Genomic DNA, 115,343 nt, shown 5'->3' on the forward strand with positions numbered 1-115,343 from the left:
AGCGGCCCGCCGGCGCTCTGGCGTGCGTCCGACGAGGTCAGCCGATAGTTTGCACGCCCCCAGCGCGTGATCAGCGGAGGCGTGGATGACCGGACCTCGTTCGATCTGCTTCTACACGCCCTCGACGGACCCGTCGGGCATGGGGGCGCACGTGCTCGACCTGATCGCCGCGTTCGCGGGCACGGTGGACGTGTCGCTCATGGCGCGGGAGCTCCCCAGGACGCAGTGGCTGCTGGACCGGGCCGGGGAACTGGGCGCGGAGACGGTGCCGCTGCCCTCCCCCCGGCACCCGCGGTTCGGCCCCGTGGTCACCGGGTTCCTGTCGGCACGCCCGGCCGACGTCTTCCACTGCCACGTGGGGACCGGCAGCGAGGACTGGGACGGCGTCCGGCTGGCCCGGTCCGCCGGGTGCCCGGTGGTGGTGCAGACCCAGCACCTGCCCTACCTCCTCTCCTCCCCGCGCAGGCGGCACGCCTACTTCCGCGCCATCGCCCCGGTGGACCGGCTCATCGCGGTCTCCGCGGGACTGCGCCGGACGTACGAGCGGATCGGGGTGCCGAGCGGGTCCTTCACCACGGTGCCGAACGGCATCGCCCCGCTGGTCCAGCGGCTGCCGCGAGCGGAGGCGCGGCAGGCCCTGGGGCTCGAGGCGGACCAGCCGGTGGTCCTGACCGTCGGCCGGCTCACCCACATGAAGGCCCAGTGGCAGCTGCTCGACGCGGTCCCGGACCTGCTGGCCCGCTTCCCGCGGCTGGCGGTCGTCCTGCTCGGCGACGGCCCGCTGCGGGAGGCCCTGGTCGAGCAGGCCGGCTCCCTCGGCGTGGCCTCCGCGGTGCGGTTCGCCGGGCACCGCTCCGACGCGCGGCAGCTGCTCGCCGCCGCCGACGTGTTCGCCCTGCCGTCGAGGTGCGAGGGGATGCCCCTGGCCGCGCTGGAGGCGATGGAGGCCGGGCTGCCGGTGGTGGCCACCCGCGTGGTCGGCAGCGAGGAGGTGGTCGTGGACGGCGTGACCGGAGCGCTGGTGCCCTTCGGCCGCCCGGCCGAGCTCGGCGCCGCGCTCGCGAGGCTGCTCGCCGACCCGGCGCTGCGCCGGCGGCAGGGCGCCGCCGCGCGGCGCCGGTACCTCGCCGGGTTCACCCGGGACCGGATGGCGCAGGAGACGGCGGCGGTCTTCGCGGAGCTGCTCCGGACGGCGGCCCGGCCGGCGCTCACCGGGAGCCCGGCGTGAGGCGGCTGCGGGTGGCCTGCGTGGGGACCGGGTTCATCGCCGGGCAGCACCTCCGGGCGCTGTCGGGGATGGCGGACGTGGACGTCGTCGCGGTCGCCGACACGCAGCCGGAGCGCGCGCAGGAGGTGGCGACCCGGTACGACGCCCGCGCCTACGACGACGGGGCGACGCTGCTGGCGACCGAGGAGCTGGACGCCGTCTGGCTGTGCGTGCCGCCGTTCGCGCACGGCGCCCTGGAGGCCGACGCCATCGCCCGCGGACTGCCCTTCTTCGTGGAGAAGCCCCTGGCGCTGGACCTCCCCACCGCCCAGGACGTCGCCGACCGGCTGGCAGGGACCGGGCTGACCACCGCCGTCGGGTACCACTGGCGGCACCTCGACGTCGTCGAGCGGGCCGTGCAGCTGCTGGCCGGGACGCCCGCCCAGCTCGTGACGGGGTACTGGTGGGACAGGACGCCGCGCGTGCCGTGGTGGCCCCGGCGGGCGTACTCCGGGGGCCAGGTCGTCGAGCAGACCACGCACATCTTCGACCTGGCCCGCCACCTCGCCGGCGAGGTCGACACGGTGACCGCGGCCGAGCGGGCCGCTCCCGACGGTGCGGAGGACGTCCCCACGGCGTCCTCGTCGCTCCTGCGGTTCGCCGGGGGCGCGGTCGGCAGCATCTCCTCGGCGCGCGTCCTGGCCGGACGGCACCGGGTCGCGCTGCACGTCGTCGCCGACGGCCTCGTCCTCGAGGTGTCCGAGCGCGGCCTGACCGACCACGAGCTGCGCGTGGGGACCGGGGACGGGGCGGAGGTGCTGCGGTCCGAGCAGGACCCGATCGCGGCCGAGGACCGCGAGTTCGTCGACGTCCTGCTGGGCCGGGCGGCGCGCACCCGGGTCCCGTACTCCGAGGCGCTGCGCTCGCACGCCCTGGCCTGTGCCGCGGACCGCTCGGCCCGTGAGGGGACGCCGGTGCGCCTGGCGGACGGCGGCGCCACCGGCTGAGCCCGGGTGCTCACGCGTCCGCGGCAGGGTCCTCGCCGGGCAGCGGCACGGCGTCGCGCGGCGGGGCGGCGGGCAGGCCGCTGCCCGTCAGGTGGTCGGCGTCGTTGAAGGAGACCAGCGTCCACTCCGGCTCGCCGGCGGACGAGGGCCGGTGCCGCCAGTGGGTGAGGCTGGTGTTCCGCGGCGCGCAGTCCACCCGCCTCCCGCTCGGGCCCAGGCCGAAGGCCAGGGCGAACGACGCCTCCACGACCCCCGCGTGGCACACGGCGACCACCGTCTCGTCCGGGTGACGGGCGACGAGCCGGGACAGGGCGCCGCCCGCGCGGGCCAGGAACGTCGCCCAGCTCTCACCGCCCGGGGAGAACTCCCGGTAGGGGTCCCGCGTCCCGGGTGGCTGCTCGCCGCGGCGGTACCGGGCCCGCCACTGCTCCACGGTGAGCCCGTCGGCCTCCCCGGGACGCAGCTCCTCCAGCCCGTCGTCCCGCTGCACCGGCAGTCCCAGCGCCCGGGCGACGTACTCGGCGGTCTGCAGCGCACGCGGGAGGGGGCTGGCGACGAGCCGGTCGGCCCGCACCGGCCGGTCCCGCAGCCGCCGCTCCAGCAGGCGCGCCTGCTCCCGTCCCCGGACGGTCAGGCCCGGGTCGCCCCGCATGCCCCCGATCACCGGCTCGACGTTCGCCACGGCCTCGCCGTGCCGCACCAGGTACAGCTCCGTCGCCACCTGCTCCTCCTCCCGGAGCCCGCGGCCCCGCCTCAGCCGCCCTTGCGACGGGCGAGCACCAGACCGGCCACCTCGACCGCGCCGGCCCCCAGCAGCGCCCGCGCCATCTCCCGCAGCGAGAACCCCTCCGAGTACACGTCGTCGAAGACCAGCACCCGGCGGCCCGCGACCCGCTCGGGCTCGGGCACCGACAGCGCGGCCCGCAGCTCTCCCTCGGCGATCGCGCGGCGCTCCTGCGCGCTGATGCCGAGGAAGCGCCCGGTGGGTCCGGACTTGGCGATGAGACCCGGCGCGAACGGCCAGCCCGGCCCCTCGCGCCGGGCCGCTTCCACGATCACCTGCAGGTAGTCCCACAGCCGGTGCGCCCGCGGACCGACGTAGATCGCGCCGGTCGTGATCAGGTCGTAGCCGGCCAGCTCCCCGCGGTTGTCCTCCAGGAAGCCGACGAGGATCCGCCCCAGCACCTCGGCCAGGTCGCGCTCCTCCCCGTACTTGAACCGGTAGATCGCGCGCCACATCTCGTCCGCGTCGCCCGACACGGTGTACAGGCGGGAGAACCAGCGGTCGTCGAAGCCGCACACCGTGTTGGCGCACGCACCGCCCACCTCCACGGCCCGACCGCAGACGGCGCACGTCGGCCCGTCGGGTGCGCCGTCGCCGGCGACGGCGCACGCGAAGCAGATCGCCGGCGTCCCCGTCGTCCGGTAGGCGCAGGAGGCACAGGCGTCGAAGCCCGCCGGCGCCGGTTCGAGCGGATCCAGGTCGATGGGCATCCTCACCTCTGCAGACCGTCGGCACCGCTCGATCGGGAGGCGGACTCTAAGGGAGGTCCCGGGCGCGCACACCTGCGGACGACGACGGACACCGGGGTGGTGCGGCGTCAGCGCCAGAACGCGGTGAGCCGCCCGGCGAGCGCCCTGCCCCGGGCGTGACCGGCCCGAGCGGCGGGCGGCCGCAGCGACAGGTCCATCGCGCGGGCGCCGAACAGGTGCTCGGAGCCGACCTCCGGGACGATCGTCTCGACCCGGCTGCCGCGGGCGCGCAGCACGTCGACCTGGGCCGCCAGGTGGGTGCCCCACTGCCGCGGGTGCCGCGACCTGCCGCCGAGGGGCGACAGCACCAGCACCCGCCGGTACCCGGCTGCCAGGTCGGCGTTCTCGACGGATCGGTAGCCGCCGTCGATGTACCGGCGGTCGCCGATGCCGTGGGGCGGGCCGCCGGCGGTGCTGGCGGCCACGGCGTCCACCAGGTCCACTCCGCTGTGGCGGTCGAACACGACCGGCTCGCCGGTGTGGGCGTCGACCGCCGTGATGAGCAGCGCTCGTCCCGGCCAGCGGCGAACCGGCAGCCGGGCGGCGACGGTGGCGCGCCACCGGGCTCGCCCGGAGCCGTCCGACGCCGCGTCCGTCTCGAGCGCCGCCGCGCCCATCCGGCGGCGCATGTCGGCCGCGTCCTCGGCGGCGGCGATGATGCGGCTCGTCCTCTCCAGGTGGTCGGCCACCGGCCCGACGGGGACGCGTCCGCCGTCGGACCCGACCGGACGGGACCGTGGCGGGGGCGCCGCGGCGAGGACGGCGGCGAGCAGGTCGTGCGGGCTCGCGCCGGTGAGCTGAGCCGCGGCCGTGGCGCCGGCCGACGTCCCGATGACCAGATCGGCCTCCGTCACGTCCAGACCGCCGTCGAGCAGGCCGGCGACGACGCCGATCAACCACGCGTTGCCCGTCGATCCCCCGCCGCCGAGGACCAGCGCCCGCTCGCCCGCGACCGGCGCCGGCCCCGTGGCGTCGGCCCGCGGCTGGTCCCGGTCGGTCCCCGCCCCATCGGGAGCGGTCGCCGAGGTGCCGTGCGGGGTCAGGGGTGGTGCTGTCTCCATGGGTGTCGCCTCTCGCGAGTGGGGCTCGCGGGCGCTCCCGGTCGCGACCACCTCCGTCGCGTGATCGTGGCCTGCAGGGGAGCCCCCGCTGCGGATCCTGCGTGCACGGGTCTCACCTCCTGCCGGTCGGTCACGATCGCCGGGACGCTCGCACACCGGGGACGCGGTGCACAACCGGCTTCCTGCCGGTCGCGGCCGGAGCTCAGCGCGGCTGCCCGCCGCCGAGGACCGGGGAACGGCGTCGGTGCGCGAGGCCGACCGGGTCGTCCGTGCAGACCATGTCGACGCCCAGCCGGGCCATCAGCCGCGCCTCCTCGGGGTCGTTCACCACCCCGACGGCGACCTGCACGCCCAGCCTGCGCACCCGGCGCACGACGTCATGGTCCCGACGGACGTGGACCGGGTGGAGGTGGACGTCGGTCAGCCCGCGGTCCCGGGCACGCCGGGCGGCGACGTCGGGATCCACGTGGGGCGCGACGACGAGGGCTCCGGACACGGAGCCGCAGCCGGCCAGTGCGGCGGCGGTGCGCAGGTCGAAGGACGTGGTGCTGACGCGGTCGGCGTCCGGGCGGTGCAGGCGGCGGGCGTGCAGCAGGCCGGCGAGGAGCCGGGCCGTGCGGGCGCCGGCGGCGCCGCCCGCCTCGGGCTCGACCTCGGTCACGAGGAAGGCGCGCCGGCGGGCGACGAGCTCCAGCGCCTCGGTGAGGGTGGGGACGCACGTCCCGTCGGGCAGCCGGAGGTCGCGGACCGCGGCGAACGGGGTCCGGCCCACGACCGGGCCGGTGCCCGGCCATCCCGTGACGCCGACGCGTGGTGCCGATGGCGCGCCCGTGAACCCACCGGCCGGGTTCAGGGCCGGCGGACGGCGTAGCGCAGCAGGACGACGCCGTTGCCGAACCGCCGGTTCTCCACCAGCTCCAGGTCGGTCGGCTGGTCGGCGGTCCCGAACAGCCGCCGGCCGCGGCCCACGACGACCGGGTTGACGTAGAGCCGGTACTCGTCGACGAGGTCCAGCCGGCGGAAGGTCGCGGCCAGGTCGGCCCCGCCGAGCGTCATGTCCCCGCCGGGCTGCTCCTTCAGGGCGCGGATCTCGTCGGGGTCCACCTCCGCCCGCAGCGACGCGTTGGGGCCGACCTGCTGCAACGTGCGGGAGAAGACGATCTTCGGCACCGCCCGCCAGATGCCGGCGAACTCGTGCACGACCGGCGGGAGGTCGGGGTCCTGGTCGGCGGTCGGCCAGAACGCCTCCATGAGCTCGTAGGTGACCCGGCCCTCGAGGAAGGCGCTCCCGGCCGCGAGCTGCTCGTTGAAGTGCGCGTGCAGTTCCTCGTCGACGCGGTGCCAGCTCAGGTCGGAGTCCGGCCCCTCGAAGCAGCCGTCCAGCGACAGCATCATGTGCACGACGATCTCCCGCACGCGTCCTCCTGGTGGACGTCCCGGTCCGGGAGCTGGGACCGGCGGACGCGGACCAACTCATCGGTCCCGCGGCCCTCCGCTCGCCGCGACCGGTCAGGGGCGGACGGGACGAGGGCCGCCCCGGGACCCCCGCCGCGGCCGGCGGCGGACCGGCTCGCTATCCCCGTGGTCCCGGACGGACCACGGGATCCGCCGGTGGCCACGTGGCCGGGCCCTCCCCGGGCACCCGCCCGCTCGAGGCGCCCGCCATCCGCCGGATGCCCACCACGAGCAGCGCGATGCCGCCTGCCGCGAGGAGCGCGCTGCCGATCAGCGCACCGACCGAGACGGCGACCACGTGGGGCAGCTCGACCTGCACCCTGGTCGAGGTGACCACGCCCGGGCTGCCGTCGGCGTTCATGACGACGAGCCGGTGGTCGCCGGCCGCTGTCGGCCAGCTCAGCTCCGCCTGCGACGGGGAGCTCGCGGAAGCCAGCCAGAAGTCCTGCTCACCGGGGGGCGCCGCCCGGGAGTTCCCCGGCTTCCGGGTGACGGCCAGCTCGAACGGGTCGAAGCCGACGTCGGTGACCTCGTCGACCTCCACCCCGGCCAGGTAGTCGTCGACGGCGTCGGCCGGTCCCACGCCGATGAACACACCGGCGGGGTCTCCGGTCTGCGACGTCACGCGCACTGTCGGCCTGCCGAGGACGTCCGCGAAGCCCCGGACGTCGTCCGTGCCGGCGTCGTCGGTGACGAGCGCGGCGGTCGACGTGGTGAGCGACCGAGGTCCCGAGTCGAGTCCGCCGTCGGATCCGAACGCGATCAGGAGGGCGGTGGCGGCGGCGCCGGCGAGCACCGCGAGCGTGGTGAGCACGGCGCCGAGGGTGGTGAGGGCCGTGCCCCGCCTGCGGACCGGCGTCGAGGCGCGGTCCCTGGGCGGGGACGGGGTGAGAGCGGTCATGACGGTTCCTCTCGGGTGGTCCCGGTGGTCGCAGCCGCGGTCCACGGGTGGCCGCGGGGACGGGCCGCCCGTGGCCGGGCCTCGGTCAGGTGTCGCGCCGGGCGAGGGCGAGGGCCGCGGCCGCCAGGGCGACGGCGGCGTAGAGGGCAAACACGCCCAGTCCGGCCCAGGGCGGCAGGGTCTCCCCCGCGACCGGGCCGGTCTGCATGACCGCCGCGCCGGCGTTGGTGGGCAGGAACGGGTCGACCTGGGGGACGAGCAGTCCCACCACGGGGAGCACGAAGAGCAGCCCGAAGACGGCTGCCATGGCGCCCACGGCGCTGCGCAGCAGCGCTCCGACGGCGGCCCCGAGGACTGCGGTGGTGCCGAGGTAGAGCGCCGCGCCGACGATCGCCCGCGGCACCCCCGGCGTGCCCAGGGAGATGCTCGTCCCGGTGCCGCCCAGGACGGCCTGCGCGGTGAAGAAGGCGGTGACCACGGCGGCGAGGGTGGCGGCGGCGGAGACCACCGCGACGAGGACGGCCTTCGCCCAGAGCACCGGTAGCCGCCCCGGTACCGCGGTGAAGGTGGTCCGGATCGAGCCGGTGGTGTACTCGCCGGTGACGACGAGGATCCCCAGGGCGGCGATCAGGAGCTGGGTGAAGCTCACTCCGCTCAGCGCGCCTCCGACGGCATCCGTCCCGCCGGGCTCCCCGGCACCCGGGTCACCAGCGGTGAGTGCGGTGATCAGGGCCGGGGAGACCCCGGCGGCGAGGACGCTGAGCACGCTGGCGACCACGAGCCACCAGTTCGAGCGCAGGCTGCGGAACTTGATCGCCTCCGCGGTGAGGACCCGCAGCTGGGTCACCCGGAGCTCCGCGGCTGCGGGGGCGGTGTCGCGGCGGTCCGTGGTGGTGGTCATGCGGCGGCCCTCCGGGGCGCTGTCGGGTCGGTGGCGGGGGTGGCGGGGGTGGTGGACCGGTACTGGACGTCGTCGGCGGTCATCGCCAGGTAGGCCTCCTCGAGCGAGGCGTGGACGGGGACGAGTTCGGTCAGGAGGATCCGGGCCGCCAGCGCGGTCCCGGCGATCTCCTCGGCGGTGGTGCCGGTCACCGTCAGCACGTCCGGCTCCGGCCGGGACACCACCGCACCTGCCACGACCAGCAGCCGGGTCAGCTCCTCCGGCTGCGGGGTGCGGACCGTGACGCGTCCGGTGGCCGTGGCGGTCATCTGCTGCATCGACACGTCGGCGAGCAGCCGGCCGCGACCGAGGAGGACCAGGTGGTCGGCCGTCAGCGCCATCTCGCTCATCAGGTGCGAGGAGACGAAGACCGTGCGCCCCTCGGCGGCGAGCGCGCGCAGCAGTCCGCGGATCCACCGGATGCCGTCGGGGTCCAGGCCGTTGACCGGCTCGTCGAGCAGGATCACCGCCGGATCTCCCAGCAGGGTCGCGGCGATGCCCAGTCGCTGGGACATGCCGAGGGAGAAGCCTCCGACGCGCCGTCCGGCCACCTCGCTGAGGCCGACGAGCTCGAGCACCTCGTCGACCCGGCGGTGCCCGATGCCGTTGGTCGCGGCGAGGGCACGCAGGTGGTTGCGTGCGCTGCGGCCGGGGTGGACCGCTCCGGCGTCCAGCAGGGCGCCCACCTGGTGCAGCGGCGCGGGGTGGTCGGCGTACCGCCGGCCGTCGACCAGCACCTCCCCGGAGGTCGGACGGTCCAGCCCCACGACGGCCCGCATCGTGGTGGACTTGCCGGCGCCGTTCGGGCCGAGGAACCCGGTCACCACACCGGGCCGGACGGTGACGGTGAGGTCGTCGACGGCGGTCGTCCTGCCGTAGACCTTGGTGAGGCCGCGGATCTCGATCATGGTTGCTCCTCGGAGGAGGGACTGCGGGGACGTGCGTCCGGGGACGCGGTGAGCGGTCCGGCCGGGCCCTCGTGGCGGCGCCGGCCGTCCGGGTTCAGTGCGGCGACCTGGTCGGGGCGGCGTCCTGCTCGAGGGCGGACCGGACCACGGGTGCACCAGCCGTCGAGGCGGCGGACTGCTGGTCCAGTCGTGACCGGTAGGCCGTGCCCAGCCGGCGCCGCACGATCAGCGCGACGGTGACGGTCAGCAGGAGCACGACGCCGACGAGCCCGTAGCCGTTGCCGTTGCCGTCGAGCAGCGTGCCGGGGATGCCGTCGGGGTTGTTCGTGCGGTTGAACAGGGTGTGCACGAGGGCGAAGGCCAGCACGCTGTCCCGGGTCCCCCGCATGGTGAGGCCCGCGAGCGGGCGGACGAGGACCCCCAGCACGATGTACGCCCCGAGGGAGACCACGGCCGACGTGGCGGTGAACTCCCCCAGGAACGCCAGGGGCCAGTGGGCGAACCCGAACGGCACGGCGGTGAGGAGGGCCGCGACGAACACGTTGTGCCGCCGCTCGAGCCTCGTCTGCAGCACCCCGGCCCAGGCGGTCTCCTCCCAGAGGTTGACCAGGAGCAGGTTGACCAGCAGCTGGCCCGCCTGCGTCAGCAGGAACGCACCGGGGTGGACCGGCCGCAGCGAGTCACCCAGCAGCAGGCCGGCGACGACGGTCAGCGCGGGCATCGCGGTCAGGATGAACACCCACCAGCCGACGCCGAAGTCCCAGCGGAACGCCCGGCGGAACAGCCTCCGCACGCCCTCCCGGCCCTCGGCGGCCCAGGTCACGTACACGGCCGACGGCAGGAGGGCGAACACGGTGAGCACCAGGCCGGACAGCTCGTCGGGGTCCCTGGGCAGGCCCTCGAGGAGGTCCTCGCCGGGGACCACCCCGTGCAGGACGAGGACGGGCACCGCCATGAGCGGGTACCCGATGGAGAACACCAGGACCAGGAACGCGGCCGCCGGACGACGCGCGGCGAGACCGCGGAAGCCGGACGCGTCGCGGCCGTCCCGCCTCGGGCGGGGTGGCTCGACCGGATCGGGACCGTCCGGGAACCGGGGTGAGGCGGAGGCATCGCCCGGGAGGCGTGTGGTCACGTGCGTCTTCCCTCCGGTGTGGGGGACGGTGCGCCGGCCCGGTCGGCGGAGCGGCGTCGGCGACCCGGAGCTCGCCGTGGTCAGGACGCTAGGGAGCGGAGGTGTCCTCGGGGACCGTGCGGACCGCACGCCCGGGGCCCTTCCCGCCCACCGCCGGCCGGGACCAGCACCGGGGAGGGGTGCGGGACAGCACCACCGCGACCGTGCGGGCAGCCCCCTCCGCAGGGCGCGGACGCGGCCACCCCGACCGGGCCGGCCGCCGATCCGGCGCGCTCTCCCGACGGCCTCGACCGAGCCCTAGAGTCCCCGCCATGGCGCTGCGGGTGGTCCTCGCCGACGACAACTACCTCGTGCGCCAGGGGGTGGCGGCCCTGCTGGCCGAGGCGGAGGACGTCGACGTCGTCGGGGTGGTCGGCGAGCCCCGGGCGCTGGTGGAGCTCGTGGCGGCGGAACACCCGGACGCCGTGCTGACCGACATCCGGATGCCTCCCACGTTCACCATCGAGGGCATCGAGGCAGCCCGCCGGATCCGGGCAGCGCACCCCGACATCGGTGTCGTGGTCCTGTCCCAGTACGTGGAGGGGACCTATCCCTTCGAGCTCCTGCAGGACGGTGTGGCGGGCCTGGGCTACCTGCTGAAGGACCGGGTGTCCGACGTCGACGAGCTGGTCCGCGCGCTGCACGAGGTCGCACGGGGCGGTTCCGCGCTCGATCCGCGCGTCGTCGAGGGACTGGTGGCGCGCAGGGCCACCGAGGCACGGTCGCCGCTCGCCGTCCTGACCGAGCGGGAACACGAGGTGCTGCAGGCGATGGCCACCGGACGCAACAACACCGCCATCGCCAAGAGCCTGTTCATGAGCGAGCGCGCCGTCGAGAAGCACATCGGGTCGGTCTTCCAGAAGCTCGGCGTGGCCGAGGAGCAGGACGTGAACCGCCGGGTCGTGGCGGTGCTCACCTTCCTCGAGGCGACGGCGTCCGCGTGACCGCCTGACGCGGACGGCGCTCCCGGTGGGCCTCGCCGTGCAGCACACTGCCGCCATGCACCCGCGACGGGGGCGCCCACGCACGGCTGCCGAGCGGCGGACCGCCCTCGTCGTCGCCTCGGTGATGACCCTCTTCGTGGGGACCGTCTACGTGGTCGTGGTCCTGGGCGGCGCCCAGGTGCTGGGCGACCCGTCGTCCCCGCACACGGTCCTGTCGATCCTGGCGACCACGGTCGTGGCGTTGTCGTTCGAGCCGCTGCGCGCACGGGTCGAACACCGGGCTGCCCGGCTCACGAACGGGGGCAGGCCCCCGCCCTACGAGGTCCTCCGCGGGTTCTGCGACGCGGTCGCCGGGTCGTACCCGGCCGAGGAGATCCCGACCCGGATGGCGCGGACCCTCGTGCAGGGCACCGATGCCGAGTGGGCCGAGGTCTGGCTGGACGTGCGGGGCCGGATGGTCCGGGCGGGGAGCTGGCCGGCTGCGGGCGACGGTCGGGGGCGCGCGCCCGAGGACCCCGCGGTCCTGCACCTGGGCGTCGGGTACGCCGGCGGGCCACTCGGGGAGATCCGGTTGCGTCCGCGAGGGGGCAGGCAGCTGACCCCGGTCGAGGACCGGCTCGTCACCGGCCTCGCCGGCCAGGCCGGTCTCGTGCTGGGCGAGGTGCGGCTGCGCACGGCGTTGGCCCAGCGCTTCGCGGAGCTGTCGGCCCGGGCCGAGGAGCTGCGGTCCTCCCGACGTCGGCTCGTGACGGCGCAGGACGACGAGCGCCGGAGGCTGGAGCGGGACATCCACGACGGGGCGCAGCAGCACCTGCTCGCGCTGACGGTCAACCTGCGCCTGGCCCAGTCGCTCGCGAAGCGCTCACCGGAGCGCGCGGCCGAGGTCCTCGCCGCCCAGGCCCCGGCCGCGCGGACCACCGTCCGGACCGTCGTGAGCCTCTCCCGGGGCATCTACCCGTCCGTGCTGACCGAACAGGGGCTCCCCGAGGCGCTCGCCGAGGCGGCGGCGTCCAGCGGCATCGCGGTGCGGGTGGACGCCGACCCGGTCGGCTCCTGCCCGGCCGACGTCGGAGCCGCGCTCTACTTCACGTGCCTGGAGGCGCTGCAGAACGCGGCCAAGCACTCCGGAGCGGCCGAGGTCCGGGTCCGGTTGGCCCGGGAGGAGAGCGCGGTGACCCTGACCGTGGAGGACGACGGCCACGGCTTCGACCGCGTGCGGACCCGGACCGGGACCGGCCTGGCCAACATGGCCGACCGGATGGACGCGGTGGGTGGTCTCCTCGAGATCGGCGCATCGCCGGCCGGCGGCGTCCGGGTGCGCGCCCGCGTCCCGCTCCGCACCGGACCGGAGGCCTGAGTGCGGTCCGCGTGGGCGTGGCTGGCCTTCGGGGTGACGCTCGTCTGCGCGGTCGGTCAGTCCGTCCTCCTGGCCTCCTTCCAGCCACTGACCTCCGTCGGGTCACTGGTCGAGGGGTGGCCGTTCATCCCCGTCGCGACGGTGGTCGGGGCCTGCCTCGGCGCCCTGGTCGTCCAGCGGCGGCCGGGGCACCCCGTGGGCTGGCTGCTGAGCACCGGTCAGTGCCTCACCGCCGTCGGCATGGTGACCACCGCCTACGGTGCCCGGGCCGCCGCACTCGGGCCCGACCGCCCGGCGGACCTCGGACACCTCTCCCAGTGGGTGGGGACGCTGCTGTCGGGGACCACCGGGCTGCAGGTGACCGCTGCGCTCTTCCTCCTGGTGCCGGACGGCCGGCTCGTATCCCGCCGGTGGCTCCCGGCGCTGTTCTGCTGCGCGGCGGCGCTGGTGGCCCACACGGCTGCGGTGCTCACCGTGGCGCCCGTGGACCTCGACGCCGGAGGGCACCCCACCTCCCCCACGGCCCTGACCGCGGACCTGTACCTGGCCGCCAACGCGCTGACCATCACCGCGCTGGCGGCCGGCGCGGCGTCCCTCGTCGTCCGGCTGCGCCGCGCTGACGGCGAGGTGCGCCGCCAGCTGCTGTGGGTGGCGCTGCCGGCGGGGGGTCTCGCCTCCGGCCTGCTGCTGCTGTGGGTCTGGGACGTGGCCGTGGGCACGGCGGAGGGGTCGACGCTCGTCGTCCTGCTGCTCCCCGTGTTCCTCGCGTGGGCAGCCCTGCCCGTCTGCGCGGGGATCGCGATCCTGCGTCACCGGCTGTTCGACATCGAGCTCGTCGTGAGCCGCGCCGTCGTCCTGGCGATCGCGACCGGGTTCGTCTCCGCCTGCTACGTGACCGTGGTCGTCCTCCTCGGGAGCCTCCCCGACGGGCGGACGGACGCGGTCTGGCCCTCGCTCGCCGCGACCGTCGTCGCGGCCCTCGCCTTCCAGCCGGTGCGCCGCCGCGTGCTGCGAGCGGCCGACCGGCTGACCTACGGCCGCCGCGCCGCACCCTACGAGGCGCTGGCCGATCTCAGCGCCCGGCTGACGCAGAGCCCCACGCCCGAGCAACTGCTCGCGGCCACGGCCGTCGCGGCGGGCACGAGCGTGTCGGCGAGGCGGGTCACCGCGACCCTGGCGCTCACGGCCACGCCGGCCCTGCGGGCGACCTGGCCCGCGGAGCCGCCGTCCGGCCACCCCCCGCTCGTCGCCTCCGACCTGGCGATCCGGGACGGCGGGGAGGTCCTCGGGCACCTCACCGTCCACATGCCCGCCGGCCGCGACCTGCGTGAGGCCGATCGCCGCCTGCTGTCCGACCTGACGGACCACGCCGCCCTGGCCTTCCGGAACGCCAAGCTGGAGTCGGAGCTCGCCGCGTCGGTCGCCACCCTGGATCGGCGCACCCGGGAGCTGACGCAGTCCCGGCTGCGCCTGATCCAGGCCCGGGACCTCGAGCGGATCCGGCTCGAGCGTGCGATCACCGAGGACGTCCTGCCGCAGCTCACCCCGCTGCCGGAGCGCCTGGAGGAGGCCGCCGCGGCCACGGCAGGCGGGACGCCGCCGGACCTGGAGCCCCTCGTCGACCGGGTCACCGAGGCGCTCGAGGCGCTGCGCCGCATCAGCCACGGTGTCTTCCCCGTGGAGCTGGGCCGCTCCGGCCTGGGACCCGCGCTGCGGACCCTCGCGTCCCGGGCCCGACGCGTCGCGACGTTCCACCTCGACGCCTCCGTCGACGGGCTGCGGTTCGCTCCCGAGGCCGAGGCCGCCGTGTACTCCTGCTGCCGCGAGGCGGTGCAGGCGTCCGGGACCGCGCTGGAGGTGTGGGTGTCCTGCCACGACGCGGAGCTGCGCCTCGACCTGGACGGGTTGCCCGCCCGTAACGGGTCCCCGGCGCCGGCCGATCCCGTGGAGTCGATGGTCGACCGCGTCGAGGCGGTGGGCGGGTCGGTGAGCGTGCGCAGCGACGCGGCCGGGACCTCCCTCCGGGCCCGGATCCCCGCTCCTCCCGTCGAACCGGCGGCCCGTCAGGCCGAGGCCAGTGCCCAGGACTCGGCCAGCCGATCGGGTCCCAGTGCGTTCTTCGGGACGTACGCCGAGGCGCCGCAGCCCCGCAGGTCCAGCTCCCCGACGTCGTAGCTCGACACCAGCACGACCACGGGAGCGCCGGCCGCCGACCGGATCCGCCGGGTCGCCTCGATCCCGTCCATCCCCGACAGGTGGACGTCCATCAGGACCAGCCCCGGGCGGAGCCTCGTGACGGCCTCGAGGGCGGCCTCACCCGACGCGAGCGACCCGACCAGGACGAAGCCGTCGGTCGCCTCGACCACGCTCGCCATGGCCTGCCGGAACGAGTCGTGGTCGTCGACGACGAGGACGCGGACCTCGCTCATCGGCACCCCTCCTCCCCGGATGGTCCCCTGTCCCGCCGGCCCGCCGCACCGTGCTGACCACACGCGCCGGGTGGGGCCACCCCCCCTCTCGAGTGCCTGACCCGGCGACGTGCCACCCGGCCTCGGGGAGCCCCGACCGGCTGCCCCGGGTCCCCGCCGCAGCGGGAGCCGCCGACCGGGGCCGCTCGGCGACCGGGGTCCTTCAGAGCCGGGTCCGCATGAGGACTCGGGTGAGCGTCACGTCGGAGAGCTCGACCGCCTCCACCTCGACGCGCTCGTAGCCCAGCCTCTCGAACGCCGGTACCGCCCGCCACGAGGCATGCGTGTGCAGAGCCGTCAGGCCGGCCGCTCGAGCGAGAGACGCCACGGAGGTCAGCAGCAGGCGGGCGATGCCCCGTCCGCCGGAGTCCGGGTCGACGAACAGCTGGTCGACCTCGCCGACCTGCAGGTGGCCGACCTGCTGCAGGGCGACACCGGCGAACCCGGCGACCTCGCCGTTCACCTCCGCGAGCAGGACCGCGGTGTTGTGGATCATCCACCGGTGTCCTGCGACGCTGCGCCGCCCCGCCCACGCCTCGATCTCCCGAGGGCGGTAGTGATCCGCCGCGGAGCGCCGGATGGCTCGCAGGCTCACCTCGAGCAGCCGCTCGGCGTCCTTCGGCAACGCCCGACGGACCGCCGGTTCGCTCAGCCCGGCCACGTGGGGCTCCCGTTCGGCGGGGACCAGCCGCAGCCGGCGCCCGTGAGCCGCGGCACGGCTGGAGACACGGCTGAGACCTCGTCGCTGTCCGCGGAGCAGCCCATGGCCCGGTGCCCTGGCCGGGATGGGAGCCCCCGTCCTGCGCCAGGCAGCTGCGGTCTCCCTGGGCGGTCACGGGCGGGCACGACCGCACCATGCCTGGGCTCGGTCCCTGGCGCGAGGCGGGCTCCGCGTGACCGTCGTGGCCGGCGACCCGCAGCGTGGGCTCGGGGCGCTGGTCGGGCGCCGGGACGATCGGGGCGGCGCCCCACCAGGACCGTCGCCGGGACGACCGTCGTCGACCCCGCCCGCTGCGGGCGACGCCGCCGGCCGCCGCACCCGGGTGCGGCGGTCGGCGGGTGGTGGCCGGCGTTCAGGCGAGGCCGAGGCCGCGGCGGCCGGTGTCGTTGAGCCGGTCGACGGGGAACCGGTTGGGCCAGGTGCGCTCGTAGTGCTCGGCGGGGAAGTCGGTGGGGCTGGAGCCGGTGAGGAATGCCTCCCGGACGGATGCGGCGTAGGCCTCGTTGCGCGGGCACCACGGCGCGGCGGGGACGTACATGACGTTGCCCCAGCCCTGCTGGTCCCGGACCGGGTCGACCCCGTGGACCATGTCGCAGTGCCACCAGACGGAGTCGCCGGCGCGCACGTCGGGGATGGGCGTGACCGCGCGCAGCAGGAGTGAGTGCCACTTCTGCGTGGCCGGGAAGACCCGGTTGGTGGTGACCCCGCACATGCTGTCCTCGGGGACGTCGGACAGCAGCGGGCGCAGCATGAGGTAGGCCATCGCCTCGGGGATCGGGACGGTGTGCAGCACGCCCTGGTCGTTGGACATGTCCGACAGCGCCGTCCAGCCCTGGAACGTGCGGAACGCCGAGCACATCGTGGAGCCGGGGTACTGCGGGCCGGCGGTGCGATGGGCGGCGTCCCAGGGGTCGTAGGACTCGACGGTGCCGTCGAAGAGGTGCCGGAACGCCCGCTGGTAGGCCCCGGTCATCCAGAGGTCGAGGGTGCCGGGGTCCAGGTGGGTGCCCAGGCCGCCGGAGTCGGCACCCGGTGGGCGGCGGCGGATGCGGTCGGGGTACATCGAGTCGCGGTCGGGGTCGAACCACCGGACGCCGTCGGACTCGGACCTCCACTGCCCGTTGAGGAAGCTCTGCACGCGGGCCATCCGGTCGCTCTGCCGGGCCTCCATCTGGGCCGGGGACCAGTAGACGGGGTAGATCTCGGGCGTGGAGCCGACGCTGCCGAAGAAGTCGTCGCCCGGGCCGCGGTACTCCTCGAAGAAGCGGTTGCTCTCGACGTAGTCGACGATGCCGGCGTCCCAGGCCAGCGCCTGCTCGCGGGGGAAGTGGCCGCGCACGACCAGGCAGCCGCGGCGGCGCAGGGCCGCGAGCTGCTCGGCGGAGACCGTCCCGGCCTCGATGTCGGCGTGGTCGACGACCGGCCAGACGTCCTCGCCGCGGGTCCTGGCGGCCTCGACCTCGGCGACGGCGGAGGCGACGCGCGCCTCGACGACGGCGAAGACCTCCTCGACGGTGCGGCCGGAGGCGGCGATGCGCGCCCGGATCGCCTGCTTGACCTCGCGGATGGCGGCCGGCAGGTCGTCCGGGGTGGTCTCCCAGTGCGGCAGCGGCGGCAGCGGGGTCGCCCGCGGGGTCCCGGGGACGGTGAGGGTCACGGCACGCGCTCCAATCAGGAAGGACTCCTTACTTGGAGGGGACCGTAGCCCGGATCCCCGAGTCAGGCAAGAGTCCTTACTAGGATCGGCGCGTGTCCCCCGCCAAGCCGTCGCTGGAGCTGCTGCGGTCGCTGACCGACGAACACGTGCTCCGCGCGCTGATCGACGAGCGGCGCCTCACCCGCGCCGAGATCGCCGCCCGGACCGGCATCTCCAAGCCCACCGTGGGCGAGAGCGTGCGCCGGCTGACCGAGGCCGGGGTGCTGCGCGACACCGGCGAGCGCACCACGGGTCCCGGCCGGATCGGCAGCTACTACGCCCTCGCCCCCGACCTCGGGGTCGCGCTCGTCGTCGGCATCGCCCCCGAGGGCGTCGTCGCGGAGGCGGTGGACGTGCACGGTCGGCTGGTCGCCCGGGAGCACGAGGAGGTCGGGCGACCGGCGCGTCCCGCGCAGGTGGCAGGAGCCCTGCGGGCGGTCGCCGAGCAGGTCCTGGCCGACGCGGGGCCGGCCCGGCTGGCCGTCGTCAGCGCCGCGGACCCGGTCGACCGGTCCTCGGGGCGGCTGGTGCACCTGCCCGACGCGCCCTTCCTGGTCGGCGAGCTCTCCCCGGTCGAGGTCCTCGCCCCGCTGGTCGCCGGTCCGGTGACCGTGGACAACGACGTCAACTGGGCCGCCCGCGCCGAGCGGGCGGCCGCCGGACCCGAGGACCTCGACGACTTCGTGTACCTGTACCTCGGCGAGGGCCTCGGCTGTGCCGTCGTCGCCGACGGCGAGGTCCGGCGCGGGTGGGGCGGGCTCGCCGGGGAGATCGCCCACGTGCTGACCCGCGGACCCGGCGGGCGCGCCGTCGCCCTCACCGACGTCTTCGCCGAGCTGCGCCTGCGACGGCAGGACTCGACGGCGGTGGACGTGGACCGCCTGCTGTCCGCCGTCGCCACCGACGGCGACCGCCCGGACGGGACCCTCGCCGCCCTGGCCGACGCGGTCTGTGGCGTGGTCGCGGCCCTCGTCGCGGTGACCGATCCCCGGCTGGTCGTCGTCGGCGGCGCCTGGGGCAGCCACCCGGCCGTGCTGCAGGCCGTCTCCGACCGCGCGGCCGGACTCCCCCGGCACGTCCCCCTCCGGCCCGCCCGGGTCACCACCGGACCCGCCCTCGGCGGAGCCCGCGCAGCGGCGCTCCGCGACCTCCGGGCGGTGATCTCGACCCGTCGGCAGCCGCCGACCTGAGCACGCCGGTGCGGGTCCCGGTCCCGTCCCCACCCGGGGTCCACGCGTCGGGCGCAGCCGGCGCGGTGCGCGTACCCACGACGGGGTGCGCAGACGCTGACGGGGCGCAGTCGACGGGCTCGTGGCGCTCACCGCGCAGGCGTCCGCGGCGTCCCGACCACCGGTCCCGTGGCACCCTGCGCGGTCGGCGACGGGGTGGCCCGGACCGACGACCACGAGCACGCGCCCCGTCGGCGGCGAGAGCGCGGGAGGGGAGTGACGATGAGCCAGGACCCCGACAGCCGGGTCATCCGGCCCGGCGAGGGCACGCGAGTGCCCGCGCTGGACATGACCCACAAGGTGCACGCCGACCACCTCGGCGGTCGCCTGCTGGTCATGGAGGGTCGGATCGCCCCGGGTGCACTCGTCCCGCCGCACACCCACACCCGGGAGGACGAGTGCTCCTACGTCATCTCCGGCACGGTCGTCTTCCAGGTGGGCGAGGACACCGTCACCGCCGGGGCCGGCAGCTACGTCATCAAGCCGCGCGGCGTGCCGCACGCCTTCTGGGACCCGGGCAGCGAGCCCGCGCAGGTGATGGAGCTGCACGTGCCGGAGACGTTCGCCCACTACTACGACGAGGCCGGCGCGATCTTCACCGACTCCGCGCTGACCCCGCAGGAGCGACACGAGGCCCTGGACGCGCACCACGCCCGCTACGGCGTGACCTTCCACTGGGACCGCGTCGCGGATCTCGTCGAGCGCCACGGCGTCCGGCCGTGAGCCGTCCGGGCCACGTCGGGCAGGAGGTGGAGAACGGCCGCGGCCTGGGACCATCCTGCGGATGACGGCACCGATCGGCTCGGAAGCGCAGCGACCCAACCCCGCACTCGCACCGCTGGCGCCGTTGCTCGGCGACTGGCGCACGACCGGGACGCACCCGCTGGTCCCGGGGACGACCTTCCACGGCCGCACCTCGTTCGCACGGCTCGAGGGCGGCGCCTTCGTGGTGATGCGCTCCGAGATCGACGAGCCGGAGGTCCCCAGCGGCGTGGCGGTGATCGGCTCGGACGACGCCGCCGGCACCTTCACGATGCTCTACTTCGACGAGCGGGGCACCTCCCGCCGGTACACCGTCGAGGTGGGCGACGGGGAGGTGTCGTGGAAGCGCAACGAGGCGGGCTTCGCCCAGCGCACGGTCCTCACCGTCGCCGGCGACGGCCGTCGACTCGACGCCCGGGGCCGCATGTCGCGCGACGGCGGCCCCTGGGAGGACGACCTGCGACTGACCTACGAGCGGATCGACCGGTAGCGCGGATCGGCCGGTGGGACGACCGCACGGTCACCGGAGGCGCGCCTGGCAGCTCGGGAACCGCTCGGTCCGGCGACCTCGGGCTCGTTAGGTTGGCGAGATGGCACGGCACTGGGTCGCCACCCGCCCCGGGGGCCTGGACGTCTTCGCGTTCGAGGACCACGACGTGCCCCCGCCGGAGCACGGGGAGGTCACGATCGCGGTCCGGGCGGCCGGCATGAACCCCGCCGACGCCCGGCACGTCGCCCGTGGCGACCCGGCCGGCTTCCCGAAGGCGATCGGCTACGAGGTCGCCGGCGTGGTGAGCGCGGTCGGCGAGGACACCGGGATCGGGTCGGGACCGGTGACCGTGGGCGACGAGGTCCTCGCGTTCCGGATCAGCGGCGGATGGGCGACCGAGGTGACCGTCCCGGCGCGGGACGTGTTCGCCAAGCCCGCCTCGCTGTCGTTCGGCGAGGCCGCCACCCTGCTGCTCGCCGGGTGCACCGCCGCGGAGGTGCTGCACGTGACCGGCGTCCGCCAGGGCCACACGATCCTCGTGCACGGTGCCTCCGGCGCGGTGGGGGTCAGCGTGCTCCAGCAGGCTGCGCTGCTGGGGGCCCGGGTGGTCGGGACGGCGAGTGCGGGCAGGTCGGACGTCGTGACCCGGTTCGGCGGGGTACCGGTCCGGTACGGCGACGGGCTCGAGGAGCGGGTGCGCGCTGCGGCGCCGGAGGGGGTGGTGGCCGCGCTGGACTGCGTGGGCACCGACGAGGCCGTCGACGTCTCGCTCGCGCTGGTGGCCGACCGCGACCGGATCGTCACCATCGCCGCGCCCGAGCGGGCGGCCGCCCGAGGCTTCACCGCGATCGCCGGCTCGATGCCGGCCAGCCAGGCCTACCGCGACTCCGTGCGAGCCGACCTCGTCCGGCTGGCCGGTGAGGGGCGGCTCGTCGTCCCCGTCGCCCGGACCTTCCCGCTCGCCGACGCCCTCGAGGCCACCGAGCTGCTGATGAGCCGGCACCCGGGCGGGAAGCTCGTCCTCGAGCCGTAGCCCTGCCCGGTGACGCCCAGCCGGGGGACGTGGTGCCCGCGACCTGCGCGCCGGGTCGGGGGCACGACCGTTCCCCGGCACCCAGGTCAGCGGCGCAGCTCCCGGGCGGGGACGCACTCAGCGAGGGCGCTCCCTGAAGTCGGCGTAGAGGTCGTGCTCGGTGAACTCCCGGCCCAGCTGGCGGCGGAAGAACGCGTTGGTCGAGTAGCGGGTGGAGGAGAGGAAGAAGCGCTCCTCGTTCCTCCTGACCATGGCGAAGAAGGGATCCGCCGCATCCGGGCCGAGGTCGAAGTGGTCGTAGTTGACGACGACGTGCACCCGCCGGTCGAGCGCGGAGAACCGGCGGTCGAGCTCCCGTGCCAGGTCCTCGGCGTCCTGCGCCGTCGCCAGCCGCAGTCCCTCGAAGTTGACGTAGACGGTGTCGGTGGCCGCGTCGAACCGGAACCGCTCCTCCATGCCGACGGGAGGTCGGTCGCGCAGCCCCATCGGCCGGTCGAGGAAGATCGCCGCGTCCATCGTGCACAGGTCGTCCCCGATGACGGGAGCGACGTCCATGTGGGCCAGGACGTCCCGGTCCACGTCGACGCCCGGGGCGACCTCGACCAGCTCGAGGCCCCGGTCGGTGAGCCGCAGGACGCACCGCTCGGTGATGTAGTACACGCACTGCCCGCGCTCGACGGCCAGGCGCCCGTTGAAGGTCACCTGCCCGACCCGTTCGCGGAACTTCGCGACCGCGCCGGTGTCGTCGACGACCAGCGCGCCGTCGCGCACCGCCACCCGCGAGCGGGCGGTGAAGGTGCCGAGGAAGAAGACCGCCTTGGCGTTCTGGCTGATGTTGATGAAGCCGCCCGCACCGGCGACCCTGCGACCGAACCGGCTGACGTTGACGTTCCCCTCCGCATCGGCCTCGGCCATGCCCAGGAACGCCTGGTCCAGCCCGCCGCCGTCGTAGAAGTCGAACTGGTACGGCTGGTCGATGATCGCCTGCGGGTTCGTGACGGCGCCGAAGCTCAACCCGCCGGCCGGGATGCCCCCGACACCGCCGGGCTCGACGGTCAGCGTGATCAGGTCGAGGATCCGCTCCTCGGCCGCCACGGCCGCCACCCCCTCGGGGATGCCGATCCCGAGGTTCACCACCGCGTTCGTCGACAGGCACATCGCGGCGCGGCGGGCGATCACCTTGCGCGCGTCGAGGGGCATCGGCGCCAGCCCGGTGCTGGGCGCGGTGACCTCGCCCGTGTAGGCGGGGTCGTAGGCGACGGCGAAGGTCTGACCGTGGTTGGCGGGCTGTGCGACGACGACCGCGTCGACCAGGATGCCGGGGACCCGCACCTCCCGCGGGCTCAGCGTCCGGTGCTCGGTGACCCGCTCGACCTGCACGATCACCACGCCGCCGGAGTTCTTGGCCGCCTGCGCCATCGACAGCACCTCGAGGGTGAGCGCCTCCCGCTCCATGGTTATGTTGCCCTCGGGGTCGGCCGTCGTCCCGCGCAGGAGGGCCACATGCACCGGCTGCGCGGGGAAGAACAGGTGCTCCTCCCCGCGCAGCGTCACCAGTTCGACCAGCTCCTCGGTGGTGCACTCGTTCATCCGGCCGCCGCCGTGGCGCGGATCGACGAACGTGCCGAGCCCCACCTTGGTCACCACGCCCGGGCGCCCGCCGGCGATCTCCCGGAACAGGTGGCTGATCACTCCCTGCGGCCAGCAGTACGCCTCGATGCGGTCGTCGAGCGCGAGCACGCCGAGGCTCGGCACGAGCCCCCAGTGCCCGCCGATGACCCGGCGCACCATGCCGTCGGCACCGAAGTGGTTCAGTCCACGCGCGCCGCCGTCGCCCTGGCCCGCCGCGTAGACCAGGGTGAGGTCCCGCGGCGAGCCGGTGGCCTCGAACCGCCGTTCCAGCGCGAGCGCCAGCTCCTCGGCGAACCCGACGCCGACGAAGCCGCCGGTGGCGACGGTGTCGCCGTCGAGGACGATCCGCGCCGCGGCGTCGGCCGAGATGACCTTGTTGCGCTGCACCGGACGGCGGGGCTCAGCGCCGGCCGGCGCCGACCGACGCCCGATCGGCGACGGGGTCCCGCGTCAGGTCGCTGCGCGCGGTCTCCCGGCTGAGCACGACGGCGATCACGGTGAGCACGGCGGCACCGGCGAGGTACAGCGAGATGGGCACCGAACTGCCGTACTCGATCAGCAGCGCCGTGGCGATGATCGGGGCCAGGCTGCCCGCCACGATCGAGGACACCTGACCGGCCACCGACAGGCCGCTGTAGCGCACCTGGGTGGAGAACAGCTCGGAGAAGAAGGACGCCTGCGGCCCGTACATCGCTCCGTGGAAGACGAGGCCGACCGTCCCGGCGAGCGCCAGCAGCAGGAAGGACTTCGAGTCGTACAGGGCGAAGAAGACGAAGCCCCACACCCCGACGCCCACGGCCCCCACCAGGTAGACCGGCCGGCGGCCGAACCGGTCGGACGCCGCGCCCATGGCCGGGATCGCCACGAAGTGGATCGCGGAGGCGATGAGGGCCGCGTTCAGCGCCGTGCCCCGCGAGACACCCGCCTCACCGGTGGCGTAGGCCAGGGCGAACGCGGTGAAGACGTAGTAGCCGATGTTCTCCGCCAGGCGGGCGCCGATGGCCAGGATGATCTCCCGGGGGTAGTCCTTGAGCACCTGGACCACCGGCAGCTTGGGGGCCTCCTCGGCCTCGGCGGACTGCTCCCGGGCGGCCCGGAAGACCGGCGACTCCTCGATCGAGACCCGGATCCAGAGACCCACGCCCACCAGCACCGCGCTGAGCAGGAAGGGGATGCGCCAGCCCCAGGACTCGAACTGCTGGTCGTCGGTGAACGCCGAGACGAGCGCGAGGACGGCGACGGCGAGGAGGTTGCCCGCCGGGGCGCCGGCCTGCGGCCAGGAGGCCCAGTACCCGCGCCGCTCCGGCGTGCCGTACTCCGCGGCCATCAGCACCGCACCGCCCCACTCGCCACCGAGGGCGAAGCCCTGCACCAGCCGGAGGAGGATCAGCAGGACGGGCGCCCAGATGCCGATCTGGGCGTAGGTCGGCAGCAGGCCGATCAGGAACGTCGCGCCGCCCATCATCATCAGGGTGATGACCAGCATCTGCTTGCGGCCGATCTTGTCGCCGAAGTGCCCGAAGACCACCCCACCGATGGGGCGGGCCGCGAAGCCCACGGCGTACGTGGCGAACGCGAGCAGCGTGCCGACGAGCGGGTCGAAGTCGGGGAAGAACAGCGTGTTGAAGACCAGCGCGGCGGCCGAGCCGTAGAGGAAGAAGTCGTACCACTCCACGGTCGTCCCGACGAGGCTGGCGCCGACGACCTTGACGATGGACGTGCGGGACGCCGGCGGGACGGCGGCGTCCTGGTGAGACCCGGACATGGTTCCTCCCCTGTTCGTGTGCAGGACCTGTGGTCGTCGCCGGTGCCCGCGGCCGAGGGTGGGACACCGGCGATCCGGGAGCCGTCCGCGAGGGGCGACCGGCTCGGCGTGCGGGACGGGTGCGGCAGCCGGGGGTCCCGGGACGACCGTCGCGCAGGTGGCCGTCGGCAGGACCCGGCTCGGCGCTGCACGGGACCGGACAGCGCCCACGGACGACGGTGCAGGTCCACGCGCACCCCCTCACCGGCCGGGTTCCGGCGACAGCATCGCGGGGTTGCGGCAGATCGGCGAGTTATGGGCGATCTCGATCCGGTGAACGCTCGACGTCGGGGCCGGTGGCGCGGGGACGAGCCGCGTCAGCCGGACGCCGTCGCCGGCTCAGCGCTCCGGAAAGTCGACGACGTCGAGGTCGAGCGGGAACTGCTCCGTGCGCGGTTCCGGCGTCGGGAGGAGGTCCAGGTCCCAGGTCCCCGCGTAGGAGGTGGCGGCGGCGAACTGCGCCGCGTCGAGGGATCCGACGAGGTCCAGGGCGTCGTAGGTGTAGGGCAGGCCACTGGAGCCGAGCACCGAGGTCCCGTCCATGAGGTGGACGTGCAGGTGCGGCGCGGAGGTGTTCCCGCTGTTGCCCAGCAGACCCAGGACCTCGCCCCGGTGGACCCGGTCGCCCGGCGCCACGGTCACCGACCCCTGCTGCAGGTGCGCGTAGAAGGCGTACCGGCCGTCGCCCAGGTCGAGGACCACGTGGTTGCCGTCGACGTTCGCCAGCGTGATGGTCGACGGGTCGGGCAGTTGCCCGGGCACCTGGTCGGGGAGGGAGTCCAGCGTCGCCACGACGGTGGCGTCGGCCACGGCCAGCACCTCGGCGCCGTAGGCCTGGTAGGAGTGCACGTCGGCCGGGTCGCCCACGACGATCCGACCCTGCTCGTCGAGCCGCATCCAGTCGATGGCGAAGCGCTGGGTGTCGGCCAGGTGTCCGTTCACCGGGAGGACGGTGTTGCGGTGGATGCCGTCGGCGGAGCAGCAGCCGTTGAAGGCCACCCAGTTGTCGCCGGCCAGCGGCGGCCCCAGCACGGGAGGCGTGCCGGTCAGGGTGTACGAGGCCGCGGTGTAGTCCAGGGGCCCCGGCTCGGCGCCGCCGCCGAGCGGCGCGCCGGTGAGCAGGAACCGGTGCAGCAGGGACGCGGGGACGTCGGCGGGCACGTCGAAGGTCACGTGCACGAGCACCAGCCGGGAGGCGAACGGCTCGATCACCAGCGAGGCGGCGGGCGTCTTGCCGGTGAGGTCGCGCAGGACCCCGGGCAGGTCGACCGTGCCGATGGTGGCGATCACCCGGTCGGGGTCCTCGCCGTCGAGCACGCGGATCTCCTGCAGCGTCGCCGGCACCGGCTTCGCGTTGGTCAGCTGGATCTCGTAGACGACGTGCAGCCGGCCGTCGGTGCCGAGGACCGGCGCCTGTCCCGGGTCGAGGGTGGCGGCCACCACCGGGGTGAACTGGTCCTCGGGCGTGGCCGGGGAGCTCGCCGGCGCCGGCGGGGCAGCGCCGGCGGCGGCGCAGCCGGTGGCGAGGAGCGCCGCCGCCAGGGCCGCGCCCCAGGCCAGGGGCCGGAGACGGCCACGGCGGCCGATCGGGGACGGAGCGGCTGTCGTGCCCATCGGGGCCCTCCTCGGACGGGGTCGGCACACGGCGCGGAGCGGGCACACGCTCCCGCGACCGACCGCCCCGGCCCGCGCGTCCGTGCGGACGATCGCGTCCGCCACCCGGCGTCGCGCGCGCCGCTACGCACGGGCCGTGCCGGTGCACGGCCCGCCACCCGGGGGAGGTCCGCAGGTCGGCCCGGGAGGCCGGGCGCGCCGGGGACGGTCAGAGGTCGATCCGGGCGCCCATGACGACCGTGCGGTCGGTCGGCAGGTGCAGGAAGTCCGCCTGCCCGGCTGCGTGGGAGGCCAGGACGACGAACAGCCGGGTACGCCAGGCGCCCGGCCCGGCCCGTCGGGTCGGGCGCAGTGTCAGTCGGGTCACGAACCAGGTGGCGGTGTCCGGGTCGTCCGCACCTCCTGGGTCCGCGGACCGGGGGAAGGCGTGGCGGAGCACGGCCGGGAAGTCGGTGGCGTCCTGGAAGCCGAACTCCGCGGTGACGTGGAGGAACCCCTCCGCCGGCACGCCGATCTGCTCGATCCTGAGCCGTCGGTCCCACGGGACGTGCGGCACGGTCGTCGTCCGACCGGTGATCACCACCACCCGGTCGTGGACGACGTGGAAGCGGTCGATGGTCGCGCGCAGCGCGAGAGGAGCGGTCTCCCGAGTCGGGTGCGGGTAGACCGCGACACCGGGTACGCGAGGGAGGGCGGCGGCGCGCACCCTGGCGAGGACGTCGTCCAGCGCCCCCTCCTGCCCCACCCGCCGCGTCACCAGCTCCGCACGTCCCCGGCGCCACGTGGTCATGACCGTGAAGAGCGCGGCCGCGATGAGCAGGGTCACCCATCCCCCGTGGGCGACCTTGGCGAGGTTGGCGACGGAGTAGGTCAGCTCGACCACCCCGAGGACCCCGCCCAGCAGCACCAGCCGGCGCCAGGACCACCGCCACCGCACGCGGGCCACGACGAGCAGCAACGCCGTGGTGATGAGGAAGGTGGCCGTCACCGCGACGCCGTACGCGGTGGCCAGGCGCGCCGAGGAGCCGAAGGCCAGCACCACCAGGAGCACGGCGACGAACAGCGCCTGGTTCACGGCCGGCACGTAGACCTGGCCGGCCTCGCGGGACGACGTGTGCCGGACGCGCAGCCGCGGGAGGTAGCCGAGCCGCATCGCCTGGTGCGACACCGAGAAGGCACCGGCGATGACCGCCTGCGACGCGATGACCGTCGCCGCGGTCGCCAGGACCACCATGGGCAGCTGCGCCCAGGAGGGCAGGAGGAGGAAGAAGGGGTCCTCACGGGCCGTCGGGTCCCGTGCCACGAGTGCCGCCTGCCCCAGGTAGTTCAGCGTCAGGGCGGGGAACACCAGCAGGAACCAGGCACGCCGGATGGGCCGGCGGCCGAACTGGCCCAGGTCGGCGTAGAGCGCCTCCGCCCCCGTGACCGCCAGCACCACCGCACCCATCGCCACGAGGGCCACGGCCGGCCGGCCGGCGGCGAACCGCACGGCGTAGCTCGGCGACAGGCCCCGCAGGATCCCCGGCTGCGCCACCACCTCGGCCAGCCCGGCCGCAGCCAGCGCGGCGAACCACAGGAACATGACGGGACCGAAAACCCCTCCCACCCGGCCGGTCCCCCACCGCTGCACCGCGAACAGCCCGGTCAGCACCGCCACCGCCAGGGGGAGCACCGCGTGGGACAGCCCCGGGGACACCACCTCCAGCCCCTCGACAGCCGACAGCACCGAGATCGCCGGGGTGATGATGCTGTCGCCGTAGAACAACGACGCCCCGAGGACCCCCAGCCCCATGACCACCGCGGCCCTGCCCCGGCTCCGGATGTCGAGGGAGCGCTGGACCAGCGCGGCGAGGGCCAGGACCCCGCCTTCGCCGTCGTTGTCCGCGCGCAGGACGAAGACCACGTACTTCACCGACACGGTCAAGGTCAGCGACCAGAAGACCAGCGACGCGACGCCCAGGACGTCGCCGACGGTCGCCCGCACCGCGCCGCCGTCGACGGCGAACACCGTCCTCATCGCGTACAGCGGACTGGTGCCGATGTCGCCGTAGACGACGCCCAGCGCACCGACCACGAGCGCCTGACCTCCGAGGCCCGGCTCCGGACCCGGTCGCCGCGCCGACGGCGGGTCCTCCTGCGGCACGACCTCGCCGGACACCAGTTCCGCCACGGCCGCGGCCTCCTTCCCGAGCGGCCTCCGCGACGAGGCCGGTGCACCGTCCTACGGCCCGGCTGCCGACCCCTCCGAGCCGTCCGTCACGCGGCGGTGCTCGCGAGGGCCGCGAGCCGGAGGATCTGCGGCCGGTGCGGTTTGCCCTGCTCGGTGAGCGGGATCCCGTCGACCGGGAGGACGTGGAGCCCGGCGGCGGTCTGCTCGCCGAACTCCTCGAGGACGACCGATCGGCACGCGGCGACGTCGATCTCCCGACCTGGCCACGGGACGACGGCGGCGATGCGGTGGCCGGTGTGCGGGTCGAGCACGATGACGGCGTAGCGGACGTCGGGCTGCCGGCACAGCACGTCCTGCAGGCCGATCGGGCTGACCAGGCGGCCGTCGACGCGGGTGCAGTCGACGGCACGGCCGTGGACGTGGAGGTAGCCGGCCGGGTCGAGGTGGCCGAGGTCGCCGGTGCGGTACCAGCCGCCGGCGAAGTGGGCCGCCTGTTCGAGGGGCCGGTTGCGGTAGCCCGAGGCCATCGCGGCCGAGTGGACCTCGATGCTGCCCTCGGTGGCGTCGAGGTCGCCGTCGGGGCGGCGGAAGCGGACCCCGACGCCGGGGAGGACGCGTCCGGCGCAGGTGAACCGTTCGGGGTGGCCGAGGTCGTGCTCGGCCGGGCTCAGTGCGCTGACGATGCCGATCTCGCTGGCGCCGTAGGTGTGGGTGATCACCGGGCCGATCCGGTCCCGGGCGCGCAGCCGCAGCACCGGGGCGGCGTACGCGCCGATGTGGGTCAGCGCCCGGAGGGAGGAGAGGTCCCGGTGGTCGACGTCCGGGTGGTCCATGAGCTCGACCAGCTGGGGTTCGACGAGGAACAGGTCGGTGATGCGCTCGGACTCGATGGCCGCCAGGGTCGCCGCCGGCTCGAAGCCGTCCTGCAGGACCACGGTGCCGCCGCCGAGGAGGGTGGTGTCGACGAGCAGCTGGGTCAGGTAGGGCAGCTTGCCGTTGGCCAGTTGCCGCCGATCCGGGCGGTGCGGACCGGTGACCGTGACCGTCCAGGTGGCGAAGTCGCGGACGCTGCCCTTCGGCACCCCGGTCGTGCCGCCGGAGGAGATGACCACCGCCAGGTCGCCGGCGCGGGCCCGTGCGGGGAGCGGGCCGGCCGGGGCCTCGGCGGCGAGCAGGTCGAGCCGCAACGGCACCCCGGGCACGTCCCCGACGGAGGCGATCGGTGCGGTGGTCGGGGGCAGCAGGTGCGCGGTGCCGGGGAACACCACGACCAGCCGCGGGTCGAGGTCGACCAGCAGCTGGGCGCCCCTGCCCGCATCGGGAGGAGCCGAGAGGTACACCGAGCCGGCGCCGAGCAGGTGGGTGGCGTAGCGGACCGCCAGCGCCTCGGGGCGGTTGGGGGCGTACATCGCGACGAGGTCGCCACGGCCGGTGCCGAGGTCGTCGAGCACCCGGGCGTAGCGGTGGATCTCGCCGAGCAACTCCGATCCGCTGGTGTCGTGGCCGTCGCAGCGGACGACGGTGCGTCCCCCGGCGGCGGTCAGCCGGTCGACGAGGTCCTCGACGTAGACCCGGGCAGCGGTGTGGTCCGTCATGTCGTGCCTCCCTCGCGTGGACGCGCGCGCCCCGCCGAGGCCGCCGCGCCCACCGGCGGTGGCGGAGGACGTGGGGGCTGCCACGACCGTCGAGCGTTCGCCTCGCCGGCCGACGACGCAAGGTGCTGGAGGATCGGGACGCCGGCACGTCCGCGACCGGCGACGTGTTCCGACGCACCGCTGATCCCAGGTGGCCGCACCTCCTGGTGGACAGCGGGTGACGGCGACCGAGGGCGTGGACTGCCGGCCGGCAGCGTGACACGCTCCGCGCAGTCGCCGGACCGCGGAGGCAGCAGCTCGGCACCGCCGCGCGTCTCCTCGAGGCGGTGGAGACCGTGCGCGGACGGGCCGGTGGCTGTCGGTCGCCGACGCCCACCGCCACCACCCGCTGCCGGGAGGACCACGGTCATGACCGCCACTCCGGACCCGCCGTCGACCGGTCCCGGCTCCCGCTCGGGCTCCGCGGGGGGCTCCCCCGCAGCCACCGGAGCGATCCGGCCGTTCTCCAGCGACCCGGACCTCGACTTCGACGTCCGCTGCCTGCTCGGCCAGGCCGGCCACGGGGCGGGTGACGTCGGCATGTGGCTGGCCACCGCGGCGACCGTCACCGACGGCGACCGGTCCAGCTGGTTCACCGCCTGGACCGGGCGCGGTGACCAGCTCGCCGCCGTCGGGGAGTCGTCGGCGGCCACCGATCCGGTCGGCGCGTCCTGGGCCCACCTGGCGGCGTCGAGCGCCTACTCGGCGGCGCTGCTCGCCGTCGACGGCCTCCCGGCCGAGCTGTCCGCCGCGGTCACCCTGCCCACCTTCCGGAACGGCCGCCGCTGCTGGGAAGCGGTGATCGACCTGTCCGGTGGCCGGTACGTCCGCTTCGAGGTGCCCTACGAGGGCACCGTGCTGCCCGGCTGGCTGCTGCGGCCCGACGCGTCGGGAGACCCCCGACCGACGCTGGTGATCACCAACGGCAGCGACGGGGCACTGACCTCGCTGTGGCCGATGGCGTCCGAGGCGCTGGCCCGCGGGTGGAACGCCGCGGTGTTCGACGGGCCCGGTCAGCAGTCGATGCTCTTCGAGCACGGGGTGCCCTTCCGGCCCGACTGGGAGGCGGTGCTCACCCCGGTCGTCGACGTCCTCGTCGCCCGCCCGGACGTCGACGCCGGCGCACTGACCGCCTACGGCATCAGCCAGGGCGGCTACTGGCTGCCGCGGGCCCTGGCCTTCGAGCACCGCTTCGTCGCCGCCGTCGCCGACGGCGGGGTGGTCGACGTCTCCCGCACGTGGCTCGAGCACCTGCCCGCCGAGCTGGTCTCCATGCTCGACACCGGCCAGAAGGACGCGTTCAACGAGGTCCTGGCCACCGTCGGCAGCGACCCCGCCGTCGAACGCACCTTCGCCTTCCGCGCCCGGCCCTACGGCATCTCCGACCCCTTCGACCTGTTCACCGCGGTGCGGCAGTACGACCTGCGCGGCGTCGCAGCCGACATCCGCACCCCGCTGCTGGTCACCGACCCGGTCGGGGAGCAGTTCTTCCCCGGTCAGCCCGCCGAGCTCGCCGGCCTGCTCACCGCCCCGCACGAGCTGGTCCACTTCACCGCTGCCGACGGCGCCGACCTCCACTGCCAGCCGCTGGCCCAGCGGCTGCTCACCGCCCGGGTGTACGCCTGGTACACCACCTGGCTGCAGCGGGCCGGACGCTGAACCGCCACCGAACGGCTGTCGAGGGACGCCGCTCGGCCGGGCCGCGCAGCGACCGCATCCCCGCCGCGGCCCGGCGGGTGCGGTCGTGGCCGCAGGGCCCGGAGCCGCTGGCAGGATCCTCGGCGGGGAGGGATCCGTCATGCCGAGCTCCGACCGGGCCTGGGTCCTCGACGAGGACGAGGCGCTCGAACTGCTCGCCTACCTGCTCACCGCCGCGCGCACGCAGGTCGACGAGGCCGCCGAGTACGGGCCGCTGCGGTTGCTCACCGCCGCCCACCGGCTCGCCGACCGGATCGCACCGCGTTCCTCCGATGCGACCGCCGCCTTTCTCGCCGGCCCGCTGGGACAGGTGCCGGAGCTCGCCGTCCCGCGCGAGGACCGCGAGGGGTACGTCGGCCGCCTCGACGACCTCTGCCGGGCGCTCGCGGCGCACCTGACCGCCCGGTGGGCACCCGACCGGTCGGGGCCGACGTGACCGGCGACGAGGGCCCGGAGCGGGGCGCGGCGGTGCTGCAGGCGATCCGCAGCCGCCGGGTGGTGCGCGCGATGACGGCGGAGCCGATCGACCGCGAGACGCTCGAGACCGTCCTCGACGCCGCCCGGTGGGCGCCGACCGCGGGCAACCGGCACCTGCAGCGGTTCGTCGTCACCGACGACGCCGGCGTCCTCCGGGTGCTGCGCGCGGTCTCCCCCGGCATGCTGCCGCGGCCGGCCGCGGCGATCACCATCTGCACCGATCGGGGGCTGGCGGCCGGCTACGGCTTCCCGCCCGACGCCCCCGGTCCGTTCGTCGACGTCGGGACGGCGATGGCGACGATCCTGCTGGCCGCGCACGCGCTCGGGGTCGGAGCGGGGCCGGTGACCTCCTCCAGCCGCGCCGCGGTCGCCAAGGTCCTGCGCCTCCCGGACTCGTGGCGGCCGGAGCTCGTCGTGTGCCTGGGCCACCCGGGGCCCAGCAGCCCTCCACCGGTGCACGGCCGGCCCGGTCTCACCTGGCGCGACCTCACCCGATGGGTCACCCGGGACCGACCATCCTGACGGCCGACATTCCCGTCGTGCCGGTGCACCACCGCGCTCCCCCACCGGCTCGTCCGGAGGGGCTACCCGCGCCCTCCTCCCCGGGCGTGCGGGAACCCGGCAGCCTCCTGCTCCACCGCGGCGGCCAGCACGTCGAGGTCCCCGACCACGGACGGGTCGGCGACCAGCCCGAAGCCCAGCCGGTCGGCGACCGACAGCACCGCCACCCGCAGCGCGTGGTGCTGCGCCACCTCGACCAGCGGCTGGACCGCGCCGACGGGCGCGCCGAGCACGGTGACCGCCCGGGCCGGGCCGCGCACGTTCGACACGTTGAGCGCGAACGACCGCCCGCTGCGCTGCAGCCGCTGCGACCAGGCCGCCAGGCGGGGCGAGAACCGGGCCATCCGGTCCGCGAGCTCGTCGAGCTCCTGGGCGTCGTGGCGCGCCTTGCGCTGCGCGGTCTCCCGGCGGACGGCGGCCAGCCGGGCCACGGGGTCCGGCTCGTCGACCGGCAGGTCCACGCGGAACCAGGAGTCGCGGTTGCCGGCCCGGTCGCCGTCGTGGTGCATCGTCACCGGCACCTTGACCCTCAGCCCGTGGACTGGCCCGTGCCGGTGCTCCAGCCACCGGCGCAGCGCACCCGCCACCACCGCCAGCACGGCGTCGTTCACCGTCGCGCCGGCCAGGCCGCGGGCGGCCTCGTGCAGAGCCGACATCGAGGTCACGGCGAGGGCGACCTCGCGTCCGCGGCCCACCTCTGCGTCGAACGGGGAGCGCCGCAGCCCGGGGAGGAGCTCCCCGGTCAGCACGCCGGCCAGGGAGGACCGCACCGGGTCCCCGCCCGGCGTCCCCGCCTCCGGGCTCCCGGAGCCCTGCCCGCCGGGGTCTGGGGTGGCCGGGTCCCACAGCACGTCCTCGGCCAGGCGCACGACCGTTCCGCCGTCGGCCAGGGCGTGGTGGACCCGCCAGACCAGGACCGCACCGCCGCCCGCCACCGGGCCGACCACGTCCATCCGCCACAGCGGGCGGCTGCGGTCGAGGTGCTGCCCGAACAACCGGGCCAGCTCGGTGCGCAACCCGGGATCGTCGAGCGGAGCAGCCGCATCGACGGCCCGGACGTGCGCCGCGACGTCCACCTCGCCCGAGCGCCACACCGGCTCGTCGGAGGTCCCGCTCAGCCGCCAGGTCAGCCGCGGCGCGTCCGGCAGCCGGCGGGTGACCGCGTCGCGCAGCTGCCGCAGGTCCGGCGCGCCTGCCGGCAGGTGGACCACCGTGGCCGTGTGCCCCACCAGGTGAGCGTCCTCCAGCGCCAGGATCGCCCGGTCCTCGGCGGTCAGCGGGACGTCCACGGCGGCAGCCTGCCGGTGTGCGGTGGGTGCCGACAAGCAGGATCTCCGGTCCCGTGCCGCCGGCCGACGCCCCGACCACCTGAGGCAGCGATGGACCCTGCCGGACGTGCCAGGACGGTCGTCACCCGCGACGGTCGTCCCCGCTCCCGGCGGCGAGGGAGGGCCGCCCCTGGCTGCTGGGGTCGGACCTCGGAGCGGGTCCGGTGCCGCGCGCGGCGTACCGCAGGCCGACAGGGCGCTCGCCGGCCAGCTGCAGCGCGTCGACCGCACCGACGTCGTCCAACCCGTCCCGGCCGGTGAGCTCGAAGAGCTCGACCTGCTCCTCGATCCACCGCTGGTGGCTGTTCCACGCCGTCAGCGGCGTGGTGCCGAGCGCAGCACCGATCCGCTCCCACGTCGCCCCGGCGCGCAGCGCCGCACGGATGCCCCGGTGCTGCGCGTCGTAGGCCTGCCGAGCGACGAGATCGCTGAGGTCGAGCAGCTCCAGGGACTCGTCGAGGTCCAGCGCCTCGACCTGGCCGCGCAGGTGGTCGGTCCAGGATTGCGACGGTCGGACGGACGGACGCGGGAGCGCCGCCGCGCTGTCCCGCCGGCTGAGGAAGTCCAGCCGGGTCACCGCCGTGACCATGGGGATCGCGTCCACGCGTGGCTCGTGCCTGACCGTCATGCCGACCGAGGGTCCGCAACGAGAGCGCGGGCCTCCGCCACGGACTCGCGTGTCGGAGCCGGGACTCGGGACACGCGGCCGGGCATCACCCTCGCCACTGGCGAGGGCACCGAACGGAACCAGACCCCCCGGCCGTGCGCCACGGTCAGGAGCCCGCGCGAGCGGCTGGTCGGTGGTCGCGACCTCGATCGGGGTGAGCCGGCCCCGGGTCACCGGTCGCGGGACGCCTGGTCGGTCGCGAGACCTGGCCCGTGGCGTCACCGGGGGCGCGCGACGGCCGAGGTCGTCGTCCCCGGCGTCCGCCCCGGAGCGCCGGAGGACGGTGGTCGGGCCCCGGCGGGCGACCGTCCGTCGACGGTCAGGTCGTCGGTCCTGGTGCTCGTTCCCAGCGCCACACCGGGCCCTCCTCCGCGTCGTCGATCTCGGCGACCCGTTCGAACCCGAGCCTCCGCAGCACGGTCGTCGACGGGCACTCCTCCGCCAGGGTGTGCGCCCGGACCAGCGCGACCCCCGCGCGCGCTGCGAGGTCGAGCCACAGCCGCACCGCCCCGCTCGCGTGCCCGCGTCCGCGGTGGGCGGGGGCCACGCTGTAACCGATCTCGACGACCCCGTCGGCGGGTGGTCCGGTGAACCCGCCCATCCCCACGACGAGGTCGGCCACCGGGTCGATCACGAGGTGGCTGAACCACTGCGGCGGCATCCCGGACCGGAGTGCGTCGAGCGTCGCCGGGAGCGCCTCCGGGAAGGCGAGGTAGTCCGTGGCCACGTCCAGGCCGAAGCGGTCGCGGAAGGCGGCGTCCGACTCCAGGAGTGCCTCCGCGATCTCGACGGTGACCGGGACGACCTCCGTGCGGTCGGTGCGCATCGTGGCTCCCTGCGCGCGGAGGTCGGTCACGGCCGGGCCGCCTCGGCGGTCCCGTCCACGCTCGCCCCCTGCGCTGCCGCGGTCGCGGCCACCGTCGCCACGAGGCCGAGGACGACGCGGACGTGGTGCCAGCGGGCCCAAGTCCGCAGCAGGTCCCGGGTCTCGGGGTCCGTGAGCCGACCGGACGTGAAGCGGTGGTTGGCCGGCTCGTTCACGGTGAGGGTGACGGCGACGACGCCCCCGGTGGCCACCGCGGCGACCGCGGCGGCGCCGGACCTGCGGCGGCCGAGGAGCTGGGTGACCGCCGATGCGAGGCTGACGGCGCCCGCTCCGGCGCCCAGCGGGATCATCAGGCTCCGGATGCGCTCGGCGTGCGCCGTGAACCACCGGCGGAACTCGGCCGGCGGCGTCGCGCGCCAGGACGGCACGAGCACCACCTGGATGAAGACCATGCCGCCCGCCAGGACGCCGGCGGACGTCGCCGAGGCCAGCCCGAGCGGCCGGGCCCACCGGGCGACGCGGGTCGTGTGTGCGTGCTCCATCGGAGGCTCCTCTCACGCGGTGGCGAACGGGGGCGGTGTCCGAGGTGGTCCCGGGCGTGCTCGCCCTCTCGCCGGCCGGACCCGCTGCGTGCGGGCCGGCCGGTCCGACTACACCGGTGCCGGCTGTCCCGGATCTGCTCCGGACCTGTCCTCGGTGGACCGGGGACCCGCGCGGACGGCGCCCCGTCCCGCCCGGGCGCCCCGCTCGGCGGCGACGTCGTCGAGCGTCGTGCCGGTGGCCTGGCGGCGCACGTCCTCCGCCCCCGGCCCCAACCGCACGCGCAGCCCGTCGGCCAGCCGTTCGGTGAGCTCGCGCTCCACCGGTGGGTCGGGTATCCCCCGGGCCCGCCGGTCGGTCGCGGCGACCTCGAGGAGCAGCAGCGCGTCACGGTCGTCACCCGCCGCCGCTCGGGCGGCCGCCAGCGCCTCGACGGCGTGGCACAGGGCCCCGCGGTGCTCGATCGCCGTCGCGACCGCCATCGCCTCCTCGGCCAGCGCAGTGGCGGTCCCGGCGGCTCCCTCGGCGCTCCTGGCGCGCGCCAGGAGCGTCAGCGCGGCCGCCACGCCCTCCCGGTACCCGATCCGGCGATGGGCCTCCAGGGCCTGCTGCGCCGCGCAGGCGGCCGCCGGACCGTCCCCGGCGCGGAGGGCGTCGCGCGCGCGCTGGGTCGAGGCCAGGCCCTCCAGGTGCGCGTCCCCGCTCCGCCGCGCAGCGACCGCGGCTGCCGCCGTCCTGTCCCCGGCGTCGGGATCGTGGCGATCCAGGGCGGTGCGCGCCCGGAGGACGACCGCGACGGCGCGGCGCCAGGAGTCGCCCTCCGCTGCCAGGCGCTCGATCGCCTCGTCGTGCGCGGCGGCGGCTGCGTCGAGGTCGCCGAGCGCCCACAGGGCGACGCCGAGCGTGATCAGCGCGTCTCCGGTCCCGCGGTCGTCGCCGGCCGCCCGGCTGAGGTCCGCGGCCGCGGCGCAGGCGTCCCGCGCCCGGGCCAGGTCGCCCAGCGGGGCCGCGACCAGGCCGACGCCGAGCAGGACCCGTGACCGGACGCGTGGATCGTCGATCTCGGCCCGTTCGGCGCGGTCGAGCCACGAGCGGGCCTCGGCCAGCTGCCCCTCCAGCGTCCAGAACCACGCCAGCGCGCCGACCAACCGGGCACCCAGCTCGGGTGCGTTGCCGTCCAGGCACCACCGCAGCGCCGCCCGGAGGTCGGGCAGCACCTCCCGGAGCAGGACGAGCCACGGCTGCTGGGCGTTCGTCCGCACCTGCCGGTCGCCCGCCTCCGCCATCGCGAGGTGGTGCTGCGCGTGGCGCCTGCGGACCTGGGGTGCGTCGGGAGCGCTCGCCAGCACCTCGCCGGCGTGGGCGCGGATCGAGTCGAGCAACCGGTAGCGGTCGGGACCGGCGCGGGCGACCAGCGACTGGCGCACCAGGGAGGCCAGCAACCGGAAGTGCTCGACGTCGGGCGATCCGGGATCGCGCCCCGCCACCGCCGCCGCGGCGTCGACGTCGAAGGTCCCGGCGAAGACCGCGAGGCGGGTGAGGAGTGCGCGCTCGTCCGCGGTGAGCAGGTCGACGCTGGAGGAGATCGCGGCCCGCAACGTCCGCTGCCGCGCGACCACGTCCCGGGTCTCCGACACCAGCAGGGCGAACCGGTCGTCCAGTCGTTCGAGGATCGTTGCCGGGCTCACCACGTCCACGTGGGCCGCGGCCAGCTCGATCGCCAAGGGCAGTCCGTCCAGGACCCGGCAGACGGCAGCCACGTCCGCGGCGTTCGCGTCGTCGATCCGGAACCCCGGTTGCACCGCCGCCGCACGCTGCGCGAACAACTCGACGGACGCCGCGCGGCCGATCTGCGCGGTGGTCACGGCACCACCCACGGGGGGCAGCGTCAGGGGTGGCACGGGCCAGACGACCTCCCCGGTGACCCCGAGCGGACGACGGCTGGTGGCGAGCTGACGCACCCGGGGGCAACCGTGCAGCACCGCCACGGCCAGAGTGGCTGCGCCGCCCACCACGTGCTCGCACGTGTCGAGGACGAGCACCCCGGGGCGGTTCCCGAGGTGGGCCACCACGGCCTGCACCACGTCGCTGCCCGGGGCCGTCGGGGTCCCCGTGGCGGCGGCGACGACACTCGCGACGGCGGCATCGTCGTGTGCACCGCTGAGGTCGGCGAACCACTCGGGACCACGGTCGGGTCCCCGCTCCAGGACCGCCAGCGCCAAGCGGGTCTTCCCGGTCCCACCCGGACCGGTGAGGGTCAGCAGTCCCGCCTCCTCGAACGCCGCGGTCACCGCGGTGGTCTCGGCGTCCCGGCCGACCAGCGAGGTGACGGCACGACGCCCGGAGACCCGCTGCCCGGCCTCCTCCGGCGGACCGACGCCGGCAGCCCCCGGGGGCTCCGGGAGCCCCCCTCCCGGCACGCGCGGGTCGGCTGCGACCGGCGCAGCGGCCGACAGGGCCGGGTCCTGGAGGAGGACGCGGTGCTCGAGCTCCAGGACCGCCGGGCTGGGATCCAGGCCGAGTTCGTCGGCCAGGGTCCGGCGCAGCGCCGCCGCGGCGGCCAGGGCGTCGCCCTGACGCCCGCTCCGGTACAGCGCCAGCATGAGGGAGCTCGTCAGGTTCTCCCGCAGCGGGTGGGTCCGGGCCAGCGCCTGTGCCGCGGGGACGGCCTCCTGGTGGCGTCCCAGCTCCAGCAGGCAGGTCAGGCGCCTCTCCTGCGCCTGCAGGTACAGCTCCTCCAGCTCGGTGACGTGGGGCACGGCCCACGGCAGTCCGGCGGCATCGGCGAGCGGGTCCCCCCGCCACAGGTCCAGCGCCTGGTCGAGCGCGGCGAGGGTCCGGGCCGGCTCTCCACCGGCTCCTCGGACGAGCCGGCTGAACCGGGCACAGTCCACGGCCGCCGCCGGCACGTCGAGGACGTAGCCCCCTCCCGTCGTGCGCAGCGGGAGCTCCTCCTGCCCTCCGATCGCCCGTCGGAGATAGGAGACCATCCGGTGCACCGCGTTGGCGGCGTCGGCGGGCGGGCAGCCGTTCCACGTGCGATCGGCCAGCAACGGCCCGGGCACCGGCTCGCCGGGGTGCAGCAGGAGGTAGGTGAGCAGCACCCGGGGATGACCGCGGCGGACCGCCACGGCCTTCCCGCCGGACCGCACCTGCAGCGGGCCGAGGACCGAGAAGTCCACGGGCCGCAGCCTAGCCAGCGGGTGGTCCCGGCAGGGCCGTCACGGAGCGCGGGACGGGCGTCGGGACACCGGCAGGTCTCGCGACAGACCACGCCAGGTCCGTGACAGCCGCAGGGCAGAGCCCGCCGGTGGACTGTCTCCACCGCCCGACGGCGGCCGGCCCCGGTCCGGGGCCGGAGCCAGCCACCGCACGAGGAGAGCAGCGATGAACGACACCACGTCCGGTCCGACCTCCGGCTCCAGCCCGAACGTCGCGATCATCTACTACTCGGCCACCGGGAACGTGCACGCGCTGGCCGAAGCGGTGCGGGAGGGCGCCGAGAAGGCCGGTGCGCAGGTGCGGGTCCGCAAGGTCGCCGAGCTGGCGCCGGAGGAGGCGATCCGCCGTAACGAGGCATGGGCCGCCCACGCGCAGGCCAGCGTCGACGTGCCGCAGGCGACGAAGGGCGACCTGCTCTGGGCCGATGCCGTGGTCTTCGGGACGCCGACCCGGTACGGGCTGCCGGCGGCGCAGCTCAAGCAGTTCCTGGACACCACCGGCGCCCTCTGGGAGCAGGGCCTGCTCGCCGACAAGGTGTACGCCGCGTTCACCAGCAGCGCCACCAGGCACGGCGGTCAGGAGTCGACCCTGCTGGCCCTGGCGAACACCTTCTACCACTGGGGCGGTTACATCGTGCCGCCTGGCTACACCGATCCCGTGCAGTTCGAGGCCGGCAACCCCTACGGCGTCGGCCACGTCAGTGACGACGGCGCGACGCCGGTCGGTGACGTCGAGTGCGCGGCCGCCGCCTACCTGGGCCGGCGCGTCGCGACCGTCACGAAGCGGTTGCTCGCCGGAGCCGCAGCAGCCTGACGGACGGCGGCGGGCGGTCGACCGACGCCCGCCGTCCCCGGTCACCTCCCCCGCAACGGACAGCCGACCGGACACCAGGAGTCGACCGTGAACACCTACGACCCCGCGGACTACGTCTGCTACGTCCCCATGGACCGCAGACTCGAGCCCTTCGACCCCACCGCACCAGGCGGCCCCACCGCGCAGCGCCTGCCACGCGGATACGCCAACGCCTCCCCCGCCACCCGCCTGAGGAGCCGCACCGCCGCGCGCGCGGGCTCCGACCCGCGTCGCCGGCCCGCGCCGGCCGCCGTCTGCTGACCGGGCCGGCTCGCGTGGCCGGGGCCTCGTCCGGACCCACGGCTGACCAGCGGATCCAGGGCCCTCGGCCTCGTCCCGCGACCGCCGGTCGCCGTCCGCGAACGCCGCGAGGACAGGATCGCGACAGGCACCGGCTGCACCGGAGCCGTGCACCCGACACCACCCCGCCCCTCCCCCGCACCTGGAGTCGCCATGCCGTCCCCCGTCGACGTCGCCGCACTGTTGACGACGTCATCCACCCTGCGGCGACTCGGCGCCTACGACATCACCGACGACCCGGAACGCGTGGACCTCGACGTCGTCCACGCCTTCCTGTCCGGCGAGTCGTACTGGCGCAGAGGCGTCAGCAGGGAACGGGTCGCACGGTCGGTGCGGATGTCGCTGCCGCTGTCGGTGCACCTGGCCACGGCGACACCGACGATGGTCGGTTTCACCCGCGTCGTCACCGACACCGCGACACACGCCTGGCTCGACGACCTCTTCGTCCTCCGCGAGCACCGCCGCCGCGGGATCGCCGGCGCACTGGTGGAGGCGGCCCTGTCTCACCCCGCCGTCACCGACGCCTCCCTCCAGCTGCTGCTGACCGCCGACGCGCACGCCCTGTACGCACGGCACGGGTTCCGGCCGTTCCCCGAGCCGGGCGCCCTGATGGCACGACACCCGCAGGCCTCGCCCGTCTCCTGAGGCGCTCGCGACGCAGCACCGTCGAGGCCGAGGCCGGCGCCCCCGGCGGACCTCCTGGTGCACCCCTGACCGGGACCGGCGACAGCCGGCCGCGGGATCCTGATGAGACCTCGGTGCCGGTCGGCACCCCCGCGGCACCGGTACGGTCGACCATGGACGGCGTGGCCCGCGGAACCCTGCGCATCCACCTCGGCGCCGCCCCCGGCGTCGGGAAGACCCACGCCGTGCTGGACGAGGCGCACCGGCGGGCCTCCCGCGGTACGGACGTCGTCATCGGGCTGGTCGAGACGCACGGGCGGCGGCACACCGCCGACCAGCTCACGGGCCTGGAGGTGCTGCCGCGGCGCGCGGTCACCCACCGGGGCGTGACGCGGACCGAGCTCGACGTCGATGCCGTGCTGGCCCGGCACCCCGAGGTCGTCGTCGTCGACGAGCTCGCCCACACCAACGCACCCGGGTCGAGGAACCCCCACCGCTGGCAGGACGTCGACGAGATCCTCGACGCCGGCATCCACGTGCTGTCCACGGTCGACCTCCAGCACCCGGAGAGCCTCGACGACGTCGTCGAGCAGATCACCGGCACCGCCCAGCAGGAGACCGTGCCCGACGCCGTGGTCCGCCGGGCCGGCCAGGTCGAGCTGGTGGACACGACCGCGGAGGCGCTGCGCCGGAGGCCGGCCCACGTCGACCCGGCCGAGCGGGTCGACGCGGCGCCGGCCGACCGGGTCGACGAGGAACCGCGGCGGTACGCGGCCGAGCACGACACCGACCTCGTGTGGGAGACCCGCGAGCGGGTGGTCGTGGCGCTCACCGGCGGCCCGGAGGGCGAGACGCTGGTCCGCCGCGCCTCCCGGGTGGCCCAGCGCTCCGGCGGCGACCTGCTGGCCGTGCACGTCCTCGCCTCCGACGGGCTCACCGGCGCCTCCCCCGGCGCGCTGCGCACGCTGCGGGAGCTGGTGGACAGCCTGGGCGGCAGCTACCACCAGGTGGTCGGTGACGACGTCGCCGCGGCGCTGCTGGAGTTCGCCCGCAGCGTCGACGCCACCCAGCTGGTCATCGGCACCAGCCGGCGCTCCCGCTGGGCCCGCGCGGTGCGCCGGGGCATCGGCGGCCAGGTGGTCGCCGACTCCGGCGAGATCGACGTGCACGTCGTCACCCACGCCGCGGCCGGCTCCCGCGGCTGGCGGCTGCCGCCGCTGACCGGGGCGCTCACCGCCCGTCGCCGGTGGACGGGTCTGCTCCTCGCCGTCGTCGGCGTACCGGTCCTCACCACCCTGTGCCTGCTCACCGGCGCCTCGCTGCCGGTCGTGCTGCTGGCCTTCCTCCTGCTGGTGCTGGCCGTGGCGTTGACCGGGGGCCTGTGGCCCGCGCTGGTGGCCGCGGTGCTCGGCGGGCTGGCGGAGAACTGGTTCGTGGTGCCTCCCACCCGGCAGTTCACCGTGCACCGGATGGACGACGTCGTGGCCCTGCTGAGCGGGCTGGTGGTGGCCACCGCGGTCGCCACCGTCGTGGACCGCTCGGCGCGGCGGGCCACCGTGGCCGCCCGCTCCCGGGCGGAGACGGCGATGCTCGCCTCCCTCGCCCGGTCCGTGCTCGCCGGTGACCGGGCCCTGCCCAGCCTGCTGGAGCAGATCCGCGAGGCGTTCGGGCTGCGGTCGGTGACGATGGTCGAGCGCACCCGCGACGGCGAGGGAGCGGTCGGCACGTGCGGTCGGCCGGACGCCGGCGGCGAGGCGGTCGAGACCGTCGGGATCACCGACACCCTCGCGCTCCGGCTGGCGGGCCGCCCCCTGCCCGCGGAGGAGCGGCGGCTGCTGGTCGCCTTCGCCGAGCAGGCCGCCGTGGCCCTCCACCAGCGCCGGCTGACCGCGCAGGCCGCCGAGGCCGACCGCCTGGCCGCGGGCAACAGCATGCGCAGCGCCCTCCTCGCCGCGGTCAGCCACGACCTGCGCACCCCGCTGGCCGGGATCAAGGCGGCCGTGTCGGCCCTGCGTGCCGCCGACCTCGACCTCGACGACGCCGACCGGGCGGAGCTCACGGCGACCATCGAGGAGTCGACCGACCGGCTCGTCGACCTGGTGGAGAACCTGCTGGACATGAGCCGCCTGCAGGCCGGTGTCGTCAGCCCGGTGCTGAGCCCGTCGGACCTGCCCGCGGTGGCGCAGCGGGCGCTGCGCACGCTGGACGCGACCGACCGCGCCCGCGTCCGCCTGGACTGGCCGGACGACCTCCCCCTCGTCCGGGCCGATCCCGGGCTGCTCGAGCGGGTGGCCGCCAACCTGGTGGGCAACGCGGTGCGGCACGCGTCCGCCGGCCCGGTGACCGTGGCGGCCGCAGCCCTGGGCGCCCGGGTCGAACTGCGTGTCGTCGACCGCGGTCCGGGCGTCGCCCTGGCGGACCGGGACCGCGTCTTCGCCCCCTTCCAGCGGCTGGGGGACGCCCCGGCCGGGCAGGGCGTCGGCCTGGGGCTCGCGGTGGCCCGGGGACTCACCGAGGCGATGGGCGGCAGCCTCACCGCGGAGGACACCCCGGGTGGCGGGCTGACGATGGTGGCCTCGCTGCGGGCGGCGGCCGTCCCCGTCCCGGCGACCCCGCTGCCCGCGCCGTGAGCCGGGTCCTGGTCGTCGACGACGACCCGCTGCTCACCCGGGCCCTGCGGGTGACCCTCCGCGCGTCCGGCTACGAGGTGGTGACCGCCGTCGACGGCCGCACCGCGCTGCGGGAGGCCGCCGCGGAACGCCCCGACCTGGTCGTCCTGGACCTGGGACTGCCCGATCTCGACGGCACCGAGGTCCTCGCCGGCCTGCGTCCCTGGTTCGCCGGGCCGGTGCTCGTCCTCTCCGCCCGCGCCGACAGCCGGGACAAGGTCGGGGCGCTGGACGCCGGCGCGGACGACTACGTGTCCAAGCCCTTCGACACCGGCGAGCTCCTGGCCCGCCTGCGGGCGCTGCAGCGCAGGGCCGTCCCGGAGCCGGACGGTCCGGTGGTGCACGCCGGCTCCTTCACCGTCGACCTGGCCGCCCGGCAGGTGACGGTCGCCGGGGCCGTCGTCCGGCTCACCCCCACCGAGTGGGGCCTGCTCTCCGAGCTGGTCCGCGCACCCGGGCGGCTGGTCAGCCAGCGGCAACTGCTGCACGCGGTGTGGGGACCCGCCTACGAGCGGGAGACCCACTACCTGCGCGTCTACATGGGGCAGTTGCGCCGCAAGCTCGAGCCGGACCCGGCGCACCCCCGCCACCTGCTCACCGAGCCCGGGATGGGCTACCGCTTCACCCCGTGAGCGGCCGGCCCGTCAGCCGACGTGCACCCGGGGACGGTGCGTGCGGTCGGGCTCGGCCTCCCGGAGCACCTCGCGGGTCACCGGGGCGACCTCCCCGGCGCCGGTGAAGACGAACCGCAGCAGGTTGGCCAGCGGGTTGCCCTCGGTCCACTCGAAGTAGACGTGCGGCACCCGGTGGGTCTCGTCCCGGATGTGCAGCAGCAGCGCCGCCAGCGCGTTGGGGACGCTGGCGTGCCGCATGCGGAGCACCCGGTACCGCTCGTGCACCACCTCGCCGTGGACGTCGAGCGCGGTCTCGAACTCCGAGGGGTCGGTCAGGGTCACCTCGACGAAGACCAGGTCGTCGTCGGTCAGGTCGTTGTCGGCCTGGATCTGCCGCAGCTTCTCCAGGTACTCGACCTGGTCGAGAGCGTCCGGCTCGTTGGCCACGAAGCGGAGCTTGCGGCGGGAGCAGTCGCGGACGAACATCTCCGCCTTCTCGTCCAGGCGGACCTCGGTCACCCGCAGCTCCAGCGAGCGGGTCAGCCGGGAGACCAGCGACACCAGGACGATCGCGGCGACGAAGCAGGCGGCGATCGTCACGCCGTCCGGGCGTTCCACCACGTTGACCGCCGTGGTGTAGACGAAGACGACCGAGATCACGCCGAAGGCGACGGTCAGCCACCGCTGCCGCGCCCGGTGCGCGGCGAGGGCCACCGCGATCGCGGCCGAGGTGATGAGTGCCAGGACGCCGGTGGCGTAGGCGCCGCCCTGCGCGTCGACGTCGGCGTCGAAGACCCAGGTGACCAGGAAGGCCACGCCGGTCAGGACCAGCACGAGCGGGCGGACGGCGTGCGCCCAGTCCGGGGCCATGCCGTAGCGGGGCAGGTAGCGCGGGATCAGGTTGAGCATGCCGGCCATCGCCGAGGCACCGGCGAACCACAGGATCGCGATGGTGATCGCGTCGTAGGCGGTGCCGAAGCCGTCCCCCAGCAGGTCGTGCGCCACGTAGGCCAGGGCCCGGCCGTTGGCGTCCCCACCCGGCTCGAACGCCGCCTCCGGGATCAGCAGGGTGGTGATCACGCTGCTGGCGATCAGGAACACGCTCATGATCAGGGCCGCCGTCGTCAGCAGGTGCCGGGCCCCCCGGATCCGGCCGTCCGGGTGCTCCTCGGTGTCCCCGGCATCACCGTCGACGTGCGGCATCACCGCCACCCCGGTCTCGAAGCCGGACAGGCCCAGCGCCAGCGCGGGGAACACCAGCAGCGCGGCCCCCACCATCGCGGCCGGGCTGCCGTGCTGGGTGGTCAGCGCAGCCCACCAGTCGCTCACCAGGACCGGCGCGGCGGCCACCTGCCACAGCCCGACGACGACCACGACCAGGTTCAGCGCGAGGTACCCGGCCACCACGCCGACGGCCACGCCGATCGCCTCGGTGAACCCCTTGAGGAACACCGCGCCGAGCAGCGCCAGCAGGCCCAGGGTGATCGCCACCTCGTGCCCGTGCAGGGCGGCGGGCGCGTGCGGGTTCTCGACGATGTGCGCCGTCGCGTCGGCCGCCGACAGGGTCATCGTGACGATCCAGGACGTGGCGGCGAAGCCGAGGAGCACCAGGACGAACAGCTTGCTCTTCCACGACGGCAGCAGCCGCTCCAGCATGGCGACCGACCCCTCGCCGCGGGGGCTCTCGGCGGCCACCCGCCGGTAGACCGGGAGCGCGCCGAACAGCGTCAGCGCCACCAGCACCAGGGTCGCCAGCGGCGACAGCAGCCCGGCGGCCAGGAAGGCGATGCCCGGCTGGTAGCCGAGGGTGGAGAAGTAGTCGACGCCGGTGAGGCACATGACCTGCCACCACCGGTGGGTCGTGTGCGTCGTCTCCGGGTGGGCGTGCGGCCCGGGGATCCCCCGACGCTTCCGTGGCCGGCCCTGCAGGAACCAGTCGCGCAGCGGCGACGGCGCCTGGAGTTCGGTCTCGGTCGGGGTGACCACTCGCGCTCCTCGGTCGACGTCGGCACCTGCGCAGGTCGACGCTAGGTCCCACCGGGGGCCACCACCGCCTGGCGGAGGAGGCGAGGGCGTAAGGATTCCGTCAAGACCGCACCGGCGGGGCTCCTGCCGCGGGACGTGTCGCCGGGCGACCACCTCGCCGAACGCACCACCGACGTGTGGCGCTTCGAGCAGCAGGTCACGGGGCAGCGGGCTCGGCGACGCCGAGTGGTTGTTGGACGGCACGTCCCGCTCGCCGACCTCCGCCTGCCCCTCAGGCGCGCCGGACCACCGGAGGTTCGCCGGTGCTGCCCCGGTTGACCCCCACCAGCCCGCGGGTGCGCGGCTCCCCGCCGTAGGCGGCGTGCACCCGCGGGCCGGCGGCGCGCAGGCCGCCGTCGACCGTGACCTCCTCACCGGTGACGAAGCGTGCCGCGTCGCCGGCCAGGAAGACGATGACCTCGGCGACGTCCTCGGGAGCGCCCAGGTCCGGCCAGGGCTGGGCCTCGCGCATGACCGCTCGGGCCGTGTCGAGGTCGGGCCCGATCAGCGGCGTGACGATCAGTCCCGGACAGACGGTGTTCACCCGGATCCGGTCGCCGGCCAGCTCCGCCGCGGCCACCCGGCCGAGGTTGACCACCGCGGCCTTGGCCGCCGAGTACGCCTGGGGGCCGGCTCCTCCGCTGAACGCGGCCACCGAGGCCGTGTTGACGATGGACCCGCCGCGTCCGGCTGCCCGCATCGCACGGGCACCGTGCTTGATCCCGAGGAACACACTGCGCACGAGGACAGCGAAGGTGTAGTCCCAGTCCTCGACCGCGATGTCGGTCAGGGCGCCGAAGGCGCCGCCGACGCCGGCGTTGTTCACGACGCAGTCGATCCGGCCGAACTCGGTCACACAGACCGCCACGGCTCCGGCGACGTCGGCCTCCTCCGACACGTCGGCGCGAACGAACCTGACCCGCCCGCCGAACTCCTCGCCCAACTCCTCGGCCACCTGCGCGCCGTTCCTCCCGTGGAGATCGGCCACGACCACCTGCCACTCCTCGGCGAGCAGCCTCGCCACCGTCGCGCGGCCGATGCCACTGGCGCCGCCGGTGACCAGGGCAGCACGGCTCGCGGTGCTCATCGACGGGTGATCCGATGGCCGGTGGGCACGATGTCCTCCTGCAACCGACGCTGGTCCGGTCCGTCGGACGACCGTACTGTCGGGCCGGCTCACCAGCCCACCACGGTCACGCGAGTGCACATGCGGGAACGGTCGACACCTGTGGCCGCGGTCCGCGTCGACGTCTGAGGGCGAGGGAGTGGCTCAGGTCGTTCCCTCCCGGTGATGAGCCGGTCCTGGGCGTCAGGCGGTGTGCAGGTCCTCCCGTCTCCGGTCGGTCTTGTAGGGCGCCGGGGCGACGGTCGCCCGGATCTCCTTCTGAGGGCCTCCTGGAGTGCCCCAGTGCACCGTCACCGACGTCCCCACCTCAGCGTGGCCGACGTCGATGGTGCAGAGCGAGAGCATCTGCCGGAAGTAGTAGCTGTAGCCCCGGGACGTCGCCACCCCGACGAGCTCGCCGTCCACCGTGACCCTGTCCGCCCACATGAACCCGCGCTGGTCACGCGGCATGTCCATGAAGGGGAAGTGGTCCCCGGGCCGGAACAGTGACGCGTGCACGTCGAGGACGTCGTCGGCGTTCCACACGAGCGTGCGGATCGTCCGACGAGGGTTCGCCTTCTCCTCCTCGAGGGCCTCCCGACCGAGGAAGTCGTGGTCGAACCTGATGTTGCGACCCCAGCCGAGCTCGACGGGGCTGCGGTAGTACTCGGAGATGTTCGCTCCGTCGTAGGAGCCGGCGATGTACGCGGGCTGAGCGAACGCGGGCATCGACGCGGTGAACACGGCGAGGTAGTCCGCGGTCTCCGGCTCGAAGATCGCGGGGATGTAGTCCGTCGCGATGGTCGGGAAGCACGCCTCGAGGTGGTTGATCGGTGCTGTCCGGCCGCCGAGCTTGCGGATGCCGAACTCCTGACCGGCGTCGAGGACAGCGTCGTAGACCTCCTGCTTGTACGCGATCGGTCCCTGTAGTTCGAAGCCGATCTCCCCCGCCATCCCCTGTCGGAGGGCGTAGATCTCGTGGCCGGCGACCGTGATCGTGTTGACGTGCATGAAGCCGGTGTCGCGCAGCCCGCTGCCGGCGACCTTGTCCAGCACGTTGACCGACTGCGGACCGGACACCTGGAGGATGAACCAGTCATCCCTGTCGACCTGGACGTCGTAGTCGGTGGAGGCGAGGTGGTGACTGGCCCAGAACCCGCCGCGTCCGTGGAGCATGAACTCCTCCTGCCCGAACCGGGTGAGGATGCCCTCGTGGATGATCTTGCCGTCGCGGTTGGTGTGGATCGCGTGCTTCGACTGGCCGATGTCGAACCTCGCGAAGCTGTTGACCGTGATCTCACCCAGCATGGCCAGGACGTCCGGCCCGGTGAAGCGGTGCTGCCAGAGGAACGACCAGTCCCCGATGTAGCAGGTCTGCTTCCACGACAGGCTCTCGTCCAGCCAATCGGTGTACTCCGGCTCACCCCAGCGACTCCAGGCGTATCCCTCGGGAGCCCTGCGCATGCTGCTGACCGAGTGACCCATCGGCTTCCTCACTGTGGTGTCGGCAGGTGCTGTCCTCCCGGACGCTAGGACCGCCCCGGCCGAGCGGCGACCGCTGGCGTCAGTCCGTCGGGACGCCCTCGCGGCCCGCCTGATGACGATCGAGCGGCCTCGGTGGAGGGTCAGGGGCCGTAGACGGTGGTCGGGAACCGCCGCCTCGGCCTGCGATGACACGCTTCCGGCTGCCCGGACTCGGCCGTCACTGACCGTGGTGGAGACGAGCGGTCAGGCAGCAGATGATGCTGACGATCGCTGACCGTGCAGATCGAGCGGCCGGCCGACGGTGGCCGGCGATCGGGAGTCATCGGTGCGGGTCGCCGTTCACCGAGGCGAGCAGTGTCATCCACGGATGGAGCACGACGGCGCCGCTGGCCCGGTGACCTCCGCCGTCCCCCGTCCGTTGCTCCGGAACCGCGCGCGCCGGCGCGACGCCTGAGTCCCACCGGGCCGCTCAGCGGCGGAAGTACAGGCGGACCGCCGTGCCGGCCGGGCCGGTGCGGACGGCGGCGTCGTCGGCGAGGCTCCACGCCAGCCACATGCCCCGCGGACCGTCGACCGGGTCGGGCGGCACGTAGCCCAGCGTCTCGTCGGGCAGACCGGGTCCGGCGTCGGTCACCTCGACGACGAACGCCTCGCCGTCGGTCCACGTCGCCAGCTCGGCGAACGCCGACCCGCGCAGGGCGTTGACGACGATCTCGTGGGTGGCCAGGACGACGTCGCCCAGCCGGGCCCGCCGGTCCCCGGGGAGCGCCGCGCTCATGGCGCGGCGGGCCTGTACCGGCGCCGTCACGACGTCGACGACCGCTCCGCCCGGACGTCCGGTCCAGGGCGGCTGCACCGCGCGGAGGAAGCCGATCGGGTCCTCGTAGGCGGGCTGGGGCGCCGGGGCGGCGCCGGCCCAGGTGAGCGGGTGGGAGCGGGCGACGGCCGTGAGGACCGCGGTCGGCAGCCGCTGGGCGTCGTGCAGGCACAGGCTGTAGTACGGCATCGCGTCGAGGCAGCGGTTGGCCACCGCCTCGAACCGGCTCCACTCCCGCCCGTCCTCGCGGGCGAGCCACACCGGCTCGGCGGCCAGCCGCCAGCTCGGCGCTCTGGCACGCAGGTCGCGCAGGTCGCGGTCGTAGGCCAGCAGCGTGTCGTGGCCACCACGCCACCAGGTCTCCGCGGCGGCGAAGGTCGCGAGCCGGCCCAGGTCGGTCCCCAGGTGCCGGGCGAGCAGCGAGCGGACGCGCTCCCCTGCGACGACGAGCACCGGCTCCCCGCGGGCGAACCCCTCGAGGACGAAGGGCACCACCCGCTCGACGACCTCGCTGTCGGTGGAGAAGATGAACCCCTCGTGGGCGAGGCGGGTGCCGTCCCAGTTCCCGGTCGGACGCAGGAAGGTCATGCCGGCTCCACCGCCAGGTCGAAGAGCCCGAGGCAGCGGCGGACGTGCCGGGGAGCCCCGGCCAGCCGCAGGCGGATCCCTCGGGCGGCCAGGTCGCGCCGCGCGCCGTAGAGGGCGCGCCCGCCGGCGACGTCGAGGAAGTCGAGGTCCGACAGGTCGAGGACCAACTCGCCGGAGCCGTCGCCGGCGACGTCCACCAAGGCGGTCCGCACGTGCTCGGCCTCGGTGAGGTCCACCTCGCCGTGCAGGGAGAGCCGCGGTCCGCGGCCGGACAGGTGGGTCTGCGGCTGTCGGTCCCCGAGGTGCTGGAGCGGGTGCAGGACGGCGACCGGTCCGAGCTCCTCCGCACCCACCGACTCGTCGTAGAGGCACACCGCGGTCATGGGGACGGCACCCATGAGCACGTCGGCGAGCTGCTCGTACGCGTGCAGCCGACGGCGACCGGAACGGCCGTCCCGGATGAGTGCGGTGACGTCCGCGGCCACGCGCAGGCCGGTCCGTCCGCTCCCGAGCGCCTCCTGCACCGCGGCGCGGTAGCGCTCGACCTGCTCGAGGGGCGCGAGGCCGGAGCCGCCTGCGTAGGCGTCCCCGGTGGTCTGCAGGTCGAGCCGGCCGCCGGCGAGCAGCTCGTCCCGATCCGGCAGTGCGGCGCACGCGGTGAGCAGCGCCGGCCGGGACGCGCCGATGAGCAGCAGCTGCTCGTCCCGCCGGCGTCCCTCGTCGAGGTAGGACACGACGGCCTCGGCGAGGTCGGCGTCGTCGGCGAAGGTCCAGCAGACGTGGTCACCTGGTCGGAGCCCGGTCGGGGACGTCAGTCCCCGCGGTGCCGTCACCCCGTCGACGGTACCCGGGGGGTCGTCCGGTGTCAGGGTCCCCGGACCGCCCCGGGCGGTCCCGGAGCAGGGGCCGGCACCGGTGTCGCGGCTGGCTCCGATGTGCCTGCGCCGAGACGAGGCTGGACCGTCACTGGCCGAGCACCTGTGCCACTCGTCCTGCACCACCACCGCGGACGTCCACAGGCACGTCGGTCCGGCCCGGCAGCGGGAGGCGGCCGAGGTCAGGACTCACCGAGGTCGTCCAGCGTCGCTGTACTCACGCGAGAGGCGGGCCACCCTCGTCGGGTGACCCGCCCCTGACCTGCCGCCTCGCTGTCGGGCTGACGGGATGTGGACCTGCGACACCTTCACCCCCAGCCCCCGGCAGCAGGTCCGCGGCCCCGAGTGACGGCCAGAGGATGCCTGTCAGCCGTCCCGTCATCAGCAACCCTCTCCGGCTCATTGAGATCCATGGCGACTCGGGGCTCACTCGTCACGGGACCGGTCGGCGCAGCCGCGGGCCCTTGCGTCGTGGGCGACGCAGGGTCACATCACGATGCGGGCGGTGAAGCCGTCGGCCGATGTGAAGAAGTCGATGCACCAGGTCAACTGACGAGCAACCCAGAGCCCGGCGCCGACTCCCGGCCTGGGCGCCAGGTAGCCGGCGAGCGGGTCGTCGAAGCCGGCTCCGCGATCGACGATCTCGCAGGCGAACCGCCCGTCCGCACGTCCGACACGGATCGACACCACACCGCCGCCGTGCTGCTCCGCGTTGACGAACACCTCCGAGGTGGCGAGCAGCATGTCCAGGACCCTCGCCGAGGGCATCCGTTCGGCGACCAACTCGCGCGCCAGGAGCTCGCGGAACTGCTCCACACCGTCCACGACGGGAAGGGGCCGCAGCACCTGCATCGGCCTGCGGGCGGCGGAGGATCCACGCAGCAGGCGCTCCGGCTCCTCGAACAGAGCGCTCCGCGTCCAGGTGCCTCCGCTGACGACGCCTGGGTGGGTGCGCCACACGCCTTCGCGAACCGCTTCGGGCAGGGATCCCGTTGCGTAGGTGCACAGCACCCAGGCGGGTAGGTGCGAGAAGGACCGGTTGAACGCCGCCTCATAGCCGGTCCAGAGATCCCACTCCCCGGGATCCGGACCGAACTGGACGTCCGCGACGGCCCGCAAGGAGGGAGTCCTCCGCAACTGCTCCGCGTACACGGCGTGGTAGGAGGCCAGCGTCCGGACGGGACGCGTGTAGGCGGCGCTGACGTCGACGAACCTCACCTCGGACGCGTCCGCGCCCAGGGCCTCCCGCATCAGCGAGAGCCCCTGGCGTGTGTGCGCGACCACGCCGCCTTCCCCCGCCTCCAACCCACGGCGCAGGAAGGCCGCGCCCAGTTCCACCCACTCGTCCCCGCTGTCGTAGACGAGGGCGTCGTGGCGCAGAGCCGTCCCCTGTGGTTCCATCACCCTCCCTCGGCGAGATCACTCCCTGTGTTCGCCACTAAGCCGCACCTGGCCGGTGTCAAGTCTCGTTCGGTACGGCGACCGCTGGCCGGGCGAGAGAAGCTCGCAGCTTGGCAAGCGCTCCGGCCTCGATCTGTCGCACCCGCTCCGCCGTCACACCCAATCCGGTGGCGATGCCTCGGAGCGTCTGCGCCGGCTCGTCCAGCCCGAAGTGCTGGCGGATCACCAGGCGCTCCCGATCGTCGAGCAGGTCGGTGAGGGCCCGGACCTCGCCGACCTCGATGTCGTCGAGCACGTCGTCGAACGCCCACTCGGCTTGGGGATCGGCGATGCGTTCCCCCACTGTCGCGACCGCCACGCCGTCCTGGTCGACCCGCTCCTCGAGGCTGTGAGGCGTGCGCTCGGCGGCCTGCAGTCGTTCGATCTGCGCCTGCGGCAGACCGGTGGACCGGCTCAGCTCCTCGGTCGTCGGCTCGGCGCCGTGCTGCCTGAGGTGGTCGGCGCGAGCAGCACGCACCGTGGCAAGCACCCGGACCGCGCGGTCGGACAGGGCGACAGGACGGGCGAGGTCCGCGACGAGCTCCTGCATCGCCTTGCGCACCCAGTACGACGCGTACGCCCAGAACGGCGTGCCCAAGGAAGGGTCGAATCGGCGCGTGGCCAGCAGGAGACCGGCGATCCCCTCCTGGACCAGCTCCCGGCGCTCGATCCGGCTGGTGCGCCGGAACGTGCCGGCGAGGGCGACGATGGCCGGGAGGCACGCCTCGACCAGCCTGCGGCGTGCCTCGTGGTCGCCCAGTTCGGCCGCCACGACGAGGTCGCGCTCCTCATCGGGCGAGAGCCGGGCGACGGGAGTCACGATGGCTGAGCGCCGCTGCGCGAGAGGCCGGGCTCTCGACGCATCTCTCCACCCCCTCGCCGACGACCGGATCGTGCCATGGGCGTCCTCTCGCAACCACGACTTGCTTCCCGGGGGGTCACGGCTTAGTGGGGAGGACGTCAGCCGAAGAACCGCCGAGGGGATCGACATGAACGCCGTCGCGACCTGCACCGACCGGGGCGGGTCGCACCGCGGCCCGACGCCGACACCCGACGGGTGACGTCGGATCCCGTCCACCGCGACGCCGGCGGACGGACCTGACCTACTCCAGCCGGGGCGCCCCGCGGTCGCCCCGACATCCTGCCGACCGTGCTGTCCGCCAGACGGTGGTCGAGCGCTGCCGTTCCCCGGCTGCGCTGCGTCGCCTGTCCTCCCGGTCGTCGTCATCCACGTCCCGCGCGCCCGCGCGCCCTCCTCCGGGCGGTTCCCGTGACCTCACCTGCTCCCCCACCGTCGTTGCCGGGACGGCGTGACGAGTGCGACCTGCTCCGCCGTCTCGTGGCAGCGGCCAAGGCTGGTCGCAGCCAGGCCCTGGTGCTGCGAGGCGAGGCGGGCATCGGGAAGACCGCCCTGCTGAACTTCATGCTCGAGCGGACGGCGGGCTGCAGGGTCGTCCGAGCCGCGGGCGTCGAATCCGAGATGGAGCTCGCCTATGCGAGCCTCCACCAGCTGTGCAGCCCTCTCCTGGGTCGGCTCGACGGACTGCCCGGACCCCAGCAGGAGGCGCTGGCCACTGCATTCGGGCTGCGCTCCGGGGGCGCACCCGATCGGTTCCTCGTGGGCCTTGCAGTGCTGACCCTGCTGTCGTCGGTGGCCGAGGACCGACCGTTGATCTGCGTCGTGGACGACGCCCAGTGGCTCGACCAAGCGACGCTGCAGGCGCTGGAGTTCGTCGCCCGACGGCTGGCGGCCGAGCCCATCGCCATGGTGTTCGCGCTGCGAGGATCCGACCACGAGCCCCGGCTCACCGGTCTGCCGGAGCTGGTCGTGCGCGGCCTCGGCATGCGGGATGCTGCGACGCTGCTGGAGTCGACGGTGAACGGTGTCCTGGACGCCCGGGTCCGTACCCGCATCCTGGCCGAGAGCCGCGGCAACCCGCTCGCCCTCCTGGAGTTGCCTCGCGGGCACTCGACCGCCGACCTGGCCTTCGGCGGTGACGTCGAGGAGGTCGCCCCGCCGCTGGCGCGGCGGCTCGAGCACGAGTTCCTCCGGCAGGTGGATGCGCTCCCGACGCTGGCCCGCCGGCTGCTCCTGGTGGCCGCTGCCGAGCCCGTCGGGGACGTCCTCCTTCTCTGGCGGGCCGCCGAGCGACTGGGCATCGACGCCGACACGGCGGCCGCGGCAGAAGATGCGGGCCTGCTCCAGGTGCGTGAACGCACCCGCTTCCGGCACCCACTCGTCCGGTCCGCCGTCTACCGCGCAGCCACCGACGCCGAGCGGCGGCAGGTCCACGCTGCGCTGGCCGAGGTGACCGATCCGGAGGCAGACCCGGATCGCCGGGCGTGGCACCGAGCGTGCGCCGCCGTGGGCCCGGACGAGGCAGTCGCCGCGGAACTCGAACGCTCAGCCGACAGGGCGCAGGCCAAGGGTGGCCTGGCCGCTGCGGCCGCCTTCCTGGAGCGCGCGGTGATCCTCACGCCTGAGCCCCTCCGCCGGGCCCGACGATCGATCGACGCCGCCCAGGCCAAGGTGTCCGCCGGCGCATTCGCGGCGGCCGCCCGCTTGCTGACAACGGCGGAGATGGGTCCGCTCGGAGAAGCCGAACGAGCCCGCATCGAGGTGCTCCGGGCGCGGCTGTCGTTCGCCGCAGACCGGGGGAACGAAGCACTGCCCCTGCTGCTGACCGCCGCTCGGCGACTCGAGCGGATCGACGCCACCCTGGCCCGGGACACCTACCTCGACGCCCTGGCCGCGGCACTGTTCGCCGGCCGCTTGGCCGCAGGACCCGGCGCTCACGAGGTGGCGCGAGCCGCTCGAGCAGCCCCCGCGCTGCCACAGCCGCGGAAAGGCGACCTCCTCCTCGACGGCCTCGCAGTCCTGCACACCGACGGCTACGACGCGGCCGTCCCGCTCCTGCAGCGGGCCGTCAGCACGTTCGCGCGCGAAGACCTCACCGTGGACGAGGGCTTGCGCTTCGCCTGGCTCGCGGCTGCGACGACAACACTGCTGTGGGACGACTCCAACTGGGACCGGCTGTCCCGGCGGCACCTGGACTTCGCCCGTCAGTCGGGGGGCCTGAGCGCCCTGCCGCTCGCTCTGAACACCCGCATCGTCGTGCACCTCTTCACCGGCGACCTGGACAAGGCTGCGTTCCTGGTCGAGGAACTCCGCTCGGTCACCGAGGCCACGGGCAACGGCCTCGCGCCGTACGGAGAGGTCGGTCTGCTCGCCCTGCGGGGTGACCCCGAGGTGGCTGAGCCGTTCATCCAGAGCTGCCTGGACGACGTGGTGACTCGGGGCGAGGGCGTCGGCGTCAACATGACCGCGTGGGCACGCGCAGTGCTCTGCAACGGACTCGGTCGCTACGACGACGCACTGCGCTGGGCCCGGGTACCGGCTGCTCAGCCACTGGAGACGGGCATACCCCAGTGGGCGCTGGCCGAGCTCGTCGAGGCAGGGATGCGGAGCGGGGACGTCGCTGCGGCCGCTGTGGCACAGGAACAGCTCACCGCCATGGCCACAGCGAGCGGTACCGACTGGGCACTGGGCGTCCGCGCGGCCCGAGAGGCTCTGCTCCGCCGTGGTCCTGCCGCCGACGAGCTGTACCGGGAAGCGATCACGCGCCTGGACCGGACGCTGATCCGCAGCGAACAGGCCAGGGCGCGGCTGCTCTACGGCGAATGGCTGCGCCGCGAAGGCCGCCGCGTCGAGGCTCTGGCACAGCTGCGCGCGGCGCATGAAGCACTCCAGGCGATGGGAGCCCAAGCGTTCGCCGCACGAGCTCGGCAGGAGCTGCAGGCCACCGGGGAGGCCGTGCGCAGGAGCGTGACCGCAGAACCCGCCGAACTGACGCCTCAGGAGCTGCACATCGCACGGCTGGCCGCCCAAGGGCTGACCAACACCGAGATCGCGGCGATGCTGTTCATCAGCGCCCGAACGGTCGAGTGGCACCTCCGCAAGGTCTTCACGAAGCTCGGGCTCACGACTCGCCGCGAGCTGCGCAGGTCGCTCCCCGCCGTCGATGACCGTGCCGTTTCCGCCGCGCAGGCGGGCGGATCCCTGCCGCGTGCCCGCGGTCCGCGTGGCGGGAGACCGAGGCCGACCCCCTCCTGAGGCGGCTCTACCGGACCGGCACCCCCAGGCGCCGCAACCCCGGACGAGCGACCGTTCCTCCGCTTCGCACGCACTCCGGAACCACGCGGCACCGACGTCCCCGGTCCGGCCGCACCTCAGCCATCGCAGCGCGGCGGCCCCCATCGACCTCGTGCCAGGAAGGCCGGCCGGGCCAGGGCATCCGGGCGGCCGTGGCCGTGCGACTGGAGGACGTACGCGCTGAGGCGGTCGTGTGGGCAGCAACAGCTCGAGCCAGTCGCTGCGATCACCCCCACCAGCCGGACCTCCGGAGTGGCGAAGCCGACCGCGTCGAGGACGGCGCCCGCGAGCAGGGGGACCGGTGCCCGGGAGGGCGGAGGTCAGGCCGTAGGACCGGCCGAGGGACAGTCCGGGCCCCGTTCCAGCCGTGACGACGGCAGCGGGACCCCAGCGCCCGAGGTGATCCTGCAGGGCGACGTGGACACCGAACAGGCCGAGGATGCCGAACAGCGCGCCGGTGAGGGCCGGCCACGCCGCGACGGCGGCGGATCGAGGATCACCGGCGAGGAGGCGGATGACGGTGCTGGCGGCGATCAGCACGCCGAGGACGGTGGTGGCGGCGGAGCTCGCCCGAAGGGCCGTGAGCGACACGTGGATTCCTTCCGTTCCCACTCGCCGGCCGGTGTGGTGCTCGGGCTCAGCCGGCGTGGAGCCGACCATCCGGTACCTGAGGTGTCACACCTGTGGGAGGCCCGGTGGAACACCGGTTCGCGGCGGTGCCGACGGCCGATGGCCCCGGGCTCTGCGCGAGTGGACTCTCGGCGGCGGCTACCCCGGCACGGTGCGCTGGTCGGGTCGCTGCTGCACGATCGGCCAATAGGGCGCCCTCGACACCGGCCAGCTGGCAGGCACGGCACCCCGGGGAGCCCTCGAGGAGGTCAGTAGGCGGTGTCTGACGGATCCGTCCCAGCCACTGGGTCCCGTGGCGACTCAGCGGAGAGCTCGAGCCCTCCACAGGGCCGCCGGAGCCGTAGTTGGACGCGGGTCGAGCGAACAGCACTCGAGCTCTTCGACCGGCACGGTGTGGAGGCAGTGACGGTTGAGCAGATCTGCGCGGCGGCCGGTATCGGTCCGGCGACCTTCTACCGTCACTTCGGCACCAAGGACGGGGTGCTGTTCGCGTACCGGCCGTTCTTCCTCGAGGCCATCCGGGAAGCCGTCGCCCGGGCACCGACCGGGACGACCGCAGACCAGTTGGAAGGCGCCCTCCTGGGCTTCGCCGACTACCTCGAGGTGCACGCCGAGGAGTTGGCCATGCGCGACCGCATCGTCACCGCCAACCCGGTCCTGCTGTCGCGCACGTTGCTCGTGCAGCGCGAGTGGGAGGCGGAGCTCGCCGGCGCCCTCGCAGCGGCACGCGACGTCCCCGACACCGATCCGACCGTCTGGTGGAACGCAGCCCTGGGACTCGTCGTCATCCGCGCTGCCTTCCGTCGCTGGCGAGGCGGGACCACCGCCACACTCCGGCAGTGCGTGGGTGAGAGCTTCGCAGAGGCCGCCGTGACCATCGGCAGGTGCACCGACCCAGAGCACCTGCACGGCGGAGTCCCCTCTCACCCTGCGTGACGCGCCGGTCATGCGTCATGGGCTCACTCGAGTCGACGCCTGCCGTGCCAGCGGTACCGCAGCACGGAGCGTCTGTCGCTGACTGCCGGAGCTCCTGGCTGATCGGCCTCACGCGACCCCGGGGTCAGACCCTGGCGCGAGGGCGACCAGCTCAGGGCACCTTCGAGCCAGAGGCGACCGATGACCCGTCGCGCGTGGAGACCGACCGGAGGAGAGGGACCGCAGTGCACTCGAACGAGGAACTCGCCGAGCTGTCGGCCGCCGGGGTGGCCGTGCGGCTCGATGTGTCGTCGCGGGATCGGCCGCGGGCGGCCACTGGCTCCGGCATCCAGTACGCACCGGCCAGCGCGATGGCCTGCAGGCCGAAGGGCACGGCATGGGGCAGCATCCGGGGCGCCCAGGCCGGCTGCACGAGCGCGGATGCCGTCAGGACACCGAGCGCGATGCCGGCGCTGCTGGCCAGACCAGGGAGGCGAGGACGCCCAGCGCGTACGTCGCGTAGACGAGCGTCGAGGTCGACGGCGAGAAGCCCCACAGCGCGCTGTGGTTCCGGTGGAGGGGCGTGGGGCGTGGGGGTCGCAGCCGCGAACAGTCCGAGGTAGATGGCGTGACCGGCCAGCCCGTAGGCCACCGGACGGAGAGCCGACGGCGGGGCGCGGCAGTCCTCGGAACGGTGCGGGGTGCCTGCGGAGTGGACAAAATCTCGTCTCCTCACGATGGTCGAGCCCCCGCAGGGAGTGGCCCGGTCGGCGACCGCACCGCGATGGCGAGCGGCGCAGGCGTGGCGGACAGGGAGGCACCGGGTGCGGCCCCTGGCGGGCCAGGAAGACGTCGCATCCCGTCGGGAGTCGCCAGGAGTCGGCCGTGACCCCGAGCGGATCGCACCTCGCCCGGCGTCCTCGACGAGGTCGACGCTCCTCCGTGCGCTTCCGGCTGACACCAGGGAGGCACCCTGGACACCACCCGAGCCTCGTCACGAGCGCCGGGGCCCGCCGACGCGACCAGTCCCGGCCGGCACTGGCGGGCGACTGTGGGGGTCGTTCCGGAGCGGGCGGGTCTCCAGCACCGGTGGACAGCGGGCTGCGAAGCGCGCGGCCGAGCTCGCCTCAGCCACACGGACGCCGGAGGTCACGTCCGGCACTCACGCCACCCACCTGAGCCGAACGCGCATGCGCATCGAGCTGGCCCGTGCCCATCACCTCTCCGGCGAACGGCCGAGCAGCTCCGGACGCGGGCCGGACGCTCGAGGGCAGTTCCTCACCGCGCACGACCTGTGCCGAGCAACGGGAGCGGACGGGTTCGCCGATCGCGCACGCCGCGAGCAGCGGGCCTGCGGTGAGGTCCTGCCCGAGCACGGTGCTCAGGAGGTTCGCGTGCTGTCCGCGCGGGAAGCGCGGATCGCCCGCCTGGCGGCTGACGGTTGGACGACCACGGAGATCGGAGCGCAGCTCCTCCTCAGCCCGCGGACCGTGGAGCGGCGCCCGCCCTCCGGCAGGGCTCAGAGCTCGCCACGCCGGTCGAACGCCTCGGCATCGTCACCGACGAGGTGGACCGCCCCCTCCTCGGCCGACGCGCCGGCCCCGTCGACACCCACGTCGCGGGCGTGCAGGTCGCGGCCGGGATGGCCCCACGGGAGATCGACGAGACGCCCGGATCGTCGGTCCCCCACCTCGGCGTCGAGGAGTTCGCCGTCGGTGTCGCGGCTGTCACCTAGGCCGTCGCCGTCGTCCTCGTCGAGGTACTCCGGCCACTCCCTGGCCAACCGGGCATCCAGGCTCTGTCCGGTGATCTGCTCCCAGTGCGTCGTTCCCCAGTCACCCACCGCCCACGGACGGTCGGGAGGAGACCAGCCGCTGTCGAGGACGTCCAGGACGCCGTCGGTCTGGTCGAGACTGTCCTGCGGTTGCAGCAGACCGGAGTCCTGCTCGGGGTCCGCCCCGTTCCAGCCGAGGATCGACATGGCTGGCCTCCTGCCGTCGATGTACTGGTCCGAGGCCGTTCGCCCCGGCTTGGTCGGCGCTCAGCCGAAGGTGAAGGCGTAGGCGTCCGCACCGGCCTCGAGGAACTGGACCTCCAGGGTCCGGTCCCGGACCTGCCCGTGCTGGCGCACCAGTTGGTAGAGGCGGCCCTCACGCAGGACACCGGTCCCGTCCTCGGCGACGTCCACACCGTGCGAGGCCTCAGGGACCTGGCCGTCGAGGAGGACCCGGAAGGGGATCGGCTGGAGAACGCCCGGCGCGAGGACCAGGTGGGCGTCGCGGGCGTGGAAGCGGATGACGATGCTCCCGCCGGCCTGCCGGACCTGCACGCTCTCGTCGCCGACTGACCAGTCACCGTGCAGGCTCCACTGCCCGGGACGCAGGCCCGACGACGGGTGAGGTGTGGACGGGCAGGCGCCCGCGGAACCGATCGGCGGTACGGGAGGCGTGCCCCGCTCACCACCTAGGTAGGTCTCGGGCGTCCGCAGGTCGACCCAGTCCGCCTCCGCTTCGACGCCGGTCGCGTCGACGTCGACGAGTGCCCGGTCGACGCTGAGCAGCCGCTGGAGGAGGCGCTCGGACTCCTCGTACCGGCCTTCGCCGGAGTACTCGTCGCGGATGACGCCATCGGCGTCGACGAAGTACAGCGCTGGCCAGTAGTGGTTGGCGAAGGACCGCCAGATCCGGTACTCGTTGTCGAGGGCGACGGGGTAGTCGATCCGCCGTTCCTCCGTCGCCGCCCGGACGGAGTCGAGGTCGCGTTCGAAGGGGAACTCCGGCGTGTGGACCCCGACGACCACGAGACCGTCGTCCCGGTAGGCCCGCGACCAGGCACGGATGTAGGGCGCCGTGCGCAACCAGTTGATGCAGGTCAAGGTCCAGAACTCGACGAGGACGACGTGTCCGCGGAGCGCGGCACTGCTCAGCGGGTCGGTGTTGAGCCAGCCGGTCGCTCCCGCGAGGGGAGGCATGTGGACACGGGTGAGCATGTCGGACCTCCGGGGTGTCGCGCGCTCCAGGGGGTCGAGGGCACCCAGGGGCGCAGCCTGAAGTCCCCGGTCGCGGCCCCACCCGCCGCGGTCTCTTCCGGGCGACAGGTGGGGCGTGCAGGTAGCGGTCCGGGTGGGCGGGCTCCAGTGGGAGTCCGTGCTGCCGGTCCCGCGCCTGGGCGTCGACCGGTGACCCGCCCCCGCCGCGCGCCGGTCAGCTGGGTGGCTGCTCGCCGGTCTGCTCGCGCAGCATGAACTCGGCGTACCACTCCGGCCAGTCAGGGTCCGCCTGACCGGTGCGGGACTCGTGCGCGGCATGGGCGGCCGCCGCCCGGCGCAGGGCCCGGGACAGGTCGTCCGCCGACGTGTAGGTCGTCTCCCCCTCGACCCGGCCGGGGAACCGGGCGGTGATCTCCTGCAGCACCCAGCCGTTGCCGTCGGGGTCGGTGAAGTCCAGGAAGGAGCCGTAGGTGCCGCGATCGGGGTGCGGGCCGGGCACCGGCGGGTCGTTGCCGGGGAACCTGCAGGCGTAGCCGTCCTGGCAGTGGTAGATGCCGCTGTTGGGCACTCCGCGGGCCACGAGCTCGGCGTGCGCGGCCTCGATGTCGCCGACGATCAGGTGGAGGCTCTGCGCCGACCCGGGCGCCGCCGAGGTGACGTTCGTGCCGAACTGGATCGAGCACGCCGATCCCGGTGGCGTGAACTGGACCCCTCGGAAGTGGTCGCCCACCGTGGAGTCGCCGTCCAGCCGCCAGCCCAGCCCCTGGTAAAAGGCGATCGCCCGGTCGACGTCGGACACCGGGATGACGATCACCTCCAGCTTCATGTCGATCGTCGCGACGCCCGCGACTGCGGCGCCCTCGTTGCCCCGGATCTCGGTGGTGCTCATCCCGCCCTCCTCGATGTCTCCGACGAGGTCGACGCTCCCCCCCGGATCGCCGCCTCACACCAGGGAGACACCCTGGGCGGCCCCCTGGGATCCCGAGCTCCACGCCGGGCCGTGGGCCGATCCGTGCGCGGGCACTCGCCGTGCGCACTGACTCGCTCGAACCGATCAGCGGGCTCCCGTCGGTGTGGTGAGAGTCACTATCATCCCGGGCGCCACCCTCGCCGGTGGCCTCGACCTGAGCGTCCTGACCCACGAAGTGGGCGGTGTGGCATGGCCCCTACCACCTCCCTGCCCCGCCTCCTCGGGCGGCGCAACGAGTCCGACGAGCTGAGCAGCCTCGTGGCGGCAGCGAAGGCGGGACGCAGTCAGGTGCTGGTCCTGCGTGGCGAGGCCGGGATCGGCAAGACCGCCCTGCTCGAGGTCGTCCTGGAGCGCGCGGTCGGCTGCCACGTGGCGCGTGCATCCGGGGTCGAGTCGGAGATGGAACTGGCGTTCGCGAGCCTGCACCAGCTGTGCAGCGCCTTCCTCGACCGGCTGGACGGCCTGCCCGCTCCGCAGCGGGATGCGTTGGGCACGGCGTTCGGGCTGCGGTCTGGCAGTGGCCCGGACCGCTTCCTCATCGGCTTGGCCGTGCTGACCCTGTTCGCGGACCTGGCCGAGGACCGGCCGTTGGTGTGCGTCGTCGACGACGCCCAGTGGCTGGACCAGGCCTCCGCGCAGGTCCTGGAGTTCGTCTCGCGGCGGCTCGCCGCAGAACGGGTGGCGCTCGTGTTCGCCGTCCGTGACCCCGACGGTGACGGCCGGCTCGCCGGTCTACCGGACCTGCAGGTCGCGGGCCTGGGTCCTCACGACGCGGCCGCACTCCTGCAGTCGGCCCTGACCGGGCCCCTCGACCCCCGCGTCCGTGAGCGCATCCTCGCCGAGAGCCACGGCAATCCCCTGGCGCTCCTGGAACTGCCCCGGGGGCTCTCCACAGCCGACCTGGCCTTCGGCGGCGACCCCGGCGACACCACCACGTCCCTGTCCCTCCGCCTCGAGCGCACCTTCCTGCACCAGGTCGAGCTCCTCCCACCCCCGGCCAGGCGCCTGCTGCTCACCGCCTCGGCCGAACCGGTGGGCGACGTCCCGCTCCTGTGGCGCGCCGCCGACCTGCTCGGCATCGAGCCCGAGGCCGCGACGACGTGCGAGGCCGCTGGCTTGATCGAGCTGCGGGACCGGATCCGCTTCCGGCATCCGCTGGTGCGGTCGGCCGTCTACCGGTCGGCCACCCCGTCCGACCGCCGCAAGGTCCACGCAGCTCTCGCCGAGGTGACCGACCCCGACCTCGATCCCGACCGGAGAGCCTGGCACCGGGCGTGCGCGGCGACGGGGCCGGACGAGGTTGTGGCTGCCGAGCTGGAGCGCTCAGCCGATCGGGCCCTCGCGCACGGCGGTCTGGCCGCAGCCGCCGCCTTCCTGGATCGCGCGACGGCGTTGACGCCCGATCCCGCCCGACGAACCCAGCGCGCCTTGCAGGGGGCACAGGCCAAGGTGACCGCCGGCCAGTTCGCCGAGGCGTCGAGTCTGCTGACCGCAGCCGCCCTGGGATCGATGAGCGAGGCGGACCGAGCACGGCGCGACCTGCTGCTGGCGCAGATGTCCTTCGCGGCCAACCGCGGCAACGAGGCCCTGCCGCTGCTGTTGGAGGCGGCACAGCGACTGGAACCACTCGACCCGCGGCTCGCCCGGACCACCTACCTGGACGCGCTGGCAGCGGCGCTCTTCGCCGGCCGATTCGCGGCCGGCCCCACCGCCCGGCACGTGGCCGAGGCCGCCCGGAGCTCCCCGCCGGCACCCTCGGCCGGCAAGGGTGACGTCCTGCTCGACGGGCTCGCGGTCCGGTTCACCGACGGGTTCCCGGCGTCTGTGCCGGCCTGCCGCCGAGCAGTGCGGATGTTCACGGACGGCGAACTGAGCCTGGACGAGGCCCTGCGGTCCGCGTGGCTGGCGGCGTCCACGGCGGTGTCCCTGTGGGACGACGCCGGCTGGGACGTCCTGACCCGCCGACACCTGCAGACCGCTCGGGGGGCCGGCGCTCTCAGCGCACTTCCGCTGGCCCTCACCAGCCGGGTCTTCGTGCACCTGTTCACCGGAGACCTGACCGCGGCCTCGTCCCTGGTCCAGGAGATCCAGACCGTGTCGGAGGTGACCGGAGGCGTGGGCGCGCTGGCCCCGTACGGCGAGGCGTGCCTCGCGGCGGTCCGCGGGGAGGCCGAGAAGGCGGACCGGATGACCGCGAGCTGCCTCGAGGACTTCCTCAGCCGCGGGGAGGGAGTGGGCGTCAACATGATGCAGTGGGCCCGGGCCGTACTCCACAACGGCCAGGGTCGCTACGAGGAAGCCCTGCGGGCCGCCCGGGACGCGGCCGCCGACCCGTTGGAGCTGGGCCCACCACAGTGGGCTCTGGTCGAGATGGTCGAGGCGGGAGTCCGGTCCGGCGACGCCAGGGCTGCCGCCGAGGCCACCGACCACATCTCGGCGATGGCCCGCTCCAGCGCAACCGACTGGGTGCTGGGCGTCGAGGCGGCCAGTCGCGCCCTGCTCAGCGACCGAGGCAGCGCCGAGGACCTCTACCGAGAGGCCATCGAACGCCTGGGCCGGACCTCCCTGCACGTCACCCATGCCCGGACCCGCCTGCTGTACGGGGAGTGGCTGCGCAGAGAGGGGCGCCGCGTCGATGGCCGCACCGAGCTGAGGGCGGCGCACGAGACGCTGAGCACAATGGGCGTGCGGGGCTTCGCCGAGCGGGCCCGTCACGAGCTCCTCGCCACCGGCGAGACGGTGCGCAAGCGCACCACCGAGGCGCCTACCGAGCTCACGCCCCAGGAGACGCACATCGCGCAGCTGGTGGCGCAGGGACTCACCAACCCCGAGATCGGTGCGGCCCTGTTCATCAGCGCCCGCACCGTCGAGTGGCACCTGCGGAAGATCTTCGCGAAGGTCGGCGTGGCCACGCGCCGCGAGCTGCGCCGGTCGATGGTGGACATCGACAGGGCGTCCGCGAGCGCCTGACGCCTGCGGCACACCGGCCAACGAGGTCACCGGCTCCCGGTCAGGCGCCCCCCTCCGCGGGGCGCGACGACCGACCCCTGGCCGCCGAGCCCGTCGGCCGGCCAGGGTCTTCCCCTGGGGCGAGCACGGCCCCCGACGCGTCACGGTCTCCCCTGACACCGACAGGTGCCGGCCAATCGACACGAGGAGACCCACCGTGGACATGGAGCTCGAAGTCGTCTCAGTGCACGTCGCCGACGTCGACCGCGCCAAGCAGTTCTACAAGGAACTGGGCTGGCGCGAGGACGCCGACTTCCCGGGCGAGGGGGGCTACCGCGTCGTGCAGATGACACCGCCCGGATCGCCCGCATCGATCCACTTCGGCACCGGAACCGTCCAGCCGGACGGCCCCGTGCAGGGCCTGTTCCTCGCCGTCTCCGACGTCGAGGCCGCCCGCAGCGAGCTCATCGCGCACGGCGCACAGGTCAGCGAGGTCTTCCACGACGCCCACAAGGGCCCGCTGCGGGCCGATCCCGCGGCCCGGCTCAGCGGACCGCACCCCCAGCACCTGAGCTACGCCTCCTACGCGACCTTCAGCGACCCGGACGGGAACACCTGGGTCCTGCAGGAGATCACCACCCGCCTCCCGGGCCGCTGACACCACCGCCCGGGCGGGCGACGAGGGTCGACGCACCGTCCCGGGCGTAGCGCGCAACCGCCCCCAGAGCGAGAGGACCACCATGGACGTCGGCACCCTGACCGGCCTGCTCCGCGAGGCCGAGGAGCACCACGGTCCCTACGAGGCAACCGCCCCTCCGCACCACTGGTCGGGCTGGTACGCCGCCTACATCGTCGCCCGTGAGCACGGCCGCAGCCCCGAGGAGGCCATCGCCGAGGCGTCCGGGCATCTCGAGGGGACGCACCGATGACGACCGACTACGACGTCATCGTCCTCGGCGCCGGCGCGCCCGGCGAGCACTGTGCGGCCGCGCTCGCCGCGGGGCGGCTGCGCGTTGCGCTCGTCGAGCGCGAGCTCGTCGGCGGGGAGTGCTCGTACTGGGCCTGCATTCCGTCCAAGACGCTGCTGCGCGCCGGCGAGGCCGTGCACGCCGCACGGGAGACCGGCGCCACCGCGCAGGTGGACGTGCAGGCCGCCCTGGCCTGGCGAGACTTCATGGTGTCGGGCCACTCCGATGCCGGCCAGGAAGGCTGGCTCGCCGACAACGGCATCGACCTGCTCCGCGGGACCGGCCGGCTCGCCGGGCCGGGAGCCGTCGAGGTGGACGGCACCCGGTACACCGCCGCCCACGTCGTCCTCGCCTGCGGATCCGACCCCGTGCTGCCGCCGGTTCCCGGCCTGCAGCAGCTCGAGGGCGTGTGGACGAACCGGGGCGCGACGGGCATGACCGAGGTGCCTCGCCGGCTGCTCGTGCTGGGTGGCGGTGCCGTCGGCGTCGAGATGGCGCAGGCCGTCCGGCGCCTCGGCGGAGAGGTCGCCCTGGTCGAGAGGGGAGACCGGCTGCTGGCCCGGGAGCCGGCGCCGCTCGGCGACGCGCTCGGCGAGGTGCTGCGCCGCGACGGCGTCGAGGTGCTCCTCGGCACCCGGGTCGACCGGGCACGTCGCGAGGGCACCGACTTCGTGCTGACGCTCGGCGACGGTCGCGAGCTGCGGGGCGACCGGCTCCTCGTCGCCACCGGCCGCCGCGCTCGGGTCGAGGGGGTGGGCCTGGAGACCGTCGGGATCTCCCCCGACGCACGGGGCGTCCCGGTCGACGGCCGGCTCCGGGCCGCCGAGCGCACCTGGGCCATCGGCGACGTCACCGGCCTGTGGCAGCTCACCCACGTCGGCAAGTACCAGGCCAGGATCGTCGCGGCGAACATCCTCGGCGAGCCACGCGAGGCCAACTACGAGGCGGTGCCCCGGGTGGTGTACACCGATCCCCAGGCGGCCGCGGTGGGCGCGGCGGAGGGGCTCCACTCCGCCACGACCGCGGTGTCCGACGTCGCCAAGACGGCGACCTGGACCCGGGAGTACGGCCGGAGCATCGGTCACCTGACCCTGCTCAGCGATGGCCACCGGCTCACCGGCGCGCACGCCGTCGGCCCGGAGGCCGGCGAGTGGCTGCAGCAGGCGACCCTGGCCATCCGGGCCCATGTCCCGCTCGGGGTGCTGGTGGACACCATCCAGCCGTTCCCGACGTTCTCCGAGATCTTCCTCGCCACGCTCGGGCGACTGACCGCGACGGTAGCGCCGGGACGACGCGAACTCGTCGAGGCGGCACCGTCCTGATCCGCCCGCTCTCGCCGCCCCGCCGACGATCTCCGGAGCCTTCCCGTGGGAGCCCCGGAGATCGTCGGCGAGCGGCAATGGACCACGTCCGGTACCGAGGTGGCCGTCGGGGGCGGTGTGTCCTGCGCTCCCGGGCCCGGGGGCTCAGAGGTCGAGCGCCAGATCGGTGACCGGCGTACTGCAGCAGATGAGCGCCCGACCGTCGTGGGGCCGCTCGAGGGGCTCGGACGAGTAGGTGACGCGGCCGTCCAGGACGGTGCTCTCGCAGGTGTGACACGTCCCGTTGCGGCACGAGAAGCGCACGGGCACGTCGCAGGCCTCGGCCAGCTCCAGCAGGGTGCCCGAGCGCGCGTCCCAGGGCACCGTCAGCCTGCTTCTCACGAAGCTCACCGCGGGACCGGAACCCGGCGGCTGGGCCCCCGGGGGTGGGTGCGGTGCCCGGGGTGTCCCCGTGGCCACGATGCCCGACGTGGTGGCGCCCTGGCTGCCGAAGACCTCGACGGCGACCCGCTCCGGCGGCACCCCGCGCGCCGCCAGGCCCGCGCCCAGGTCGCGGAGGAAGCCGGCGGGGCCGCACAGGTAGAAGTCCGCGTCGAAGGGCACCGCGGCGTCCTCGAGCACGCCGGCGTCGAGCCGGCCCACCACATCGGGGCGGCCGCCCGCGCCGGGCCGGGGCCGACTGTGGGCGACCAGCCGGTGGGCGTCGGGCAGCCGCGCCAGGAGCTCGTCCACCTCGGCGGCGAACGCCTGCTCGGCGTCGTCCCGGGCGCCGTGCACCCACCACACCGCCCGAGTATCGCGCCGCAGGGCCAGGCTGTGGAGCATCGCCAGGACCGGGGTGGCGCCGACGCCCGCGCTGACCAGCACGACCGGACGCTCGCCGGGGCGGAGCGTGAACTGTCCCCGCGGGGCGGCGACCTCGACGAGGTCCCCGACCTGCACGGTGCGGTGCAGGAGGCCGCTGGCCGAGCCCCCGGGTTCCAGCTTGACGCTGACCCGGTAGCCCGCCTGCGGGTCCGGCGGACCGGACATCGAGTAGCTGCGCAGCACCGGGTGCGCCTCGGCGTCGGGCTGCAGGCGCAGCGTCAGGTACTGGCCCGGGTCGGCGGCCGGCACCGCATCGCCGTCCGCGGGGAGCAGGCGGAACGAGCTGATCGTGCTGCTCTCGGCCTGCTTCGCCATCACCCGCATCGGCCGGAAGCCCTCCCAGGCCGGCCGGGACGCGGCCTCGTCGGGAGCCTGGTCGAGCAGCGCCTGGAAGCTGTCGTGCCAGCCCCGGCTCAGCGCCGGGATGGCGACCGCCCGGCGAAGGGTCGCCCGCGACCGACCCGGCAGGTACAGGAGAGCGTCGACGTCGGCCACGGTGAGACGCTGCTCGGCCTCACCGGTCTTGACGATCTCCTGACCTGCCTCGACCAGCCCCTCCTGGAGGACCCGCAGGTAGAACCCGGGCCGGTGGTGGGTGACCAGGAGCGTGGGCATCTCGGGGACGTCCAGGCGGATGCCGACGCGATAGCAGGTGACCCGGGGCTGCGTGACCTCGAACTCCGCCTGCCCGATGCGGTACCGGTCGCCGATGCAGACCTCGTCGTCGGGCAGGCCCTCGACGGTGAAGTTCTCGCCGAACTGGCCGTAGCCGAAGTCGTCCCGACCGAGGACCTGCTCCCAGTAGCGGTAGGACCCGATCTGGTACACGAAGACGGCACGGTGCTCGCCGCCGTGAGCCAGCCGGTCGGCCTGGTCGTCACCGTCGATGTTGGTGCGGCGCACCATCCGGGCGCCGGGGACGGGCTCCTTGTAGACCGCGGTGCGGACCGTCCTCCCCCGCCAGGACAGCTCGCGTGGTCCGCCGACGTTGATCGACAGCAACCGGTCGGTCATCCGCGTGACCTCCTCCTGCACTGGTCGCCCCGGCGTCGGCGGCGCGACTACAGGGCGCGCAGTACGGGATCGGCATCCTCGTCGTGGAAGAACTGCGAGTGGTCGCCGGCGTCCCATGCCTCACGGAACCCCGGTGCGCCCAGGTCCCAGTCCGGCCGGATGTCCCGGGTGACCTCGCGCAGGTCGCGCCGGAGGTCGTCGACCGAGGGGCGACCCCAGTACCAGTAGCCGTTGTAGAGGCTGTAGATCACGAGGCCGGGCTTGAGCACGAGCGTGTGCGGGACCATCGGGTCGTGATAGGGGTCGGTGTACTCCTTGATGTCGAGGTCCTTCTGGACCTTGCGGCCGGCATCGGACAGGAAGGTCCAGTTGGCGCCGACCGAGGCACGGAACTCGCGGGTGGTGACGATGTTGTCCGTCGAGATCGTCACGATGCGCGTGTAGGCGACCGCGAACTCCGACTGCACCGCCGCGAGCTTGAGATGCTGCTGGTTGTCCTTCGGGCAGTAGTGACCACGGGAGAGCAGCAGGACCATCGGGTCGTTGCCCTGCAGCTCGCTCAGCCGCCGTCGCTTCTTGGTGTGGTCGGTCAGTTCGTAGTCGGGGAACGTCCCGCCGGGGACGATGTCGGCGCGCATGGCGTGCTCCTGTGACGATTACGGCCGCCGCGGTCGGCAGACGTCGGGTCAGCGCCCGGGGCGGACGGATGGACGGCGAAACCATCGCTGCAGCCACCGGTCCAACAGCCGCCCGAGCGCCTGGAGATGCTCGAACGCATCCGGGGACCACATCTCGCCGACCTCCCAGCCGGATCGGGTGCTGTGGGAACAGCGAGCAGTCTGGCGAGCACCCGGGATCATCGCGCCCGTGGAAGTCCCGGGCCGACAGCCCTGGTCGGGCCTGGGGCCGACCGTGAGCCCGACCTCTCACGGCCTCAGCGGCAGTCGTCCGGTCGGGCCCGAATGGTTCCGCCGGGTCGTCGGCTTCGCCTGACGACCGGGCGCAGCCGCGTCGCCGGGGGCTCGTTCGCTCAGCCGACCGGGAGGCGGCCGGGGCTGACCTCCGGTGGCGGCTCCGGTGACGGCTCCGGCCGCACGCTGCCGCCCAGGTGGACGTACGCCATCCCCTCCGCAGGGCCGCACGTGTTCACGTGCTGCCTCCTCCCTGGCCCAGTGGCGGGTGAGGCCACGGTCGTCAGCCGGGCAGTCGCTCGCACCCGTGAGCGCAACCGGGGACCGCCCGGACTCCGCGCACCACGGCACGGGTCAGCGCCGGCCGCCCAGCCGTCTTGGGCGAGCGACCTGGCGACCACGAGCTGGGACGTGGGTGCCCGCGCCCTGGCAGGCCGCGGCCAGTGGGTTCCACGGGCGCGAGGACCCGCGGCACCACCGAGGCTCACCGCCATGACCGACAAGACCCCGTCCACCTGGTTCGTCACCGGCGCCTCCTCGGGCATCGGCCTCGCCGTCGCCCGCGCCGCAGCTGATCGCGGCGACAACGTCGTGGCCCTGGCCAGGACCACCGCGGCGATCCAGCCGCTGGTCGAGCAGCACGGCTCCCGCGTCCTCGCACAGGCCGTCGACGTCCGACGCCCGGCCGAGGTCCGGGACGCCGTCTCGAACACCCTCGAGGCGTTCGGCCGGATCGACGTCGTCGTCAACAACGCCGGCTACGGACTCTTCGGCGCGGTCGAGGAGTCCACCGACACCCAGGCCCGGGACACCTTCGACACCAACGTCTTCGGGGTCCTCCACGTCCTGCGGGCGACGCTGCCGGTCCTGCGCGCTCAGCGCAGCGGGCACGTCCTGCAAGGGTCGTCGTACTACGGCCGGATCGCCGAGCCGGGGGTCGGGCTGCTCAGCGCCACCAAGTACGCCGTCGAGGGCCTCACCGACGCCCTGACCCCAGAGCTGGAGCCCCTGGGCATCAAGGTCACCCTGGTCGAGCCCGGACCGACGGCGACGGCCTTCGTGTCCAACCTGGACGTCGCCGAGTCGATCGCCGACTACGACCAGACGGTGCGGGAGGTGCAGAAGGCCATCGGCGACCTGCCGCCCGAGACCTTCAACGCCCCCGACCAGGTCGCAGCGGCGGTGCTCGCCGTCGTCGACGCCCCGCGACCTCCTCGGCGCCTGGTCACCGGCAGCTTCGCCGTGAAGGCGATCCGGGAGGCCCTGGAAGACCAACTGGCCGAGCTCAAGGAGTGGGAGGCCACCGCCCTCGCCGTGGACGACGTCCTCGTGGCCTCGTGATCCCGGGCCCACCGGACCCTCGGACGCCCGTGACGGCATCGGCACCCCGGACGACCTCCGGCGCCCGGCCGACTCGAGTGCGCGAGCAGCGCAATCGGACGGGCCGGCACCACAAGTCATCGATCACGTCTCGGCCTGAGCACCCGCACGCAGGCCGGCCCCCGAGAGACGCCCCCGGAAAGGCAGACACATGCCGCGCATGACGGTCGGCCGAGAGAACGGCCAGGACATACAGATCCACTTCGACGACCACGGCGACGGCCCGCCGGTCGTGCTGATCCACGGCTACCCGTTGGACGGACGGTCCTTCGAGAAGCAGGAGCGTGTCCTCCTCGGTGCCGGACACCGGGTCATCACCTACGACCGGCGGGGCTTCGGACGATCCAGTCAGCCCTCCACCGGCTACGACTACGACACCTTCGCCGCAGACCTGGAGATCCTGCTCGAGACCCTCGACCTCTCGGACGTGGCGCTGGTGGGCTTCTCCATGGGCACCGGCGAGGTCGCCCGCCACTTCGGTCGCCGCGGCTCGGGCCGGGTCAGCAAGGCGGTGCTCATGGGCTCGGTGCCCCCGTTCCTCCTGCGCACCGACGACAACCCCGACGGCGTCGACGGCCAGGTCTTCGCGGACATCAAGCGCGCAGTGCTCGCCGACCGGCCGGCGTACTTCAGAGCCTTCTTCGACGACTTCTTCAACGTCGACCAGTACGCCGGCACCCGGATCAGCGACCAGGCATACCAGGCTGCCTTCGCCACCGCGCTCACGATGTCTCCTCTGGCGGCGCACGACTGCGTGGACAGCTGGCTGACCGACTTCCGGGACGACGTGGCGGCCATCGACGTCCCCACCCTGCTCCTCCACGGCGATGCCGACCGGATCCTGCCCTACGCGGCCACCGCGGCACGGCTTCCGGCACTGGTGAAGGACCTGACCGTCATCACCGTCGAGGGTGGCCCGCACAACATCGCGTGGACCCATCCCGAGGTCGTCAACCCGGCTCTCCTGGAGTTCCTGCACTCCTGAGGCGGCGCCACCCGACACCCCGCCCCGCACGGGCGGGCGGAGGTGTCCCGCGCCATCCACCCGGAGGCCGGGCGGTCGATCCGCCGCCCAGGCGGCACCTGCACCAACACCCGGAGAGGGTGACCCCGATGGGAAATCCCGTCACCACCGCGCCGGACCGCGCCCTGCAGACGCGCTACACGACCGTCGACGGGCTGGCGATCCGCTATGCCACCAGCTCGGCCCGCCCGGACCAGGCGCTCCTCTTGTCCCCCTGGCCGGAGAGCCTGTACGCGTTCGAGCCGATGTGGCCCCAGCTGGCCGACCATGCCCAACTCGTGGCCGTGGACCTGCCTGGCTTCGGCCAGTCGGAAGGACGCCCCGACCTGCTGTCCCCCAGGGCCATGGGCGAGTTCGTCGTCCGGATCGCCGATCACCTCCAGCTCGACCGCCTCCACGCCGTCGGCCCCGATGTGGGCACCAGCGCGCTGCTGTTCGCGGCGTCGACCCACCCGGATCGGTTCCGGAGCCTCGTCGTCGGCAGCGGCGCGACCACCTATCCGCTGGAGCTCGGCGAACCGCTGACCCGCTGGGTGCACACCCCAGACCTCGCCCGCTACGAGGCGATGGACCCTCGGCGGATCGTCGCCGGGGCGCTCGACGGCATCTCGTCGGCGTACCAGCTCCCCGAGCACGTGCGCGAGGACTACCTGTCGGCCTACGACGGAGAACGGTTCGTTGCGTCGATGGCGTACGTGCGGTCGTACCCGACCGAACTGGCCGCGCTGGGCCCCGTCCTGCCCCGCGTCACGACGCCGGTGCAGGTCATCGCAGGCGCCCGCGACGGCGCCGTCCCCCCCACCAATGGGCGCTACCTGCACGACCGACTGCCCGCGAGCAGGCTGGACGTGATCGACGCGGGTCACTTCACCTGGGAAGACGCTCCGGACACCTACGCCCGGCTGGTCGCGAACTGGTGGGCGCGCACGTAGGAGCCCCGCCGACGGAGGAAGACCTCGCTGGGCCATGTCCGCGCTGCGCCTCAGCGCTCCTCGCCCGCGCCGCTGCGGACCGCCGGACAGCGGCCGACACGGGCGGCACCCGACCATCGAGCCACGCGCCTCACAACACCAACGCATCCGAGAGGAGAAGTCACGCATGCGCATCCAGCGGATGCCCTGGGCGGGCATCAGGATCGAGACCGCCGACGGTCGGGTCGCCATCGACCCCCTCTTCACCCTGGAAGACGGCTGGGGGCCACCGAAGGACCCCTTCTACCCCCTGACCGACTTCGGGCCGGTGGACGCGGTGCTCAGCACCCACTTGCACACCGACCACTTCGACGCCAAGGCCATCGCCGACTTCTACGGCGCCGACCTCCCGGTCTACGTTCCCGACCAGGCCGTGGACGAAGCGCGGCGCAGTGGGCTGACCGGCATAGCCGGCGCCACCGTCGGCCAGCCGATCCAGATCGGGTCGCTGACCATCACCCCGACCTTCTCCGTCGACGGGATCGGGGACGCACAGCACGCCTACGTCGTCGAGGCCGACGGACGCCGCATCCTCCACTGCGGGGACACCCTGTGGCACGGCTACTGGTGGAGGATCCAGCAGCAGTTCGCCGCCTTCGACGCCGTCTTCCTGCCGGTGAACGCCGCCACCGTGGAGTTCCCGGGAGTGATCCCCAGCGGGCTACCGGTCATCATGTCGCCCGAGCAGGCGGCCGCGGCAGCCGTGGTGCTCGAGGCCGAGCAACTGGTCCCCATCCACTACGGGACCTTCCACAACCCTCCGTGGTACACCGAGACACCCGACGTCCTGTCCCGGCTGGAGACGGCCACCAAGGACAGGGTGGCGCTCACGATCATGGAGGCGAAGGACGAGCTCACCCTGGCCTGAGCGCTGCGGCATGCCGCCGCGGAGTCCTGCAGCAGCTTGCCGGGCTGCTGCGACGGAAACCCTCGTGCGTGCTCAGCCGTCAGCCGCTCCCGCCATCTCCCGTGCGTCGTCCACGTCCCACAGCGGCTCACCTCGCTCCGTGAAGCGGCTGACTGCCTTCCGGCAGCACCAGGGTTGCGGACGTACTCGCGGGCTCGGACGACGTTCCTGGCAGCGAACGATCACCCTCAGTCGCCATCACCGGCGATGTGCACGGGCTCGTCTCCCCCGAGGTGGCCCGCGAGGCAATGGCCGTCCTGCGCACCGCCCTGACCGAATGAGGGTCGCCTGCTGGTGGTCAAACCGCCCGAAGACGCTGCAGGGGCCGTTCCGGATCTCTCCGGACACGGCCCCTGAGCTGCGGTCTCCCGCCCAGTCACATTCGAGGGGTTCGCGCTGGTTCGTGACAGTGGTCCATGCCCAGGTCAACGGTCTGTGACGTCCACTGTCGTCCGCCTCGATTCGTCGCCGTTCGGAGCGCGTTGCTGTACCGGTTGCTGTCCTTCTCCCCCGCGCTCGGGCGTGTCAGTGAGGTCAGAGGCGGGCCATGATGAAGTACCCCTCACCGTGCATGGCGGGATCGGGCGGATACGGCCGCCGAGCAGGACAGCTACGACCGTCACAACCACGCCCGGACACCCTCTGACGCGACGACGTCCACTTCGGCCGCGCTGACCAGCCGCCGGCGCTGCTGCCGTGCTGGCGATGGTCGACAGGTGACCGCTCGGTGCCCCTGAAAGGTCGACCGGCCGCCGTCTCCCCGTGCGCAACGCTGCCCGCTCGGCGTGCCGGGTCCTCCGGTGGAGAAGAGGATGGAGACGCACCGGATCGCAGGGCGGCCGGGATCGGTGTCGGCGCCGCGGGCCTCCTCGGGCGTCCTGTCGGTCGGTGGACCGCAGGGCGCCACTCAGCTCTGCGCCGACCTGCGCGAGGAGGCTCCATGGTCACCCCCGATCCCGTCGCCGGTACCGAGTTCTGGCGTGACATCAAGCCGATCGACAAGGAGAAGGTCTTCCGCAAGGACGCGGCACCCGAGGTCTTCCTGCCCGACACGATGTCCGACGACGACCGCTTCTTCGTACCGCTGTCGGAAACTGTGTTCACTCGGCCGCTGTGGATCTCCCTGGCCCAGAACCGGTGGGCCGATGTCCTCATGGCCAAGCAGCCAGGCCTGGTCAACCGGCACTATCACCCTCACCAGGTGTTCGGCTACACCCTCTCTGGCCAGTGGAGTTACCTCGAGCACGACTGGGTCGCCACCGCCGGCACCTTCGTCTACGAGGCACCTGGCGAGGCCCACACGCTGGTGGCGCATGAATCCCCCGAGCCCATGCGCGTCCACTTCAACGTCACCGGACCGCTGATCTGGCTCGACGAGAACGGGGAGCCCAACGGCACGTTCGACGCCTACGACTACCTGGAACTAGCGCGCGAGCACTATGAGAAGGCCGGTCTGGGTGCCGAGGCGGTGAACAAGCTCCTGAGGTAGACCTGACCGCCGTCGGCCGCGAGCGCAGCCATCGTCCCGGGCCGGTCAGGCCTGCCTACACGGGTGGAGCCGAGGAGACTCGAACCCCGGACCCCACACTGTCAGGGCGGCTGAGGGGGGCCGGGGCGGTACGTCAGAGTTCATCTGCGCAGGTCAGGAGGCGACATCGTCGTCGCCGGACTCCTGCGGACGACCATGAACACCGTTGTCAGGCCACCATGGTGGCACCACACGGCAGCCGCCTGACCGACCATCGAGCGCCGCCTGAGCGCCGATGACCGGACGGCCTTTGCCTCGGGGGCTCGTGATGGGCTCACCTGGACGATGCACGACCATCTGGTCATACTTGTGACCATGACGACGCTGTCGCTGGCAGACGCCAAGGCGCACCTGTCTGCCCTGGTGGCCCGGGTCAGTGGCCAGCACGAGCGGGTCTACGTGACAGTCCACGGCAAGCCGTCGGCCGTCCTGGTGGCGACGGAGGACCTCGAGTCCCTGGAGGAGACGATCGAGATCCTGGCCGATGCCGACACGATGCGGCGACTGCACACCTCGGATGCCGAGCTGGCCCGCGGCGAGGTCGAGACGCGCGAGGAGCTGGACGCGGCCATGCGCCGCCGCCTCGGCTCCGGCAGGTGACTGGGCAGCCGGCGCCCTACGTCCTGGCGATCACGCCGACCGCCCGCCGCCAGCTCGCCGAGTACCTGCCGGAGGCGGTCGCCGCGGCCGCGTACGAGTTCATCACCGGCCCACTGCTGGACAGCCCGCAGCGGGTCGGCAAGCAGCTCCGTCCCCCGCTGGAGGACCGGTACAGCGCGCGCCGCGGCACCTACCGGGTCATCTATCGCATCGACGACGACAGTCACACGGTGACCGTCGTCGATGTCGCCCACCGCCGGGATGCGTATCGCTCCGGCCGTTGACCACCCATCGCAGAGTTGCTGCGGAGAACAGCACCTGCGACCGCTTGACCCCCAGCCGTCGGCCGAGGGTTCATGCAGGTTCGTCTCACTCCATCTGCCCAGGTCAGCTGGTACACGGGACGGCAGCGGACAGGAGTGAACAGCCCCGACCCTGGTCCGATGGTGGTCAAGGATCGCCACGCCCACTTGCACTAAGGCGTCTGGTGCACCCGCCTCTGCCCGTCGCGGAGCGTGACGGTGTCTCGGAGGGTCCTGCAGTATCCGGCCGCCACGTGCGCGGACGTGGCGCCGGCCTCCGGGACCGGGCATCCCTGCGCGGACCGTGGACGGAGGGGGTCATGGTCGAGCTCGGCCGCGGACGGCGGGGTGCACTGGCCGACTGATCTCGTCGTTGCCGACCTCCGCACCTGCCCCTCAGCGCAGCGAGCCCGGTCGGCGATCCAGCCCTCGGGTATCCACCAGCTCCCGATCGGTGAGGGTCCGCCTGGGCGGACAGACTTCCCGGGCTGGGGCAAGCCCCAGGCGCGCTGGACCACCGGAGGTTCGTCGGTGCTGCCCCGGTTGACCCCCACCAGCCCGCGGGTGCGCGGCTCCCCGCCGCAGGCGGCGCGCATCCGCGAGCCTGCGGCGCGCAGGCTGCGCGTCCCACGGGCATCGCCGAGGCGGTGATCCGGATGCCGTGCGCCTCCGGTCTCGCTCAGCGGTGGATGTCGTGCCCCTCCAGCAGGTACAGCTCCGCCCGGGACGGCAGGCCCTCCCAGTCACCGTCGACGGTGACCGCGAAGGCGCCGGCGGCCGCCGCGGTGCGCAGGCGCTGTGCCGGCTCCGCACCGGCGAGCGTGTCGGCCAGCCAGCCGGCGGCGAACGAGTCGCCCGCGCCGACGGGATCGGTCTCGCGCACCCGGAAGACCGGCGCGTCGAGCACGACGCCGTCGACGACGGCCGTGGCGCCGTCGGCCCCGCACTTCAGCAGGACGCTTGCGGGCCCCATCTCGCTGAGCGCGCGGGCCAACTCGACCGGCGTCCGGCCGGGCACGAGCAGCTGCGCCTCCGCCTCGGTGGCGAAGACGATGTCGGCGCGCTCGACGAGCCATCGGTACTCCGCGGCCGAGTCGCGGCCCTGCCAGAGCGACGACCGGTGGTTCAGGTCGAGCGACACCAGGGTCCCGGCCGCGCGAGCCTCACCGACGGCCAGCCGGACCGCCTCTCGCGCCGAAGTGGACAGCGCCGGCGTGATCCCGCTGACGTGAACGGCCGCGGCGGCCCGGACCGCCCCGACGTCGATGTCGGACGGTGCCAGCCGGGCTCCGGCGCCGTCCGCGCGCCGGTAGCTCACCCGTGTGGTGCCACTCGCGCGCCGCTCCTTGAACATCAGCCCGGTCGGCGCATCCGGGTCCACGACCACGCCGGAGACGTCGACGCCCTGTCCGGCGAGGGTCTCCCGGATCAGCGCGCCGAACTCGTCGTCGCCGACCCGTCCGATCCACGCGGCGCGCACACCCAACCGAGCGGCGCCGATGGCGACGGTGCTCTCGGCCCCTGCTATCCGCAGGTCGAGGCTGCGGGCCCGGCGCAGTGGGCCGACCTGGGGAGACGACAGCGCGGCCATCGTCTCCCCGATCGCGAGCAGTCCCGGGGTCATCGAATCGCCGCCCGCGCGGTCGCGACTGCCGCCACGACCTCCTGCGCCCGTGCCGAGAGACCGTCCTCGCCGTCCAGCGGACCTCCCGTCAGTGCGTTCCCCAGCAGCGGGCTGCCGATGCCGAGCGCGACGGCCCCCGCCGCGACGTACTCGGGGACCTGCTCGAGGCGCACACCCCCGGTGGGGATGAACGGCACGTCGTCCAGCGGCGCGCGCAGTTCCCGCAGGTAGCGCGGGCCGCCGACGCTGGCGGGGAACAGCTTGACCGCCGTCGCGCCCGCCCCCCACGCGGTCGTGGCCTCGCTGGCGGTGAACGCACCCGGGTACCAGGACAGCCCCGCGGCGACGACGGCGGCACCGACGGCGGGCACGGTGTCGGGGCACACGATGAACCGGGCTCCTGCATCCGCGGCGGGACCGACCTGCCCGGCGGAGCGGACGGTGCCGACGCCGACGTCCACCCGGTCGCCGAACCGGTCCCGGGTCGCCGTGATGGCAGCCAGCGCGCCAGGGGTGTTCATCGTGATCTCCAGGCAGGTGACCCCGCACGCCACCAGGACGTCGATCACGTCGCCGAGCCGCTGCCCGTCTGCGGCACGGAGGATCGCGACCACCCCGGTGTCCTGCAGCTGGTGGCTCATCGGCCGGCGGGGCGGCGAGGCGGTGGGGAGTCGGCTCATCGTGCGGGACCTCTCTCGTCCGTGCGGGACATGTCCAGTGGCGTGCCGGGGCGTTCGGTCCAGCCGGCGAGCGGGCCGTCGTACGGGGTGGCGGCCGGGCCGGTGACGCCGACGTCGGCGACGAACAGCCGGCCCGCCAGCGGTTCCTGCCGGCGCACCCGCTCGGGCAGGCCGAGCGGGGAGGTGCTGATCACCAGGAGGCGCCCGTCGGCGCCGGCGAAGCAGCAGCTGGTCGGCTGGGACACCGGCAGGTCGACGGCGGTGAGCAGCTCCCCGGTGGGGGCGTAGCGGCGCACCTGCCCGCCACCCCACATGGCCACCCAGAGGCAGCCCTCGTCGTCCGTGCACAGTCCGTCCGGTCCGCCGGCGCCCGGTTCGGCGACGACGAGCGGCCGGCGACTGCCGAGGGTCCCGGAGTCGACGTCGTAGTCGAAGGCCCAGATGGTGGCCGGACCGGAGTCGACCAGGTACAGCACCGTCCCGTCGGGGCTGGAGGCGATGCCGTTGGAGACGGTCAGGCCGGTCAGCAGCCGGGTCACCGTCCCGTCGGGGTCGACCCGGTAGAAGTTGCCGGACCCGGGCGACGCGTCGAACGCCATCGTGCCGGCGAGCAACCGCCCAGCGGGATCGCAGGCAGCGTCGTTCATCCGGGTGCGACCGAGTTCCTCGGTGGACAGGTCGAGGAGGCGGCGGACGGAGCCGTCGGCGGAGAGGTGCGCGAAGCCGTCGTCGGCGGCGAGGACCCATCCCCCGCCGCGGGCCGGCAGGACCGCGCCCACGGTGCCGCCGACGTCCACGACCCCACCGGACTGCAGGGTGCCGCCGCCGGCCAGGGCGCGGTGCACACGGCCGGCCAGCAGGTCGACCCAGAGCAGCTCCTGTCGGTCGGCGTCCCAGACCGGCCCCTCGCCGTGCTCGGTGACCGGCCCGTCGACCGGCCGGGCGATCAGGTCCGCCACGGTTCTCCGTCCTCTCCTGCGTCGAGTGCCACCCACCACCGGCGCGGCCGGCCGGGCGCCACGGTCCACACGTTCCCCGCGGCGGCCGCACGGTCGAGCCGGTCGTAGAAGCCCGAGCTCGGTTCGATCGCCAGCACGTCCCCGGCGGCCAGGTGTCCCCGGTCGAGCCAGATCCCCAGGTACGGCAGGTCGCCGGGGTCCCACGTCAGGCGCAGCCAGCCGCCGTCGGGGTCCACCAGCGCCGCACCGTGCAGCGCGGGCGAGCCCGTCGGGTCGACGTACCACTTGCCGCAGCCCCCGGGCGCCACGAGCCGGCCGGGGTCGACGGTGGCGGGCCACGACCCGGACTCGGGGTCGTCGCCGTCGACGCGCAGGACCGGCACCGGCTCGGGCAGCACCAACCGCGTGCCGGGACGCAGCGCGAACTGGGGATGAGCGGCCCACAGGAGAGGGACCACGCGGTCCCCGGTGACGGTGAGCTCGTAGTCGAGCCGGATCCCGCACGGGGTTCCGGTGACCCGTCGCCGCAGCCGGAAGGGCAGGCTCGCGCCGTCGACGGCGTGCTCCGTGACGTCGCCCGACCAGGGCCGGCACCACAGGTCGCCGTGGTCCCCGACAGCCACCTGCCGGCCGCCCTCGTCCAGGAGGCAGGGGTCGATGCTGGGCAGCATCTCGTCCCAGCCGGCCAGCGGGCCGTCGGTGAAGCGGTCGTCCGGCCCGCCGGGGCGGCGGCCGGGCCGGTCGTCGTCGGCCAGCCACTGCCGTCCCCGGGGATCGGTCAACCCGGTCAGCCGCGCGCCGTGAGCCAGGTCCACCTCCCAGGTCAGGCCGGCCGGCTCCGATGCGGGTCGGGTCATCCGGTCTGGGCCCGGTCCAGACGGTCCATGAGCGTGGCCATCTGGTCGCCGGCCTCGCCGAGCAGTTCCTCCATCCGCATCTGCGCCGCCACCGCGTCGCCCGACGAGACTGCGTCCACCAGAGCCCCGTGCATGTCGACGGCGTGCGGGGAGATGCCCTCCACGGCCACCTCGCCCGAGCGGGCCTCGAGCGCGGCGGCGACCGTCTTCGAGAGCTGGGCGATCATCGGGTTGCCGGACGCCCGCAACAGAGCCGAGTGGAACACGATGTCCGCGCTCGTCCACGCCCCGACGTCGCCGCGTCCGGCTGCCTCCACCATGGCCGCGTACGCCTCGCGCAACGCGCGCACCCCCGTCTCGTCCGCCCTCCGGGCCGCCAGGCCGGCGGCATGGGGTTCGACGGCGGATCGCATCTCCAGCAGCTCCCGGGTCACGGCCGCGTAGTCGCTGCTGCGGATGCGCCAGAGGATGACGTCGTGGTCGAGCACGTCCCAGTCGCTGCTGCCGTGCACCCGCGTGCCCACGTTCTGCCGGGCGGACAGCAGCCCCTTGGCCTCGAGTACGCGCAAGGTCTCACGGACCACGGTCCGCGAGACGCCGTAGCGCTCGCACAGCTCGTCCGGGACCAGCACGGTGCCCTCGGGGATGGCTCCGCTGACGATCTGTGAGCCGAGCTCGTCCACGACGGTGCCGTGCAGTCCGCGCCGCGCCCTCACGCGAACCTCACGCCGAAGCCGCCGTCGACCGCCCAGTCGGCGCCGGTGACGAAGGACGCCGCGTCCGAGGCGAGGAAACAGGCCACCTGAGCGACCTCGGCGGGAGTGCCGATGCGCCCGAGCGGCTGGACCCCGAGCACCCGCTCCTCCTCCCCGAGGCCTCGGCGCTCGGCGAAGTACTCCTCGGCCAGCGCGGTGCGGATGTAGCCGGGCGAGAGGGCGTTCACGCGGATCCCCTTCTCCGCGACCTCGAGCGCGAGGCTGCGGGTGAGCCCGACGAGCCCGGACTTGGCCGCCGCGTAGGGGAACATGCCGCGTTGGGTGAGCCGGGCGTGCAGCGACGCGATGTTGACGATGCTGCCCCGGCCCGCGGCAGACATCGCCGGCAGCACCGCGCGCGAGCACAGCCAGGCACCCTTCAGGTCCACGCCGAACACGTCGTCCCAGTCCTGCTCGGACATGGCCACGGGGTCGAAGTAGGCGTTGCGACCGGCGTTGTTGACCAGCGCCGTGGGCACGCCCAGCTCCGCCTCGGCAGCCGCCACCCACGCGGCGACGGAGTCGGCGTCGGTGACGTCGGCCGGCTGGAAGAACACCCGGTGCCCCTCGCCGGTCAGCCGCGCGGCCAGCTTCTCGCCTGCCTCCGCCGCGAGGTCGCAGAACGACACCGCGGCCCCCTGGCCGACGGCGGCCTCCACGACGGCGGCGCCGATGCCCTGCGCCCCGCCGGTGACCAACACGACCGCCCTGGCCATCGGCGCCGGCACGGTCGTCACCGGGCCTCGGCCGGACGGCGCGGCGCCGCCGGTGGGATGGGCTGCGGTCATGCGGGACTCCCTCCGGAGTACACGAACTGGTTGCGCGGTCGGGTCACTGGGGGATCCCGACCCGCCGCTCGCCGCTGCGGAGCTGCTGGATGACGACGGCGACGACGAGCAAGGTGCCCTTCGCGACGTTCTGCCAGAAGGGGTTGACGCCGAGGAGGGTCATGCCGTTGATGAGCACGCCGAGCAGCAGCACGGCCAACAGGGTGCTGATGATGCTGCCCTTGCCGCCCTTGAGGGCGGTGCCACCGAGCGCGGCGGCGGTGATCGCCTCCAGCTCCAGGCCTTCGCTGCCGGAGATGGGCTGGCCGGAGCCGGTACGGGCGGTGATGAGGACGCCGGCGATGCCGGCGACCATGCCCGCGAGGGCGAAGATCGCGAGGATGTAGCGGTTGATGTTGATCCCGGCCAGGCGGGCGGCTGCGTCGTTGCCACCGAGGGCGTAGATCTTCCGGCCGATGTCGGTGTACTTGAGCATGACGTGCAGCAGGCCCGCGACGAGCAGCAGGACCCAGATCAGCGTGGGGATGCCGAGGATCGAGCCGCGGGCCAGGAAGATGAAGATCGGGTCGCTCCCGGTGTAGCCCTGGGCACGACCATTGCTGATCAGCTGCGCGATGCCCTTGAAGGCCGCGAGGGTGGCGAGGGTGGCGATGACCGGGTTCACCCGCCCGTAGACGATGATCGCGCCGTTGACCAGGCCGCAGAGCAGTCCGATCAGCACGGCGCCGGCCAGCCCGAGGACGGCCGTCGACCCCGTGGCGGTGAAGATCATGGCCGACGCGACCGAGGCCAGTCCCGCGACGGATCCCACGGAGATGTCCAGTCCGCCGGCGATGATCACGACCGTCTGGACGACCGCGAGCAGGCCGGAGATGGCCACGGCGGTGCCGATGACGATCAGGTTCGAACCGCGGAAGAAGTCGGCGTTCTGGGAGCCGATCACCAGGATGACGAGGGCCAGGGCGATCAGCAGGCTGACGTTGGTCACGCCGACCGCCTCGAGGACGCGGTGCAGCGGTGAGGGGCGCCTCGCGCTGGGCGTCGTCGCGTCGGCGGCCGCCGTGCTCGTCTGGGCGGGAAGGGGGGCGCGGGTACCGGTCACCGGGAGGCTCCTTCTGCTGCGTGGTCGGCGATGGCCAGGGCGAGGATGCGTTCCTCGGTGGCCTCGTCGCGGTCGAGTTCGCCGGCGATCCGGCCGTTCTGCATGACGACGATGCGGTCGGAGAGCCCGAGCACCTCGGGCAGCTCCGACGAGATGACGAGCAGGGCCACGCCGCTGGCGGCGAGCTCGTCGATGATCGCGTAGATCTCCGCCTTCGCGCCGACGTCGACGCCCCGGGTGGGCTCGTCGAGGATCAGGACGTCCGGGCGGCGGGCCAGCCAGCGGGCCAGCACGACCTTCTGCTGGTTGCCACCGGAGAGCTTGCGGATCTGCTGTTCCGGGCTGGGAGTGCGCACCCGGAGTTGCTCCACGTACCGGTCGACCAGCTCCCGCTCCGCTCGCGCTCTGACGAAGCGCAGCCGGGAGAGCCGGTCGAGCACCGCGAGGGAGAGGTTGTCCCGCACGGTGCGGTGCATCAGGAGCGCGTCGGCCTTGCGCTCCTCGGGCGCGAAGCCGATGCCGGCGGCGACGGCGTCGCCGGGGGTGCGCAACCGCAGGGGCCGGCCGTTGACCACGACCTGGCCGCCGCGCAGCGGCACGTCGCCGACCACGGCGCGGGCGAGTTCCGAGCGCCCGGCACCGACCAGTCCGGCGAGGCCGACGACCTCGCCGGCGTGCACGACCAGGTCGACGTCGGAGACGTCGTCGCTGGTCACGCCGCGCAGCTCCAGCACCGGTCGGCGGGACTCCGTGGAGGCCACGGGTTGGTCGGCCGCCCCGGTGTGCCTCCGCTGGAACATGGAGGAGAGGTCGCGGCCGACCATCATGCGGACCAGTTCCTCCTCGTCGGTCTCCGCGGCCGGACGGACGCCGATCAGCCGCCCGTCGCGGAGCACGGCGATGCGGTCGGCCAGCTCGAAGATCTCCTTCATCCGGTGCGACACGTAGACGATCGCCACGCCGCTCTCCCGGAGTTCCCGGATCAGGCGGAAGAGGGACTCGGTCTCGGCGTCGGACAGCGACGACGTCGGCTCGTCGAAGGCGAGCACCGCGGTGTCGCTGGTCAGCGCCCGCAGGATCTCGATGAGCTGACGCTGCGCGGCGGACAGCCGGCTGCCGAGGGTGTCGGGGTCGATGGCGCCGGTGAAGCCGGTCCGCTCGAGGTCTGCGCGGACCCGCTCGCGCAGCGCCCGGCGGTTGAACCGGCGAGCCGTGGCGGGCAGCCGGCCGATGTAGACGTTCTCGGCCACCGAGACGTGCGGGACGATCTCGGGCTCCTGGTAGATGACGCGGACCCCGGCGGCCATGGCGTCGGCCGGCGAGGAGAAGGTCACCGGTTCCCCGTGCATCCGGAGGGTCCCCGTGTCCGGCGGCTGGTCCCCGGAGAGGATCTTCAGCAGGGTCGACTTCCCGGCCCCGTTCTCACCCATGAGGGCCAGGACCTCGCCGGGTCGGATCTCCAGGGTCACGTCGGTGAGCGCATGCACGCCGGCGAAGGACTTGCCGATCCCCTCGGCGACCAGCGTCGGGGGTGTGGAGGTGGTGGTCACGTGCTCTCCCTGCCCGGTGCGAGCGGGTGGACGGTGGGTGGGCTGGTGGAGGGGGTGGGACCCGGCAGCGCCCGGGAGGTCGGGCGCCGCCGGGAACCGGTCAGGTGCAGACGACGCCGGCATCCTCGTAGTTGTCGGCGGTGACGATCTCCGTGTTCGCGAACGTCTCGGCGGGCAGGTCCTCGCCGTCCTGCAGCGCCTGCACCATCTCCTCGACGGCGGTGCGGCCCACCTCGGCGCCGGAGATGAACAGCGCCGACCTCATGCCGGTCGCCTCACCGGCCGCCCACGGCTTGCAGGCGAGGTAGGCACCGAGCCCGACGCCGTTGATGTCGTCGGGAGACACGCCGCTGTTCTGCAGGGCGGTCACGACCCCGTCGACGTTCTCGTCGTTGCAGCCCCAGACGATCCAGTGCTTCACACCCGGGTTGGCGGTGATCACGGCACCGGCCTCGTCCTGGGCACCAGTGGCGGAGTTGTCGGTCCCGACGTCGATGACCTCGACCTCGCCGCCGCCGTTCGCCTCGAAGGTGCTCCTGGCCCCCTGCACGCGGTCGGCGCAGACCGACAGGTCCTGCTTGTAGGCCGAGATGACGCGCGTGTCCGCCGCGTTCCAGCCGGACTCGGTGAACAGGCGGGCGGCTTCCTCGCCGACTGCCTCGCCCATCTGGGTGCCGTTGAAGCCGACGAACGGCACGGCGTTGCCGGAGCCGTCCTCGATGCTGTCGTCACTCGCCAGCAGCGGCACGCCCGCGTTGGTCGCCGCCTGGGCGACGGTGGGCCCGATCTGCTGGTCGGGGACGACGATGATGATCCCGTCCACTCCGCGGGCGACCTCGGTGTCGATCGCGCTGATGGCCTTGTTCGCGTCCGTACCGACGTCGACGACGTCGAGCTCCACGCCGAGCTCGTCGGCCGCCTCCTGGGCGCCCTGCGCCTGGTCGACGAAGTACTGCTGATCGCCCTGCTTCTGGATGTAGGCGATGCGCAGCGCGCCGTCGTCGGAACCACCGCCAGAACCGCCACCGGAGCCGGCCTCCTGGCCGGAGGAGCACGCGGACAGGACTGTCGCCAGTGCCAGGCCGGCGACGACCGAGGCGCGCGCCAGGGGGCGGCGCCGGGTTGAGGACAGCATCTTCACTCCATCTCCGAGCCTGCGGCCCAGGTCACAACGTTTATGCTATTTTCATACCAATGCGTGCGGCGGAGTGTCAACTACGCCACACTGAGTCGGCCTCCGTCCCGAGCAGGACCGGAGGCGTGGTCCGGCGCCGGCAGAGTGCAGAGGGGACGGTTCGTGAAGATCACCCGCCTGGAGACGTTCCTCGTCCCACCCCGCTGGCTGTTCTTGCGCGTGGAGACCGACGAGGGAGTGGTGGGCTGGGGCGAGCCGGTCGTCGAGGGCCGCGCGCACACGGTGGCGGCCGCTGTCGACGAGCTGGCCGACGACCTCGTCGGCGCGGACGCATCCCGCATCGAGGACCTGTGGCAGACGATGACCCGCGGTGGCTTCTACCGCGGCGGCCCGATCCTCTCCAGTGCCGTCGCCGGTATCGACCAGGCCCTGTGGGACATCAAGGGCAAGGCGCTCGGTGTCCCGGTGCACGACCTCCTGGGCGGGCCGGTGCGCGATCGCGTGCGGATGTACGGCTGGGTCGGCGGGGACGAGCCCGCCGAGGTCGCGGCCGGGGCGGCCGAACGGGTGGCGGCGGGGTACACGGCCGTGAAGATGAACGCCGGCGGTCGCCTGCGCTCACTGGAGTCCGTGAGCGAGATCCGGGCCGTCGTCGACCGCGTGGCCGCGGTGCGGGAGGTGCTCGGTCCGGATCGAGACGTCGCCGTCGACTTCCACGGCCGGGTCTCCCCCGCCCTCGCTCGCGTGCTCTGCCAGGAGCTCGAGCCGCTGCGGCCGCTGTTCGTCGAGGAGCCCGTAGTACCCGAGCTCCTCAGCGAGCTGTCGCGGATCTGTGCCTCGACGACGGTGCCGATCGCGACCGGGGAGCGGCTGTACTCGCGGTGGGACTTCCGCACGGCGCTCGACAGCGGGATCGCCGTCGTCCAGCCGGACCTGTCCCACGCCGGCGGGATCTCCGAGTGCCGGCGCATCGCCGCGCTCGCCGAGACCTACGGCGTGGCCCTCGCACCCCACTGCCCCCTGGGGCCGATCGCGCTGGCGGCCTGCCTGCAGGTGGACCTGGCCAGCCCCAACGCGCTGATCCAGGAGACCAGCCTCGGCATCCACTACAACGTCGGCGCCGACACCCTCGACCACCTGCTCGACCCGTCGGTGTTCGAGTTGCGGGACGGCTTCGTCGAACGGTTGACCGCCCCGGGCCTGGGGATCGAGGTGGACGAGCAAGCGGTGCGCACCGCGGCGGCCACGGGCCACCGGTGGCGGTCCCCCGTCTGGCGGCACGCCGACGGCAGCCTCGCCGAGTGGTGAGCCGTCCGTCAGGCGATCCCACCGACTCCTCACCTGGCCAGTCCGAGCAGGCAGGCGGCGGCGCCTCCGCGGATGGCGTCGGTGGTGGCGACGTCGAGACCGGCCGCCTCCAGCCGACCGACGGGGTCCTCGACGCCCGTGTCGCGGGGGAGGTCGCTGCCCAGCGTCACCTGGATGGGACGCATGACGTCGACGAGGTGGTGCAGCTGACCGGGCGGGTGGACGAGCGAGTCGACGCCGGTGCACCGCGGCAGCTGCTCGGTGGTGTGCGCGTCCGGCCGGCCTGACCATGCATGGTCGGCGCGCACGACGTAGCCGGCGAGGTAGCCGCTGTCGCACGCCGACCGGATCCGCAGCCGCGGATGGCGCTCGAGCAGGCCGGCGAAGACGGTTCGCAACAGCGCCAGCGCCGCCCCGGTCGGGTGCCCGACCGAATGGGACGAGTTGTGGGCGTCCAGTCGCTCCCCCAGCGCCCAGCCCTCCGGGTGGATGAGCACCGCGGTGTCCAGCTCCTCGGCGGCGGCCCAGGAGTCGGCCACAGTCGGATCGTCGAGCTCGACCCCCGGCCCGGCCGGGGTGGAGATGCGCTCCCCGCGCACTCCGTGTCCGCGCAGCGCGGGCTCGAGTTGTTCCACAGCCGGCTCCGATCTCCAGTCGTCCTCCGGTGACCGCCGGCGGGCATCGCAGACCGCCGGCGGTCGAGGGCAGGTGGCTCGGGTCAGGCCGACGCGCGGTCCCGGACGGGGTCGACCGCCAGGGCGAAGACCAGCCCACCGAGTGCGAGCACGAGCCCGAAGACGAGGAAGGATGCGGTGTAGCCGCTCCCCGGGGCGGCCCCGGTGTCGATGAGACGACCGGCGATGAGCGGACTGATGACGCCGGCTGCTGCGGACGCCACCGTGATCATGGCCAGCGCACCGGCTCGGTGGGCCGCCTCGAACAGTTCCGACACGACCGGGAAGGTGACGGTGTTGACCGTGACCGAGAAGCCGTAGCCGAGGATGACTGCGGCGACCGCTACGACGGGCGCGTCCAGTAGCGGGATCGCGGCGAGCACGAGACCTGACGCCAGGAGGCAGATGCCGCCGACCCGACCGCGGCCGACTCGCGCAGGGGCGCCGCGGCGCATGATCCGGTCGCCCAGTCCGCCGATGAGGAACAGTGCACCGAGCCCGGCGACGCTGGGGAGTGCGAACAGCGTGCCGGAGGCGGCAGCGGAGAAGCCGAGCGCGTTCTGGAAGTAGGACGGCAGCCAGGTGAAGACGACCGCGGCCAGTGCGCCCTGGGCGAAGGTGGCGAACAGGCAGGCGAGCATGGTCGGGGTGAGCAGCCCGCGCATCCAGCTGCGATCGCTGCGCGCCGGAGCGGTCGGGTCGGTGCCGGCGTGCGGGCCCGTCCGACCGAGGAAGTACCACACGGTCAGCCACACCAGGGCAACGACACCGATGGCGACGAACCCGATCCGCCAGCCGAGAGTGACCACCAGCAGGGAGATGACCGGCAAGAGGGCGATCTTGGAGAACGACGCGCCGCTGGTGATGATGGCGGCGGGTAGGCCGCGTCGGCTGGCAGGGAACCAGGAGTAGGCGGCGGTGTGAGCCAGCGGTACGGCCGGGCCCTCGGCGGTACCGACCACGACCCGGCTCGCGATGAGCATCAGGGCGCCCCCTGCCAGGGCTGCTGGGATCTGACCGAGGGTGATCAACGCGCCACAGCCCAGGAGCACCGCACGGGTCGACACCCGACGCCCGGACAGCGCGATCGCCAGGCAACTGACCATGGTGAGGAGATAGGTCGCGCTGCTGATCAGCCCGTAGGTCGTCGCGGACATGCCGAACTCGGTGCGGATGGGAGTGGCGACCAGGCCGAGCAGGCCCTTGTCCAGGAACACCAGGACGTGCGCGCCGGCGGCGGCGGCGGTCACCGCCCAGGGCATCCATGCTCGGCCGGTGTCGGTGGTGCCGTCCGCAGGAGGACGGCTCAGGTCGGTCGTCATCGGGTACTCCTCATCGAGAGCCACGGGTCCGGGTCATCCCGGCCACGGATTGAGTGCGGTGCGAGCTGGTGCGCGAGCAGGACTGCTCAGGGCGAAGGCGCGAGCAGGACTGCTCAGGGCGAAGGCGCGAGCTGCGCGCCGCCGCACACGTGCAGGACCTCGCCGGTGATGAAGCCGGCTCCGGGCGAGGCCAGGAAGCCGACTGCTCCGGCGATGTCGTCCGGAGTGGCGAATCGCCCCATCGGGGTCATCGCCAGGTGCTTGGCCTCGAAGGCCGCGTACTCGGCTTCGGTGCGTCCAGTCCGGGTGAACGGTGTGGCGACCATGCTCGGAGCGACCGCGTTGACGGTCACGCCCAGCGGCGCGAACTCCAGGGCCAGCGAGCGGGTCAGTCCCACGACCCCCGCCTTGGACGTCACGTAGGCCACCGGCCCCCCCGAGAGCCAGGTACGCGAGGTGATGTTGACGACCCGCCCACCGGTGCCGGTGCTACGCCACAGGCCCGCGGCGGCCCGACACAACGCGGTCGGTCCCCAGACGTTGACCGCCATCACGCGCTCCCAGGTCTCCCGCTGCAAGGAGTCCAGCTCGCGAGGCGCGGTGACCGCGGCGTTGTTGACCACGACGTCGATGCGGCCGAACCGCTCACCCACGTCGTTGACGAACGCCTCGACCGAGGCGTCGTCGGCCACGTCGAGCTCGTGGGCCTGTGCACGGTCGATGCGGTCGGCCTGCGTGCGGGCGCCGTCGACGTCGCGGTCGGCCAGCAGCACCACGTCGGCCGACGCGCTCAGGTGGGCCCCGATGGCCGCGCCGAGCCCGCCGGCGCCGCCGGTGACCACGGCGACCCGCTCGGCCCTCATGCCGTCACCATCGCGGGCTCTGCCCGGTCCAGGACCTCGAGTCCTCGACGCAGCGCCTCGACCGGAGCGAGGTCGGCAGTGAAGTCCTCGAGCGAGAGCCAGCCTCGGTAGCCGCCGCGGTGCAGTGCCCGGCGCAGGGCGACGACGTCGAGCAGGCCGTCGTCCATCGGAGACCACTGCAAGACCCAGGGGACACCGGGCTCGGAGGGAACGTAACGGGCGTTCTTGACGTGTACGTGTGCCAGGTGGGCGCCCAGGAGCTCGATCGCGGTGTCGTGGTCCTCGTACCCCTCCACCAGCAGGTTCCCGGCGTCGTAGATCGCACCGATCAGAGCGGGGTCAGCCCCGTCGAGGATCCGGGCGGTCAGCGAAGCGCTCGGGCAGATCGAGCGCTGGTGCAGCTCGAGCAGCGCCCGCACCCCGTGTCGCGAGGTGATCCTCTCCAGCTCGTCGACGAACCGACGGGCGGCCTGTGCCTGCTCCGACCACGCCGTCCCATCGCGCCACGGCGCCCGGAAACGGAACCAGCCGACGCCGGCCTCAGCCGCGGCGGCGGCTGCGCGACGAGCAGTCGCCACGTCGCCGGTGTCGACATAGGTGTCCAGGCCGACGACCTCGAGCCCGGCCCGGCGACACCGTTCCACGGTTCTGGCGACGTCCTCGAAACGCAGGGTGCACCGGTTGTCGGTGAAGACGTCGGACCCTGCACCCGGCCCACGATCGTCGACCCGCCACTCGATCCCGGTCGCACCCGAGCGCAGGACCGTCTCGATCGCTTCCTCCGGGGTGTGCCCGAAGAGCATGATCGAGCACACGCCCAGAGGGTTCACGGTCACGTCACCGTCGTTGTCAGCCACGTCACAAGTGAACGGTGGCGCCCGTCGCCCCGTCCAAGACCAGGTACGACACCCTGGCCATACCCGCTGGGCATGGCCCGCCCGTGCGACGACACTGGAGCGGTGGAGCTCCGCCACATGCGCTACGTCCTGGCCGTCGCCCGTCACGGGTCCTTCGGCAGGGCAGCGGAGGCGTTGCTGATCGCCCAGCCCTCGCTCAGCCGTCAGGTCCGTGACGTCGAGAAGGAGCTGGGCGAAGAACTGTTCGTTCGCGGAGCGAGCGGGGCCACGGTCACCGCGGCCGGGCGGGTGTTCGTCGCTCACGCTCGGCAGGTGGTGGCCATGGCAGATTCGATCGGGGAGGTGGTGCGGGCCGAGACGCCGCCGCGCGAGCTCGTCCAGATCGGTCTACCCCCCGGTCTGTCGACCGAGTGGACGTCCGAGGTCGCGCGCGGACTGCTGCGCCACGTTCCCGGCGCTGACGTGCGATTCGTCGAGGCCGGGAGCGCCGAGCAACTACGACTGCTCACCCAGGGGCGCTTGGACGTGGCCGTGGTCCATCAGCTCCCGCCGGCTGACACCTGGTCCGCCCTGCTCGCGAGCGACCCACTGGGTGTTGCCGTGCGCCCGGACCACCCGCTCGCCAGCGCCGCCTCCTACCGGCTCGCCGACCTCGACCAGCTGCGGGTCCTGGTCCACTCCCGCGACCAGATCCCCACCCAACAGGACGGGATACTGGCCGCCGCGAGTTCGTCCGGCATCAGCCCGGTGTGGATCTTCGCCCGGTTCGTCGAGCACTCGCGGGCCTGCGCCGAGGCCGCGGAGGCCGACGCGGTGCTGGTGAGCTCGCACACCGCGGTGCGGCAGCTGCCCGACTGGGCGTGGCGTCCGGTCCAGGACCTCGGCCAGCCCATGAACACCTGGGTGGTCCGGCGCAACGACGCCCGCGACGTCGTCGCGTTGGTGATCGGCGTGGTCAGGGCGTCCAGAACTCGACCGGATGCCGAGTCCCAGCGCGAGGACTGACGCGAGCCGGCGTCCTCACACGAGACTCAACCGGCACGCCGGTCCACCACGCGGTCGTCCACACGGCGGGGTCGCCCTCGACATGGACGTCGCGAGCACGAGCGAGCTCGACACCCGGATGTCGCACGTCGCCGGGGATGTCTCGTGACCCACCGCTGATGCTCGAGCAGCAGTGATCCGCGCTGGGGTCGCTGCGTCAGACTGCCAGGTGTGGCGATGATCGTGCTGGTCGGTTTCATGGGAGCGGGCAAGACGACGGTCGGGCACGTCCTGGCCGAGCGGCTGGGCACGCCCTTCGTCGACAGTGACGTCTACATCGAGCAGCAACTCGGCCGCAGCATCGTCGACGTCTTCGCCGCTGAGGGAGAAGAGCACTTCCGGGAGATCGAGCACCGGTCGATCAACGAGTTGGTCCGTGGCTCCGACGCGGTCCTGGCGCTCGGCGGCGGCGCCCTGGGGGATCCGCGGACACGAGCCATCCTGCGCAAGACCACCGTCGTGTACCTACGGGTCGACTACGACGAGGCCCTGTCGAGAGTCCACCAGGACCTGTTCCGCCCCATGCTGCAGCGCGCCGATCTCGACCAGACCTACTCACGGCGCCTGCAGGCCTATGCCGAGGTCGCAGCGATACAGGTGGACACGAACGGACGCCGTCCCGACGCCGTCGCCCTCGACGTCCTGAGGGAGCTCACCCGCCTGCCCAGCACTCCACCGGGGACCTCCAACATCCTCGTGACTCCCGTCGGCGGCACCTACTACGCGCATGTCGGCAGGCAACTGCTCGACCTGGCGGGCACCTTGTTGCCCACCTCGACGGACATCGAGCAGGCGGTCATCGTGGAATCCGATCGGGACACGAGCACCGCCGACCGCGTGGCCGCAAGCGTCACCGCCCAGGGCATCTCGGTCACACGAGTGCCGGTTCCGGACACGGAGGCGGACAAGGATCTCGCCGCGGTTCGCCATGTCGCCGGTCAGTTGGCCGACGTCGCGCTGCACACGAACGACCTGGTCGTGGCTGTGGGCGGGGAGCCGGTCTGCGACCTCGCCGGATTCGTCGCCGCCACCTTCAACCGAGGCACCCGGCTGGCCCTGGTGCCCACCACGCTCGTCGCCCAGGCCGATTCCGCCATCGGTGGCAAGAACGCGATCAACATGCCCCAGGGGCGCAATCTCATGGGGACGATCCACCAACCCACGGTCGTCATCGCCGACGTCACCACCGCATGTGCCAACGTGGAGCGTGGCTTCCGAGCCGGATTGTCCGAGATCGCCAAACACGCGCTGATCAGCCGGAGCGACCTGCTCCACGTTCTCGAAGAATCATCCGAAGGCGCCTGTTCAGCCGACGTCGACGCTGTGCACCAGCTCGTCAGCCGCAGTCTCGAGATCAAGGCCGACATCGTCAGTCGGGACGAGCGCGCGACCGCGGAGCGGATCGTTCTCAACTACGGCCACACCTTCGGTCACGCGATCGATCTGGTGACAGGGCAAGTGGAGGACCAAGGTCAGTCGGTGTCGCTGGGCATGATGGCCGCCGCCCATCTCGCCCGCCGCCAGGGACGTGTTGGCGACGACGTGGTCGACCGGCACCGGCACCTCCTGTCGAGGCTGGGACTGCCGACCACGGGGCGCTTCGACCTGGAAGCCATGAAACGCGCGTGGCTGCGGGACAAGAAGTACCGGCACGGGGTCCGCTTCGTCGTCCTCAACGGGTTGGGACGAGCCGAGACGGGGGTCACCGCCTCGACCGACATGCTGGCGGACGTGCTGGACGACCTGGCGAGGCGCTGACGCGCGAAGCGGCGACGCCTTCGACCGGTAGCCCACCGCGCTACGACACCGAGCGGCCCCGCTCTCCGTCACCGCCGGACCGGCCACACGGAGCCGCCGCGGACCTCGACGCGGCGCTCGCCGCAGTCCGTCGTGGCCAGCTCAGGGTCGGATGACGGTGACCAGGTGGTGGTCACACCGTCCCGACAAGCCGTCAGGGGCCGTTCCGGATCTCTCCGGACACGGCCCCTGAGCTGCGGTCTCCCGCTGTCGGGCTGACAGGATTTGAACCTGCGACCCCTTGACCCCCAGTCAAGTGCGCTACCAAGCTGCGCTACAGCCCGAGCGCCGGGCGGCTCGCGCCGCCCGATCGCTGCTCCAGCAGGCTACCGCACCCGCTCGCCCGATCTGCGCGGTGGTCAGGCCGGCACGGCGTCCCGGTCGGTGCTGAGCACCTCGCGCAGCCGGGCCGCGAACGCCGCGACGTCGGCCGGCGGGCCGTAGGGCGAGTCGAGGAAGCTGCCGTGGTCGCCGGGGAACACGACCGGCTCGACGCCCAGCGCCGCGGCCACGGCGAGGCCGCCCCGATGCGCGAGCTGCCCGACCGAGCCCTCCCCCACCGCGGGCACGATCCGCGTCGACGAGGCCCGCAGCGCCGCGACCTCGTGCTCGTGCGCGGTGCACGACAGCAGGTTCTGCGCGAGCAGCACGTCGTCCCGGGAGCCGTCGTCGTCGGCCGGCAGGCCGAAGGCGGCGGGGTCGGCGGCCGGCTGCCGGGTGAACTCCTCGGTGAGCGGCCCCTGGTGCATCACCAGCCGGACGAACTCCGCCATCCCGGCGCCGAACCCGCGGCGCCGGTAGGTGTCGTGCACGTGCCGGCAGGCGGCCAGCGCGGCCTCCCGGTCGGGCAGCAGCTGCGACGCCGGCGGCTCGTGCGCGACCAGGGTGCGCACCTGGCCGGGGTGCCGGGCCACCCAGACGAGCGCGTTGACCGCTCCCCCGCTGCTGGCCAGCACGTCCACCGGCCCGCCGCCGACCGCCTCGGCCACCCGCGACAGGTCGTCGGCGTGCTCCTCGGGCGTGGAGGTGGCCGCGCCGTCGGTGCGGCGGCTGCGCTCGGCGCCGCGCGGGTCGTAGGTGACCACCGTGCGGTCGGGGAACTGCGCCGCGAGCGAGCCGAAACCGGAGGCGGCCATCGGCGAGCCGACGAGCAGCAGCGGCGGCCCGTCGCCGGTGCCGGGCCGGACGTCGTAGGTGACGACGGCGCCGGCCGTCTCGAGGGTGTGCGTCTGCGGTGTGGTCATGCACCGGTAGACGCCGGGTGGAGGCGGGACTCATCGGTGCCGAGGTCGACCACCCGCCACCGCTCGTCGAGGGCCGCGGCGTCGTGGGTGACCAGCAGCACGGCGCGGGCGTCGCGGGCCAGCAGGTCGAGCACGCGGGCCGACAGCGCGGGGTCCAGGTGCGCGGTGGGCTCGTCGAGCAGCAGCACGTCGGCCGGGCTGAGCAGCGCGCGGGCCAGCCCGACCCGCGCTCGCTCGCCGGCCGACAGGCGCTCCCCGCCTTCTCCCACCCAGCCGTCCAGCCCGGGTGCGGTGGCCAGGTGCGCGAGCCCGACGTCGTCGAGGACGGCGAGCAGCTCGGCGTCGGTGGCGTCGTGCCGGCCCAGGCGCAGGTTGCCGGCCAGCGTGCCGCCGAGCAGCTGCGGCGCCTGCGCGGCCCAGGCCAGCCGTGACCGGACGCCGTCCAGCGGCAGCTCGCGCAGGTCGGTGCCGCCGAGGGTGACCCGCCCGGCGTCGGGGTCCCGTGCGCGCAGCGCCAGGTCCAGCACGGTGCTCTTGCCCGCGCCGCTGCGTCCGGTCAGCGCCACCTTCGCCCCGTCGGCGACGGCGAGGTCGAGGCCGGCGACGGCCGGCTCCGCGCTGCCCGGGTAGCGCAGCGTGACGCCCTCCAGCCGCAGCGCCGACCCCGGCGGCAGCGGCGCGGGCTCCTGGGGGTCGGTCACCGCGGGCCGCTGCTCCCCCAGCTCCCGCACCCGGCCGGCGGCGGCGCGGATGCCGCCGGCGACGCTCCACGCCACGCCCAGCCCGCCCACGGCCTCGAACGCCCCGAGCACCCCCAGCGCGCACGCCGCCAGCAGCAGCACGTCGGTGGTCCCCGCGGCGACGTCGGTGCCGACCAGCCAGAGCGCCGCGACCAGGCCCAGCCCGGGCACGCCCTCCCGGCACAGCGTCGTGGCCGCGGCCAGCCGGGCGGCGGCCCGCTCGGCCTCCTCCTGCCGGTCGAGGTGGCCCTCCAGCGCGCGCAGCGCCGTCGCGCCGCCGTCCCCGCCGAGGTGGTCGGCCAGGCCGCGCACCAGGTCGAGGGTGTCGGCGGCGACGGCGGCGTCGGCCCGCGCCGCGGCCACCGCGGCGCGCCGTCCGGCCCGGGCCGCGGCGGCCGGCACGGCGACGCCGAGCACCAGCAGCAGCCCGGCGAGCACCAGCGCGGTGGCCGGCGAGACCAGCGCGGTGGACGCCACGGCGACCCCGCCGGCGACGACGGCCAGCCCGGTGGGCACCACCAGCCGGGCGACCACGCCCTGCAGCTCGTCGACGTCGGTGCGCACCCGCGACAGCAGCTGCCCGCCGCGCGCGCCGCTCAGCGCCGCGGGCGCCAGCGGGGTCAGCCGCTCGAGCAGCCGCCCCCGCACCCGGGCCACCAGCCGCAGGGTGACGTCGTGGGTGACCAGCCGCTCGGTGTAGCGCAGCGCGGCGCGGGCGACGCCGAAGAAGCGCACCCCGGTGATCAGCGGCATGAGCACCAGCAGCGTCGAGGGCCGCTGCGACGCGCCGGTGATCAGCGCGCCGGACGTGGCCAGCAGGCCCGCGCCGCACAGCACGGTGAGCGCGCCCAGGACGACCGCCAGCGCCGTCCGCGGGCCGCGCACCAGCCCGAGCAGCTCGCTCACCGGGGCACCGCGGGCAGCGCCAGGGCGCCGTCGGCCAGGGCCACGACCCGGTCGTGCAGCGCGAGCGGGGCGGTCCGGTGGGTGACGGTGACCACGGTGCGCCCGGCCGCAGCCTCCTCGAGCGCCGCCAGCACCGCCTGCTCGGTGGCCTCGTCGAGCTGGCCGGTGGGCTCGTCGAGCACCAGCAGGCCGGCGTCCTTGACCAGCGCGCGGGCCAGCGCCAGGCGCACCCGCTCGCCGCCCGAGAGCCGGGCGGCGTCCTCGCCCAGGGGTGTGTCCGTCCCCTGCGGCAGCCGGCGCACCACCTCGAGCAGGCCGGCCCGCGCCAGTGCCCGCTCCACCTCGGCGGCGGTGGCGTCCGGCCGGCCCAGACGCACGTTGTCGGCGACGCTGCCCGGCAGCAGGAACGGCCGCTCGGGCACGTGCGCCACCCGGGCGCGCCAGGCGGCGGGGTCGAGCTCGGTCAGCGGCACGCCGTCGACGAGCACGGCGCCCTCGTCGGGGACGGCGAAGCCGAGCAGCAGCCGCACCAGGCTGGTCTTGCCCGCCCCGCTCGGGCCGACGAGCGCGGTGCGCGACAGCGGCGGCAGGTCGAGGTCGACGCCGTCGAGGGCCGCCCGCCCGCCGTGGCGCAGGGTGACGCCGCGCAGCGTCACGGCCGGCACGCCGGCGGGCACCGGGCGGCTGCCGGAGGCCGGCTCGGGGGCGTCGAGCAGCGCGAACACCCGCTCGGCCGCCGGCTCCCCCTCCAGGCCGGCGTGCCGGTCGGCGCCCAGGGCGCGCAGCGGCGCGAAGAACTCCGGCGTCAGCAGCAGCACCAGCAGCGCCCGCTGCAGGGTCAGCTGCCCCTCGAAGAGCCGCACGCCGACGGTGACCGCGACCAGCGCCGTGCACAGGACCGCGCCGAACTCGAGCACGAAGCCGGACAGGAACGCGGTGCGCAGCACCCGCATCGTGCTGACCCGGTGGGCCTCGCTGACGTCGGTGAGCCAGCGCGCGCTCGACCGCGCCCGCCCGTAGGCCACCAGCGTGGGCAGCACCCGCAGCGTGTCGGCCAGCGACGCCCCGAGCCGGGCCAGCGTCTCCCACTGGGCGCGCGCGGCGCGGGCGGCCAGCGTGCCGGTCAGCCACAGGAACAGCAGCACCAGCGGGCCGGTGAGCAGCAGGATCAGCGCCGACGCGGGGTCGAGCACCAGCACGGTCGCGGCCACCAGCGGCGGGACGACGGCGGCCGCCGTCGCCCCGGGCAGCAGCCGGCCGACGACGCCGTCGAGCCGGCCGACCCCCTCGGTGACCGTGGTGACCAGCTCGCCGTCCTGCTGCGCGCCGGCGTGCGCGGGACCGAGGGCGACCAGCTTGCGCAGCAGCGCCCCGCGCAGCCGGCGGCGGACCCGCGCCGAGGTGCGGGCCACCGCCCGGTCGCGGACGGCGAGCACCCCGGCCCGCGCCAGCCAGGCCGCCGCCACCCCGCCGAGGGAGCCGGCGAGCGCGGCGGGTCGCGCGCCGTCGACGACCGCGGCCACGAAGGCGGCGACCAGCGCCCACTGCACCACCAGCAGCGCCCAGGTGAGCACGCCGGCGACCGCGCACAGCACCACCGAGCGGCGGACGCCGGGCACCGTGAGCAGCCGCCCGGCCGGGCCCCGGGGCATCAGTAGCCGTGCTTGAGCGAGCCCTCGTCGGGGCGGACGCGCTCACGGAAGACGTAGTAGTTCCAGATCTGGTAGCCGATGATCAGCGGCAGGAAGATCCCGCCCACCCAGGTCATCAGCACCAGCGTGTAGTGCTGGCTGGCCGTCTCCTCCAGCGTCAGGCCGAAGTCGGGGTCGAGCGTGGAGGGCAGCACCTCGCCGCGGGTGAACAGCGCGATGAACACCGTGACGGTGGCGAACAGGATGGTCAGGCCGCTCATCGTGAAGGCGAGGGTGTCGCGGCGGCGGGACAGCGCCAGCCAGATGCTGGCCAGGGTGAGGAACGCCGCGACCGGGAAGAACCAGGGCAGCACGCCGAAGCTCTCGAACAGGCCCTCGGTCACGTAGCCCATGACGACGAACCCGACGACCGCCACCGTGGCCAGCGCGCCCCAGCGCAGCGCGGCCCGGCGGGCGCGGTCGTAGAGCACGGTGTCGGTGTGCAGGCGCAGCAGCAGGAAGTTGGCGCCGTGCAGCATGAACAGCAGCAGCGTCGTCGCCCCGCCGAGCAGCGAGAACGGCGTGAACATCTCCAGCAGCCCGCCCTGCACCCGCCCCTCGCGGCCCACCGGCATGCCCTCGATGAGCTTGGCCATGATGACGCCCCACAGGAACGAGGGGACGACGCTGCCGGCGAAGGACATCCAGTCCCAGAACGCGCGCCACCGCTCGCTGTCGACCTGGTTGCGGTACTCGAAGGAGACCCCGCGCAGCAGCAGCGCCAGCAGGATGGCGACGAACAGCGGGTACATGCCACTGAACACCGCGCCGTACCAGACGGGGAAGGTGGAGAACATCAGCCCGGCGGCGGCGATCACCCACACCTCGTTGCCGTCCCAGAACGGCCCGATGGTGCCGGTCAGCGCCCGCTCCTCGGCCTCGGTGCGGGCGAGCGTGGGCCGCAGGATGTCGACGCCGAAGTCGAAGCCCTCGAGGAAGAAGTAGAGGGTGAAGGTGAGCGCGATCAGCCAGAACCACAGGGTGACCAGGTCCACCGTCAGTTCCTCCTCTCGTACCCCTGCAGGCCCACACCCTCGTAGTCCGGCGCGGGCGCGGCCACCAGCTGCGCCTCGGGCTTGCGGTGGATGCCGGCGCGCGCGGTGACGCTGAGCAGGTAGACGTCCAGCCCGATGAGCGCCAGGTACACCACCCACAGCCCGATCAGCCCGGCGAGCACCTCGCCGAAGGTGTTGGGGCTGACGCCCTCCTCCACCGTCAGCAGCCCGTAGACCATGAACGGCTGGCGGCCCATCTCGGTGACAATCCAGCCGGTGAAGTTGGCGATCCACGGCAGCGGGATGAACAGCACCAGCGCCCGGAGGAACCAGCGGGTCCCGTCCAGGCCGCGCCTGCGCCGCCACCAGAGGAACAGGCCCAGGAACGCCGTGGCCAGCAGCAGCGAGCCGATGCCGACCATGATCCGGAACGACCAGTACACCCAGGTCACGGGCGGGATGTAGTCGCCCTCGCCGTAGAGCTCCTGGTACTCCTCGTTGAGCGGGATGAGCCCCTCGTAGCGGCCCTCGAAGCTGTTGTAGGCCAGCACCGACCCGACGATGGGGATCTCGATGTTGAACGAGTTCTCCTGCGCCTCCTCGTCGATGAACGCGACCAGCGACCACGGCGCCGGGGAGTCCGACGTCTCCCACTGGGCCTCCATCGCCGCGAACTTCATCGGCTGGTCCTCGCGCGCCACCTGCGCCTCGGTGTGCCCGCTGACGACGGAGAACACGGTGCCGATGGCGGCGAAGACCAGGCCGATGCGCAGCGAGGCGGAGTAGACGTCGGTGTCCTGCCGGCGCAGCAGGTGGAAGGCGCTGATACCGAGCACGAAGAAGGCGGCGACCACCCAGGCGCTGCCCTGCACGTGGGCGAAGTACAGCCAGGCCTTGTAGTTGAAGACGACGGCACCGAAGTCGGTGAGCCGGGCCTGGCCCTCGACGACCTCGTAGCCCACGGGGTGGTGCATCCAGGCGTTGGCCAGCACGATCCAGAACGCGCTGATCTGCGTGCCGATGGCGACCAGCCAGATGCTGCCCAGCCGCATCCAGGGCCTGAGCCGGTCCTTGCCGAACCACCACAGCCCGATGAAGGTGCTCTCCAGGAAGAACGCCATGAGCACCTCGAGCGCCAGCGGGACGCCGAAGATGTTGCCGACGAAGTCGGAGTACTCGCTCCAGTTCATCCCGAACTGGAACTCCTGCACGATCCCGGTGACCACGCCGACGGCGAAGTTGATGAGGAAGAGGTGACCGAAGAAGTTGGTCATCTTCTCGTAGACGTGCCGCCGGTCCTCGCGGACGTAGGCGATCGTCTCCATCACCGCGATGAGGAAGGCCAGTCCCACGGTCAGCGAGACGAAGAAGAAGTGGAAGATGCTGGTCGAGGCGAACTGGAACCTGCTGAGCTCGACCACGTCCACGTGCGCACCACCTCGTCCGGGAGCCCGGCAGGGGACGCGCGGGGCTGGCGCGGCGGCCGGGCGCCCTCAGGGTTGCACGCAACTAGCTGACCTGCACCGCGAGCGGGAGCGGCCCCGCGAGCGGGGCGGCAGGCCGCGGGGCCGGAGCCGTGCCAGGCTCCCGGGATGGCCTTCGACCTGCACCGCGCCGACGGCGAGGTGATCCGCTACGAGGACGGCGCCCGCTTCAGCTTCACCGCCACCGGGCACCTCGTCGTCTACGACACCCGCGGCAACAAGACGCTCTACAGCCACCACAGCTGGGACCGCATCGAGGAGCCCGTGCCCCCGCCGCGGACCTGACCGGGCGGCTCAGCGCCGCCCGGCGGGCACCGGCGCCGCCTCGACGAGGAACCGGCCGAGGAAGCCGGTCAGCTCCTCGTGCGCGTCGAGGGGCAGCACGGCCGCGACGTGCTGGTCGGGGCGGACGACGACCACGCACCCGGCGTCGCGGTCGATGCCGCGCGCGTCGAAGACGTCGCCGGCCCGGGCGTCGGGGCAGAACGCCTTCTCGTGGTCGACCAGGCCGAGCCGGCCCTTCCGGGGCAGCAGCACCGGGGGCAGCGCGTCGACGGCCAGCTCGCGGTGGTGCTGCTGGAAGACCGCGCGGACGTCGAGGACGGAGTCGGGGTCGGCGCCGGGCGGGGTGAACCGGACGAGCGGGGACGCCGCCGACCCGAGGTGGTCGAGCAGCTGGCGGGCCCGCGACCCCGGGGCGGTGGGCGCGGGCCGGTCGGCGAAGACGTAGAGGCGCCAGGCGCCGTCGGCCCGGGCGACGTGCCCGAGGTGCAGCGGCCGCGCGTCGGCGAGCCGGACCACCGGCGCGGAGTGGAAGCGCATGCCCACCGGGAAGCCGCCGGCCAGGTGCTGGTGGGCGGCCCCGGCGGTGATCATCGACGGGGCGTACCGGGTGGCCACGCCGGCGGTGAAGCGGCCCTGCTGCACGAAGTACCGCTGGAACTCCGCCGGGTCGACGCCGTGGCCGTCGGCGTCGCCGGACTCCCGCGGCGGGGCGCTGAACATGCGGGCGAACTCGCGGTCGAAGTCGATGAGCTCCCGGGCGACCGCCTGCCGCTCGGCGGTGTAGGTGTGCAGCAGCTCGGGGCGGGCGGTCCCGCGCAGGACGGCGGCGAGCTTCCAGCCGAGGTTCCACGCGTCGGCCATGGAGACGTTCATCCCCTGGCCGGCCTTGGCGCTGTGCGTGTGGCAGGCGTCGCCGGCGATGAGGACGCGGGGCGTGCGGGTGGCCACCTCGGCGGCCGGGACGTCGTCGAACCGGTCGCACAGCCGCTGGCCGATCTCGTAGACCGACCACCAGGCCACCTCGCGCACGTCGAGGGTGTAGGGGTGCAGCACCCGGTTGGCGACCTCGGTGAGCTTCTCCGGGGTGACGCCGCGGGTCTCGAGCACCTCCCGGTCGTGGACGGCGTCGAGCTCGACGTAGAGCCGCACCAGGTAGCCGCCCTCGCGCGGGATGACCAGCAGGTTGCCCTGGTTGGCCGAGTGGATCGCGCACTTGAGCCGGATGTCGGGGAAGTCGGTGACCGCCAGGACGTCCATCACGCCCCAGGAGGAGTTCATGGGGTCGCCGACCAGCTCGCGGCCGATCGCGGCCCGGACGCTGCTGCGCGCCCCGTCGCAGCCGACGACGTAGCGGGCGCGGACGGTCGACGTCTCCCCGGTCGGGCGGCCGCCGCGGACGTGCTCGACGGTGACCGTCACCGGGTGGTCGGCCGTGCCGCCGGTGTCCACCCGCAGGTCGCGCACCTGCAGCCCGTACCGCGGCTCCAGCCGGGCGGCCGACCGCGCCATGTGCTCCCGGAGCAGGTCGAGCATCCGCGCCTGGTTGACGATGACGTGCGGGAACTCCGACAGCCCGTCCTCGGTGTCCTGCACCCGCCCGGTCCGCACGATCCGGCTCCGGTCGGCCGGGTCGGGCCGCCAGAAGGCGACCTCGTTGACCCAGTACGCCTCGTCCAGCAGGGGCCCGGCCAGGCCGAACGCCTCGAACACCTCCACGGTGCGGCAGGCGACCCCGTCGGCCTGGCCGACCGCGAGCGGGCCGTCCCGGCGGTCGACCACCACGGTCGCGATCTCGGGGAAGGCGGCCAGCTGCGCGGCCAGCACCAGGCCGGCCGGTCCGGTGCCGACGACGAGCACGTCGGCCTCCGCCGGCAGGCCCTCCGGCCGGGCCGCCACCGCGGGGTGCGGCTCCTGCCGGCGCGGGTCGCCGGTCCGGTAGCCGTCCAGGTGGAACTGCACGTCCTCGCCTCCCGTCCGCGCCGGGCGCCCGCGACGTCAGCCGCGGGGGCGCTCGCGACCCTCCCGGACCTTGACCGAGATGTCGATGGGCGTCCCGGCGAAGCCGAAGCGCTCGCGCAGCTTGCGCTCGAGGAAGCGCCGGTAGCCGGCCTCGAGGAAGCCGGTGGAGAAGACGACGAACCGCGGCGGCCGGACGTCGGCCTGCGTCACGTACTTGATCTTCGGGGCGCGGCCGCCGCGCGCCGGGGGCGGCGTCTCCTGCACCAGCTGGCGCACGTAGGCGTTGAGCTCCGCCGTCGGCACCCGGGTCTCCCAGGAGGCGATGGCGGCGCGCAGGTGGTCGGCCAGCCGGCCGACGCCGCGGCCGCTGGCCGCCGAGATGTTCACCCGGCTGGCCCACCTGACGCGGGCGAGGTCGCGCTCGACCTCCTTCTCCAGCTGGGCGTGCCGGTCCTCGTCGAGGGTGTCCCACTTGTTGATCGCGATGACCAGCGCGCGGCCGGCCTCCACCACCTGGGTGATCACCCGCTGGTCCTGCTCGCTGATGACCTCGTCGGCGGCGAGCAGCACGACGGCCACCTCCGCGGCCTGGATCGCGGCCTCGGTGCGCAGGCTGGCGTAGTACTCGGTGCCGCTGGCGGTGTTGACCTTGCGGCGCAGGCCGGCGGTGTCGACGAAGCGCCACTCCTCCCCGCCCAGCGTGATGATCGAGTCGACCGGGTCCACGGTGGTGCCCGCGACGGAGTCGACGACCGAGCGCTCCTCCTTGGCCAGCCGGTTGAGCAGGCTGGACTTGCCCACGTTGGGCCGCCCGACCAGCGCCACCCGCCGCGGGCCGCCCTCCTCCGGCTCCCCGCGCGGCGCCTCGGGCAGCGCGTCGAGCACCAGGTCGAGCAGGTCGCCCGAGCCGCGGCCGTGCAGCGCGCTCACCGGCTGCGGCTCGCCGAGGCCCAGCGACCACAGCTCGGCCGCGTTGGCCTCGCTGCGCTCGTCGTCGACCTTGTTCGCCACGACGATGACCGGCTGCTCGCTGCGCCGCAGGATCCGCGCGGCGGCCAGGTCGGTGTCGGTCGCCCCGACCGTGCTGTCGACGACGAGCACGATCACGTCGGCGGTGCGCATCGCGTGCTCGGCCTGCCGGCTGATCGACGCGCCCAGCCCCTCGGCCCGGGGGTCCCAGCCACCGGTGTCGGTGACGGTGAACCGCCGGCCGTTCCACAGCGCCTCGTAGGAGATGCGGTCGCGGGTCACGCCCGGGACGTCCTGCACCACCGCCGCGCGGCGGCCCAGGATCCGGTTCACCAGCGTCGACTTGCCCACGTTGGGCCGGCCGACGATCGCCACCACCGGCAGCGGGCCGCCGGTGCCCTCCTCGGTCACGACCGCACCTCCACTGCCGAGCGGGCCAGCTCCACCACGCGGTCCACCACCTGTTCCCGACCGAGGTCGGTGCTGTCGACGACCACCGCGTCGGCGGCCGGCCGCAGCGGGCTGTCCGCGCGGCTGCTGTCGTACTCGTCCCGGCGGCGCAGGTCGGCGGCGAGCTCCGCGACCTCCTCCGGCGTGGTGAGCCCCAGCTGGTCGGCCCGCCGCTGCGCGCGCGCCTCCGGCGCCGCGGTCAGGTACACCTTCACGGTCGCGTCGGGCAGCACCACGGTGCCGATGTCGCGGCCCTCGACGACGACGGCGTCGGCCGCGGCCACCAGCGAGCGCTGCTGGTCGACCAGCTGCCGCCGCACCGCGGGCACCGCCGAGACCGCGGAGACGGCACGGGTCACCTCGGCGCCGCGGATGCGCACCGCGACGTCGGTGCCGTCCACCTCCACCCGCTCGGTGTCGGCCTGCGTCCCCACCTCGATGCGCGCGCCCGCCACCACCCGGGCCACCGCCTCGGCGTCCTCGGGGTCGACCCCGGCGTCGAGGACCGCGACCGTGGCGGCGCGGTACATGGCGCCGGTGTCGAGGTAGGCCGCGCCCAGCCGGGCCGCGACCGCGCGCGCGACGCTGGACTTGCCCGTCCCCGACGGCCCGTCGAGGGTCACCTGCCCCCGGAACCCGCTCACTGCGCTGTCGCTGCGCGCAGTGGTCTCCGCTCGCTGGCGCGCGCTCACTGCGCTGTCACCGCGCGCAGTGGTCTCCGCTCGCTGGCGCTCGCTCACTGCGCGATGTCCCGTCGCAGCGCCACGGCACCCCGCAGGTACACGTGCTGGATCTCGGTGCGCGGCCGGTCGGTCTCCACGTGCGCCATCAGCCGCAGCACCCGCGGCAGCGCGTGCGGGACGCCGATCTCGGTGGCGCACATCAGCGGGACGTCGCCCATGCCCAGCTCCCGGGCGGCCAGCGCGGGGAACTCCGACACCAGGTCGGGGGTCGCGGTGAACAGGATGCTGATGATGTCGTCGAGGTCGAGGCCGTTGCGCTCGACGACGGTGCTCACCAGCTCGCGGGTGGCCTCGAGCACCTGGTCGCGGTCGTCGGCGTCCACCTGTGTCGCGCCCCGGATGGCCCGTACGGCCACTGCACCCTCCTCGGTCGGTCCCGGCTCCCGTCCCTGGGTGCCCGGTCGAGTCTAGGTACCCCGCGCCAGCGCCCTCCCCCGTGGCAGCCTTCCGCGCCGGGGAGCCCCCCATGGGGGCACCGAGACCTAGTGCCCTGGGCGGTTCCGGACGGATTCGTCACGGTAACGGGGTGAGTCGAGACGAGGCCCACGGCCGAGCCACTGCCCGTCGAGCAGGCGTCACCGGGACGCCTGCGGACCGGACCCGTCCGGGGCGGGCGGTGTGCACCGTGCGGACCGACCGCACCGCCGGCACCGTCCGGGTCCGCGGCCACCTGGACGGGGTGGGCGCCGAGGCGCTGTGCCGGGTCGTCGACGCGCTCCGGCAGCTCGGCCACCGGCAGGTGGTCGTCGACCTGGGGTCGGCGACCGTCACCGACGACGCCCGCGCGCTCCTCACCGCCTCGGCCTGACCGGCCGACCGCGGCGCCGGGCCGCGGAGAGGTCAGAGCGGGCGGATGCCCCAGGTGGCCGTCGTCGACTCCCCCGGCTCCAGCCGGCGGACGCCCGTGCCGGTGCGGAACGCGTCGGGCGGGCAGGTCATCGGCTCCACCGCCAGGCCGTGGCGGCGCCGGGCGGCGGGCTCGACCACGTCACCGGTGAACACCTGCAGCCAGCCGTAGGAGGCGTCCAGCCAGAGGACGGCGCCGCGGCCGCTCGCGTCCACCAGCCGCACCTCGGCCACCCCGTCGGCGTCCCGCGCGAGGTCGGTGAGGCAGTCGTCCAGGCGCAGGCCGCCGATCCGGCGGCCGGTCCGCAGGTCGTACGGCGTCCCCTCGACCGGCTCGGTGCCCACGGGCAGCAGCCGGTCGTCGGGGGTGACGCGGGTGGCGGCCGGCACGGTGAGCGTGCAGTCGTCGAGCAGCCCCTCCCCCGCGGCGAGGTAGGGGTGGTGGCCCTCGCCGTAGGGCAGCGCGCGGTCACCCTCGTTGGTCGCGGTGGTGGTCACCCGCAGCCCCTCGGCCGACAGCTCGTAGCCGACCCGCAGCCGCAGCGCGAACGGGTAGCCCGGCTGCGGGTGCAGAAGGTGCTCGAGCACCACCGAGTCGTCGCTGCGGGCCAGCACCCGCCAGGCGACGAAGCGCACCAGACCGTGGATCGCCGTCCCCCGCTCCGGCTCGGTCACCGGGGTGCGCAGCTCCCGCCCGTCCCACGACCAGACGCCGTCGCCGAGCCGGTTGGGCCACGGCGCGAGCACGTGCCCGCGGACGTCGGGCGCCATCTCGTCGGCGGCGTAGCCGTCGAGCACAGCGCGGCCGCCCGCGGAGTAGGTGCGCAGGCCGCCGCCCACCTCGACGACGACGGCCTCCGCGTCGCCGGCGCGCAGGACGTGCTGCTCACCGGTGGGCAGCACGCTCACCCGAGGCGCTCGCCGTCGGCGGCGGAGAACAGGTGCACGTGACCCGGGCGCGGGCTGACGTGGACCACGTCGCCCTTCTGCGGCGGACGGCGGCCGTCGACCCGCACCGTCACGGTGGCCTGCTCCCCGTCGAGGGTGGCGTGGCCGTAGACGTAGGCGTCGGCACCGAGCTCCTCGACGACGTCGACCTCCACCGCCAGGCCGTGCTCGGCCAGCTCCAGGTCCTCGGGTCGCACGCCGAGCACCACGCGGTCGCCCCCGGCGCGGCCGAGGACCTCGCGCTCCACCGGGTGGACGGCGTCGCCGAGGAGCACCCCGCCGTCGACCACCGGCAGCTCCACGAGGTTCATCGCCGGCGACCCGATGAAGCCCGCGACGAACACGTTGCGCGGCCGGTCGTAGAGCTCGCGGGGCCGGCCGGCCTGCATGAGCAGCCCGTCCTTGAGCACCGCCACCCGGTCGCCCATGGTCATCGCCTCGACCTGGTCGTGGGTGACGTAGACGGTGGTGGTGCCCAGGCGCCGCTGCAGCGCGGCGATCTGGGTGCGGGTCTGCACCCGCAGCTTGGCGTCGAGGTTGGACAGCGGCTCGTCCATGAGGAACACCTGCGGCCGGCGGACGATCGCCCGGCCCATCGCCACGCGCTGCCGCTGCCCGCCGGACAGCGCCTTGGGCTTGCGGTCGAGGTACTGCTCGAGGTCGAGCAGCCGGGCCGCCTCGTCCACCCGCTCGCGGATCTCGGCCTTGCCCACCTTGGCCATCCGCAGCGCGAAGCCCATGTTGTCGGCCACGGTCATGTGCGGGTACAGCGCGTAGTTCTGGAAGACCATCGCGATGTCGCGGTCCTTGGCCGGCAGGTCGGTGACGTCGCGGTCGCCGATGAGGATCTTCCCGCCGTCGACCTCCTCCAGACCGGCCAGCATCCGCAGCGACGTGGACTTGCCGCACCCGGACGGGCCGACCAGGACGAGGAACTCGCCGTCCTCGACCTGCAGGTCCAGCGCGTCGACGGCGGGCCGGTCGGCGCCGGCGTAGCGGCGGGTCGCCGACTCGTAGGTGACGGTGGCCATGGTGGTTCTCCTCGCGGGGTGTCGGCGACGGCGCCGGCAGGTGGGTCGGGTGGGTCGGGTGGGTTCAGGAGCGGTCGGCGGTGAGGTCGCGGACCTCGGCGTAGCGCTCGCGGACGGCGGGCACCGGGTCGGCCTCGTAGGTCTCGGTGCTGGTGGCCGGCCACACCGGCGGGGTGTCGCCGCCGGCGAGCACCCAGGCGGCCTGCCGGGCGGCGCCGTCGGCCACGTACTCCCCCGGCGGCGGCACCAGGACCGGCACGCCGAGGACGGCGGGGGCGAGCCGGCGGACGGCCTCCGAGCGGGCGCCGCCGCCGACCAGCAGCACCCGGCGCACCGGGTTGCCCTGGGCGGCGATGGCCTCCAGCCCGTCGGCGAGGCCGCACAGCAGCCCCTCGACGGCGGCGCGCGCCAGGTGCGCCGGGGTGGCGGTGGCCAGGGTCAGGCCGTGCACCGCCCCGGTGGAGCGCGGGCGGTCCGGCGTCCGCTCGCCCTCCAGGTAGGGCACCAGCACCAGGCCGCCGGCCCCGGCCGGCGCGCTGAGCGCCAGCCGGGACAGCTCCGCGTGGTCGACGCCGAGCAGCCGCGCGGTGGCGTCGAGCACCCGGGCGGCGTTCAGCGTGACGACCAGCGGCAGGAAGTTGCCGGTGGCGTCGGCGAACCCGGCCACGGTGCCCGACGGGTCGGCGCTCGGCGTGGTGGACACGGTGGAGACCACGCCGGAGGTGCCGATGGACAGCACGACGTCACCGGGCTCGGCGCTGATGCCCAGCGCCGCGGCCGCGTTGTCGCCGGTGCCGGGACCGAGCACCGCGCCGCCGCCGGCGACCGTCCCGGCCCGCTCCGCCGGACCGAGCACCCGCGGCAGCACCGGCGTGCGGCCGAAGGCCCGCTCGAGCAGGTCGGGCCGGTAGGCCTCCTGGGCCGGCGACCAGTAGCCGGTGCCGCTGGCGTCCCCGCGGTCGGTGACCAGGGCGTCGAGGCCCGGCGTACCGGCCAGCTGCCAGGTGAGCCAGTCGTGCGGCAGGCACACCGCCGCCGTCCGCGCCGCGTTCGCCGGCTCGGCCTCGGCCAGCCAGCGCAGCTTGGTGACGGTGAAGGAGGCCACCGGCACCAGGCCGACGGCGTCGGCCCAGGCCTGCGGGCCGCCGAGCTCGGCGGTCAGGTCGGTCGCCGCCTGCGCCGAACGGGTGTCGTTCCACAACAGGGCGTCGCGCACGACCCGGCCGTCCTCGTCGAGGCAGACCATCCCGTGCTGCTGCCCGCCGACGGCCACCGCGGCGACGTCGTCGAGGCCCCCGGCCTCGACGACCGCCGTCCGCAGCGCCGCCTCCCAGGCGGCCGGGTCGACCTCGGTGCCCTCCGGGTGCGGCGCCCGGCCCTCCCGGACCAGGGCGCCGCTGTCGGCGTCCCGCACCACGACCTTGCACGACTGGGTCGACGAGTCGACCCCGGCCACCAGTGTCATGACCGGATCAGCGGGCGCCGAGCAGGTGCTCGAGCATCAGCTGGTCGACGCGGACGACCCCGGCGCCGCGCTGGGCGACGGTGTCGGCGTCGAAGTCCTCGAACGACGAGCGGTCGGCCAGCAGCTCCTCGAAGGTCTCGCCCTCGCCGAGGGTCGGCTGCCGCAGCTCCGGGACGCGGGCGGCGGCGAGCGCCTCCTGCACCTCGGGGTCGGCGCGGAAGGCCGCGGCGCGCTCCTTGAGCAGCAGGTAGGTGCGCATGTTGGCCTCGGCCGAGCGCCAGACGCCGTCCATGTCCTCGGTGCGCAGCGGCTTGTAGTCGAAGTGCCGGGGGCCGTCGTAGGACGGGCCGCCCTGCGGGCCGCCGTTCTCCAGCAGGTCGACGGTGCTGAAGGCCTGCAGCAGGTCGCCGTGGCCGAACACCAGGTCCTGGTCGAACTTCGGCCCGTGCTGGCCGTTGAGGTCGATGTGGAAGAGCTTGCCCAGCCAGATCGCCTCGGCGATGCCGTGGGTGAAGTTCAGGTTCGACATCTGCTCGTGGCCGGTCTCGGGGTTGATGCCGACGAGGTGGGCGTGGTCGAGCTTGGAGATGAAGGCGATGGCGTGCCCGACGGTGGGCAGGAAGATGTCGCCGCGGGGCTCGTTGGGCTTGGGCTCCAGCGCGAAGCGCAGGCCGTAGCCGCGGGCCTCGGAGTAGGCCGCCAGGGTGTCGATCGCCTCGGCGTAGCGGTCCAGCGCGGCGAGGAGGTCCTTGGCGGTGTCGACCTCGGTGCCCTCGCGGCCGCCCCACAGCACGTAGGTCTGCGCGCCCAGCTCGGCGGCGAGGTCCATGTTGCGCATGACCTTGCGCATCGCGTAGCGGCGGACCTCGCGGTCGTTGGCGGTCAGGCCGCCCTCCTTGAACACCGGGTGGGTGAACAGGTTGGTGGTGACCATGGGCACGACCAGGCCGGTCTCGTCCAGCGCCGCGCGGAAGCGCTTGATGTGCTCGTCGCGCGCGGTGGTGTCGCTGCCGAACGGGATCACGTCGTCGTCGTGGAAGGTGACGCCGTAGGCGCCCATGTCGGCGAGCCGGTGCACCGACTCGACGACGTCGACGGCCGAGCGGCTGGCCTCGCCGAACGGGTCGCGGCCCGGCCAGCCGACGGTCCAGAGGCCGAAGGTGAACTTGTCCTCGCGGGTGGGCTGAGGGGTGGACATGGTGTTCCTTTCGCGGGCGGTGTGGTGCGGGGTGGTGCCGGAGTGGGCGGTCAGGTGAGGGAGACGGCCGTCCAGGAGACCGGTGGCAGGCTGACGCTGAGCCTGCCCTCGATCAAAGCCGCTCGGGGGGTCGGCCGCAGCCGGACCCGGTCCTGGCGGTCGGTCGTGTTCGCCGCGTGCGGGTCCGGGTCGGACAGCGTCAGTGCCTCCTCGACGGTGCGCACGCCGAGCGGGGCGAGGTCGACGGTGACCTCCGCGTCCTCCGTCTGCGAGCGGTTGACGAGGAAGAGGGCGGCCACGCCGTCGTCGGCCGTGGCGGCGGCGTCGACGACGGGCACCTCGCCGTACTCGGCGGTGTCGTAGCCGGGGCAGTCGACGTCGACCTGCAGGGCGACGCCGCGCGCCAGGCGCGAGGTGGTGGCGAACGGGAAGAACGTCGTCTTGCGCCACGCCGGCCCGTCCGGCTCGGCCGCGATGGGGGCGATCACGTTGACCAGCTGGGCCAGCGAGGCGCTGGTCACCCGGTCGGCGTGCCGGATCAGCGACATCAGCAGGTTCCCGACGACGACGCCGTCGGCGACGGTGTAGGGCTCCTCGCTGATGGCCGGCGCGAGCGGCCAGTCGTCGATGCGCCGCGCCAGGTCGGCCGGCACCCGGGACAGGTACCAGACGTTCCACTCGTCGAAGGAGACGTTGATCGTCCGGGTGCTCCGGCGCACGGCCTTCACGTGGTCGGCGGTGGCGACGACGGTCTCGATGAAGCGGTCCATGTCCGTCGCGGAGGCGAGGAAGGAGCCGAGGTCGCCGTCCTTCTCCTCGTAGTAGGCGTGGCAGGAGAGGTAGTCGACGTCGTCGTAGGCGTGGGTGAGCACGGTGCGCTCCCACTCCCCGAACGTCGGCATGGCCGCGCCCGACGAGCCGCAGGCGACCAGCTCGAGGTCCGGGTCGACCTGGCGCATGGCCTTCGCGGTCCGGGCGGCGAGCTTGCCGTAGTCGTCGGCGGACATCTGGCCGAGCTGCCAGGGGCCGTCCATCTCGTTGCCGAGGCACCACATGCGGACGTCGAAGGGCTGCCGGCGCCCGTTGCGGACCCGCTGGTCGGCGAGCGTCGTGCCCGACGGCACGTTCGCGTACTCGAGCAGGTCCAGCGCCTCGAGGGTGCCGCGGGTGCCGAGGTTGACGGCCAGCATGAGCTCGGCGCCGACCTGCTCCAGCCACGAGGCGAACTCGTGCAGCCCGACCTCGTTGGTCTCCGTGCTGTGCCAGGCGAGGTTGAGCCGCACGGGGCGCTGGTCGCGCGGGCCGACGCCGTCCTCCCACCGGAACCCGGAGACGAAGTTCCCGCCGGGGTAGCGGACCGTCGTCACCCCCATCTCGCGGACGAGGTCGACCACGTCGCGGCGGAAGCCGGCCGGGTCCGCCGTCGGGTGCCCCGGCTCGAAGATGCCGCCGTACACGCCGCGTCCCATGTGCTCGACGAAGGCGCCGAAGAGCCGTCGGGACACCTGGCCCACCGGTCGCGCGGGGTCGACGGTGAGACGAGCGCGCAGCATCAGACGCCCCGCCCCTCGAGCCGGCCGCGCAGCCAGGCGAGCTGCACGCGCTGCTGGTGGGCCTGCCCGCCCTCGTGGTCGTTGAACGGGTAGACCTCGATCTCCTTGGGGCCGCCGTAGGCGTTGTAGGCCGCGAAGACCGTCGACGGCGGGCAGATCTCGTCCATGAGGGCGACGGAGAACAGCGCCGGGGCGGACGACCTGCGGCCCAGCACCGCGCCGTCGAAGTAGGCGAGCGTCCGGAAGACGCGGTCCACGTGGTCGCGGTGGGCCCCGAGGTAGCGCACGACCTCGCCGTACGGGTCGCCGGGGGCGGTGCGGGTGGCCCGCGGGAAGTCGCAGAGGAACGGTACGTCGGGCATGATCGCCCGCACTCCCCGGGCGAGGGCCGAGACGGCGAGCGCGATGCCGCCGCCCTGGCTGATCCCGGTGACCGCGACCCGGTCGCCGTCGACCCCGGGGTGGTCCCGCAGCACCTCGAGGGCCCTCGTGGCGTCGGTGTAGACCCGCCGGTAGTAGTAGTCCCGCGGCGACAGCACGCCCCGCGTGAGGAACCCCGGCTGCGCGGCCGCCGAGCCCACCGGGTCGCCGGTGTCCCCCACGGTCCAGCCGCTGCCCTGCCCGCGCGTGTCGACGACGAGCTGCGCGAAGCCCGCCGACGCCCAGAAGACGTGCTCGTGGGGCAGCCCCCGTCCGCCGTTGTAGCCCTGGAACTGCACGACCCCGGGCAGGGCGCCGTCCCCGCGCACCGCGCGGGCGGGCAGGTGCAGCCAGGCGCGGACCGGGTCGCCGCCGGAGCCGGCGAAGGACACGTCCTGGGTCTCGACGGTCACCAGCCCGTTGTCGACCGGCGTGCACGACACGTCCAGCGGCCGCTCGGCCGCCTCGGCGAGGGTCGCGTCCCAGAAGTCCCAGAGGTCGTCCGGCGCGGGGAGGTCCGGCTGGTAGCGCCGGAGGTCCTCCAGCGGGAGGTCGGTCTGCGGCATCAGTCCCCGCTCCGCCGGACGGCGCTCTCCGGGTGCAGCCGGCGCTCGAAGCCGACCGTGCGGCGGCTCCCGCTGAGCGTGAACGGCAGCACCTCCCGCACGTCGGCGCTCGAGGCGCCCACCCGGAGCTCCACCTCCCCCGGCTCGACGATCCGCGCGCCGTCGCGTCCGGTGAAGGAGGTCAGGTCGGCGTGCAGGGTGAACCGCACCGTGGCGGCGGACCCGGGCGCGAGGTCGACCCGCCGGGCGGCGACGAGGGCCTGCACCGGCCGGACCACCTCGGCGGCCGCGTCGTGCAGGTAGACCTGGACGACCTCGCTCACCTCGTGGTGGGTGTCGTTGCGGAGCTCGACCTCCACCTCGGCGGTGCCGTCGGTGTCCCACTCCGGTCCGCCGACCGCGCGGACCCCGCCCCAGGTGGCGGAGCCGTACCCCAGCCCGTGCCCGAAGGGGAACAGCGGGGTCGGGTCCACCATGCTGACGTCGGTGCGCCGGCCCAGGGCCGCCGCGAGGTAGGTCCCCGGCTGGCTGCTGTCGGCGCGCGGGAAGCTCACCGGCAGCCGGCCCGACGGGGACACCCGCCCGCTGAGGACGTCGGCGACCGCAGGGCCGCCCTCCTCGCCGGGGAAGAACCCGCAGACCACCGCGGCGAGCCGGTCGGCCTGGCGGGACAGCTCGTAGGGCCGGCCCACGAGCAGCACCAGCACGACCGGGGTGCCCGTCGCCAGCAGGGCCTCGAGCAGCTCCTCCTGCCGGCCCGGGAGCCGGAGGTCCACGGCGTCACAGCCCTCCCCCGACGTGCCGTTGCCGAACAGGCCGGCCTGGTCGCCGAGGACGGCGACGCACACGTCGGCGTCGGCCGCGGCCCGCACGGCGGCCTCGATGCCCTCGTCGTCGCCGCCCAGCACCGGGCAGCCCTCGGCGACGACGACGTCGAACGCGGCGGGGTCCGCCCGCAGCGCGTCGGCGAGCGTCGGGATGTCGACGCCCACGGGCACGTCGGGGTGGTGCACGCCGACGTGCATCGGGAAGGAGTAGCAGCCGAGCACCGCCTGCGCGGTGTCGGCGCGGGGACCGACCACCGCCAGGCGCAGGCCGGGCCGCAGGGGCAGCGTCCCGTCGTTGGCGAGCAGGACGACCGAGCGGCGGGCGAGGTCCCCGGCGACGGCACGGGACTCCGCGGAGTCGAGGGTGACCTCGCCGTCGAGGACCGCCGGCGAGTCCGGCGACCAGTCGGGGTCGAGCAGGCCGAGCTCGCACTTCTGCAGCAGCACCCGGCGCAGCGCCCGGTCCACCAGGGCCTCGTCCACGGCTCCGCCGCGCACCGCCTCGACCAGCGGCCCGCCGTAGCAGTTCACGGTCGGCAGCTCCACGTCGATGCCCGCCGCCAGGGCCCGCGCGGCCGCCTCCGCCGGCGAGGCGGCCACGCCGTGCAGGGTCTGGAGGAAGGCGATCGAGAAGTAGTCCGCGACCACCGTGCCGGTGAACCCGTAGGTCTCGCGCAGCAGGGAGGTGAGCAGCGCCGTGTCCGCCGCCGACGGCACGCCGTCGATGTCGGTGTAGGAGTTCATCACCGACCGGGCACCGGCCCGCAGGGCCATCTCGAACGGCGGCAGGAAGACGTCGGCGATCTCCCGGGGGCCGGCGGAGACCGGCGCGAGGTTGCGCCCCGCGCGGGAGGC

At 74.1% G+C, this 115,343-nt stretch carries 98 protein-coding genes, 1 tRNA gene and 2 pseudogenes (1 of these 101 cut by a window edge); 36 read left to right on the forward strand and 65 right to left on the reverse strand.

Annotated features, from left to right (window positions below; all coding sequences use genetic code 11):
• Nucleotides 1–85: 85 nt before the first annotated feature.
• Together LY71_RS11000 and LY71_RS11005 are read left to right on the forward strand one after the other, a co-directional pair.
• Nucleotides 86–1,228, forward strand: coding sequence for a glycosyltransferase family 4 protein (locus LY71_RS11000; RefSeq protein WP_106277332.1), 1,143 nt, complete (start codon nt 86–88; stop codon nt 1,226–1,228).
• Complete coding sequence (locus LY71_RS11005; RefSeq protein WP_245887834.1) at nt 1,225–2,214, forward strand: Gfo/Idh/MocA family protein; 990 nt, start codon at nt 1,225–1,227, stop codon at nt 2,212–2,214. Before LY71_RS11000 ends, LY71_RS11005 begins: the two co-directional genes overlap by 4 nt.
• Nucleotides 2,215–2,224: 10 nt before the next feature.
• On the opposite strand, the gene LY71_RS11010 is transcribed toward LY71_RS11005, so the two are convergent.
• The 9 genes from LY71_RS11010 to LY71_RS11050 all read right to left on the reverse strand — a co-directional run bounded on the left by LY71_RS11010 (nt 2,225) and on the right by LY71_RS11050 (nt 9,991).
• A complete protein-coding gene (locus LY71_RS11010; RefSeq protein WP_106277334.1) occupies nt 2,225–2,935 on the reverse strand; it encodes a histidine phosphatase family protein in 711 nt (236 codons plus the stop codon).
• A gap of 32 nt (nt 2,936–2,967) precedes the next feature.
• Nucleotides 2,968–3,708, reverse strand: coding sequence for a ComF family protein (locus LY71_RS11015; RefSeq protein ID WP_106277336.1), 741 nt, complete (start codon nt 3,706–3,708; stop codon nt 2,968–2,970).
• A gap of 107 nt (nt 3,709–3,815) precedes the next feature.
• On the reverse strand, nt 3,816–4,808 hold the full coding sequence (locus LY71_RS11020) for a patatin-like phospholipase family protein (RefSeq protein WP_211297262.1): 993 nt from the start codon (nt 4,806–4,808) through the stop codon (nt 3,816–3,818).
• A gap of 202 nt (nt 4,809–5,010) precedes the next feature.
• Nucleotides 5,011–5,580, reverse strand: a complete 570-nt coding sequence (locus LY71_RS11025) for a glycerophosphodiester phosphodiesterase family protein (protein ID WP_106277338.1) — start codon at nt 5,578–5,580, stop codon at nt 5,011–5,013.
• 77 nt (nt 5,581–5,657) lie between these two features.
• A complete protein-coding gene (locus LY71_RS11030; RefSeq protein WP_106277340.1) occupies nt 5,658–6,224 on the reverse strand; it encodes a dihydrofolate reductase family protein in 567 nt (188 codons plus the stop codon).
• A 157-nt stretch (nt 6,225–6,381) separates the two neighbouring features.
• Entirely contained in the window at nt 6,382–7,164 is a 783-nt protein-coding gene (locus tag LY71_RS11035; protein WP_106277343.1) for a hypothetical protein, read from the reverse strand.
• Nucleotides 7,165–7,249: 85 nt separating this feature from the next.
• Nucleotides 7,250–8,065 (reverse strand): ABC transporter permease subunit, encoded by an 816-nt coding sequence (locus LY71_RS11040; RefSeq protein ID WP_106277345.1) that lies wholly within the window; start codon nt 8,063–8,065, stop codon nt 7,250–7,252.
• Entirely contained in the window at nt 8,062–9,012 is a 951-nt protein-coding gene (locus LY71_RS11045; protein ID WP_106277347.1) for an ATP-binding cassette domain-containing protein, read from the reverse strand. The genes LY71_RS11040 and LY71_RS11045 overlap by 4 nt, the downstream gene beginning before the upstream one ends.
• A gap of 94 nt (nt 9,013–9,106) precedes the next feature.
• Nucleotides 9,107–9,991, reverse strand: a complete 885-nt coding sequence (locus LY71_RS11050) for a type II CAAX endopeptidase family protein (RefSeq protein ID WP_146146108.1) — start codon at nt 9,989–9,991, stop codon at nt 9,107–9,109.
• A 467-nt stretch (nt 9,992–10,458) separates the two neighbouring features.
• Here LY71_RS11050 and LY71_RS11055 point away from each other — a divergent pair, with 467 nt between their 5' ends.
• Genes LY71_RS11055 through LY71_RS11065 form a run of 3 tightly spaced genes read left to right on the forward strand, consistent with a single transcriptional unit; the run spans nt 10,459 to nt 14,662 of the window.
• The gene (locus LY71_RS11055) at nt 10,459–11,130 is read left to right on the forward strand and encodes a response regulator transcription factor (protein ID WP_106277351.1); all 672 of its coding nucleotides are present in this window, start codon (nt 10,459–10,461) and stop codon (nt 11,128–11,130) included.
• A gap of 55 nt (nt 11,131–11,185) precedes the next feature.
• Complete coding sequence (locus LY71_RS11060) at nt 11,186–12,487, forward strand: sensor histidine kinase (RefSeq protein WP_146146109.1); 1,302 nt, start codon at nt 11,186–11,188, stop codon at nt 12,485–12,487.
• The gene (locus tag LY71_RS11065) at nt 12,488–14,662 is read left to right on the forward strand and encodes a GAF domain-containing sensor histidine kinase (protein WP_106277355.1); all 2,175 of its coding nucleotides are present in this window, start codon (nt 12,488–12,490) and stop codon (nt 14,660–14,662) included.
• Here the strand turns inward: LY71_RS11065 and LY71_RS11070 are convergent.
• From LY71_RS11070 to LY71_RS11080, 3 genes are all read right to left on the reverse strand, one after another.
• Nucleotides 14,551–14,916, reverse strand: coding sequence for a response regulator (locus LY71_RS11070; RefSeq protein ID WP_106277357.1), 366 nt, complete (start codon nt 14,914–14,916; stop codon nt 14,551–14,553). The two genes, LY71_RS11065 and LY71_RS11070, sit on opposite strands and share 112 nt — an antisense overlap.
• Before the next feature lie 202 nt (nt 14,917–15,118).
• The gene (locus LY71_RS11075; protein WP_106277360.1) at nt 15,119–15,616 is read right to left on the reverse strand and encodes a GNAT family N-acetyltransferase; all 498 of its coding nucleotides are present in this window, start codon (nt 15,614–15,616) and stop codon (nt 15,119–15,121) included.
• A 412-nt stretch (nt 15,617–16,028) separates the two neighbouring features.
• Nucleotides 16,029–17,333 carry a YbiU family protein gene (locus LY71_RS11080; RefSeq protein WP_211297263.1) on the reverse strand — a complete coding sequence of 435 codons (1,305 nt, stop codon included), beginning with the start codon at nt 17,331–17,333 and terminating at the stop codon, nt 16,029–16,031.
• A gap of 92 nt (nt 17,334–17,425) precedes the next feature.
• Between LY71_RS11080 and LY71_RS11085 the strand changes: the two genes are divergently transcribed.
• The 4 genes from LY71_RS11085 (at nt 17,426) to LY71_RS11100 (ending at nt 20,886) form a co-directional block, all read left to right on the forward strand.
• On the forward strand, nt 17,426–18,562 hold the full coding sequence (locus tag LY71_RS11085) for an ROK family transcriptional regulator (RefSeq protein ID WP_106277362.1): 1,137 nt from the start codon (nt 17,426–17,428) through the stop codon (nt 18,560–18,562).
• 261 nt (nt 18,563–18,823) lie between these two features.
• Nucleotides 18,824–19,324 carry a cupin domain-containing protein gene (locus LY71_RS11090; RefSeq protein WP_106277364.1) on the forward strand — a complete coding sequence of 167 codons (501 nt, stop codon included), beginning with the start codon at nt 18,824–18,826 and terminating at the stop codon, nt 19,322–19,324.
• A gap of 61 nt (nt 19,325–19,385) precedes the next feature.
• A complete protein-coding gene (locus LY71_RS11095) occupies nt 19,386–19,853 on the forward strand; it encodes a DUF1579 domain-containing protein (RefSeq protein WP_106277366.1) in 468 nt (155 codons plus the stop codon).
• 100 nt (nt 19,854–19,953) lie between these two features.
• Nucleotides 19,954–20,886 (forward strand): quinone oxidoreductase family protein, encoded by a 933-nt coding sequence (locus LY71_RS11100; RefSeq protein WP_106277368.1) that lies wholly within the window; start codon nt 19,954–19,956, stop codon nt 20,884–20,886.
• Between the two features lie 117 nt (nt 20,887–21,003).
• On the opposite strand, the gene LY71_RS11105 is transcribed toward LY71_RS11100, so the two are convergent.
• The 5 genes from LY71_RS11105 to LY71_RS11125 form a co-directional block, all read right to left on the reverse strand.
• Nucleotides 21,004–22,905 (reverse strand): acyl CoA:acetate/3-ketoacid CoA transferase, encoded by a 1,902-nt coding sequence (locus LY71_RS11105; RefSeq protein WP_106277370.1) that lies wholly within the window; start codon nt 22,903–22,905, stop codon nt 21,004–21,006.
• A gap of 13 nt (nt 22,906–22,918) precedes the next feature.
• A complete protein-coding gene (locus LY71_RS11110) occupies nt 22,919–24,283 on the reverse strand; it encodes an MFS transporter (protein ID WP_106277373.1) in 1,365 nt (454 codons plus the stop codon).
• Nucleotides 24,284–24,661: 378 nt separating this feature from the next.
• A complete protein-coding gene (locus LY71_RS11115) occupies nt 24,662–25,936 on the reverse strand; it encodes a M23 family metallopeptidase (RefSeq protein WP_106277375.1) in 1,275 nt (424 codons plus the stop codon).
• Nucleotides 25,937–26,144: 208 nt separating this feature from the next.
• Complete coding sequence (locus LY71_RS11120) at nt 26,145–28,106, reverse strand: potassium transporter Kup (RefSeq protein WP_211297264.1); 1,962 nt, start codon at nt 28,104–28,106, stop codon at nt 26,145–26,147.
• An 86-nt stretch (nt 28,107–28,192) separates the two neighbouring features.
• The gene (locus tag LY71_RS11125; RefSeq protein WP_106277378.1) at nt 28,193–29,701 is read right to left on the reverse strand and encodes a class I adenylate-forming enzyme family protein; all 1,509 of its coding nucleotides are present in this window, start codon (nt 29,699–29,701) and stop codon (nt 28,193–28,195) included.
• A gap of 408 nt (nt 29,702–30,109) precedes the next feature.
• Between LY71_RS11125 and LY71_RS11130 the strand changes: the two genes are divergently transcribed.
• From LY71_RS11130 to LY71_RS11140, 3 genes are all read left to right on the forward strand, one after another.
• On the forward strand, nt 30,110–31,399 hold the full coding sequence (locus tag LY71_RS11130) for an alpha/beta hydrolase family protein (protein ID WP_211297265.1): 1,290 nt from the start codon (nt 30,110–30,112) through the stop codon (nt 31,397–31,399).
• Nucleotides 31,400–31,538: 139 nt separating this feature from the next.
• Nucleotides 31,539–31,874: a DUF6092 family protein gene (locus LY71_RS11135; RefSeq protein WP_106277380.1), complete on the forward strand. Its 336-nt coding sequence runs from the start codon at nt 31,539–31,541 to the stop codon at nt 31,872–31,874.
• On the forward strand, nt 31,871–32,437 hold the full coding sequence (locus tag LY71_RS11140; protein WP_146146111.1) for a nitroreductase family protein: 567 nt from the start codon (nt 31,871–31,873) through the stop codon (nt 32,435–32,437). The genes LY71_RS11135 and LY71_RS11140 overlap by 4 nt, the downstream gene beginning before the upstream one ends.
• Before the next feature lie 62 nt (nt 32,438–32,499).
• Here the strand turns inward: LY71_RS11140 and LY71_RS11145 are convergent, their stop codons facing one another.
• The 5 genes from LY71_RS11145 to LY71_RS11160 all read right to left on the reverse strand — a co-directional run bounded on the left by LY71_RS11145 (nt 32,500) and on the right by LY71_RS11160 (nt 39,019).
• Nucleotides 32,500–33,765 (reverse strand): wax ester/triacylglycerol synthase domain-containing protein, encoded by a 1,266-nt coding sequence (locus LY71_RS11145; RefSeq protein WP_170121311.1) that lies wholly within the window; start codon nt 33,763–33,765, stop codon nt 32,500–32,502.
• A 121-nt stretch (nt 33,766–33,886) separates the two neighbouring features.
• Nucleotides 33,887–34,408, reverse strand: coding sequence for a hypothetical protein (locus tag LY71_RS23440; RefSeq protein ID WP_170121312.1), 522 nt, complete (start codon nt 34,406–34,408; stop codon nt 33,887–33,889).
• A 382-nt stretch (nt 34,409–34,790) separates the two neighbouring features.
• Nucleotides 34,791–35,327, reverse strand: a complete 537-nt coding sequence (locus LY71_RS23730) for a GNAT family N-acetyltransferase (protein ID WP_211297266.1) — start codon at nt 35,325–35,327, stop codon at nt 34,791–34,793.
• Nucleotides 35,324–35,839, reverse strand: a complete 516-nt coding sequence (locus LY71_RS11155; RefSeq protein WP_106277388.1) for an anthrone oxygenase family protein — start codon at nt 35,837–35,839, stop codon at nt 35,324–35,326. The genes LY71_RS23730 and LY71_RS11155 overlap by 4 nt, the downstream gene beginning before the upstream one ends.
• Before the next feature lie 108 nt (nt 35,840–35,947).
• Nucleotides 35,948–39,019: an AfsR/SARP family transcriptional regulator gene (locus tag LY71_RS11160; protein ID WP_106277390.1), complete on the reverse strand. Its 3,072-nt coding sequence runs from the start codon at nt 39,017–39,019 to the stop codon at nt 35,948–35,950.
• Nucleotides 39,020–39,224: 205 nt separating this feature from the next.
• On the opposite strand from LY71_RS11160, the gene wrbA reads away from it, so the two are divergent.
• The 5 genes from wrbA (at nt 39,225) to LY71_RS11185 (ending at nt 44,136) form a co-directional block, all read left to right on the forward strand.
• Nucleotides 39,225–39,872, forward strand: coding sequence for an NAD(P)H:quinone oxidoreductase (gene wrbA, locus LY71_RS11165; RefSeq protein ID WP_106277392.1), 648 nt, complete (start codon nt 39,225–39,227; stop codon nt 39,870–39,872).
• 87 nt (nt 39,873–39,959) lie between these two features.
• Nucleotides 39,960–40,172: a hypothetical protein gene (locus LY71_RS11170; protein ID WP_106277394.1), complete on the forward strand. Its 213-nt coding sequence runs from the start codon at nt 39,960–39,962 to the stop codon at nt 40,170–40,172.
• A 192-nt stretch (nt 40,173–40,364) separates the two neighbouring features.
• Nucleotides 40,365–40,856 (forward strand): GNAT family N-acetyltransferase, encoded by a 492-nt coding sequence (locus LY71_RS11175; protein ID WP_106277396.1) that lies wholly within the window; start codon nt 40,365–40,367, stop codon nt 40,854–40,856.
• A 152-nt stretch (nt 40,857–41,008) separates the two neighbouring features.
• Nucleotides 41,009–43,465 (forward strand): ATP-binding protein, encoded by a 2,457-nt coding sequence (locus LY71_RS11180; protein ID WP_211297267.1) that lies wholly within the window; start codon nt 41,009–41,011, stop codon nt 43,463–43,465.
• Nucleotides 43,462–44,136 carry a response regulator gene (locus LY71_RS11185; protein WP_106277398.1) on the forward strand — a complete coding sequence of 225 codons (675 nt, stop codon included), beginning with the start codon at nt 43,462–43,464 and terminating at the stop codon, nt 44,134–44,136. Before LY71_RS11180 ends, LY71_RS11185 begins: the two co-directional genes overlap by 4 nt.
• A 12-nt stretch (nt 44,137–44,148) precedes the next feature.
• Here LY71_RS11185 and LY71_RS11190 read toward each other — a convergent pair whose 3' ends face one another.
• The 7 genes from LY71_RS11190 to LY71_RS23445 all read right to left on the reverse strand — a co-directional run bounded on the left by LY71_RS11190 (nt 44,149) and on the right by LY71_RS23445 (nt 53,225).
• On the reverse strand, nt 44,149–46,104 hold the full coding sequence (locus LY71_RS11190; protein ID WP_106277400.1) for an APC family permease: 1,956 nt from the start codon (nt 46,102–46,104) through the stop codon (nt 44,149–44,151).
• Nucleotides 46,105–46,375: 271 nt separating this feature from the next.
• Nucleotides 46,376–47,230 carry an SDR family NAD(P)-dependent oxidoreductase gene (locus LY71_RS11195; protein WP_106277402.1) on the reverse strand — a complete coding sequence of 285 codons (855 nt, stop codon included), beginning with the start codon at nt 47,228–47,230 and terminating at the stop codon, nt 46,376–46,378.
• 222 nt (nt 47,231–47,452) lie between these two features.
• Nucleotides 47,453–48,733: an aminomethyltransferase family protein gene (locus tag LY71_RS11200; protein ID WP_211297268.1), complete on the reverse strand. Its 1,281-nt coding sequence runs from the start codon at nt 48,731–48,733 to the stop codon at nt 47,453–47,455.
• 469 nt (nt 48,734–49,202) lie between these two features.
• Complete coding sequence (locus LY71_RS11205) at nt 49,203–50,138, reverse strand: sensor histidine kinase (protein ID WP_106277404.1); 936 nt, start codon at nt 50,136–50,138, stop codon at nt 49,203–49,205.
• A complete protein-coding gene (locus tag LY71_RS11210) occupies nt 50,135–50,971 on the reverse strand; it encodes an MEDS domain-containing protein (protein ID WP_106277406.1) in 837 nt (278 codons plus the stop codon). The genes LY71_RS11205 and LY71_RS11210 overlap by 4 nt, the downstream gene beginning before the upstream one ends.
• Before the next feature lie 528 nt (nt 50,972–51,499).
• Nucleotides 51,500–52,414, reverse strand: coding sequence for a sensor histidine kinase (locus tag LY71_RS11215; protein WP_146146112.1), 915 nt, complete (start codon nt 52,412–52,414; stop codon nt 51,500–51,502).
• 58 nt (nt 52,415–52,472) lie between these two features.
• Nucleotides 52,473–53,225, reverse strand: coding sequence for a sigma-70 family RNA polymerase sigma factor (locus LY71_RS23445; RefSeq protein WP_170121313.1), 753 nt, complete (start codon nt 53,223–53,225; stop codon nt 52,473–52,475).
• A 498-nt stretch (nt 53,226–53,723) separates the two neighbouring features.
• On the opposite strand from LY71_RS23445, the gene LY71_RS11225 reads away from it, so the two are divergent.
• The 3 genes and pseudogenes from LY71_RS11225 to LY71_RS24680 all read left to right on the forward strand — a co-directional run.
• Complete coding sequence (locus LY71_RS11225; RefSeq protein ID WP_211297270.1) at nt 53,724–56,567, forward strand: ATP-binding protein; 2,844 nt, start codon at nt 53,724–53,726, stop codon at nt 56,565–56,567.
• A 927-nt stretch (nt 56,568–57,494) separates the two neighbouring features.
• Nucleotides 57,495–58,172 carry a TetR/AcrR family transcriptional regulator gene (locus LY71_RS11230; protein WP_106277416.1) on the forward strand — a complete coding sequence of 226 codons (678 nt, stop codon included), beginning with the start codon at nt 57,495–57,497 and terminating at the stop codon, nt 58,170–58,172.
• A gap of 1,169 nt (nt 58,173–59,341) precedes the next feature.
• Nucleotides 59,342–59,635 (forward strand): annotated as a pseudogene (locus tag LY71_RS24680) (LuxR family transcriptional regulator); the annotation flags it as partial.
• Between the two features lie 35 nt (nt 59,636–59,670).
• Here LY71_RS24680 and LY71_RS24130 read toward each other — a convergent pair.
• The 3 genes from LY71_RS24130 to LY71_RS11255 form a co-directional block, all read right to left on the reverse strand.
• Complete coding sequence (locus LY71_RS24130; protein ID WP_106277420.1) at nt 59,671–60,132, reverse strand: DUF5709 domain-containing protein; 462 nt, start codon at nt 60,130–60,132, stop codon at nt 59,671–59,673.
• A 60-nt stretch (nt 60,133–60,192) separates the two neighbouring features.
• A complete protein-coding gene (locus tag LY71_RS11250; RefSeq protein ID WP_245887836.1) occupies nt 60,193–61,122 on the reverse strand; it encodes a redoxin domain-containing protein in 930 nt (309 codons plus the stop codon).
• Between the two features lie 232 nt (nt 61,123–61,354).
• A complete protein-coding gene (locus tag LY71_RS11255) occupies nt 61,355–62,029 on the reverse strand; it encodes a VOC family protein (RefSeq protein ID WP_106277424.1) in 675 nt (224 codons plus the stop codon).
• A 123-nt stretch (nt 62,030–62,152) separates the two neighbouring features.
• On the opposite strand from LY71_RS11255, the gene LY71_RS11260 reads away from it, so the two are divergent.
• The 4 genes from LY71_RS11260 (at nt 62,153) to LY71_RS11275 (ending at nt 67,349) form a co-directional block, all read left to right on the forward strand.
• Complete coding sequence (locus LY71_RS11260) at nt 62,153–65,080, forward strand: ATP-binding protein (RefSeq protein ID WP_245887837.1); 2,928 nt, start codon at nt 62,153–62,155, stop codon at nt 65,078–65,080.
• 202 nt (nt 65,081–65,282) lie between these two features.
• Nucleotides 65,283–65,717, forward strand: coding sequence for a VOC family protein (locus LY71_RS11265; RefSeq protein WP_146146113.1), 435 nt, complete (start codon nt 65,283–65,285; stop codon nt 65,715–65,717).
• 82 nt (nt 65,718–65,799) lie between these two features.
• Entirely contained in the window at nt 65,800–65,988 is a 189-nt protein-coding gene (locus tag LY71_RS11270) for a bleomycin resistance protein (protein ID WP_106277430.1), read from the forward strand.
• Nucleotides 65,985–67,349 carry a dihydrolipoyl dehydrogenase family protein gene (locus LY71_RS11275; protein ID WP_106277432.1) on the forward strand — a complete coding sequence of 455 codons (1,365 nt, stop codon included), beginning with the start codon at nt 65,985–65,987 and terminating at the stop codon, nt 67,347–67,349. Before LY71_RS11270 ends, LY71_RS11275 begins: the two co-directional genes overlap by 4 nt.
• 144 nt (nt 67,350–67,493) lie before the next feature.
• On the opposite strand, the gene LY71_RS11280 is transcribed toward LY71_RS11275, so the two are convergent.
• Both LY71_RS11280 and LY71_RS11285 read right to left on the reverse strand, forming a co-directional pair.
• A complete protein-coding gene (locus LY71_RS11280) occupies nt 67,494–69,230 on the reverse strand; it encodes an MOSC and FAD-binding oxidoreductase domain-containing protein (RefSeq protein WP_106277600.1) in 1,737 nt (578 codons plus the stop codon).
• A gap of 47 nt (nt 69,231–69,277) precedes the next feature.
• On the reverse strand, nt 69,278–69,868 hold the full coding sequence (locus tag LY71_RS11285) for a redoxin domain-containing protein (protein WP_211297273.1): 591 nt from the start codon (nt 69,866–69,868) through the stop codon (nt 69,278–69,280).
• A 765-nt stretch (nt 69,869–70,633) separates the two neighbouring features.
• Here LY71_RS11285 and LY71_RS11290 point away from each other — a divergent pair.
• The 7 genes from LY71_RS11290 (at nt 70,634) to LY71_RS11320 (ending at nt 76,835) form a co-directional block, all read left to right on the forward strand.
• Nucleotides 70,634–71,482 (forward strand): SDR family NAD(P)-dependent oxidoreductase, encoded by an 849-nt coding sequence (locus tag LY71_RS11290; RefSeq protein ID WP_106277434.1) that lies wholly within the window; start codon nt 70,634–70,636, stop codon nt 71,480–71,482.
• 199 nt (nt 71,483–71,681) lie between these two features.
• A complete protein-coding gene (locus LY71_RS11295; protein ID WP_245887838.1) occupies nt 71,682–72,506 on the forward strand; it encodes an alpha/beta fold hydrolase in 825 nt (274 codons plus the stop codon).
• Nucleotides 72,507–72,634: 128 nt separating this feature from the next.
• Nucleotides 72,635–73,477 carry an alpha/beta fold hydrolase gene (locus LY71_RS11300; protein WP_146146114.1) on the forward strand — a complete coding sequence of 281 codons (843 nt, stop codon included), beginning with the start codon at nt 72,635–72,637 and terminating at the stop codon, nt 73,475–73,477.
• A gap of 166 nt (nt 73,478–73,643) precedes the next feature.
• Nucleotides 73,644–74,384, forward strand: a complete 741-nt coding sequence (locus LY71_RS11305) for an MBL fold metallo-hydrolase (protein ID WP_106277440.1) — start codon at nt 73,644–73,646, stop codon at nt 74,382–74,384.
• A 979-nt stretch (nt 74,385–75,363) separates the two neighbouring features.
• Entirely contained in the window at nt 75,364–75,912 is a 549-nt protein-coding gene (locus tag LY71_RS11310) for a 2,4'-dihydroxyacetophenone dioxygenase family protein (protein WP_106277443.1), read from the forward strand.
• Nucleotides 75,913–76,266: 354 nt separating this feature from the next.
• A complete protein-coding gene (locus tag LY71_RS11315; protein WP_106277604.1) occupies nt 76,267–76,551 on the forward strand; it encodes a type II toxin-antitoxin system Phd/YefM family antitoxin in 285 nt (94 codons plus the stop codon).
• Nucleotides 76,548–76,835, forward strand: a complete 288-nt coding sequence (locus LY71_RS11320) for a type II toxin-antitoxin system RelE family toxin (RefSeq protein WP_106277445.1) — start codon at nt 76,548–76,550, stop codon at nt 76,833–76,835. Before LY71_RS11315 ends, LY71_RS11320 begins: the two co-directional genes overlap by 4 nt.
• A gap of 697 nt (nt 76,836–77,532) precedes the next feature.
• Here the strand turns inward: LY71_RS11320 and LY71_RS11325 are convergent.
• The 10 genes and pseudogenes from LY71_RS11325 to LY71_RS11370 form a co-directional block, all read right to left on the reverse strand.
• Nucleotides 77,533–78,477, reverse strand: a complete 945-nt coding sequence (locus tag LY71_RS11325; protein WP_106277447.1) for a sugar kinase — start codon at nt 78,475–78,477, stop codon at nt 77,533–77,535.
• Nucleotides 78,474–79,157 carry a bifunctional 4-hydroxy-2-oxoglutarate aldolase/2-dehydro-3-deoxy-phosphogluconate aldolase gene (locus LY71_RS11330; RefSeq protein ID WP_211297274.1) on the reverse strand — a complete coding sequence of 228 codons (684 nt, stop codon included), beginning with the start codon at nt 79,155–79,157 and terminating at the stop codon, nt 78,474–78,476. Before LY71_RS11330 ends, LY71_RS11325 begins: the two co-directional genes overlap by 4 nt.
• Entirely contained in the window at nt 79,154–80,116 is a 963-nt protein-coding gene (locus tag LY71_RS11335) for an SMP-30/gluconolactonase/LRE family protein (protein WP_106277451.1), read from the reverse strand. Before LY71_RS11335 ends, LY71_RS11330 begins: the two co-directional genes overlap by 4 nt.
• Complete coding sequence (locus LY71_RS11340; protein WP_106277454.1) at nt 80,104–80,973, reverse strand: aldose epimerase family protein; 870 nt, start codon at nt 80,971–80,973, stop codon at nt 80,104–80,106. Before LY71_RS11340 ends, LY71_RS11335 begins: the two co-directional genes overlap by 13 nt.
• Nucleotides 80,970–81,689, reverse strand: a complete 720-nt coding sequence (locus LY71_RS23450) for a FadR/GntR family transcriptional regulator (protein WP_170121314.1) — start codon at nt 81,687–81,689, stop codon at nt 80,970–80,972. Before LY71_RS23450 ends, LY71_RS11340 begins: the two co-directional genes overlap by 4 nt.
• Nucleotides 81,686–82,516 carry an SDR family oxidoreductase gene (locus tag LY71_RS11355; protein ID WP_211297275.1) on the reverse strand — a complete coding sequence of 277 codons (831 nt, stop codon included), beginning with the start codon at nt 82,514–82,516 and terminating at the stop codon, nt 81,686–81,688. Before LY71_RS11355 ends, LY71_RS23450 begins: the two co-directional genes overlap by 4 nt.
• A 43-nt stretch (nt 82,517–82,559) precedes the next feature.
• Nucleotides 82,560–83,618 carry an ABC transporter permease gene (locus LY71_RS11360; protein ID WP_211297276.1) on the reverse strand — a complete coding sequence of 353 codons (1,059 nt, stop codon included), beginning with the start codon at nt 83,616–83,618 and terminating at the stop codon, nt 82,560–82,562.
• On the reverse strand, nt 83,615–84,550 hold the full coding sequence (locus LY71_RS24685; protein ID WP_425433028.1) for a sugar ABC transporter ATP-binding protein: 936 nt from the start codon (nt 84,548–84,550) through the stop codon (nt 83,615–83,617). The genes LY71_RS11360 and LY71_RS24685 overlap by 4 nt, the downstream gene beginning before the upstream one ends.
• Nucleotides 84,551–84,652: 102 nt before the next feature.
• A pseudogene (locus tag LY71_RS24690) lies at nt 84,653–85,084 on the reverse strand (ATP-binding cassette domain-containing protein); the annotation flags it as partial.
• A 184-nt stretch (nt 85,085–85,268) separates the two neighbouring features.
• Complete coding sequence (locus tag LY71_RS11370) at nt 85,269–86,303, reverse strand: arabinose ABC transporter substrate-binding protein (protein ID WP_091367441.1); 1,035 nt, start codon at nt 86,301–86,303, stop codon at nt 85,269–85,271.
• Between the two features lie 162 nt (nt 86,304–86,465).
• On the opposite strand from LY71_RS11370, the gene dgoD reads away from it, so the two are divergent.
• On the forward strand, nt 86,466–87,611 hold the full coding sequence (dgoD, locus tag LY71_RS11375; protein WP_106277461.1) for a galactonate dehydratase: 1,146 nt from the start codon (nt 86,466–86,468) through the stop codon (nt 87,609–87,611).
• 29 nt (nt 87,612–87,640) lie between these two features.
• Here dgoD and LY71_RS23455 read toward each other — a convergent pair whose 3' ends face one another.
• The 4 genes from LY71_RS23455 to LY71_RS11395 form a co-directional block, all read right to left on the reverse strand.
• Nucleotides 87,641–88,246, reverse strand: coding sequence for an amidohydrolase family protein (locus LY71_RS23455; RefSeq protein ID WP_170121315.1), 606 nt, complete (start codon nt 88,244–88,246; stop codon nt 87,641–87,643).
• 83 nt (nt 88,247–88,329) lie between these two features.
• On the reverse strand, nt 88,330–89,607 hold the full coding sequence (locus LY71_RS11385) for an MFS transporter (protein ID WP_106277464.1): 1,278 nt from the start codon (nt 89,605–89,607) through the stop codon (nt 88,330–88,332).
• A gap of 113 nt (nt 89,608–89,720) precedes the next feature.
• Complete coding sequence (locus tag LY71_RS11390) at nt 89,721–90,470, reverse strand: SDR family NAD(P)-dependent oxidoreductase (protein ID WP_106277466.1); 750 nt, start codon at nt 90,468–90,470, stop codon at nt 89,721–89,723.
• Nucleotides 90,467–91,327, reverse strand: a complete 861-nt coding sequence (locus LY71_RS11395; protein ID WP_146146115.1) for a sugar phosphate isomerase/epimerase family protein — start codon at nt 91,325–91,327, stop codon at nt 90,467–90,469. Before LY71_RS11395 ends, LY71_RS11390 begins: the two co-directional genes overlap by 4 nt.
• 117 nt (nt 91,328–91,444) lie before the next feature.
• On the opposite strand from LY71_RS11395, the gene LY71_RS11400 reads away from it, so the two are divergent.
• Both LY71_RS11400 and LY71_RS11405 read left to right on the forward strand, forming a co-directional pair.
• Nucleotides 91,445–92,332, forward strand: coding sequence for a LysR family transcriptional regulator (locus tag LY71_RS11400; RefSeq protein ID WP_211297278.1), 888 nt, complete (start codon nt 91,445–91,447; stop codon nt 92,330–92,332).
• A 216-nt stretch (nt 92,333–92,548) separates the two neighbouring features.
• Nucleotides 92,549–94,129: a bifunctional shikimate kinase/3-dehydroquinate synthase gene (locus tag LY71_RS11405; protein ID WP_106277472.1), complete on the forward strand. Its 1,581-nt coding sequence runs from the start codon at nt 92,549–92,551 to the stop codon at nt 94,127–94,129.
• Between the two features lie 249 nt (nt 94,130–94,378).
• Here LY71_RS11405 and LY71_RS11410 read toward each other — a convergent pair.
• The 6 genes from LY71_RS11410 to LY71_RS11435 all read right to left on the reverse strand — a co-directional run bounded on the left by LY71_RS11410 (nt 94,379) and on the right by LY71_RS11435 (nt 101,171).
• A tRNA-Pro gene (locus LY71_RS11410) sits at nt 94,379–94,452 on the reverse strand.
• 75 nt (nt 94,453–94,527) lie between these two features.
• On the reverse strand, nt 94,528–95,412 hold the full coding sequence (locus tag LY71_RS11415) for an alpha/beta fold hydrolase (RefSeq protein ID WP_106277474.1): 885 nt from the start codon (nt 95,410–95,412) through the stop codon (nt 94,528–94,530).
• Nucleotides 95,409–97,058, reverse strand: coding sequence for a thiol reductant ABC exporter subunit CydC (gene cydC / locus LY71_RS11420; RefSeq protein ID WP_106277476.1), 1,650 nt, complete (start codon nt 97,056–97,058; stop codon nt 95,409–95,411). Before cydC ends, LY71_RS11415 begins: the two co-directional genes overlap by 4 nt.
• Nucleotides 97,055–98,710, reverse strand: coding sequence for a thiol reductant ABC exporter subunit CydD (gene cydD, locus LY71_RS11425; protein WP_106277478.1), 1,656 nt, complete (start codon nt 98,708–98,710; stop codon nt 97,055–97,057). Before cydD ends, cydC begins: the two co-directional genes overlap by 4 nt.
• Complete coding sequence (gene cydB, locus LY71_RS11430) at nt 98,710–99,744, reverse strand: cytochrome d ubiquinol oxidase subunit II (protein ID WP_106277480.1); 1,035 nt, start codon at nt 99,742–99,744, stop codon at nt 98,710–98,712. The genes cydD and cydB overlap by 1 nt, the downstream gene beginning before the upstream one ends.
• 2 nt (nt 99,745–99,746) lie before the next feature.
• Nucleotides 99,747–101,171 carry a cytochrome ubiquinol oxidase subunit I gene (locus LY71_RS11435; protein WP_106277482.1) on the reverse strand — a complete coding sequence of 475 codons (1,425 nt, stop codon included), beginning with the start codon at nt 101,169–101,171 and terminating at the stop codon, nt 99,747–99,749.
• A gap of 165 nt (nt 101,172–101,336) precedes the next feature.
• Here LY71_RS11435 and LY71_RS23460 point away from each other — a divergent pair, with 165 nt between their 5' ends.
• Nucleotides 101,337–101,513, forward strand: a complete 177-nt coding sequence (locus tag LY71_RS23460; protein WP_169063827.1) for a hypothetical protein — start codon at nt 101,337–101,339, stop codon at nt 101,511–101,513.
• Nucleotides 101,514–101,522: 9 nt separating this feature from the next.
• On the opposite strand, the gene LY71_RS11440 is transcribed toward LY71_RS23460, so the two are convergent.
• The 4 genes from LY71_RS11440 to aroH form a co-directional block, all read right to left on the reverse strand.
• Complete coding sequence (locus LY71_RS11440) at nt 101,523–103,472, reverse strand: FAD-binding monooxygenase (RefSeq protein ID WP_106277484.1); 1,950 nt, start codon at nt 103,470–103,472, stop codon at nt 101,523–101,525.
• Between the two features lie 36 nt (nt 103,473–103,508).
• Nucleotides 103,509–104,852, reverse strand: coding sequence for a ribosome biogenesis GTPase Der (der, locus tag LY71_RS11445; protein ID WP_106277486.1), 1,344 nt, complete (start codon nt 104,850–104,852; stop codon nt 103,509–103,511).
• Entirely contained in the window at nt 104,849–105,535 is a 687-nt protein-coding gene (gene cmk, locus LY71_RS11450) for a (d)CMP kinase (RefSeq protein WP_106277488.1), read from the reverse strand. The genes der and cmk overlap by 4 nt, the downstream gene beginning before the upstream one ends.
• Nucleotides 105,536–105,627: 92 nt before the next feature.
• Entirely contained in the window at nt 105,628–105,990 is a 363-nt protein-coding gene (gene aroH / locus LY71_RS11455) for a chorismate mutase (protein WP_106277490.1), read from the reverse strand.
• A 269-nt stretch (nt 105,991–106,259) separates the two neighbouring features.
• Between aroH and LY71_RS11460 the strand changes: the two genes are divergently transcribed.
• The gene (locus tag LY71_RS11460; RefSeq protein ID WP_146146117.1) at nt 106,260–106,442 is read left to right on the forward strand and encodes a hypothetical protein; all 183 of its coding nucleotides are present in this window, start codon (nt 106,260–106,262) and stop codon (nt 106,440–106,442) included.
• Nucleotides 106,443–106,474: 32 nt separating this feature from the next.
• Here LY71_RS11460 and LY71_RS11465 read toward each other — a convergent pair whose 3' ends face one another.
• From LY71_RS11465 to LY71_RS11495, 7 genes are all read right to left on the reverse strand, one after another.
• On the reverse strand, nt 106,475–107,389 hold the full coding sequence (locus LY71_RS11465; protein WP_106277494.1) for an aldose 1-epimerase family protein: 915 nt from the start codon (nt 107,387–107,389) through the stop codon (nt 106,475–106,477).
• The gene (locus LY71_RS11470) at nt 107,386–108,459 is read right to left on the reverse strand and encodes an ABC transporter ATP-binding protein (protein ID WP_106277496.1); all 1,074 of its coding nucleotides are present in this window, start codon (nt 108,457–108,459) and stop codon (nt 107,386–107,388) included. Before LY71_RS11470 ends, LY71_RS11465 begins: the two co-directional genes overlap by 4 nt.
• Before the next feature lie 64 nt (nt 108,460–108,523).
• The gene (gene xylB, locus LY71_RS11475) at nt 108,524–109,924 is read right to left on the reverse strand and encodes a xylulokinase (protein ID WP_106277497.1); all 1,401 of its coding nucleotides are present in this window, start codon (nt 109,922–109,924) and stop codon (nt 108,524–108,526) included.
• Between the two features lie 7 nt (nt 109,925–109,931).
• Nucleotides 109,932–111,122, reverse strand: a complete 1,191-nt coding sequence (gene xylA / locus LY71_RS11480; RefSeq protein ID WP_106277499.1) for a xylose isomerase — start codon at nt 111,120–111,122, stop codon at nt 109,932–109,934.
• 50 nt (nt 111,123–111,172) lie between these two features.
• A complete protein-coding gene (gene arfA, locus LY71_RS11485) occupies nt 111,173–112,675 on the reverse strand; it encodes an arabinosylfuranosidase ArfA (protein ID WP_106277501.1) in 1,503 nt (500 codons plus the stop codon).
• A complete protein-coding gene (locus LY71_RS11490) occupies nt 112,675–113,661 on the reverse strand; it encodes an acetylxylan esterase (protein ID WP_106277503.1) in 987 nt (328 codons plus the stop codon). Before LY71_RS11490 ends, arfA begins: the two co-directional genes overlap by 1 nt.
• Nucleotides 113,661–115,343: the 3' portion of a beta-xylosidase/alpha-l-arabinosidase gene (locus LY71_RS11495; RefSeq protein WP_106277505.1), read on the reverse strand. The gene runs 669 nt beyond the window's last position; the window shows 1,683 of its 2,352 coding nt (coding positions 670–2,352); its start codon lies off the right edge, out of view; the stop codon is at nt 113,661–113,663. The genes LY71_RS11490 and LY71_RS11495 overlap by 1 nt, the downstream gene beginning before the upstream one ends.

It is taken from the genome of Geodermatophilus tzadiensis (genome assembly GCF_003002915.1).
In the GTDB taxonomy this organism is placed as follows: domain Bacteria; phylum Actinomycetota; class Actinomycetes; order Mycobacteriales; family Geodermatophilaceae; genus Geodermatophilus; species Geodermatophilus tzadiensis.

Excerpts from the sequence above, each read along its gene's own strand:
- LY71_RS11215 (WP_146146112.1), bottom strand. The coding sequence starts at position 52,414 with ATGGAACCACAGGGGACGGCTCTGCGCCACGACGCCCTCGTCTACGAC.
- LY71_RS11095 (WP_106277366.1), top strand. The coding sequence starts at position 19,386 with ATGACGGCACCGATCGGCTCGGAAGCGCAGCGACCCAACCCCGCACTC.
- LY71_RS11370 (WP_091367441.1), bottom strand. The coding sequence starts at position 86,303 with ATGCTGTCCTCAACCCGGCGCCGCCCCCTGGCGCGCGCCTCGGTCGTC.
- wrbA (WP_106277392.1), top strand. The coding sequence starts at position 39,225 with ATGAACGACACCACGTCCGGTCCGACCTCCGGCTCCAGCCCGAACGTC.
- LY71_RS23460 (WP_169063827.1), top strand. The coding sequence starts at position 101,337 with ATGGCCTTCGACCTGCACCGCGCCGACGGCGAGGTGATCCGCTACGAG.
- LY71_RS11205 (WP_106277404.1), bottom strand. The coding sequence starts at position 50,138 with ATGACCTTCCTGCGTCCGACCGGGAACTGGGACGGCACCCGCCTCGCC.
- LY71_RS11195 (WP_106277402.1), bottom strand. The coding sequence starts at position 47,230 with ATGAGCACCGCGAGCCGTGCTGCCCTGGTCACCGGCGGCGCCAGTGGC.
- LY71_RS11290 (WP_106277434.1), top strand. The coding sequence starts at position 70,634 with ATGACCGACAAGACCCCGTCCACCTGGTTCGTCACCGGCGCCTCCTCG.
- LY71_RS11060 (WP_146146109.1), top strand. The coding sequence starts at position 11,186 with ATGCACCCGCGACGGGGGCGCCCACGCACGGCTGCCGAGCGGCGGACC.
- LY71_RS11090 (WP_106277364.1), top strand. The coding sequence starts at position 18,824 with ATGAGCCAGGACCCCGACAGCCGGGTCATCCGGCCCGGCGAGGGCACG.
- LY71_RS11015 (WP_106277336.1), bottom strand. The coding sequence starts at position 3,708 with ATGCCCATCGACCTGGATCCGCTCGAACCGGCGCCGGCGGGCTTCGAC.
- LY71_RS11135 (WP_106277380.1), top strand. The coding sequence starts at position 31,539 with ATGCCGAGCTCCGACCGGGCCTGGGTCCTCGACGAGGACGAGGCGCTC.
- LY71_RS11405 (WP_106277472.1), top strand. The coding sequence starts at position 92,549 with ATGATCGTGCTGGTCGGTTTCATGGGAGCGGGCAAGACGACGGTCGGG.
- LY71_RS11385 (WP_106277464.1), bottom strand. The coding sequence starts at position 89,607 with ATGACGACCGACCTGAGCCGTCCTCCTGCGGACGGCACCACCGACACC.
- LY71_RS11270 (WP_106277430.1), top strand. The coding sequence starts at position 65,800 with ATGGACGTCGGCACCCTGACCGGCCTGCTCCGCGAGGCCGAGGAGCAC.
- LY71_RS11110 (WP_106277373.1), bottom strand. The coding sequence starts at position 24,283 with ATGTCCGGGTCTCACCAGGACGCCGCCGTCCCGCCGGCGTCCCGCACG.
- LY71_RS11305 (WP_106277440.1), top strand. The coding sequence starts at position 73,644 with ATGCGCATCCAGCGGATGCCCTGGGCGGGCATCAGGATCGAGACCGCC.
- LY71_RS11390 (WP_106277466.1), bottom strand. The coding sequence starts at position 90,470 with ATGAGGGCCGAGCGGGTCGCCGTGGTCACCGGCGGCGCCGGCGGGCTC.
- LY71_RS11275 (WP_106277432.1), top strand. The coding sequence starts at position 65,985 with ATGACGACCGACTACGACGTCATCGTCCTCGGCGCCGGCGCGCCCGGC.
- LY71_RS11265 (WP_146146113.1), top strand. The coding sequence starts at position 65,283 with ATGGAGCTCGAAGTCGTCTCAGTGCACGTCGCCGACGTCGACCGCGCC.
- LY71_RS11255 (WP_106277424.1), bottom strand. The coding sequence starts at position 62,029 with ATGAGCACCACCGAGATCCGGGGCAACGAGGGCGCCGCAGTCGCGGGC.
- LY71_RS11130 (WP_211297265.1), top strand. The coding sequence starts at position 30,110 with ATGACCGCCACTCCGGACCCGCCGTCGACCGGTCCCGGCTCCCGCTCG.
- LY71_RS11200 (WP_211297268.1), bottom strand. The coding sequence starts at position 48,733 with ATGGGTCACTCGGTCAGCAGCATGCGCAGGGCTCCCGAGGGATACGCC.
- LY71_RS11040 (WP_106277345.1), bottom strand. The coding sequence starts at position 8,065 with ATGACCACCACCACGGACCGCCGCGACACCGCCCCCGCAGCCGCGGAG.
- LY71_RS11100 (WP_106277368.1), top strand. The coding sequence starts at position 19,954 with ATGGCACGGCACTGGGTCGCCACCCGCCCCGGGGGCCTGGACGTCTTC.
- LY71_RS11295 (WP_245887838.1), top strand. The coding sequence starts at position 71,682 with ATGACGGTCGGCCGAGAGAACGGCCAGGACATACAGATCCACTTCGAC.
- LY71_RS11470 (WP_106277496.1), bottom strand. The coding sequence starts at position 108,459 with ATGGCCACCGTCACCTACGAGTCGGCGACCCGCCGCTACGCCGGCGCC.
- LY71_RS11125 (WP_106277378.1), bottom strand. The coding sequence starts at position 29,701 with ATGACGGACCACACCGCTGCCCGGGTCTACGTCGAGGACCTCGTCGAC.
- LY71_RS11330 (WP_211297274.1), bottom strand. The coding sequence starts at position 79,157 with ATGAGCCGACTCCCCACCGCCTCGCCGCCCCGCCGGCCGATGAGCCAC.
- LY71_RS11280 (WP_106277600.1), bottom strand. The coding sequence starts at position 69,230 with ATGACCGACCGGTTGCTGTCGATCAACGTCGGCGGACCACGCGAGCTG.
- LY71_RS11020 (WP_211297262.1), bottom strand. The coding sequence starts at position 4,808 with ATGGAGACAGCACCACCCCTGACCCCGCACGGCACCTCGGCGACCGCT.
- LY71_RS11300 (WP_146146114.1), top strand. The coding sequence starts at position 72,635 with ATGGGAAATCCCGTCACCACCGCGCCGGACCGCGCCCTGCAGACGCGC.
- LY71_RS11315 (WP_106277604.1), top strand. The coding sequence starts at position 76,267 with ATGACGACGCTGTCGCTGGCAGACGCCAAGGCGCACCTGTCTGCCCTG.
- arfA (WP_106277501.1), bottom strand. The coding sequence starts at position 112,675 with ATGCTGCGCGCTCGTCTCACCGTCGACCCCGCGCGACCGGTGGGCCAG.
- LY71_RS11325 (WP_106277447.1), bottom strand. The coding sequence starts at position 78,477 with ATGACCCCGGGACTGCTCGCGATCGGGGAGACGATGGCCGCGCTGTCG.
- LY71_RS11355 (WP_211297275.1), bottom strand. The coding sequence starts at position 82,516 with ATGACCGCAGCCCATCCCACCGGCGGCGCCGCGCCGTCCGGCCGAGGC.
- LY71_RS11310 (WP_106277443.1), top strand. The coding sequence starts at position 75,364 with ATGGTCACCCCCGATCCCGTCGCCGGTACCGAGTTCTGGCGTGACATC.
- LY71_RS11035 (WP_106277343.1), bottom strand. The coding sequence starts at position 7,164 with ATGACCGCTCTCACCCCGTCCCCGCCCAGGGACCGCGCCTCGACGCCG.
- LY71_RS11155 (WP_106277388.1), bottom strand. The coding sequence starts at position 35,839 with ATGGAGCACGCACACACGACCCGCGTCGCCCGGTGGGCCCGGCCGCTC.
- LY71_RS11340 (WP_106277454.1), bottom strand. The coding sequence starts at position 80,973 with ATGACCCGACCCGCATCGGAGCCGGCCGGCCTGACCTGGGAGGTGGAC.
- LY71_RS11045 (WP_106277347.1), bottom strand. The coding sequence starts at position 9,012 with ATGATCGAGATCCGCGGCCTCACCAAGGTCTACGGCAGGACGACCGCC.
- LY71_RS11285 (WP_211297273.1), bottom strand. The coding sequence starts at position 69,868 with ATGCGCGCCGACATCGTCCCCGGCGGGACGTTCCCCGACTACGAACTG.
- LY71_RS11250 (WP_245887836.1), bottom strand. The coding sequence starts at position 61,122 with ATGCCTCCCCTCGCGGGAGCGACCGGCTGGCTCAACACCGACCCGCTG.
- LY71_RS11490 (WP_106277503.1), bottom strand. The coding sequence starts at position 113,661 with ATGCCGCAGACCGACCTCCCGCTGGAGGACCTCCGGCGCTACCAGCCG.
- LY71_RS11070 (WP_106277357.1), bottom strand. The coding sequence starts at position 14,916 with ATGAGCGAGGTCCGCGTCCTCGTCGTCGACGACCACGACTCGTTCCGG.
- LY71_RS24130 (WP_106277420.1), bottom strand. The coding sequence starts at position 60,132 with ATGTCGATCCTCGGCTGGAACGGGGCGGACCCCGAGCAGGACTCCGGT.
- LY71_RS11400 (WP_211297278.1), top strand. The coding sequence starts at position 91,445 with ATGCGCTACGTCCTGGCCGTCGCCCGTCACGGGTCCTTCGGCAGGGCA.
- LY71_RS11115 (WP_106277375.1), bottom strand. The coding sequence starts at position 25,936 with ATGGGCACGACAGCCGCTCCGTCCCCGATCGGCCGCCGTGGCCGTCTC.
- LY71_RS24685 (WP_425433028.1), bottom strand. The coding sequence starts at position 84,550 with ATGAAGGAGATCTTCGAGCTGGCCGACCGCATCGCCGTGCTCCGCGAC.
- LY71_RS11415 (WP_106277474.1), bottom strand. The coding sequence starts at position 95,412 with ATGACCACACCGCAGACGCACACCCTCGAGACGGCCGGCGCCGTCGTC.
- LY71_RS11180 (WP_211297267.1), top strand. The coding sequence starts at position 41,009 with ATGGACGGCGTGGCCCGCGGAACCCTGCGCATCCACCTCGGCGCCGCC.
- LY71_RS11175 (WP_106277396.1), top strand. The coding sequence starts at position 40,365 with ATGCCGTCCCCCGTCGACGTCGCCGCACTGTTGACGACGTCATCCACC.
- LY71_RS11000 (WP_106277332.1), top strand. The coding sequence starts at position 86 with ATGACCGGACCTCGTTCGATCTGCTTCTACACGCCCTCGACGGACCCG.
- xylA (WP_106277499.1), bottom strand. The coding sequence starts at position 111,122 with ATGTCCACCCCTCAGCCCACCCGCGAGGACAAGTTCACCTTCGGCCTC.
- LY71_RS11055 (WP_106277351.1), top strand. The coding sequence starts at position 10,459 with ATGGCGCTGCGGGTGGTCCTCGCCGACGACAACTACCTCGTGCGCCAG.
- xylB (WP_106277497.1), bottom strand. The coding sequence starts at position 109,924 with ATGACACTGGTGGCCGGGGTCGACTCGTCGACCCAGTCGTGCAAGGTC.
- cydD (WP_106277478.1), bottom strand. The coding sequence starts at position 98,710 with ATGCCCCGGGGCCCGGCCGGGCGGCTGCTCACGGTGCCCGGCGTCCGC.